Source organism: Actinoallomurus sp. NPDC050550 (assembly GCF_040655075.1).
Classification (GTDB): domain Bacteria; phylum Actinomycetota; class Actinomycetes; order Streptosporangiales; family Streptosporangiaceae; genus Actinoallomurus.
Genome location: NZ_JBFAJC010000018.1, coordinates 112,542 through 199,633, shown reverse-complemented (window position 1 = coordinate 199,633; position 87,092 = coordinate 112,542). Strand labels below are relative to the sequence as shown.

The window sequence follows — 87,092 nt, the reverse complement described above, 5'->3', positions numbered from 1 at the left end:
CCCACCGCCGCCTGGCCCGCGACTACGAACGCCACCCGGCCACCTCCGAAGCCATGATCCGCTGGGCCGCCATCAACACCATGGTCCGCCGACTGACACGCGGCCGACCCACCACCCGAACCGGACCACGGCCCCTGGAATACGAATGAGATCAACTTCTCAAACACTCACTTAGCTCACAGGCATATCCAGCAGTAGAGCTGGTCGTCTGCCTGGCGAGCGCGACGGGCCAGAGCCACAAAGCCCTCAATGATGTCCAGGGCGTGTGCCGCGTCCATATGACCGCCGAACTCCTCGATCCGGGCCCATTCATCGGCGACCGAGGGCAGTGTGGAGTCATCGACGTCGGCGAGCGCGTCACGGATCCGATCACCGAGTTCTTCCAGCCAAGGGCCGGTGTTCCATGGAGACTCTTCGGGCAGCCGCTCGATCTCTTCCCGTGACCGTGGCTTCGTCTCCTCTGGCGGCCACACGCCAACGGTCTCGACCAGATCGATGCTCCACGGCACAGCGAGTATCAGTCCGACCAGTTGGCCGAGGATGACGTAAGGATCGATACCTTTCGCATCCAACGCATCCAACGCATCCACGCCCGCACCGATGGTCGCCGGGCCACGTGGTACATCATCACCCTGATCAAGCAGCCGAAGCGCCGCCTCCGTATCGGGTGCCCGGAAGTAATCGAACAGCACGCCCACGCCATCTGCTCCCATCGACGCCTCAGGGGACCACCGTTGCGCGGATCGTACTGATACCCACCGTCAAATGACCGTCATGACCGGCATCCCGCTCACGCGTGCCCGTTGCGTGCCCGCTCGCTCACCAGGCTTCCCGTCGCCCGCGTCACCGGGGTTCTGTGGCCTTCTGCGAGCGCTTGAGCTCGCCGCAGACAGCCGGACTCGTCTCATCGCTCCGTAGACTCGCCTGGCATGTCCTGGATCTCTGTACTGTCCACCGTCGTTGGTGCCGTCATCGGCCTCGGCTCAGGACTGTTGACCGATCACCTGCGCTCAGGACGGGAACGCGCCGGACAGTCGCTGAACGCCCGACGGGATGTCTACGTCCAATATCTGTCAGCTCTCCACGATGCGAACGAGGCCCTGCGTGCTGTCTCCTTCGGCGAGCACGCACCAGACCTCACCCGCAAGTCTGCAGCCCGCGGCGCATTCCGCTCCGCCCGGATCACCCAGGCCCGAGAGCACGTCATTCTCCTGGCGCCCGAACCTGTCATCACGGCAGCAGACAACGTCTACCGGAGCCTGCGAACGCTCCGGGACTGCATCAGCCAAGGTGAGCAGTTGGCCCAGTACGAGCCGACGCTGATGGCCTACGGCGACAGCCTGGACGAGCTGCGACAGGCCGTCCGTCACGACCTCGGTATCAATGGTCGAAGTCCCCGCATCGAGCTCTGAGCACCGCATCGGACGTATTTCCAGTCAGGCCGGGACGAGATCCCAGGTCAGGGCTCTGATCTTGCTGGGGGTCCGTACCCGGCGGGTCAGCTGGGTCGCCTTGTATATCCGCGATGCGTCCCGCCGTGCTCACGACGTTGGCCTGCGCGGGTAGATCCACTTTGGGCCTCATCGCATGAACGTTTTCGGCACCGACACCCTGGCCTCGCGGATGCCCAGCTTGGTCACCACTCGGCATTATCCAGAACGACCATGGACGCCGTCCGTCCCGGAGAGGCGGCGCTGTCGGCTGGTCAGCTCTGCGGGAGGGAGTCCAGCATCTGCTTGAACGCGCCGGAGAACCTCATACTGAAGTCCTTGTCGCCCTTGAGGGTGACGCCCATCGACTCCAAGCGGCCGCGGGAGTACCAGAACACGCCGTCACTCATCGGTGCCGGATCGCCCTTCATCAACTGCTGGCTCGTCTGCATCAGGAACGGGATCATGTTGAGCGCTCGGCGCGACTGGATCGGCAGAGCGATGAAGGAGTTGTTGGTGGGCAGGGTGACGATCGCGCCGTTCGGCAGCGAGGTGCCCAGCACCTCCTCGACGCGCAGCGCTTGGCCGACAGCGGGCCAGCCGGTGCCGTTCACGACGTGCATCTTGACGCCGACGTTGGTGTCGAACGCCCGGATGTTGAGCTTGTCCTGACGCATGTTCGTCAGCGCGCGAAGCCAGAGCGCGCCGGGGTCGGCGCCCCACTGGGCTGCGGCATGCTGGGCCACCGTCACCGCCTCGTGTGCGCCGTCGCGCCGGCGTGCCCCGGCTTTGACGACGAGGACGGCGGACAGCCCCTCGCCGATGTCAGTGGCAACCGGGTCGGACCCGAGCCCGCCGTCCTGCTGGCGACTGATGATCAGGGACAGCTGCGCGTCCCGCACCTCCGGACGCATTGCCCCCAGCGCCTGGCAAGGCCCGTGCGCCGAGCACCCCGGCCCGGTGTAGTGCTTTGATTCGGGCTTCGCCCGGTTGAACATTCCCATCGGCTCAGCATGTCAGCGCTTGCCACACCGGTCGACCCGGCGGCTCACCCGGTCACCACAGCGACTCGGTCCCGTCTCGGTGAGGGCCATCACCCATCCCTGTCAGCTTCCTCCGCCATGCGCGATGGGGATGCCCAGCGAGATTTAGGAGCGCTTGCCGTTCCAGAAATCGGTGCCCTGGTCGAGACCGGGGCTAAGTGGATGCCCCACCGGCTTGTTGACGGTGACGGTGCCATCGGATTCGGCTGGGACGGGCGATCCGGATGCTCACGGACCACGTCGACAGAAAATTATCGGCGGCCTGACCAGCATATTCACAGAAAATCCCACAACACCGCGAACTTACGCCACTGTAGTGGGCATCGGACTCCACGTAACGACACGCAAGGAGCCGATGGCCCTTTCGGCCAACGGCTCCCCGTCAGAGGAGAGAAACATGAAGTCCTTGCGCTCTATCGCCGCTGCCGGCCTGATCGCCGCTGCCGCCGTGGCCACGATTTCACTGGGCACGGGCACCGCTTCCGCCGCCCCCGGACAATGGACGATAGTCGGAGGCGGGTACCCGAACCTGCTCGCTTGCCAGGTGGACGGAGTACAAGACACCTCCGATCCGGCGAACAACGGCGGCTACACCCAATTCGCGTGCTACCCGAGCTCAACCGGCAAATGGGATCTGTGGGAGCGCTGACCGACCCGAACTGGGAATTCTCCGCGTCGAGACCATTGCTCGGGGCGGAGAATTCCCTGCTGTAAAGCGCGGGGTTCGGCGAGACAGTTCTGAGATCGTCACGCGCTGCACACCGGCCCATATCCACCGGGTTGGAGTCGGCACTTCATCATCGTTCCCCAGCAGCCGCAGAAGCGGTCAGCTCGCCACGTCCACGCCCTCCTGGCACGCGTCCATGTAGGCGCCCTTGCCGGCGGGGAACTTGCCGCCGCCCTTGACGGCATCACGGTAGGACCTCGCGCAGAAGTCGGAGGGAAGGTGCGACGCCGTCCGCGGCGACTGGGGCAAGGCCGGCGGCGATGCGGGCTCGCCTGGACAGAAACGGTGGGCGGAGAGGACCCGGAATGCGGACCGCTCGTGTGAGATGGGTGTGATCCACTATCGGCATGGGTGGTGCGCTTGCGAGTCTGGTCGCGGTGGCCGGGACTCTGCTCAGAGGAACGGGTCGGAGACTTCGTACGAGCGGCGGCCACTGAGGTTCGTTGAACTGGTGGTGCGCCGTGCCCGTTGCGTGCCCGATCGTCGGCAATGATCTGCATCTCGACGTACGACGTCGGGCTCGAAGACCTTCCGTGAGTTCTGCCCGCCGGGGAAGAAGCCGGTGCCGTAGTTGATGCCCTTGGCGCGCATGGTCGTGTCCTCTTTCCGCGTCGGGGGTCGCGGGTCGGCGGGTCAGGCGGCGGCTGCGGCTTCAGCCTCGATCATCTTCTCGATCGGCTGAGTGGCGACCGCGCCGACGGCGATGCCGACGGCGATCGCGCCGATCAGCATCACGCTGGACAGCCAGGCCATCGTCTCGACGGGCAGAGTGAAGGCACCGATCAGGCGGGCGACGCATTCGCCTAGCAGGGCACCGCCCCAGACGAGGCTGAAGCGGCGCTCGAGCCGACCGAACGCAGCCGATCCGGCGGACAACCGGTCCCACGCGGCGATCTTCGCCGCGTCCCCCTTGGTCATGAAGGGCTTGAGACCGGCCGACATCAAGAACCGGCCGCGCAGGGCCATCACGATGATGCTCAGGCCGATCACACTGCTGACGCCAGAATCCTTGGCCAGCATCAGGCGGGCATCGCCCGTGACGAAGCTGAGCGCGATCCCGGCCACGTTGACGAGCAGCATCAGGCCCGCCAGGCCGTTGAAGGTCCGGTGACGGACGGCGTCGGCGATCGCGCGCACCGCCGGGACGACGCTGCTGAGCGCGAGCGAGGTGATCAGATCGAGACCCAGGCCCTTGTGCAGCAGGTAGTACGAACCCACCGGGAGAGCGACGTCCACCACCAGCGGCTTGAGGTTGCCCAGCAACTCCCCGCCGTTGGACTGCGGGCGCGCCTCTGGGGCGGCGGCCTTCGTATCGGACCGGCCGGCCGCGACGGGGGAGGTGATCTGCGCCATCTTCGTTCCTTCGCTCGGCTTGCTTCAGTGATGCAAGCTTCGCTGGAACGCAGGGTCGCTCGGCAGATCCATCGATCCACGGTCGATCAGTACGAATGTCACCGCCCCGGCACAGTCATCGATGCCGATCCCCTCGGATCGGTCGCCTTCCCGGTCCGGTGACCGGTGCGTCTCCTCGCCACCACGGAACTCGGTGCCGCTTGGCGTGAACCAACGCGGCAAGATGGCTTCGGACGGATAGCCCTCCGCGCGTGTCCACCAGGATTGCGCGTACCTGCCGTACGGGGGTCGGTGATTCCTGATAAATATCCGATATGCAGGCACAGATGTGGGTGTCAGTGGCATCCATGATCGGGGTCGTACTGGGCGGAGGTCTGTCCTATCTGACCCAGCTCACCACCCAACGGCAGGCTAACCGCAATGAAGACAAGCGGCAGACGAAAGCGCTGGCCGAGGCGCGCCGAGCGGAGCAACTGGACCTCCTGCGCCAATTCATCCAGATCGCCCAGCGAGCAGAGCGCTTGGCTGAGGACCGTGACGGCAGCTCCGAGTGGGTGACAGCTGCCAAGAACGTCATGGACGATCTCTGGGCCTGCGAACGAGTCATCCACATCCTGTTCACGCCGACGCTCCACGAACAGGCACGCCGATACGTCAAGGCAACTAATGATGTCCTATGGGAAGAACCGGCCGACGTATCAATGTGGGACTACCTAGAAGGACCTAAAACCAACTTCCTCGACGTAGCCCGTACGGAGCTTGCCTGACACATCGGTCACCGGTGTCGCTGAGCGGCGTGGCCGGGCCGAGTGCTCGGCGGGTGGGACGACCGCGGACGGGATGACCGGCAGGGGCGCCATGGTGCCGGAGCGATCAGGTCAGTCTTCGGGCGAGGGCTTGACCGACGGAGCCGGGATCGGCGGTATCGGGTTTTCATCGAAGGCGCGGAACACCCGTGTGGTCGGGTCCGGCGCTCCCTCGTCCCGAAGGCGATCGGTGAGCAGGAAGTCGGCCAGTTCGAACGCGGAAGCGTGTCCACTCTCGCTCAGGAAGAATGTTCCACCGATGAGGTGTGGATCCCAACCGTGCGCCAAGGCATAGTCGATGACCGTCCGCACGTCCTTTGGGGTCGGATAGTTGCAATCGGTCGCGCACCCCCACGGCAAGACCGCCTTTGACAACAGGTCCGCTTGGAGCGCACTGCTGTTCTTCCCAGCGCCCCAAACGCGCACGCGGATGCACCTGTGACAGTCGCGCTCGCCGGCCACGTGACAGATCTGGCCTGTCCATGTGAACTCGCACCCGTTCGCGTACAGCTTCCGCAACCGCTCTTTCACGCTGCTCACCTCGCCTCATTAGCCGGGCCGAAGCCTATGGTGTCATCCTGCGTACTGCGAAAATAGGGCCGTGTCGTCGGGTCTCCTGCCGGTTTCAGAATCGCAGGCTGATTCTGCCATCTGGCCCGCGCCTTCAGGCCCGCCCGCCGCGCCGAGTGCCCGCCTCGGCCTCGCCGAAGACCATGCGGTGTCCGCGGGCCGTGTCCATGTACTCGCGGACCCGGTGGATCAGACCGTTCCGGAGTTCGAAGACGAAGCAGTAGTCGTTGGCGTAGTGGTCGCCGTTGGCCAGAGTCGCCGTCATGGTCTCCTCCACGATCACTCGCTCGCCGTCGGCGTAGAACCCGTGGAAGATGACGGTGACGTCTCGCACGAAGAAACGGGGGAAGTCCTCGGCGAGGAAGCGCACGATCGCCTTCTTGCCGATCAGATGGCTCGGACCCTCCAGCGCGACGGCAGTAGCGTTCCCCGGTGGCGCGAGCCACTCGGCGTCCTCGGTGAAGACTGCACCGATCCGGTCGGCGTCGTGACTGGCGAACGCCTTCCATGCGTCCTGGACGATGGTGCGGCTCTGAGACATACCGTGACCGTAGACGGGCGTGGAGGTAGCGGCTGGCAGCTTTCCGTCATCACCCCGAGAACCCGAGCCGGGCTGCCGGGACTTGTGTGCGGGACGGAGCCCGGCTCCATGAACGGAAGCCCCGGCCGGGGTGAATACCTCTATGGCCGCAGAATATGGTCGCGGTCTCCGTCGATTATCAGAGATCGCTAAATTCGTTGTATTCCTTCAGCTGGGCGTACATATTCCGGGAACGTTCGTCCTCGCCGAAGTCCCTGAGTGCACCAGCGAACTTGAAGCCGATATTGTCAACCTGTGGCTCGATGATGCACTTCTGCACCCACGACAGCGTGAACTGAACGGGTCCACCCTCGCGGATGGCAAGTACCTCTTGGAGGCTCATGCCCTCTCCGTCGATGACGCACTGAACGTCGCGGCAGGTACTGGCCAGCAACTCGGCGAGGTAGACGGAGTATGCCAGGCACTTGACCGCGCGCAGCGACGGCTCCTCGTCAGTGTCTTCCGCCATCGATTCGAGCACCCCTTGGACGAACCAGACGCTCTCATCGGAGCCGTCCAGATCGGCGCCGCTCTCCCGCGCCCAGTCCAGGAACCGGTGGGCCTCAGCTCGAAGTTGATCACTCATCTATGCAGGCTATATCCCGGTCAAGTGGCATGGCGCAGGTTTCACAGACCCGGTCCGCTCCTCTGAGAGTGGGCCGACGGCAGACCCAAGTCCACGAAGTTCCCAATCTGAGTAGGCCGATTCTTAAAGGTCGTTCTGCAGGCACAGACTTGAGGCGCGCCACAAATTCATCGGTCGATCGAGCGCGTCCCTCCGGGCGGCGTAGGCCGTCCGTGACCCAGCCGTGAGCCCGGGGTCCTGCGTTGTCGCGACGCTCACCAGGACGGTTCGAGGTCGAGCAGGGGAAGGACACGCTTTCCGAGTACTTCGATGCCGTGGTCGGCACTCAGGCCGTGTGGCGTACCGAATTCGACTCGGCTCGCACCGGCGTCGATGAGCCGCTGGGCCTGAGCCGCCACATGCTCGGGAGTGCCGGAGAACGCGAACAGGTCGAGCAGGTCCCCGGGGATGAGCGCGCCCGCGCCGACGCGGTCTCCTTGACCCAGCCGTTCCTTCACCCGGGCGAGCAGGTCGGTGGGCACCTCGATGGTGGGATCGAGTTCGGCTACCACGGCGAGGTACATGGTGACCTCGGTGCGCGCCAGGGCCCGGGCGCGCGCGCCATCCTCGTCGACGACCGTTACCGCTCCGACCACGATGCCCACCCGTCCCGTCGGCGAGCCCTCCGAGACCGGCCCTGCGCCGATACGGTGGCGCATCACGTCGACCATCGCGGGATTGGTGGTTCCACCGATCTTGACTTCGCGGGCGATCCGGCCGGCCAGCGCTGCGGTCCGCGCGCCCCAGGTGCCGATCAGCAGTGGGATCTCGGGACGGAAGGGGACATAACGCAAGTGTGCTTCCGGGGCGAGTTGGAACACCTCTCCCTGGTAGCCGTCCCGCGCTCCGGAGAGCAGTGCGCGGATCAGCCCGGCGGCGTCCCGCAAATGAGCCAGCGGCCGAGTCTGGCCGATACCGATGTCGCCCAGCCAGGTACCACGGGCCAGTCCGAGATAGGCCCGGCCGGACGAGGCCATGTCCAGGGCCGCGACCTGGCCGGCGATCTCGTAAGGATGCATCGAGTACGGGTTCCAGCATGCGGCGCCGAGGCGGAGCCGTCGGGTCGCGCCGGCCATCTCGAGCAGCGGAAAGATCGGTGGCTGGAACATGAGGTCACCGAAGACCGACAGTACGTCGAAGCCGAGGCTTTCGGCCCGCGCGGCAAGCCGGGCGTAGTCGCCGGGTCGCTTGTCGCTCTGCAGGCCCAGACCGATCTCGACCCGTGTCACGTCACATCCCCCGTGTTCAGTCGGCAGGATCCGATGCGGTCGATCCGCATGATCAGCCTTTCTTCGGGATCCGGGCAGCACACGAGCGTGTCCCTTTCCAGCCAGTCATCGCGGGGAAGGGCGCGCTGCTTGGCGGGCAGCAGCGGCAGCACCGCCTGCAGTGCGTAGACGCAGAAATGCCGTCCCTCGGGGATCCGCAGGTGCGCGCTGTCAACGAGTTCGAAGTAGTCTCCGACCGCCATCCCGCAGACCGACCTGCCCTCGATGCGGTCGACGGTGACGCGCAGGTCGTAAAGCTCCGTCACCGGAGCCTCGGACGCCGGGGGATTCGGGTTTCTCTCGGGTGGGGTCGCCGGGCCGGTCATACCTTCTCCGCTACTGTCACGTGCCGTGCCGACAGGTCGAGGCCCACGCCTGCGGCGTCGGCCTTCGGCTTCGGTGTCGCGAGGCTCACGACCAGGACCACCACCGCATTGACGACCATGGCGATCAGGCCGGGTTCCCACTCGGGCAGGTGCGCGGCCCAGTAGTGCTTGGCGAACGGAGCGAGCAGCGCGATGAACCCGGCCACGATGCCGATGAGCACACCGATCGCGGACGTTCTGCGCCACAGGAACGCGAGGAACACGCCGGGCGCGAGCATGCCGATGGCCGAGTAGGCGTACAGCAGGATGTCGACGAGCGACTTGCTCTGACCGATCGTCAGCCACACCGCGAGCCCGGCGAAGACGACCATGGAGAGCCGGGAGATGAGCAGCGTGGCGCGGTCGGACAGTTCACGTCTCGCCAGGCCGACGACGTTGCGTGCGAACAGCGATCCGGCGGTGAGCAGCAGGACGGAACCGGGCGCGAGTGCGAGCAGGAAGCCGGTCCCGGCGAAGAGGCCGACCACCCAGGCGGGGTACTTGTCCGAGACGAACTGCAGGAGCGCCCCGTTGAGGTTCCCGCCCTCCGGTTTCGTCCCGGCGGCCAGCGCCGCGAACCCGAGCAGAATGATGAAGAAGTAGGCGAGCGAGTACAGCGGCTGCCAGATGGCGTTGCGCCGGATCGATTTGCCGGACGCCGCCGAGTAGGACACCTGGAAGAGGTGGGGGAACACCCAATTGCCCAGCGCCACGTTCAGGGCCGAGGTCATGAGCCATGTCGATGTGGTCGGCGAATGCGGGTCGAGGCCGGGGAACCTGCCGATGCCGGGATGCCGCTGCTCGACGAGGTGGAAGATGTCGAGGAAGGACGACGCACCGACCTTGCCCGCCACGGTGACGGTCAGCAGCACCACGATGAAGATCATCAGGATGTCCTTGACGCCTGCGGAGAAGGCTGCGGAGCGCAGTCCGGCCAGGAGCACGAAGGCCAGCATCAGTACGGCGCCGATCACGACCGCGGCGTTCGGCGACACGGAGCCGCCGAGGGTCAGCCGTACGATCAGGCTGAGACTCACCAGCTGGATCTGCACGTAGACGATGAGCGCTGCGATGCCGACCACAGCCGTCACCGCACCGAGCCACGGGGCGTCGTAGCGAGCGGCGAAGAAGTCGGCCTGGGTGATCAGTCCGTGCTTGCGCCCGGCCCGCCAGATCTTCGGCATGACCCAGTAGCCGATGGCGTAGCTCAGCGAGACGGACGTGAAGGCGAGGTACGCCGGGGCACCCAGCGCCCACGCGTATCCGGAGATACCGAGAACGGCGAAGGTCGTGTAGACCTCTCCGGCATTCATGAACCAGAAGAGCACGGTGCCGAAGCGACGTCCGCCCACGGCCCAGCCGGACATGGTGTTCGGGGTGGTCGAGCGCCTCCCGAAGCCGATGGCGCCGACGGTGGTGCCCAGGACGATGATGAGGGCGAGTACGAGCGTCACGACGCGTCACCGTCCGCCTGCGGTGATCGGACGGTCGGCTGCGTCAGCGCGATGAACTCGCTTTCCTCCGCGTCCACGCCGGACCGGCGGTCCAAGCGGAAGACGAGGCCGACGACGGCCGTCGTCGCGATGACGCCGAGCATCTGCCAGAGCATGGGGAACGGCACGTTGAAGGGTGCGAACGACACGTCGTTGACCACGGGAACGAGGCCGACCTGCCAGATGAACGGCAGGACGAGCAGCCAGCGATAAGCGCGGGATCCAGCCGTAGGCGGCCGTCCGCGTCTCTGGGCCGATGTCATGGTTCTCTCCCGAAGGGGCGGGGGCCGGGCTGGTGACGTGACGACACTGTGCAGTCCGACTGGACGATGTGCTGTGAAACTAGACACGTGAGAAGCGTCCGTCAAGACGTGGAGGCCGACGTTCTTATGGCTGAAAGTTTTTGAAGCCATCGACATGACCAGCGTGAATATCCACGACTTCGGTCAGGGGCCCGCCCTTCGCGGGCCGGATGTGCAGGAGCAGCTCGATTCGGCCTATCGTGTAGCCAGGCTGTACGGAGGACCATGATCGGCGCGCAACTGCGAGAGCTTCGAACGAAGCGAGGGCTGAGTCTTCGGGCCCTCGCCGCGGAGGCGGGACTCTCCCCGACATTGCTCAGCCAGGTGGAGCGCGGTGTGACCGAGCCCAGCCTGGCCACGCTCCGCCGCCTCGCCGGCGTGTTCGGCGAATCGGTGGCATCTCTGTTCGACGACGCCGCAGCCCCTTCCGTCTGGGTGAGCCGGCCGGGTGAACGCTCGACTCTCAGCGGACCGCGAGGGCTGGTCCGATACGAGCGCCTGACTCCGGGCAACGGTCAGCTCGAGGTGCTGCGCGCGGTGCTCCCTCCCGGCGTGGCGACCAGCGAGGAGCCCTGGGCGCACTCTTCGGTCGAGTGCGCGTACGTCATCGCGGGGACGCTGACCGTGGAGATCGCCAAGGTGACGCACCAAGTCGCCGCCGGGGAATCGATCACCTTCGACTCCCGCCAGCCGCATCGCTACATCAACCCGTCAGGCGATCAGGTGGAGTACATCGTCTCGGTAACGCCCCCGTCTCCATAGACACAGCGGACGGACACCTGACGCCGCCGAGCACCATCTCCAGCAAACGCCTTGCGCGGTGTCAGGGATCGAGCAGGACGGACCTGGGCGCCGCCGGCTTGATCATGCGTGGGCGCGGAGGCCCTGGATGGCCGCGGTGATTCCTTTCTTGTCGTAGCCGCTGGTGGGCATGGTGGCGCCGTGAGCGTGGCGGACGATGCCCTGCGAATCGACGAGGATGCTGCCCGACTGCTGCATCGAGCCGAAGACCTTTCTGCTCAGGCCGATCATCTCGTGCGGGGTGCCCCGGCGGCCCACGAGGACGGGGAACGGGACCTGGCGCTTGTCCTTCCACGCGGCCGCTTCTCGACGGTCGGCAGGAAGCGCGACCAGCACCTGGACGTCGTCGGCCGCGAACTCATCGCGGCGCCGGATGAGGTCTTGGACGTGCCTGTTGCAGACCGGGCACGACGTCGACCGCATGAAATAGATCAGCACGGCATTCTTGCCCCGGTAGTCGGACAGGCGGACGGCCCGGCCGTCGGTGTCCTCCAGCAGTACGTCGGGCGCGGGCGATCCGGTTTCGAGCATGGCGAACTTCCCCTTCGAACTCGTGTTGTGGAAATGCGGTCTACGCAGGTCAGGCGCTGATGGTTCCGGGGTCGTGCGGGCCTTCGGCGGGGCCGGTCATACCAGCCAAACTGAGCCGGAGCCGGTTGCGGGCCCGGTGTAGCTGGGACTTCATCGCGGCGTTGCTCAAGCCGAGCGCCTCTGCGACGCTCCGCCCCGGATAGCCCAGTACGTCCCGCATGATCAACACTCTGCGCTGCACATCGGGCAACTCCTGGATCGCCTGCGCGACGAGTTCGGCTTCCAGGCGCCGGATGACCTCGTCCTCGGCCGACGTCGCCAGACCGGCTTCGGTCTCGTCATGGCGCTCGAACAGCACTCGACCTCGGCGCAGGCACTCGTTCCGGACGATTCGGAACATCCACGATGCCAGTGCCCCGGTAGCGCGCAGTGAGCCGATCTTCCGGTAGAGGATGATCAACGCTTCCTGCGCGGCGTCCTCGGCATCCTGCGGGGAGGCGCAGAGATGCTCCGCGAAGCGCCGTACGTGAGAATGGGCGCCGTAGAGCACCGCGGTGATCGACTCCTGATCACCGGCCTGCGCGGCCTTGATGAGCTGCGCGTTCACCCAAGAGCGGTCAGCCACGTCCACGCCCTCGCGGTCGCCGGAACGAGGTCCCGAAGAGTGCCTGCCGCACCGCCGGCAGAACGACGTCACCCACACCCATCTCCTTCCCCAGCATGGCCATCACCTCATAAGAGGCCCCCACACCGCGAAAGGATTCGGCAGAGGCGGAGATTACCCTGCGGCCGGCGCGTAGGTCGCGATGATCGCACTGGTGCTGGTCACGCGACTCTGGACGAGCCGAAGCCTCCTGAACGCGAAGCCATCACCGAACAGACGCTTCCCGCCGCCTACGATCACTGGATCGATCATCAGCTGGAACTCGTCCACCAGATCGTGCGCGACCAGCGTGCGGACCAGGCCGGCGCTTCCGATCACGCGCAGGTCGTTCCCGTCGTCCTGCTTGAGTTCGCGTACCTCGTCGACGATGTCACCGCGCAGCAGCGTCGAGTGTCGCCACGTCAGCGGTGCGGAGAGTGTCGTCGACGCCACGTACTTCGGCAGCCGGTTCATCGGCTCGGCCAGGGCCTGCTGCTCCTCGGGAGCCGTCGGCCAGTGGGCCGCGAAGATCTCGTACGTACGGCGCCCGAGCAGGAACCCGCCCGATCCAGAGATGCTCTGGACAATCCATTCCATCGCGATGCCGTCGAAGTACGGCGTGGACCAGCCACCGTGCCGGAATCCGCCCGAGGGGTCCTCCTCGGGGCCGGACGGACTCTGGTAGACCCCATCGAGGCTCACCCAGTCACTTACGATCACCTTGCGCATCTCGTCGCTCCTTCTCGCCGCGGCGGGTCGGTTCCTTCTCCGGCAGCGACGTCCTTCGGCGCGCCACCGTCCCGGACCGCTTTCGGTCCGGTCCATCCGTAGGAGACGAGTCGGCCCGCGAACTCATCGGTCGGGGCCAGGAAATTTCAGCGCGGCGCCTCGGGCGGGAGGCCGAACGGTCGCTGAGCAGCGGGATCGAGGAAGCCGTCCAACGCGACGATCTCCTGTCCCCGGATGGTCAGAACGTTGACGGCGCTGAGCGGAAAGGCGTTGCCGGCGACGTCGCCCATGTAGCAGGCGACCGCCAGTTGGCCGTTCGCCGTCATGGGCACCAGCTTCCACGGGTTCTCGAATATCCGTTCCGCGAAGAACCCCCCCACCGCGGTCCGTCCGTCGAACCAGGCGGGCAGCGGCGGCATCGTGAATCGGGCGTCCTTCGCCAGCAGGCCGACGAGGCCGTCGATGTCGTGGTGCTCCCAGGCCCGGACGAATGCGCGCACCAGCTTCTGCTGACCGTCGCCGCCGAGGGCCCGCAGGGTCACCTGCTGGCTCGCCGGCTCCAGCCGCCGATCCATGGTCTGACGGGCCCGTTGCAGTGCGCTGTTGACCGACGCCACCGACGTCTGGAGCGTCTCGGCGACCTCGGCCGCGGGCATCGCCAGTACGTCGCGAAGCACCAGCACGGCTCGTTGGGTGGCCGGCAGCTCCTGCAGGGCGGCGACGAAGGCCAGCTCCACGCTCTCCAGCAGCTCGTAACGGGCCTCCGGATCGGCGTATCCGGACCAGTCGCGCAGCTCGGTGTCCGGATACGGCTCGACGAATACCGACTCGGTCACCGGCTCGCCCAGCTCGTGCACCGAGGTACGGGCCGCGCCGTGTTCGGCGGCGAGCACGCGGCGGCTCTGCCGCCGCGATATCCGGATCGCAGCGTTCGTCGCGATCCGGTACAACCACGAACGCAACGGACTACGCCCCTCGAAGCCGCCGATCCCCCGCCACGCACCGAGCAGGGCCTCCTGCAACGCGTCCTCGGCGTCGTGCACCGAGCCCAGCATGCGGTAACAATGCGCGTGCAGGGCCGCCCGATGCGGCCCGACCAGCCGGGCGAACGCGGCCTCGTCCCCGTCGCGAGCGGCCTCCAAGTCGTACCGCTCCTCGGCCGACAACGCCGTCGTATCGGACACCCGCCGACGCTAACACGGCATCCAAGAACGTTCGCCGACCTTCTGCGGTGCGGTTCTTCGGGCCCTCCGGTCTACTGTGGAGCCGTGGCCTGGGACGCCTGGAACGAGGACGAGTATCTCGCCTGCCTCCGAGCGGAGCGTCGCGGTTACGCGTGGGTGATGCGGCGGTACGGAGGTCTCACGCCGGCCCGGGCAGAGGCGGCTGCTTTACAGCACTATCCCTATGAGGCGAGCGACGCGCCGTACCGCGGACTCGTCTTCCACGACCATTCGTGGCACTGGGCGATGTTGAAGATCCATGGGGACTCGTACTGGCAGGAGCACCCGGAACTGGTCGATCCGCCACCGGAGTACTGGGCCGTGTCCGACGCCTGAAGCGCCGAGAGTCGCCGCAGCCGCGGAAATCGGGGGTATGCGGCTGATCCGGCCGGGGGTATCGTCGGGGTCGGCGGTTTCCGGCCGCATCTGGGTCCGCGGGCAGAGCTTCAAGCTCACCGGCTTGCACAGTAGATCGACGGCACGTCTTTCCAGCCCGACGTCGCGGACCCGCGGGCGTGAAGGAAGGACTGCCTTGTCCGACCAAGCACGCCGACTTCCCGACCGGCCGAACCTGCGGTACCTCAAACAAGAGGCCAAGCGCCGTCTCGCGGCCGGGGAATTCGCGACACTTCATGAGGCCCAGCTGGCCATCGCCCGAGAGCACGGGCTGCCGAGCTGGACCGCGCTCAAGGAGTTCATCGTCGCCGCGCGCGATCGAGACCGCCACGCGTTCCGGCAGGTCGGTTGGGTGATCTCCAGGTTCCGGGGCGCCGGTGCCCCGGATTGGACGCCCCCGGCCGAAGCCGAACTGCAGGAGCACTTCGGTGACTCCTACCTGCGTCTGGTGCCGCCACGGACGATGGTCGGCACGCTCAGCCGGGTGGCCGAGCGGTTGGGCGCGGACCTCGTCGTCACCCGCGAGACCGCACTTCAGCTTCGCGCGCAGGTCGCCGACCTGCGGATCGAGGCGATGGTCGAGGCCGACCCTCCGCACCGGATCGCCGGGCTGCGGATGTACCCGGTGGGCGAGCGGGTCACCGACCCACGCGTCGCAACACCGACGACCCGCACCTCCGGTGCGGTCCCTCCCGCAGCGGTCGAGGTCGCCGAGGGGTCGTTCGCCGAGCTCGGTCTCGTGGGTCTCGCCCTGGCGGGCGCGTCGCGGGTGCCGGGTCAGGAACGTCCCGTGACCTGGACGCTAGCGTGCGGGTGGGCCGACCTGGAGCGCGCGGAGATGCTCCGGCCCGACCACCGATTTCCGGCGTACGGGATCACCAAGCTCATCACGTCCACCGTCGTACTGCGCCTCGTCGCCGACGGCCGCGTCCGCCTCGACGATCCGGCCGACGCGCAGCTGCGTACGATCCGGCTGGCCGACGAGGCCGTGACCGTACGGGAACTGCTCTCGCACACCGGAGGCGTGGACGGTCCCGAAGAGATGTTCGCCGACGAAGTCCCGGATGCGGTGTCGCTTCTCGGGCCGGTCGTGCCGTGCTCCGGTACGCGCGGCGGCTTCGCACCGGGCAACGGCGGATACGCCGTCCTCGGTCAGCTGATCGCAGACGTCACCGGGCTCCCGTACCCGGAGGCGGCGACCCGTACGGTGCTCGAACCGCTCGGAATGAGCCGTTCGTGGTTTCCCGCGAGCCGGCCGGACGTCGAGGTGATCACCGGTCACCGCCTCTCCGAGGACGGCTCGATGCGGCCGGAACCGACAAGGCTGTGCACCGTCCCCGCGGCAGGTGGTCTGTGGACGACCGCCGCGGACCTCGTCCGGTTCGGCCACGGGTGGTCCTCGCTGCTCCCCGATGAGCTGGTACGAGAAGCCCTGCGGCCACACGCCGTACCCCACGAGGCGGGTGCGCGGATGGGGCTGGGCTGGCTGCTGAACCAGTCCAAGGATGTCGCCGGTCATCCCGGGAGCGGGCCTGGCGCCGCAGCGTCTTTGATCATCCGGCCGGACCTCGGGCAGGTCGGCGTCACCCTCACCAACCGGCTCGTGCCGATCGAATCGGTCAACGGCCGCCTGGTCCGCCCGATCGCCTGATTCCCCGTACGGTCGCCGGGGAACTTTCGACGGCGAGCCAAGGGAGGGGCCGGCCGCGTCTCGCCCGGCCCCTCCCCGGCCGATGAGGCGAATCCTCGTCCGAGTAGCGCGGCTGTACTTATTGCCGGAATATGACGGTCGTGACATGGTCTGCGACGTTGTTGCCGCTGGCGGGTGTGGCTCTCGGATCGGGTGGCACTCTGGTCGGCCAGTACCTCACCACCCGGGTCGACGCGCGTCGTCAGCGGCGGGAGCAGTTGGCCGCCGAGCGAGGCGAGCGGAAGGAGGCGATCCTGGGTTTCCTGTCCGCGGCTCAGAGCGTCGAACTGCTCCTCGACGGCCAAGACTTCGCCGGGCGTCATCCTGAGGACGACGAGGTCATGGATCGGCTCCATGGGCTGTGGCTGGCCAAGAAGTCCTGCGAACTCGTGTGCTCGGCCGAAGTCGGCCAGGCCGCCCACGATTACACGCTCGCCCTGCACCGTCTCGTACGCGGCGGGTCTCGCGCGGAAGGGGCGGAGCCCAAGGGGGACCTTCGGCACGCGTTCATGGAAGCGGCCAGGAGGGAGCTGGGCGTCGCGGACGCTCCTCTGCGACGCGGTCCCCTCCCGCCGGTCAGCGGCGTCCCCACCTCATGAGCCGCTCGGAAGGATGACGGGCGGCGGCATTCGTTCGCCGGCTGCCGCGAAACCGAGAGCACGCCGATGCGCCGGCCTGCTGCGGGCGCCGCGATGGGGTGATCGTGGCGCCCGCCCGTGAGATCGGTCAGGCTCGTTGGCCCGGCCTGTCGACGACGCCGATCCGGGTCTGTGCCGACCACTGCGCGATTTCGCCTTTGCGGCTGCGCAGGGTGCCGTCGTCGCCGCGGGAGACGTGGTTCTTGATCACGACCGACCGTTCGCCGAGGTAGCTAAAGGTGCGCGAGTCGAGGATGAGTTCGTTGCGCAGGTAGCCCTCCTCGGTGATCGCGAACGCGACTCCAGAACGGCCGGCGGCGTCGGTGGCCTGGCGGATCAGCTGGACACCCTGCAGGCGCGACAGCACCTGGAAGAGCGCGGCCTGCACCTTCGGCGGGATGAGGCCGTTGCGCATGAACACGCCGATGTTGCTGAACACCACCAGGTCGCGGGGCCCCAGGGGTTCGTCGGCCGATGCGCGCAGTGTGGCGAGGAGCCGGTCGGGGTCAGTGGGCAGGCTGCTGAGATAGGGGTAGTCGAACCGGGGTTCGGCGGGCATGAGGTCGTCGATCGTCATGTTCCCGCTCGCGTCCATATTCGCCTGCTTTTTCCCGTCGGCCCGAATCCACTGTGCCGTGGTCTGCCGCCGGTGGGGGGCGACCGGGCCGTTCGGCTCGCTGGAGTCGGCCAGAGGTGCGCTGCGCGTCTGGATATAGATCCACTGCAGGGGGCCGGGGGCGGTGAACGGTTTCGCGAGGGCCGCCTGTGCGGCGCGGTTGGCCAGGTCGACGGCGTTGGCGACCGGCGTTCCCTGGAACACGACGTCGGGTTCCGGGTGCCTGTGGTCGGCGCGCTTTCCCGTGTTTCCGACGACGGTGATGCCCGTGGCGGCGGCCACCGCCACGAGCCCCCCGGCAACGGCGATGCGGAACAGTCGGCGGCGCCCGACAACGGCACGCCGGGCATGAGTCGGGACGGTCCGCTGCTCCGTCTCGGCCGCGGCGGCGAGCAGTCGTGCGCGGGCGAGGCGAGCGGTCTCGGTCGTCATCCGCGGAGTATCGGTGCGTAGCTCGGCGAGCAGTTTCAGGTCGTCCATCGTCAGTCCCCCTCGATCAGGTCCGTGGTGGCGGCGAGCGCCTCGCGGGTCTTCTTGCGCGCCCGGTGGATGCGGGAGCGCACCGTGCCCGTCGGCACGTCCAAGGCCTCCGCGACCTCCTCATATGTCAGGCCGCCCCACGCGAGCAGCAGCAGCGTGTCGCGGTCGCGCGGTTTCAGGCCGGCGAGCGCTGCCGCGAGGGCCCGCTGATGTGACTGAGCGGCGACGCGCGCCACGACGGCGTTGTCCATCGATTCGGGCAGTGGGTCGACACCGGTCCGCTGCAGCGCCCGATACAGCCGTTCTTCCTCGCGCCGGTGCCGGGCGAGGAGATTGGTGGCGATCCCGTACAGCCACGGGCGGGCCATCCGGCGGGTCGTGTCATAGGACGTACGACGGCGGAAAGCAACCAGAAACGTCTCAGCGACGATGTCGTCGGCGTGCTCGGTGCCGACTCTGCGCGCCGCATAGCGATGAATGTCGTCGGCGTAACGATCGAACAGGGTCGCGAATATCTCCGGATCCTGGTGAGACTCGACGATCAGCTGCGCATCGTCGCACTCCTCACTGACCGGACGAGCCGCCGTCACGTCGAAATTCCTTGGGGCATCTCACGCCTTCCTCGGGGCAGTGTCGTCACCCCCTGTTTCCCGAATCCGCCGATCCGGTTCACACGATGATCGTGGCGGCATGGCCTGGGGAAGAAGCCGTGCGCGTCAACCCGATGGCCAGGGCCAGGAGGCGCACTGGAGGACGGCTCGTGTCAGCTCGTCGGGGTCGAGGGCCTCGACCAGCCGTCACCCGGCCGGAGGTGGGATCAACGCCCACCAGGAGCCGGTCTGCCGGCCGTACCAGAAGACCAGCCCGGGGAACCGTCGCCTCAGGATGTCGACGGCGTTCGTGCTCACGGCCTCGGGTCCGGCCGGTCATCCCGTTTCCTCAGGTAGGCCGCGATCCGGGCGGCAGCACCGGCCGGGTCGGCGACCGCGTGATGCTCGTGATCGTCTCGACGCCATCGCTCGGGGTCCTCGCCGAGGCATCGGGGCTCGGGATTCCCGTCGTCATGCTGCCCTTCGTGAACAGCGCGCTGGCGGGACGCCGGGCCTTCCGCCGCAGCGTCGACGAACTGCGGGCCGAGGGCGTTCGGGCCGGGGGAGTTCGAGCCTCATCCTCCCGGCACGGGTGGTGAGCGCATCGACCGGTTCCCGTGGCTGGCGGCCCTGCTCCAGGCAGAGGAGATGACGACCCGCGCAATCGTCTGACCGACAGAACGCACTCAGAAACTGAAAGGAGGGGGCGATTTCTGGTTTCGGCGGGCTTTGGACGGAGCCACCACTGCCACCGCCTCGGCGGCGGAGCCGCTGTCGGCCCCCCTCAGGGCGAAGCCGTCCTGCGAATCTCCCCACATGGCGATCATGCCCCACGATAGGAACAATCCCTCGATGGCCGCGACCGCCCAGGCCAACCACGGGGCGTACACCGCCGCCGCGGCGAGGATCGACCCACCGGCCGACCAGATCGCGGTGGCGATCGCGAGGAGTATGACCATGGAGATCACGAAAGCGATCCGATGGATCCAGACGAGTTGGTCGATCATCTCACGCAGTGTCGCGACCCGGCGTTCGGCGCGGTCGGCCAGCGCCATTCCCGCGATAATGAACTCCAGGATCCTGCTGTCCGCGGAGGTCGCCGTGGCGCCCTGCCAGGTCGTCTGGAGTGCCCTACGGAGCCCGGCCACATCAGAGCCGAAGAGCGCACGTGCTTCCTTGGCCACCTGGTCCCAGGTCTGAAGGGCTCTGTCGACGGAGCCGTCGTCCGACCAGACCACGGCTCCCCAGGCGATCGCCGTTCCGATCGTCAGGGCGGACATCCCGGCGCATGCCTTCAGGTTCGCCGCGGTCGCCGCGCCGAGTTCGGCGATGAACATCGCACCGGAGCCGACCAGTGCCGCAGCGGCCGGCACTGCCGCCAGGTCAGCCGCAGAGCCGGTCGCCGGTATCGGGGGCGTCGCGGGGGAAGCCGGTGGCGACTGTGGTGCTCTAAAGACTCCGCGGGAATCAGGAATCCAGCCTATGTCATAGAGCACGGCATTGACGTTGGCGTCCTCTGTGCTCAGGTAGCGCTTTGCGGACTTGTGGAGGTTTTCGGCGTAGGTTTGTGCAGTCTTAATTCCGACGGCAAGGTTGGCGAGCTCATCTTCGCGAGAGATCGCGTAATTATGTCGAGCGCCTTCGCCGACCGCACCAAAAGCGAGATGTGGGATGTAGCTCTGCTCATCAATCAATCTTCGAAGCGAGTCGAGCCTGGCGGCCACGTCGTCCAAGTGTACGCTCGCGTCTCGCAGTGAGTCGTGATCAACACTTAGGTGGAGAGACACCAGGCATCCCTTTCGCGGGGTCGCGCGATTGCGGTTCCTGTCAGGCATCAATTCCTGAGAAAGCTACGCTGCTTGTCGACGCCGACACAACTCACTTCAAAAAGATGCGAACTGTGGGGGTGCATAAGGAGATCTCGGGCTGGTGCAGGTGGCGAGCCGAGCAGGGTCGCCATGGCTGAGAAGAGCTGTCCGTCCTGGACTCTGACGGTCTCCGGCGGACGTACGGACGGTATGCGTTCTCCAGTTGGGCGGGTCGCGATCCGTGTAACCGTCGGAGCACGCTGCTCGCATTCCGCCGCAATCTGGAAGGATCTTCGGCGAACGAGACTGTCGAACGGCGGGAGGGTGATGACGCGCGTCATCTCGATCGTGACGGCCGCGTACCAGCCGGTTCCGGAGTTCCTGCGCGCCGCGTACGAGTCGATCCTCGTGCAGGACCTTCCGCCGGGATGGACGTGGCAGTGGGTCGTCCAGGAGGACGGTGAGGCCGGCGACGTCGCCGCGCTGCTGCCCGAGGATCCGCGGGTGAGCCCGGGCCACGGGCGGCGCGGAGGGGCGGGGGTCGCGCGGACGCTCGCGCTGTCCCGTGTTCGCGGTGAGCTGGTCACGGTACTCGACGCGGACGACCTGTTGATGCCCGGTGCGCTCGCTCGCGACATCGAGATGCTGGAGCGCCATCCGGACATCGCGTGGGCGACGTCCCGGGCGCTCGATCTGCTTCCCGACGGCTCACGCGTGCGAGTCGACGGCGAGCCGCCGGAAGGCCGGGTCGCCCGCGGAACGCTCCTCCGGCTGTGGAAGGAACGCGGCCATCGGCTGCCGGTGGTCCCCGCGACGCTGTGCGTCCGCCGTGAGCTCCTCTTCGCACTCGGAGGGTGGATGGCGCTGCCCGCGTCGGCGGATACCGGCCTGCTGCTCGGCGCCGACGCGGTGAGCGACGGCTACTTCAGTGCCGAGCCCAGCATGCTGTACCGGAAGTGGAGCGGCCAGGTCACCAAGCAGGCGGCCCATGTCGACGCGGTGGAGTTGAGTGCCCGAGTCCAGGTCATCGAGCAACGAGCAGTGGCTCTCGGAGAGCTGTTCCACCCCGCAGTCAGAACGCGGCGTACCGGATAATCAGGCGACACTCGGTCATTCGCCAGCTAGGTTGCGGCCTTATGAGACCGATCGGTGAGAGCGACATACGAGGCTCCTTCGTCAACTGCTCCAAGGGGGAGGCGCGCAAGCTTCACCTGCCTCGGGGTCTGGCCGATCTGCCATGGAACGACCTGGACTTCCTCGGCTGGCGGGACCCGGGAGCGCCGGACCGCGGCTATCTGATCGCCGAACGAGGCGACGGGCTGATCGGGGTCACGTTGCGCGTCGCATCCGAGACCCGCAGGAGCCTCGTGAAGACGACGGTCTGTTCCCTCTGCCTGACCTCACATGCCGGGTCGGGGGTCTCCCTCTTCGCCGCGCGCCGGGCGGGCGCCGCCGGGCGTGACGGCAACACGGTCGGCACCTACATCTGCGGCGACCTGGCCTGCCCCCTCTACGTACGGGGCAAGAAGAAGTCGGCGCTGGTCACACGGTTCACCGAGTCGCTCAGCATCGAGGAGCAGGTGGACCGGATGCGCACCAACCTGGACGCCTTCCTGGACGAGGTCGTACGCGAGAAGACGACGCGAGCCTGACCTCGTACCGGACCACGCGTCGTCGCACAGCCGGTCCGAAGCGGGGAACGGTCGCAGCGGTGCGTCCGAGCGTGCAACCCGCGACGGGGGTCGCGCGTAGTGGAAGGGCGGAAGGCGCCCGCCTGAGACGTACGGTCCCCGGCGGTGGTCTTCCCCTTCCTTGGCCGTCCGCCGTCAACCGCGCAAGGAGGAGGGCGGCCGCGTCCGATCCGCGCTCACCGCGCGGACGTCTTCCCCGAAGGAGTCACCTTGCGCTTGACGCGTCTAGCCGCCTCGGCGGCCATCGCCGGTGCGCTGGCCACGCCCCTGGCCCTGACCGGAACCGCCTCCGCCGCGACCGGCACCGGCTCGGCCTTCGGCCTGGCCGCCACTGGTCTGGTCGCCATCCCCCAGACCCCCGCCGTCACCGCCACCGCCGACAAGAGCCTGGTGAGCCTGCCGGCCAACCCCCTCATCGACGTCAAGGTCCTGCACGTCACCGCCAAGCCCGCCTTCGCCCGCGCCAGCGTGGTCGACCTGGAGGTCGCCAAGGCCGCCCTGACCGCCCACCTCGTCACCGCCACCTGCAAGGGCGGCACCGGCGCCTCCAACCTGGCCGACGCGCGCATCGGCGACCGTCGGCTCGCCGCGTACGCCGCGCCGAACAGCGCGCTGAGCATTCCCGTCCAGGGACTGGGCACCGTCGGGGTCACGCTCAACAAGCAGGTACGCAACCTGGACGGCAGCCTCACCGTCACCGCGATCGAGGTCCGTCTCACCGACGCCCAGACCATCAGCGTCTCCTCCGCCACCTGCAGCGCCGGCACCCCCGGCCGGCCGCCCACCCCGCCGCCCGGCCATGCCACCGGCAAGCCGATCCCGGCGCCGACCGATCCGACCACGCCTCCAGGCCAGGCGCCCAAGCCCACCCCCGTCCCCGGCAACCTGCCCGTCACGGGCTGAGCGGCGACGGCCCGGCCTCGGGAGGGGACCAGTGCACGGGTCCCCTCCCGACCCCGGACGTCCTACACCGGCGATCCGGCCATAGGTCGGCGCAATGATCGCTTCCGTTCTCGCCGCGATCGATGCCGGCTCGCGGATCGGCCGCGGCGAGCAGCGTACGCCGGATGTGGCGGCCACCAACGCGCACGACGCGTACCACCACGAGTGGGACATTCGCCGCACGTTGGAGTCGGCACCGAACTGACGATCACTGGCTTCGCAGGCCACCGATACTGCGGCGAATCAGCTGGGACCACTCATTGCGAACCCGGGGCCTGTCGGCCTCGGGTGTCTCGGTGAGCGCCATGCCGGCCCCGCCCAGCATCCAGAACGCGAACCTGACCGTGGTGTCCAGGCTCTCCGTCGCCGGCCAGTAGCCCGCCTCGATGAGAGAGCGGAGGAAGTGCTCGACCACGCCGTAGGCGTATTTCTGCTCGCACTCTCGCCAGCGGTGCCAGCCGAGCGCGGTCGGCCCCTCCTGCCAGACCAGCCGCCCGTACGTCGGGTCGCAGCACTTGTCGAGAAAGGCGTCGAGACCAAGGATCGCGGCCTCCCAGGGATCGGTCTTGCTCGCGGCGGCGGAGGCGACCTCCTCCATGGCGCGCTTCTCCTGTGCCTCCAGCACGGCCTCGAAGAGGGCCTGCTTGCCGGCGAAGTGGTGGTACACCGCGCCGCGGGTGACCTGGCTGGCCGCGGCGACCTGTTCCAGGGACGTTCCGGCGTACCCGTGCTCGGCGAAGAGCGCGGTCGCCTCTTCGAGGAGCGCCGCCTTCGTGGCTTCGGAGTACTGCTCACGGCGGCCCTTGACACCGGACATACTCTAAGTCTAGCTACATACACTGTGTATGTGACCGACGATGAGTAGGTGAGTGTGCCATGACCGAATGGGAACGGGCTCGGCGGAGGTATCGGCTGGTGCACGACCTCGCCGCCGCGTTCGAGAAGAAGGGCCCGCGAGCGCTCGCGGAGCGGCAGCACGAGGTGGTGGCCGAGTACGGGGATCTCGACCACTTTCTGCGTGATGTCCAGCGGCGCTACCTCACCGCGGCCTACACCCAGTTGGACGAGGTCATCGAGGTGGCGTCCGGCGACCCGAAGACGGCGGTCGCCGACGCGCTCGCCGCGGTCGCCGAGGTGTACCCGGCGTTCCAGCGGCTGCTGGAGGAGTACGCCGATCACCCCGCGCTCGCCGAGGGAACGGCCCGCTTCCGGCATGCCGTGCTCAGCGCGACCGGCGTGGATCCCGCCGACCTGACTTCATACCGTCCGTACCAAGAGGTGAAGGGGATCAGCCATGCCCGAAAGTCCGCCTTCTGCGCCGCTCTTCGACCCGTTCGCGCCTGGCTTCACTGACGACCCCTATCCGCAGTACGCCGCGGTGCGGGAGGCCGCGCCGGTGTACGAGCATCCGTTCGGGTTCTGGCTGCTCACGCGGTACGAGGACGTCGCATGGCTACTGCGGGCGGGCCTGTCGGTCGAGGACGACAACGTCGCCGACGGCCCGCTGCGGCAGGTGCGGGCGGAGACGTACGGCGACCGCTCACCGCGTTCGAACGCGAAGTCCATGCTCGACCGGGATCCGCCGGACCACACCCGGCTGCGCAGGCTGGTGTCGAAGGCGTTCACGCCCCGGGCCGTACGCGCGCTGCGGCCGCGCGTGACCGACCTGGTCGACGGCATGCTGGCCGAGATGGAGCAGGCAGGGCGGGTGGACCTCGTCGAGGCCCTGGCGTACCCGCTGCCGTTCGCCGTGATCGCCGAGATGCTCGGCACGCCGTCCTCCGACCACGAGCGCATCCGGGAGCTGACGGGCCTGGTCGTACGGTCGCTCGAACCGGTCGTCGACCCCGACCTCATCGCGTCCGTCGTCGCCGCGGAGGAGGAACTGAACGGCATCGCCGCCGAGATGATCGCCTGGAAGCGCGCCAATCCCGCGGACGACCTGCTCACCGCCCTCATTCACGCGGAGGACGAGGGCGCCGTGCTCGACGATGACGAACTGGTCGCCCAGACGCTGCTGCTGTACATCGCCGGCCACGAGACCACCGTGAACCTCATCGCGGGCGGGACGCTCGCGCTCCTCCGCCACCCCGGCCGCCTCGCCGCGCTGGCCCAGGACCCCGGCCTGGTGCCGAACACCGTCGAGGAACTGCTGCGCTACGACAGCCCGGTCCAGGCGAGCAGACGGATCACCCTGGAACCCATCACCGTACGGGACGTCGAGATCCCCGCCGGCGCCTTCGTGATGGCGAGCCTCGCCGCCGCCAACCGGGACGAGCGGTTCTGGGGACCGGACGCCGGCGAGCTCCGCCTCGACCGGGAGAACGCGCATCAGCACGTGTCGTTCGGCGCGGGCCCGCACCACTGCCTCGGGGCGTCGCTGGCCCGGATGGAGGCGTGCGTCGCGTTCGAGCGCCTGGCGGCCCGCTTCCCCGCCCTGGCACTCGACGGCGACGTCGTGTGGAACGGCCGCATGAACCTCCGCGGCCCGGCCCACCTTCCAGTGTCCGGAGGCCGATGAGCATACCTTTGAATTACTTCAAAGGTGCGCTAGTCTGGGAGGTGTGAGCACCACGAAGGTTCCCTTTTCGCAGCTCATCCAGCAGCCCGCCAAGACCGTCGCCAAGCTGGAGGAGGCGCAGCAAGTGCGACTTGTGCGCCGCGACGGAGAAGACCTCGTCCTGGAGACGGCCAATCGAGCTGAGGCCGCCGCTGCGGCCATGACCGCCACGACTCGTCTGTTCGTCTCGCTGATGAAGCAGGATGAAGGGGCGCGGGCATTGCTCATGGCGCTACCCGACGTGTTCCCCTGGGTGAAGTTCTTGCCGACCGAAGACGTACGGGCCTTCCTGGTCGAGCTGGTGGACACCGCGAACGCCTGTGCGGAGCTCGACACGCTCGCACCGCTGGAGACTGTCGTGGAGGCGTGGCGGAGCACCGCCAGGATTCATGCCGACCCGGAACTGCGTGCGAAGCTGACCGAGCCCTTGGACGGTACCGACTACGGCCCCGTCTCCGTCGACTGAAGACCTATGAGCCCGAGGCGTAAGGATCCCGTCGCGCCTCCGCCCGTCGGCCAGGAATGGGATGTCCGGTTCGGTACGAGCGAAGCGGCGAAGGGCTGGCCTGAGCTCGCCAAACAGGCGCCATCGAACACGCGTGAAGCATTCGAACTCATGCGAGCGAATCCGCGGCCGCCAGAGGACCGCAGACATAAGCGACTGCGCGGCGAACTGGCCACCCACCAGTTCGAAGGACGCCCGCTGGAGCAATGGCAGATCGAGGTCACCGGCGGCGGGCGTATCTTCTACCTGGTCGACGACGAGAAGCGGACCGTGTGGGTGGTCACGGCGTCCTGCGGGCATCCGAAAAAGACCGAGTAAGTGCCGAGGAGAGTGTGTCAGTCGGTGGGGATCGCGTAGCCGGGGATGGACGGCCAGCGGATCGTCATGACGACCGACTCCTCCTCGGCGTGCCAGGAGTGGTCGACGCCATGGCTCCACACGACGTAGTCGCCCTGCTCGGTCAGTACGACGTCGCCGTCGGGGAACTCCATGCGGAAGCGTCCGCTGATCAGGACGAGCAGGGCGGTGCGCTTCTCCTCGGTCGCCCACCGCGCCCGCCGGTCGCCGCGCGGGTGCACGCCCCACTTGATCTCGACGTCGTCGCTGTGCCGGATGTCGCCGACCGGCTTGAAATGCCCGAGAAGCCAGCCTCGATCACCGGCCGCGTCCACTGCGGCCTTACCCACGTACACGTTCTCCACCACGGTGCGCGACCGTAGCAGCACTCCTCAGAGGGCGTAGTCGTCGGTGAACCCGTACGTCTCGCCGGGGAACGCCAGGTCCACGACGAGCACCCGCCGGCCGGCGTCGTCGCCGACGATGGCCCGGACGGCCAGCACCGGGGCGTTTCTGGGCAGGCCGAGGGCCTTGGTCTCCGCGCTGGTGGCGCGCCGGGCGGTGAGGTGCTCGGTGACGTGACCGAGGTCCCGGCCGGTCGCCGACCGGATCGACTCGCAGACGCTCGCTGCGGCCGGAGCGAGCCCGTCGAGCCCGGTCGCGTGGGCGACGTCCGGGTCGAGCCAGAGCCCGATGAACGCCGTCGGCTCGTCATCGTCCAGCACGACCCGCTGCCGCAGGACCAGGGGCGCGCCTTCGGGTACGCCGAGCATCTCGGCGATGTCGGAGCGCGCCGGGCGTTGCTCGACGTAGGTGACCTCGCCCGGTTCGTTGGCTTCGACGCGGTCGAGGAGGTCACGGACCGGCCGCCGCCCGCCGGATCCGCCCGCCGAGAACGGGGTCGTTGCGCCTTCTGTGGTCACAGCGGATCTCCCGATCGGATGGACGACTACCGATGCCTAACCTGACACAGCGGACCCGGTCAGGGGCGTCCGGGGCCGATGCGCCGCATCAGCACGCCCTTGTGGGCGGTCTCGAGCCGCCAGCTCACCGGCTCCCACCCGCGGGTCTCCAGCGTCTCGACGCACTGGAGCAGAAGCGGCAGGACCCCGGCCACGGGTGCGCTCGTCATGCTGCGGGCGGGCACCATGACGAACACATACCGATGCGGGCAGCCGTCGAGCATCGTCGGATCCTGAGCGAGATCCTCGCCGAGGACGTACCGCTCCTCGATCAGCCGGCGCTGCTGCTTCGGGTTCACGATCGGTCTCCTAGGCCAGAGGTCACTCGGACGTGTCACCGGCGCCCGCGCTCGCGGCGACCAGGTCGGCGCGGAGGCTCTCCGCGGCCGTGGCCGGCTCCTTCTGGTCGAGTGAGGTGAAGGCGGCGGCCGCTCGCTCGGCTCCGGCGATCGCCTCGTCGAAGCGCTCCAGCGCGCCGAGGATGCGCGCCTCGTCGAAGTCGATGAGGGCCGTCTCCCAGGTCAGCGCGGCCGGCTCGTCCTCGGGCAGGGCGGCGAGCGCGGCCCGTGCGTTCGCCATGGCGGCGAGGCCGTCCTCCGTCCGTCCGCTCCACATCACGCACAGGGCCTGTCGGCGCAGGGCCTGCACGGTCCCGTACGGGTCGCCCCCTGCCGTGGACGCCTCGGCCGCCGCGGCGAAGCGTTCGGCGGCGGTCGCGTCCTTGTCGAGGCGGCTCAGCAGGTCGCCGGCCTCGACAAGGAGGCGGGCGGCCACGGCGGGCTGTTCGGCGCGTTCGCCCTCGGCCAGGCGGGTGAAGTTGTCGGCGGCGGCCTCGAGCTCGCCCAGTTCGCGCTGGGCGTTGGCGAGGAGGTAGCGGGTCCGCCGCACGGCGTCGGTGTCGCCGTGCGCTTCGAACAGCGGCAGCGCCTCCTCGGCGGTCTCGGCCGCCTCCAGGAACCGGCCGGTGTCGAGGTAGGCGACGCACAGGTCCTGCCGCGCGTACGCGGCCTGGTGGTGGGAGCCCTCGGCGGTGAAGACCGCGACGGCCTCGATCAGGTCCTCGGCGGCCTGGGCGGCGTCGCCGCGCGCCAGCAGGCGACCGCCCCGGACGGCGTACGCGCTCGCGCGGAACGCCGGCATGTCGGCAGGGGCGTTGGTGACGGCCTCGGTGAGCAGCGCGTCCGCCTCGGCAGCCTCCTCCTCGTCCTCGCTCGCGGCCAGCCGCTGACCGAGGAGGAGAGCGGCCTCGGCGAGGGCCGCACTCTGGCCGCTCCGCCGGTAGCCGTCGGCGGACCGCCGGAGCGCGGCGATGACCTCCGCCTCGCGCCGGGCCGGGGCGAGGATGCGGGCGCGCGTCATCTCCAGGTCGGCGAGTTCGTCGAGGTCGTCCACTGCGGGCGCGCCGTCCAGCAGGGCGAGGGCCTCCTCGATGCGGCCCGCCTCGCCGTACGCGGCGGCCAGCCGGCCTCGGGCGGCGAGAGCCCGCCGGGGGTCGGTCGCGTCGGCGTCCAGCCAGGCGACGGCGGTCTGCAGCAGGGGCAGGCCCGCGTCGGCCTGGCCGGTCTGGCAGAGCACCGCGGCGTACCTGCTGGTCGCCGCCTGGGCGCGTTCCTCGTCCCCGCCCTGGGTGTACAGGTCCGCGGACCGCCGCCACACGTCCACCGCGCCCTGCGCGTCCCCCGCGAGGAGACGTTCGAGTCCTTCGCCGTCGACGCGGCGGCCCTGCTGGACGAGGGTGAGGTCGCCGCCGATCGCGTCGACGCGCCGCCAGGCGGCGAGCGCCGGGGCGGACTCGCGACGCCTCCAGTGCCGTTCGGCCACGTCGAGCAGCCGGTCGACATCGTCGATGGCCGTGAGGTCGTCCTGGCGCGGGGCCGGAGTTGCGGGCGGCGTCGCGGTGCGGCGCGCGTACGGGGTCAGCGGGAGCTGCTCGACCAGCGGTTCGGCGTCGAGCAGTTCTTGGATGAGGCGGCCCTGCTCGGGCGTGCCGTTGCGGGCGTCGAACCGCGCGGCGACGTCGAGGGCGTGCCGGGTCAGCTCCTCGCGCAGTTCGGCGGCCGGGACCTCGCCGGCGGGCCGGTCGCCGTGGGCCGGCCGGCGTACGGTCACGTCGCCGTGGCCGATCTCCGCGAGCCGCCGGAGCAGCAGCGCGCCCGCGGCGGCGAACCGCATGCCCTCGTACGGGGTCGGAGCCCGGTCGAGCCAGCCGAGGTGACGTTCGAGGAGTTCGAGGCTGCGGGCCTCGTTGCCGCTGAGCGCGCAGAACTCCAGGTGCACGCCGATCCCCCACAGCTCCGCGATCCGGTCGCGCTGGGCGCGGTACGCGCGGCGGTGGGCGTCGGCGGCGGCGTCGAGGCGGCCGGTGCGGAGGAAGACGGGGAGCAGTTCGGTGAGGATCGTCTGCGGCTGCTCGTCGCAGCCGAGCTCTCCCCTCAGCAGCGGCTCGGCGAGCGCGACCGCGTCCTCGTCCCGGCCGCGCGCGGCCAGGTAGGACACCTTCATGCTGGGGTCACAGCCCTCGCAGTCCGACAGCCGCGTGCGGGGAGCCGCGTGCCACCGGGTGTACGACTCGTCGGCGGCCTCCGCGCCGTGTACGTGCTGGGTGACGAGCGTGCGGCACATGTGGACCGGCTGCAGCCCCTCGCCGGCCAGCTGGTACCGGCGTTCCATGTCGTCCAGCACCGCGAGCGTACGGTCGAGCGGGATCTCCGGGAACTTCGTCAGCCCGGTGACGGTGGACTTGAACCCCCAGTAGAGGAGGTGCTCCTCGCCCCAGTCCGGGTTGCGGTCGTAGTCGCTGAGGCAGCGGACGAACACCGCGAACGCCTTGGCCCGCTCGCCGCTCTGGACGTACTCCGTGCGCAGGTGGTTGCGGATCCGGTAGGCGAGGCGCTCGTCGCCGGCGGACTCCGCCTGGCGCAGCGACTCCTCCACCATGATGGTCCGCGCCTGGCCGTACGGCAGCTCTCCGGCGCGGTTCATCAGCTCGATCGCTTTAGCAACAGTCACGGGCCCTCCGGGGTGGGGTCGTGGACGGCCCAGTCGAGCAGGCCGAGGAAGGACCGGTTGAGCACGGCGGTGTCGGCGGCCCGCAGGGGGTGGTGGCCGAGCAGGAGCGCCTGGCCGTAGAGGGCCTGGACCGCGAGCTCGATGAGGCCGGTCTCGGTCAGTGCGGTGATGCGGCGGGTGAGCGGGTTGCGGTGGTTGAGGACGAGCTGCGGGCGGTCGCTCGTGGACGCCATCCCCTCCAGTGCGCCCAGAACGTCGGACCACAAAGCGTCGGCGGACTCCCGCGCCTCGCGCAGCTCGGCCTGGTGGCGGGCGGCCCGGCTGGTCATGTACAGCGCGGGCAGCGACGCCGGGTCGAAGTCGCGGACGACGACCTCGCAGCCCAGCGAGTCGACGGCCCGCTGCGCGACGGCCAGGAAGGGGCGCAGCGCCAGCTCGGTCTCGGGGTCGAGCACGCCGAAGTGGGAGGTCAGCTCCGACGGGTCGAGCGGCCGCAGGACGGCGTCGGGGTCGATCGCCGGCAGCCGTTCGATGAGGTCGGCGTCGTAGACGTAACCGCCGTTGACCAGCGGCACGCCCTGCGCGCCGGAGACGGCCGCGAGGCGCCGGAACTCGTCGAGGTCCGCGGTGTAGCGGCCGTCGCGGTGCCGGGTACGGAACTCGGCGAGTGTCATCGGACCGGCGGACGTCTCGAACTCCAGCCACCGGTCGACGATCCGCAGCATGTCGTCGTCGCGCAGCGCCATCGCCTTGACGCCCAGGTGGTGCAGGCGCAGGAAGGCGCGCAGCCGGGCCGGGTCGGTCTCCGACAGCCGTACGAGCCACTGCCGCACCTGCCGTCCGAGCGCGTCGCGGGTGGCGTCGAGCAGCTCGTCCTCGTACAGGGCCTCGCGCCCGGCCGTAGGCCGCAGCTCACCGGCGTCGACCACGCAGCGGACGAAGAACGCCCAGTCAGGGAGCAGCCCCTCGACACCCTCGGCCAGCAGCATCCGCTTGAGGTAGACGCGGTGCGCGCCGCGCGCGGTCGGGGTGACCGGCTGCGGCAGGACGAAGGCGACGCCGGTCAGCCCGGCCTCGGGGACGTCCAGGTCGATCACGTCGAACGGCGCGAACCCGAACAGGTGCCGGCAGTACTCGTCGAGCGCCGCGCGGCGACGCCCAGGGTCGGGGTACGCCGCGCGCCATGGCGGGCCGTCGCCGGTGATCCGCCGCCCGTCGACGGTCAGCTCGACGGGGAGCAGCTCACCGTACGTCGCGGCCAGTTCGGTGACGGTCGCGGCGGTGAGCCAGTCGCTCGCACCGTGCCGGGCCCGCAGGCTCACGGTGGTGCCCGGCTCGTCCCGGGTGCCGGGTTCGACGCGGTAGCGACCGTCGGCGAAGCCGGTCCACCGCACGGGCTCGCCGCCCCGGGCGGAGCGGGTCACGACGGTGATCTCGTCGGCGACGAGGAACGCCGACAGCAGGCCGATGCCGAACTGCCCGAGGAAGTCGTGCCGGGCGAGGCCGAGCTCGTCGCGCTTGGAAGACCGGCCGATCGTCGCCAGCAGCTCGTGGACCTCCTCCTCGGTCAGGCCGATCCCGTCGTCGTGGACCCGGAGTTCTTCTCCGGTCTCGATCCGGATCCGCGCCGGGCCATCGCCGCGAGCGGTGCTGGCGTCGACGCCGTTCTGCAGCAGTTCTCGCAGGTAGACGCGGGGACTGGAGTACAGGTGCCTGCTCAGTAGGTCGACGACCCCGCGCAGATCGACTTGGAACGCCTGGTCCACCCCGTTGACCTCTCATCGATCGGCATTGCTGCCGATCACCCTAATGGCGGCCTATCCGGCACGCCTTCCGATATCGCGAGACGGAGCGTAGGGAGATGCGGGGCGGGTATGGGTGTCGTGCCCCGTCATGGGGTGTTCGGAGCAAGGAGGCGGACATGGGGGAGCCGCGCGAAGCACAGCACGCGAAGCGAGACGTCGGGGGCGTGCCGCCGACATCGACGGAGGCGGAGACGCCCGTCGAGGAAGAGGACCCGGACAGCGGACCCAGTACGGGCCCGGCCCATCCGGAGGACTTCAGCCCGGACGACTTCGAGTGAACGCCGCCCCGGCCGGTGAGGTCGGGGAACGGAGCGGGCGGTGAGCGGCGGGTGGGTCCAGCCGCTCTCTGCTGTGAAACCCGGTCGGCCAGTCGGTCCTCGGTCGCCGCTGACCCGTGAGGCCCGCTCTTACCTGCGGCTCGGCTCGCCACCCTCTCTATTCGCGCTCATTCCCCGCAAGCCCGGAGCTATAGATTGATCTGGCCTATTGGATTCCTCGAAACCATCGATTGGACTGATCTATCCTCGACGCGCCACGCTGGAGGACATGACCGACCTGTCACTGACCGACGTCCTGCGGGCCCGCCGGACCATCGAACCGCATCTGCCGCCGACTCCCCTGTGGTCCTTTCCCATGCTGAACGACGTCGTCGGCGCCACCGTGCACGTCAAGCACGAGAACACCCAGCCGACCGGCGCCTTCAAGGTGCGGGGCGGGATCACGCTACTGGCGGGCATGCGGCCGGAGGCGCGCGAGCGCGGCGTCCTCGCGTTCTCGACCGGCAACCACGCCCAGTCGATCGCCTATGCCGCACGCCTCTTCGGCGTCCCGTGCGTCATCGTGATGCCGGAGAACCCCAATCCCGCCAAGGTGGGCGCGGTCCGGGCCCTCGGCGCCGACGTCGAAGTGCACGGCCGGGGAATGAGCGAGGCGCAGGAGTACGCGGAGAAGGTCGCCGCCGACCGCGGGATGACGCTGATCGGCGTCGCGGAGCCGGAGCTGATCAGCGGGGTCGGCACGCTGTACCTGGAGATGTTCGAGGCGGTGCCCGATCTCGACGTGCTGTTCGTGCCCGTCGGGGGAGGCAGCGGGGCCGCCGCGGCGTCGCTCGTCGCCGCGGCCGTCGCGCCGGCATGCCGGGTCATCGCGGTGCAGTCGGAGTCCTCGCCCGCCGCGTACGACTCCTGGCGGGCCGGCGCGTGCGTCACCCGCCCCAACCGTACGGTCGTCGAGGGGCTGGCGACCGGACGCGGGTTCGACCTGCCGCAGCAGATCATGCGTGCGCGCCTGACCGACTTCGTGCTGGTCTCAGATACGGAGATCCGGAGCGCGCAGCGGCTCCTGCTCACCCATGCGCACACCTTGGCCGAGGGGGCCGGAGCGGCGGCGCTGGCGGGGCTGCTCGCCCGCCGCGACGAGTTCACCGGGCGGCGGGTCGGGCTCGTCTGCACGGGAGGGAACGCGTCGGCGGCCGAAGTCACCGAGGTGCTGGCCGCGGCCGACCCTGCCGGCTGAGCCGGATTCGGTGGCCGACCGAGTTCGTTGCGGCGGCCAGGCGAGTAGGTGGGCCTAGCATGAAAGCGCGCGGCCGACAATAGGGCCGCCGCATCAGCATGATCGGGACTCGCGGCTCATTTTTCGCGCCTATCCCCAGTGTTACTTTCTGCGGAACATCTCCGCTGAAGGTGAAGGGTCGCGCGTTGAGTTTCAAATATGTTACGGCAGGTGCGGCGGCCGTCGGCGCCTCCATGATCGGTGTCCTGCTCGTGTCCGCGCCGGCGGAGGCGAGCACGTATCCGCCCCTCGGAAAGAAGACCCTCAGCCGACCGTACTCGAGGAGCTACTGCCATTATTCCAAAGAATTATGGGAAGGGGATCGACAAGGGCGGGAAGATCTGTCTGAACGCCGACGCCGGGGTCACGGCGTACATCGGCAACACGTCCGACACGGTGAACAGGCCGGTGTCGGTGTGCGTTCCAGCGTCGTACGCATAGAGAGTCGATCCGGGCCCAGGGCGTCGGCGGTCAGCCGGTCGCCCCACACGGACCGGTCCGATGGGGCCGGGCGACCGTGCGGTAACTTCGCCTTTCGGGGCAGGTACGAGGCGATCCTGTCCTCGTACAGGCGACGTCACCCGGGAGCAGCCCATGAACCGGCCGGTACGAATCGCGAACTGCTCCGGCTTCTACGGTGACCGGCTCACCGCCCTCGCCGAGATGGTGCGCGGCGGCCCGGTCGACGTCGTCACGGGTGACTACCTGGCCGAGGTCACCATGCTCGTGCTGGCGAAGAACCGCCTCAAGAAGCCCACCGGCGGGTACGCCACGACGTTCCTCCGTCAGCTGGAGCCGGTGGCCGCCGAGATCGCCGAGCGCGGCATCAAGGTCGTCGTCAACGCGGGCGGCCTCGACCCGGCCGGGCTCGCCCGGGACACCCGCGCGCTGCTGGCCGAGGCCGGAGTGGATCTCACGGTCGCGCATGTCGAGGGCGACGATCTCAGCACCCGCCTGACCGAGCTGGCGGCCGAGGGCCACGACCTGGCCCACCTGGACACCGGGAAGCCGTTCACGAGCTGGGACCATGAGCCGCTGACCGCCAACGCGTACCTCGGCGGGTTCGGCATCGCCGCGGCCCTCCGGGGTGGCGCCGACATCGTCATCACCGGCCGGGTCGCCGACGCGTCGTTGGTGACGGGGGCCGCCGCCTGGTGGTGGGGCTGGTCGCCGGACGACCACGACGCCCTCGCCGGGGCGGTCGTCGCCGGGCATGTGATCGAGTGTGGGGCCCAGGCCACCGGCGGGAACTTCTCCGGATTCACCGCCATCCCCGACCTACGGCACCCCGGTTTCCCGATCGCGGAGGTCGACCGCGACGGCACGAGCGTCATCACCAGGCACGAGGGCACCGGTGGGGCCGTCACGGTCGACACCGTCACCGCCCAGCTGCTGTACGAGATCGGCGCGCCGGGCTACCTCAACCCGGACGTGGTCGCCCGGCTCGACACCGTCCGCCTGGAGCAGGAGGGTCCCGACCGGGTCAGGATCGGCGGCACGGCCGGGCAGGCCCCGCCACCGACGACCAAGGTCGCGGTGACCGGGCTCGGTGGCTGGCGCAACGGCTGCACGTTCGTGCTGACGGGACTGGACATCGACGCCAAGGCCGCGTTGGTCGAACGGGCCGTGCACGCGCGCCTCGACGGCGACCCCGGCATCACCGACCTGCGTTTCACCCGAATCGGGCTGCCCGCGACGGACCCGGCCGACCAGATGGCCGGCTCCAGCCTTCTCCACGTCGCCGTCGACGGCGACCAGCACAGCGCCGGGCGCGCGTTCTCCGCGCTCTGTGTCGAACTCGCCCTCTCCAGCTATCCCGGGATCTACGGCATGGGCGTGCCGACGGCCGGCTCCGCGTACGGCGTCTACTGGCCGACGCTCGTCCCCCAGCGGATCCTGCGGCACACCGTCGTGCACGCCGACGGACGGCAGGAGCTCATCCCCGCCCCCGCCGACCCCACGGAGATCTCGGCTCCGACCGAGCCTGCGGAGTTCCCCGCTCCCGCCGAGCCGGTGGAGATTCCCGCACCTGCCGAGTCGGCGGCGATCTCCGCTTCCGCTGAGACGGCCGGCTCCGCGAAGGAAGACCCGTACGAGCCGGGACCGACCGTCGAGGGGCCGCTTGGCCGCCTCGTACATGCCCGGTCCGGTGACAAGGGCGGCAACGCCAACGTCGGCCTGTGGGTCTCCGATCCCGAGGCCTGGCCGTGGCTCGCCGCCACGATGACCGTCGACCGGCTCCAGGACCTGCTGCCCGAGACGCGCGGGCTGACCATCGAGCGGCACGTCCTGCCGAACCTGCGCGCGGTCAACTTCGTCGTCCGGGGCCTGCTCGACGGCGGCGCGACCGAGGCGCGCCGCTTCGACACCCAGGCCAAGGCGCTCGGCGAATGGCTGCGCGCCCGCCACGTACCCCTGCCGGAGCGCCTCCTGCGATGAACTCGGGCACCGAATCCGAACGGCGCCGGCGCACGGTGGCGTCGCTGGAGCTCGGCGTGCTGCTCGCCCTCGTCGGTGGTTTCCTCGACGTTAGCGTATGTTATCCATACGCCACCGTACAGAAGGATGCTTCATTCTTGTCCATCAGGTCGGTCCCGTGAAGCACGGTCTGAAGTGTGGTGATCTTCAGGGTGGATGGGGAGTGGTGACCGGTGTCCGGTGAGTTGCTCGATGTGGCGTTGGAGCTGTTGCGCGCCAACCCGTATGGGTTCTTGACCACGGTGGACGATGGGCAGCCGCATACTCGGCTCGTCCAGCATGTCGGTGTTGATGCCGACGGGACCGTGTGGATCGGGACGAGCCCGGCGTCTCGTAAGGCAACCGAGATCTCACGTCATCGGATGGTGTCTTACGCGGTCGAAGACAGGGCCGCTTTCGCCTACCTGTGCCTGCATGCGGACGCCGAGTTGGTGGGCGACAGGACAGAACGGGTAGCTCGGTGGCAGGACGGATTGAAGGCCTTCTTTCCGGACGGCCCGGCCGGGAACGACTTCGTGCTGATCCGGTTGCGTCCGCACAGAGTCGAACTCATGGACTTCTCCCGCAAGATCCATCCCGACCCCTACGGGCTGGTCCCCGCCGCCGCCGAGGTGAATGGACGGCGCCCCCGGCCCGCGTCCGCCCATGGCGGTGGGCGGTGAGACCCGTACGGCTCATTCGTAGGGATCGCGCGGGGCGGGGACCTCGGTGAGGCTGGTGGCTTGCAGCTCGGGGACGCCGTCGGCGGAGCGCTGGAACGTCCCGGTCACCGTGACCCACTGGTCGCGGGCGGGGGGCCGGCCCGTCGTGCCCGTGACGCGGACAACGCTCGCGACCGCGTCGGCGGCGCAGCAGGCGATCTGGTATCGGGCGATCTGGAAGCCGGTGCGGTCGTTCGCCGGAGTGATGAACCCGGTCAGCCGTACCGGCGTCGCGCCGAAGCTCGCGCCGCCGTGGTCCGCAGCGCGTTCGTCGAACTCCAGGAGCGTCATCGGCACCGTACGGCCGGCGGGAAGCGAATCGAAGGTGCGCCCGGAACTGCTGACGGCGACGGCGGCGCTGCGGCCGACACCGAAGCTGCCCAGCGCGGGCGGTGTGACGAGCAGCAGCGCCAGGACGGGCCCGAGCAGCAGCCACCCGGCCCGGTCGCCATGGTCGTGGTCGTGCCCGTGCGCGTCGACGGTTCGGCGGCCGAATCCCAGGGCCCGGACGACGCCGACGAGGCCGAGGGCGACGAGCAGGATGCCGGCGACGAGCAGCACGTCGCCCATGCCGCTCCGGACGTACTTGGCGTACGCGCCGCTCAGCGCGAGCCGTACCATCATCGCCCCGACGAGCAGGACCGTCGTCGCGCGGGCGTCCTCCGTCACAGGAGCCACCACCCGACGAGCCCGGCGCAGGTGACCGCGACCACGAACGTCGCGAGCGAGAACCGCCACGCGAAGCGGGTGCCGAACGTCCCCGCCTGCAGCGCGAACAGCTTGACGTCCACCATCGGCCCGACGACGAGGAACGCCAGGCGCGCGGTGAGGGAGAACTGCTTGAGTCCCGCCGCGACGAAGGCGTCCGCCTCCGAACAGAGCGCCACGACCACGGCCAGGACGCCGAGCACGAGCAGCGAGAGTGGGCCGGTGCCGGCGACGGAGTCGATGACGTTCCGGGGTACGAGGGTCTGGAGGGTGGCCGCGGTGCCCGCCCCGATGACCAGGAATCCGCCCGCCTGCAGGAAGTCGTGCTGCGCGGTCGCGAGGAACACGCCGAGCCGGGGGCCGTCCTCCTCGCCGTGGTGCGTACGCCTCGGGGTGATCAGGTCGTCGCGGCCCAGCGCGATCCACAGCAGCCCCATGACCACCGACGCGGCCAGGCTGGCCAGGAATCGCGCGACGACCATCGCGGGACGGCCGGGGAACGCGACCGCCGTCGAGACCAGCACCACCGGGTTGATGGCCGGCGCCGACAGCAGGAACGCGAACGCCGCCGCGGGCGTCACGCCGATGGAGACGAGCCGCGCGGCGACGGGAACGGAGCCGCACTCGCAGCCGGGCAGCGCCGCACCGGCCGCCGCGGCGGCGGGCACCGCGAGCGCGGGACGTTTGGGCAGTAGCCGGGCGATCAGACCGGGCGGCACGAACGCGGCGATCGTCGCGCTGACCGCGACGCCGAGCACGAGGAACGGCAGGGCCTGGACCGTGATCGCCACGAAGACGGTCGCCCAGTTGGCGATGGCGGGGTGGCCGAGCAGCCCGGTCAGCACCGGCCGCAGCACCACGGCGGCGACGATCAGCGCGGTGACCAGCGGCAGCCCGGCACCGCGCGCACGGCGGGGCGCGGCCGCGTCCGCGGCGGGAGGGGCCTCCGAGGTGGAGGCGGGGGTCGGCACAGGCCGCAATCTATTCGCCCGCGCAAAATGGTCACAACACGAGGTCACGCCATGAAAACGAATTAACCCGGCGGCTTCCCGGCCGACACCGGATCATGGCAAGGTACCCGCGGTATCAGCATCCCTCGCCGGTGACGGCGTGGTCCCGGCTCTTCGGAGGAAGCCTTGCTCCCTGCGTTCCTGCGTTCCCGCGCGACCCGTGCGGGACTGATCGCCGTCGCGCTGGGCACGGTGGTCGCCGCGCCACTGGCCGTCACCGGCTCGCAGCCGGCCGGCGCGGTCACCATCGCCGGCGCCCGTACGCTCTCCGACAAGGTCACGGTCGACTGGGCGGGCAAGCACCGGCCGCACGGCACGACCGACGTCCACCTGCTCGCCTGGAACGACTTCCACGGCAACCTCGAGCCCACCGGCCTGACCATGTACGGCAAGTTCGCGGGCGGCGCGGCCTACCTGGCCAAGGCGGTACGCGACAAGCAGGCGGCGTACGGCGCTCGCGAGGCGACCGTGATGGCCGGTGACAACATCGGCGCCAGCCCCCTGGTCAACGGGCTCTTCAACGAGGAACCGGCCACGGTCATGGCCAACCTCATGAACGTCGACTACTCCTCGGTCGGCAACCACGAGTTCGACAAGGGCAAGACCCAGCTGCAGCGGATCCAGAACGGCGGCTGCGCGCCCACCGGCTGCAAGGGCGCCCCGTACGCCGTGAAGCGGCATCACCGGTGGACGACCCAAAAGACCTACCCGGGCGCCGACTTCCAGTACCTGTCCGCCAACGTGACGGACAAGGCGACCGGCAAGACGCTGTTCCCCGCGTACGGGATCAAGCGGTTCCCCACCACCGGCGGGCGGTCCGTGCGGATCGGCTTCATCGGTGAGGTGCTGCAGGCGACGCCGACGATCGTCACCCCGACCGGCGTCGCCGGTCTGGACTTCACCGACGAGGCGGCGGCCGCGAACCGCGCCGTCAAGAAACTCGCCCGCCAGGGCGTGAAGGTCCCGGTGCTGGTGATCCACCAGGGCGGGTTCCAGACCGGGACGCTGACCGCGCCGAACGGCTGCGCCGGAAACCTCGCCGGCAGCGACATCGAAGCGATCGCCAAGAAGCTGGACCCGTCCATCAAGGTGATCGTGTCGGGCCACACGCACGCCGAGTACCGCTGCACGATCACGGTGAACGGCGTCACGCGCCTCATCACCAGCGCCGCGTCGTACGGCCGCATCCTCAGCGACATCAAGCTCACGGTCGACAACCGCACCGGCACGCTGGTCTCCGCCGACGCCGCCAACTCGGTCGTCGAGAACGCGCTCAACACCCCCGGCCCGGGTGTCACCCGCAAGGACGACCCGTCGAAGGCGGACCCGCAGGTGGCCAAGGTCGTCAAGCAGTACGTCGACGCGTCCGCGCCGCTGGCCAACAAGGTCGTCGGCAAGATCCAGGGCGACCTGACCCGCGACGCAACCCCGCAGGGGGAGACCACGCTCGGCAGCGTGATCGCCGACGCGCAGCTCGCCGCGACCTCCGACGCGTCCAAGGGCGGCGCGCAGCTCGCGCTGATGAACCCGGGCGGCGTCCGCGCCGACCTGAAGACCGGCGACATCTCGGGCGGTGAGGCTCCCGGCGAGGTGACGTACGGCGAGGCGTTCACGGTGCAGCCGTTCGGCAACAGCCTCGTCACCAAGACGATGACCGGGGACATGCTCCGGCGCGTCCTGGAGCAGCAGTTCGCCGGCTGCGGGAACCAGACCACCCAGAAGGTGCTGCAGATCTCCAAGACGCTCACCTACCAGTCGAACCCGTCCGCGGCCACCTGTGCCGGCAAGGTCGGTGAGATCAAGGTGAACGGCGCGACGGTCACCCCGACCACGAGCCTGCGCGTCACGATGAACAACTTCCTCGCCGCCGGCGGCGACGGGTTCACCGTCTTCAACGAGGGCACCGCCCCGCTCGGCGGCGCCCAGGACATCGACGCCTTCGTCGCCTACCTCGGCGCCGCCGGCACCACCGGCGTCGCCGTCCCGGCGAGGGACCGCATCACGCCGCTGTCCTGAACCTCGCGCGATAGGGCCCGGCCCGTACGGCATGAGCCGTACGGGCCGGACCCTTTTCCGCAGGCTGGTCAGCGGCGCGCACCAGTGTTTCTCTCGTCCGGCCGGTCTCCTTACCGGTGCGGACGTCGACCAGGACGGCGGTGTGCTCTGGACGCGCGTCGCTGAGGCCCGTCTTCTCCGGACCAGGGAGAGCCAGCAGGGTGTGCCCGTCCGAGGCGACGGTGTTGTCCGTTCCCGTGAGGTGGAGGTTCGGGTCGAGCGGCACCCTGCGCAGCAGCCTTCCGTCGGAACCGGCGAGTATGAGCGTCGTCCGCTTGCCGTTGTCGTCGGCGAGCGTGACCGTCGAGGCGTCCTTCCCCAGGCCGATCACCCAGCCGCCGGGCAGCTCGTGGACGCTCCCGGTCGTCGTGTCAGCCAGCAGCGCGTGGACCGGACCTTCCGAGCTGAACGAGATGGCGAGTCGCCGTCCGTCACCGGAGAACATCAGTACGAACCCGTTCCGCTTCAGATAGTCGAGGGAGAGCCGCCGGCCGACCACGGTGACGTGACCGGTCCGGAGGTTCCGTACGACGATGTGCTCGTCGGACGGCCGGTAGTAGGCGATGAGGTTGCCATCCGCGCTGATCTCCAAGGGCGCCGAACCGCCAGGGATGGACGAGGACGAGCCGAGCGAGTCGGCCACCAGCCACTGCTTGCCGGACTCACCGACCACGCGCCACCGGGTGCACGCGTCCGTGTGAGGTCCCTTTTGAGCCCCGCACCAGTCGAGGTACGCGTACTTGACCGGCTCGACCCGGTGGCCGGGCAGCGGCTTGGGCAGCGCGCCGGCGTTGAGCACCCGTTCACTCGGCGCGACGGTGGGACCGGTGTCGCCTCCAGGGCCGCCACCACCGGGCAGCGATCCCGTGGCGACGACGGCGACCGCGCCGACGGCCACGACCGGGGCGGTCAGGAGCCGGACCCGCCGGCGACGGCGTGCCCGCGTCATCACGCGGCCGGTCAGATCGGGTCGGGACGCCTCTTCGGCGAGCTCCTGCAGGGCTTCGTGAAGACGGGTCCCGCGACGAACTCCGGCAGCCCGTCGAATCGCGTCATTCCGCCTCCTCATCACCCCATACACACGCCGGGCGACCGCGGGAGGTTGGAACCTCGCGACAGGTTTCTGTGGGTCCGAAGCGACCAGGACCGGGTACCGATGAGACGGGCGACGTCCGAGCGTAGGTGTGAACTCAGACGGACTGATCGATGAGGTGGGCGTCCCAGACGGCCGCCGCCTGCTCGTGGGAGTCGACTCCGGCGAAGAACGCCGCCGCCAATTCGGACTGGTCCGACTCGTAGCGGCCGGGGACCGAGAGGAACTTGGGGCGGTAGACGGCGAAGCCCTGAGGTTGCGGCCGGTAGGGGATGGCCATCCTCATCGACTGCCGGGCCGGGAGATAGTCGACGGCGTCGATGAGCAATGCGTCGATCCGCCGCGCGTCGGAGCGCAGGTATCCGTCGGCGACGAGCACCGCGCGCGCCCAGTCCTGACGGCCCGTCTGCAGCGCCTCCTGGCCGGCTTTCGCGGCGTCGGCGATGTCATCGAATACGAGGCGCTCCATGACGCGATCGCCCTGCGTGTCCTCGTAGCCGAGCAGGGGGATGAGGTTCTCTCCGTCGGAGACGCTCCAGACGCCGTGGGCGGCAAGGAATCCGGCCATGCGGGCGATCTTGTGCATGGTCCGTCACCATACAGTTCCGCAGTGTCAGGTGCCGATGAGGCGGGTGACGGCGGAGCGTACGGCGGGGCCGGCGGTGGCGGGGTCGTCGAGGTCGCCGGCGACGGCGAGGCCGTCGCGGAGCGCGAGGAGCATCAGCGCGGTGCGCTCCGCGTCCGGGTGACCGGCGTCGACGAGCAGGTCCTTCAGCGTGTCGCGGAACCATCGGCGGAAGTCGTCGACCACGCGGCGTACGGGATGTTCGGGGTCGGGGTACTCCGCCGCCGCGTTGATGAACGCGCAGCCCCGGAAGCCCGGCTTGCAGGTGATCTCGCCGATGGCCTCGAAGACGGAGACGATCCTCTCGTCGGGAGTGATGCCCTGCGGCACCACGCGCCGCCGGACGAGGTCGACCTGCTCTTCCAGGTAGGCGCAGACGAGGTCGTCCTTTGACGGGAAGTGGTGGTAGAAGGTCGCCTTCGCCACGCCCGCCTCGGCGATGATCCGGTCGATGCCGACCGCGTGGATGCCCTCGGCGTAGAAGAGCGCGAGCGCGGTGTCGAGGACGCGACGCCGGGCAGGGCTCTCGCGCCGCGAGGCAATGGTCGTCGGAGCCATGCGTTGACATTACCAGACAGACCTGTCTAGTCTAGGCTCGAACGAAGACAGACAGGTCTGTCTGGACAAGGAGTACGGGACATGAGCACGCTCTACACCGCCATCGCCACCGCGTCCGGCCGGGACGGCCGCGCGGTCAGCTCCGACAAGAAGCTCGACGTCACCCTGGCCCGCCCGGTCGAGCTAGGCGGTGACGGGGAGGGCACCAACCCCGAGCAGCTGTTCGCCGCGGGCTACTCCGCGTGCTTCGCGAGCGCGCTGAACCTCGTCGCGGCCAACAAGAAGATCGACGTCTCCGACGCCGCCGTCACGGCCGAGGTCGGGCTCGGGCCGAACGGCAAGGGCGGCTTCGCTCTTTCGGTCACGCTGCGCGTCGAGCTGCCCGACGGTATTCCCACCGAGGCCGGCCGCGAGCTCGTCGAGGCCGCGCACCAGGTGTGCCCCTACTCCAACGCCACCCGCGGCAACATCCCGGTGCAGCTCGTCGTCGAGTAAGGCGCTCGATGCGTCATCCGGTCAGGAGTGGTCGGCGGGCTCGTCGCAGCGCAGGAACCCTCGTATCCTCTTCGCCGCGCCGGTCACGTCGGCGACCGGGTGACGCATCTCGGCGTTCCGCCAGTCGAAGTAGTTGCCCGACTCGCTGACGAAGATGTACAGCGGCACACCCGGCACGTCCGTCGTGACGGCCAGGCCGGGCAGCGACCGTCTCAGGTCCGACTCCACTCCCAGCCGGGCCAGTTCCTCACTCAGCCTCTCGAGTAGCTCGATCTCCTCCTCGTGGGCGATCGCGTGTCGCACGGCCGAACCCCTTCCGCCTCGGACGGTCCGGAAGCCGGGCCGTCACCCGGCTGTACGCGGGGAGCGGGACCGAAGGTTCATCGGTTCGGGCCGGCCTTGCCCGACCAACCCACCCCGGCCGACCTCCCGGCCTTTTTCAACGGTTCGGTCGATCAGAATCCGCCGTCCAGGGTGATCGCTCGTCCGTCGCGGTCGGAGGCCGTCACTGTGTACCCATCGCCGTGCCCGTCGTGCCCGTGCGGCGCGCGGGCGAACTGGGCGGCGAAGACGTGCTGGCCGGGCGGCACCGACCGGCCGGGCCGCAGCACCCACCGGTAGACGAGGGCTCCCCGCTCGTCGCCGACCGTGACGAGGAAGTCGTCGCCCGGTAGCGTCGACCACGAGCCCGTCGTCCGTACGTCCTGGGTGCGCGTCACCCGCACGGTGACCTGCAGCTTCGTGAGCGCGCGGTCGCCGGTGACGGTCACGTCCTCCTGTGCCCAGTACGGATTGCTGCCCGGGTCGACCCGCGCGGCGACCGTCACCGGTTTCGTCCGCCGAGGCGCCGGTGGAGGCGAGCTCGTCGCCCGCGCCGTGGGCGACGGCCGGACGGTGCGGGCGGCGGTCGCCGACGCGGACGGGGACGGGGACGGCTGATCCGTCTGGACGGAGCGATGTCCGGCCGGAACGGCCGAGGTGTCCGACCCGCCCGGCCGCCAGGTCACCACCGTCACCGCCACCACGGCGACACCGGCCGCGGCCATCGCGGTCGCGGCGATCGGGCGGAACCTGCCTCGGCGGACCCGGTGCGGCCGGGTCGCGGCATCCACGTGCGCCCACATGCGGGCGCGGTCCGGCTCGTGCGCGTCCACCTCCTCGCGCAGCGCCGAACGCAGCCAGCCGGGAGGCTCGTTCATCGCAGCTCTCCCGCTCGCCCGGCCGGGTGGGCCGGCGGCGACCGCCACGCACCCAGGGCCTTCTCCAACTCCGCCACCCCCCGAGACGTCTGACTCTTGACCGTGCCGACCGAGACGCCCAGCACACGGGCCGTCTCCTGCTCCGACAGGTCGAAGGCGTACCGCAGGACCACGCACGCGCGCTTGCGCATCGGGAGCCGCCGCAACGCCGCCCGTACGTCGAGGACGGCGGGGATGTCCGGATCGTCGGAACGATCGCGGAACATCGCCCCGAGCAGTCCGGTACGCGCGCGCTCCCGGACCAGCGTACGGACTCGGCTGGCGGCGAGGTTGACCACGATGCGGCGAACGTACGCGAGCGGCTGGTCGGCCTTGCGGACGCGGCCCCATCGGTGCCATGCCGCGACGAACGCGTCGGCGGTCAGGTCGTCGGCGGCGTCCGTGTCGCCGGTGAGCAGGTAGGCGAGGCGTGACAGCTCGCGGTGGTGGGCTTCGAAGAACTCGTGGAACTCTGCTGCGTCGTCCTCGGACTGCACGGCGCGCTCCCGGATACCTCGGCGGAGGTCCGCTCGTCGGCCTCGGCCGCGCCGAGATTAGCAGTGTTAATGAGCTTTTTTCGTAACACGGCAACCTTTGGCCGCTCCTGCGGCGACTACGCCTCGGACCGATGAATCGAAGGGACCACGGTGAAGAAGCTCCTCCTCATTCCCGGTGTGCTCGTGGCCGGTGGCCTGCTGTACGCCATCCCGTCGCTCGGGCACGGATCCGTCGCCGCGCCGCGGTCGGCCGACAGCCGAGCGGGAACGGAGGCGGCGGCGGACGGGGCCGCCGTGCAGGCGGCGCTGCCCGGCCTGACCACGACGAAGGTCACGCTCGCGGCCGGCCTGCCCTACCTCACGCCCGGCTACAACGGGACTCCCACGTACTCGCGGGTCGCGACCGCCGTCGCTCCGGACGGCACCTTCCGCGTCGCCTGGACGGACGGAAAGTCCGTGCACGTCACCTCGCTGACCAAGAGCCTGCGGCGGTCGGGCGCCGACACCGTCGTCCCGAACGCCGCCGAGGTCGGCGGCCTGATCGCGCACAACGGTGGCTTCGCGCTGCTCACCCGCCGCCCGGACACCAACAAGTGGCACGAGACCGCCGCGTACCTGGTGCGCTACCAGGGCGGCAAGCAGAAGTTCGCGGCCAAGCTGACCGGCGCGAGCAGCCATGACACCTCCCCGACCCTGGGGAGCAGCCTGGCCTGGAACGGCACGAAGTACGGCGCGTACTTCATCGTGCACGGTGCGGGCGGCTTCGCCGACGGGCACTTCGGCGACAAGCTCGCCTACGTGACGAGCGCCGGGAAGCGGGCGTCGGGCGGCTGGTCCTGGGGTTGCAGCCACAACGAGGGCATCGCGCTGCTGCCCGAGAAGTCCGGGCCGTTCGCGTCGCTGTGCTTCGAGGACTGGCGGTCCGGGCTGTTCGTGAGCACCGGCATCGGAGCGCCGAACAACGCTCCCGTCCTGCAGCGCGAGCAGTGCTGGGCGGGCTACTGCGGCGGCGCGTTCGGCGGCTTCGTACGGTCGTCGGCGGGCCGCTATGCCGCGGTGTTCACCTCGCGCGGCGCCGCCTCGGCCAAGCCCTCCGGCGACGGCCGCGGCTACACCGTCAAGGCCAAGTGGGCGACGCACCAGGTGGCGATCCACTTCCTCAAGAACAAGTCCACGCCCACCGGCAAGACCGTCTACCTCACCGCGGACCCGAAGACCGACCACGTCAACGTGCACGCCGCCCCGTACGGGCCGAACCGGATCCTCGTGAGCTGGCAGAGCGTCGCGAACGCCTCCTGCAAGGCCGGTACCTGCACGGGCCGGTTCACCGGCACGCACCTTCGGCTGGCCGACTACTCCGGCAAATGGGTGAGCAAGGACACGGTCGTCAAGGCGCAGATCGCCGGCGACATCGCCGTCCTGCCGAACCACGACCTGGTCTGGGCGTTCGTCAACGCCGCCCCGAACTACGCGTCCCCGCTCGGCAGGTCGCCCAAGTCCCGCACGCTGACCGTCGCCCGCCTGAGCTACAAGGGCTGACCTCGTAGCACCGCGACGCCCTGAGGATCCAGCCCCAGGGCGTCCTCATGCCGGGTGCCGGTGAGCAGGTCGACGCAGGGACCGGGAACGGCGACGATGACCGCCTCATCCGTGTGGTTGAGCAGGAACAGATGCTCGCCCCGGCGTACGGCCTCGACGCCGTCGGGCACGTCCGCGACGGGGCGCACTCCGGCCGCGGACGCGGTGTCGAGGAGCAGGGCGCGAAGCCGCGCGTCGTCGAGCCGGGTGCCGATGTACGTCGCGGTGCCGCGGCCGTACGCGTTGCGGGTGACGGCCGGGCACCGCCCGAACGGCCCGTCCTCGAAGACGGCGAGCACCTCGGCGCCCTCGGCGCGCATGAGGTCCTGCCACTCCGCGGCCGTGCTCGCCGGCCCGTCGGACCAGCGCAGCGTCAGCGTCTCCTCGACCTGCAGCGGGTTGAACTCCTCGACCCGCACGCCCAGGAGGTCCTGGAAGGCGTTCGGGCGGCGGATGTGGTCGTGCTCGTCGACGACACCGCTGAAGTACGACATGACGAGGTGGCCGCCGTCCTCGACGAACCGCGTGAGGTTCGCCGCCGCGGCGTCCGTCACCGCGTAGAGGTTCGGCACGACGACGAGCCGGTGGCCGGACAGGTCGGCGCCGGGAGCGACCATGGCAACGGGGATGTTCGCGCGCCACAGCGGCAGGTAGTGCGCGAGCGCCTGGTCGTGGAAGGCGACGTCCGTGGAGGGGCGGCCGCGCAGCTCCAGCGCCCACCAGCTCGGCCAGTCCCAGACCATGGCGACGTCCGCGTCGACCCGCGAGCCGGCGACGGGCGCGAGGTCGCGCAGCTCCGCCCCCAGCGCGCGGACCTCCCGCCAGACACGCGAGTCGGTCCCGGCGTGGGGGACCATCGCGGAGAAGAACTTCTCGGCCCCGAACCGCGACGCCCGCCACTGGAAGAACATCACCGAGTCCGACCCCCGGGCCACCGCCTGGTGCGACCGCAGCCGCAGCTGCCCCGGCGGGCGCGCGGAGTTGCGGCGGCGGGAGTTCATCGGCCCGGTCGACGACTCCATCAGGACGAACGGCCGCCCACCGCGCAGCGACCGCATCAGGTCGAAGTTCAGCGCGGCTCTGACCTGGCCGATCGGGTCGCGGGCGTCGGGGTAGGCGTCGAGCGCCACGACGTCCTCCTCGGCCGCCCACTTCCAGTAGTCGAGCAGCTTGTAGGAGGCCATGAAGTTGGTCGTGACCGGCACGTCCGGGGTGTGGCGCCGCAGGATGTCGCGTTCGGCGGTGAAGCACTCCAGCGACGCGTCGCCGTTGAACCGCCGGAAGTCCACCACCTGCGACGGGTTGGGATCCCCGAGCACCGGGCCGGGTGGGTTGATCTCGTCCCACGACCCGTACCGCTGGCCCCAGAACGCCGTGCCCCACGCGTCGTTGAGGGCGTCGAGGTCGCCGTACCGGTCGGCGAGCCAGCGGCGGAAGTGCGCCGCCGACACCGGGCAGTGGCAGCCGTCCACGCCCGGGTACTCGTTATTGACGTGCCACAACGCCAGCGCCGGGTGCTCGGCGTAGCGGGCGGCGAGCCGTTCGACAAGGGCGGCCGCGCCGGCGCGGTACACCGGCGAGGAGGCGCAGTAGTGCTGGCGCGCGCCGAACGTCAGCCGGCTCCCGTCCTCCAGCACGGGCAGCACCTCCGGATGCGCGGCGATCATCCAGGCGGGCGGCGCGGCCGTCGGTGTGGCCAGGTCCACCGCGATGCCGTTCTCCGGGAGGAGGTCCAGGACCCGGTCGAGCCAGTCGAAGGTGTAGCGGCCGGGCTCCGGCTCCAGCGCCGACCACGAGAACACTCCGACGGTGACGAGGTTGACCCCGGCCTCGCGCATGAGCGCGACATCCTCGGCCCAGGTCTTCTCGGGCCACTGCTCGGGGTTGTAGTCGCCGCCGTACGCGAGTCCGCCGAGGCGTTCCCGCAGCGCGTCGATCCTCAGCCCCGGCCTCCCGTCGCTCAGCACGCGGTCACCTCCACGGGGACGGTCAGGACGCGGTCCGTCCCGAGCACGCGCACCGGGCCGGTCAGGGTGAACGATCCGTTCAGCGGCAGGTCCCCGCTGGACGCGCCGACCGCCACGTCGATCCGCCCGGGTTCGACGACGCGCCGCAGGTCGGCGTCGGTGAACCCGGTCCGGTCGGCGTGCACGGTGAACGCCACGCGGGCGGCCGCGCCCGGCTCGAGCCGTACCCGCGCCCAGCCGGCGAGCCACCGCACCGGCCGTACGACCGAGGCGACCGGGTCGCCCAGGTACAGCTGCACCACTTCGGTGCCGGGGCGGTCGCCGGTGTTGCGCACCGTGGCGGTGACGCGGACGGTCCCGTCCGTCGGCGCCGAGGGATCCACCTCGAGGGTCTCGTACGAGAAGCGGGTCCAGGTCAGGCCGTGGCCGAAGGGGAACAGCGGGGTCGGGTCGATCGAGCTCCAGCGGGAGGGCCCGCCGGTCCGCGAGTGCAGGTACGTCGCGGGCTGGCCGCCCGGGCCGCGCGGCACGCTGACCGGCAGCCGCCCCGACGGCTCGACGCGGCCCGACAGCACCCCGGCGACGGCGGGGCCGCCCTCCTCGCCGGGGAAGAACGCCTGCACGATCGCGGCGGCCCGGTCGACGATGTCGCCGAGGGCGTACGGGCGGCCGGAGAGCATCACGACGACGGTGGGAGTACCGGTGGCGAGCACCGCGCTGGCGAGCTCCGCCTGTCGTCCGGGCAGGGCGAGGGTCTCGGCGTCGCAGCCCTCGCCCGAGGTGCCCCGGCCGAACAGGTCCGCGCGGTCGCCGAGCGTGAGCACGCAGACCTCCGCCCGGCGGGCGGCGGCGACGGCGGCGGCGATGTCCGCGTCGTCGGCGACCTCGACGCCGTGGCCGGCCGCGAGGTCGATCTCCGCCTCCGGGAGCTCGGCGCGGAGCGCTTCGGTGACGGTCGGGATGTCGACGCCGAGCGGCATGTCGGGGAACCGGCCGGTCATGTGGTTGGGGAAGGAGTAGCAGCCCAGCATGGCCCGGGCTTCGTCGGCGAGCGGGCCGGTCACCGCGATCCGGCCGGCCCGCAGCGGCAGGACGCCGTCGTTGGCGAGCAGCACGACGGACTGCTCGGCGATCCGCCGGGCGAGCCGCCGGTGCCCGGGCGGGTCGAAGTCGAACGGATCACCGGGCCGCTCTCCGTCCAGCGACTCCGCGTACGGTGCGGAGCCTCCGCTGCCGTCCGGCGACTCCGAGAGCGGCGCGGACTCCGGCGCGCCGTCGAGTAGGCCGAGCTCGCACTTGAGCGTGAGGACGCGGGACACCGAGCGGTCCAGGTGCTCGACGGGGATCGCACCGCTTCGCACCATCTCGACCAGGGGCGCGCCGTAGCAGCGGACCGTGGGCAGCTCGACGTCGACGCCGGCCCGCAGGGCGAGGGCGGCCGCCTCGCCGGTGGAGCCGGCGATGCCGTGCCAGTCGTCCAGGAACGAGATCCCGAAGTAGTCGGACACGACGATGCCCGTGAAGCCGAGTTCGTCGCGGAGCAGGCCGGTGAGCAGCCGCTCGTCGGCGTGGGCCGGGATCCCGTCGACGTCGGAGTAGGACTGCATGACCGAGCGGGCCCCGCCCTCGCGGAGCGCGAGCACGAACGGTTCGAGGACGACGTCGGCGAGCTCACGGGGGCCCAGCGCGGCGGGGGCGTGGTTGCGGCCCGCCCGGGAGGAGGCGTAGCCGGCGAAGTGCTTCAGGGTCGCGACGATCCCGGAACGTTCCAACCCGCGTACGTATGCGGTGCCGACGAGACCGACGAGATAAGGGTCCTCCCCGATCGTCTCCTCGGTGCGGCCCCACCGGGGGTCCCGCGTCACGTCGAGGACGGGGGCGAGGCCCTGGTGGACGCCGACCCGCCGCATGCTGCCCGCGATGGCGGCGGCCATCTCCTCCACCAGGCCGGGGTCGAACGTCGCCCCCCAGGCCAGTGGAGACGGGAAGACCGTCGCCGAGAAGGCCATGAAGCCGGTCAGGCACTCCTCATGGGCGATGGCCGGAATGCCGAACCGGTTGCCGGCGGCGACCCGGGCCTGGAGCTCCCGCAGCCGTGCCGCGCCCTCCGCGGGGAGCACCGGAGCCGTGCCGAAGACACGGGTGAGCTGGCCGAGTCCGGCCGCCATGACCTCCTCGAGGGGCGGCGGCTCGCCGAAGTCGTCCGGGAGCGGGGCCACCTCCTCTCCGGGGCGGGCGGACACGGTCCAGTAGCCGACGAGCTGGGCGGCCTTCTCCTCGACGGTCATCCGGCCGAGCAGGTCGGCGACGCGCTCGGCGGCCGGCCGCCGGGGGTCGCGCCAGGGCTCGGTCGGGTGGGCGGTGTCGCGGACGGCCTCAATCCCCTCACGGGCGGCGCGCGTCTCGGCGACTTCTCCTGCGGCGCGTGACTCGGCTCGTGCGCCTCGCGTGTCGGCCATGTGTCGTGGGGCTCCCGTCTGCCGATCGAACGTCGTGTGGGCAGGGCGTGTCCCGTGGGCCTCGCGCTCCCACCGCATCGAGGCCCACGGGGCACGCGTCCTTAGGCGCGGCCGGGTGGCGGCGCGGTGGAGAGGCGGACGCGCAGCTCGGTGGCGAGCTCCACGCGGGGACTGACCAGCGGCTCGCCGTCGAGCTGCTGGAAGATGCTCCGTGCCGCTGTCCGCCCCATCTTCTCCAGCGGCTGGCGGACCGTCGTCAGAGGTGGGGAGAGCCACTGGCACAGCGGAAGGTCGTCGAATCCGACGACACTGAGGTCGTCCGGCACGCGCAGGTCCGCCTGCCGGGCCGCCTCGTAGGCGCCCATGGCCTGCTCGTCGTTGCCGGCGAAGACGGCGGTCGGCGGGTCCTCCAGTGCGAGCAGGTCGCGCGTCGCGCGAAAGGCTCCTTCGTGCCGAAAGCCGCCGTAGCGGATCAGCCGCCGGTCGACCTCGATCCCGGCGCGTTCCAGCGCGGTGCGGTAACCGTCGATCCGCGCCTGCGTGCAGAGCATGTCCGGGGGTCCGCCGATCACCGCGATCCGCCGGTGCCCGAGTGAGATCAGGTGCTCGGTCGCCGCCCGGCCGCCCGCCCAGTCGGTCGTGCCGACGCTCGCCAGGCCGGGGCCCGGCGGCTCGATCGGGTCGATGACGACGAGGCCCACGCCGGTGCGTTCGAGCTGTTCGCGCTGGTCCGGGGTCATGCGGCAGGACACCATGATCACTCCGTCGCTGCCGTGCAGCGCGATGAGGGACGTCCAGCTCGACGGCCGGGCGTCGTCGTCGCGGACGAGCGAGACGACCGTGCCGACGCCGCGCTCGGCGCACTCCGCCTCGACGCCCCGCAGGATCTCGACGGCCCAGGGGCTGTCCAGCCCGCCGATGACGACGTCGATGAGGCCGGACCGGCGCGCCCGCCGCCCGCCCGGGGCCAGGTAGTTGTGGGCCTTCAGCAGGTCGGTGATCCGCTCTCGGGTCGCCGGCGCGACGTCGGTGCGGCCGTTGAGGACCTTGGACACCGTCGCCGGGGAGACGCCCGCCTCGGACGCGATGAAGGCGAGCGTGGGACGGGCGGTCGTGCCGCTCACTCGGCGGTCCATCGTCCGGCTTGACGTCTCACGTGCACTCCTTCGCCGCTCGGCCGGTGTGAACGGTATCGCAAGTTTTCGAAGGTGCCTAGTCCCATTTAGCTCTGCAAATGCTGACCTCAGAAAGATGTCCGCGAAGGGTTGACCGCTGTGAAGCGCTTTCTTAAGGTACGGCAGCAACCGGTTTATCGACATGTTTTCGAAACAGTAGCGACACGCCGTCGCAACGCCCGTCACTGCCGTACCCCACGCAAGGAGGACCGATGGGCGACACACCGCTCTCGCGCCGCACCTTCCTCTCGGCCGCCGGAGTCGCCGGGATCGCCGGCCTGGCCGGCCCCCTTCTCAGCGCCTGCGGAACGTCCGGGCCCGCCGGGGGCAAGGGAGGCGGCAAGAACCTCCAGGTCTGGGTCCTGCAGGACGAGGGACAGAACCCCATCCAGCAGGCGGCGATCGACGATTTCAACAAGACCTCGTCGACCAAGCTGAAGCTGGTGCCCACCGCCAGCTCCGGCAGCTCCGGCTACACCGACAAGCTCCGCATCGGCATGGGCTCGCCCAACCCGCCGGACCTGATCTTCAACTGGGGCACCGGCAGCATCCAGGACTACGCCCAGAGCGGCCGGCTCGTCGACCTGACCTCACAGCTGAACAGCGACGCGACCTGGAAGAACTCCTTCCTGCCGTCGGTGCTCGACGCCGGGAAGGCCGACGGGAAGTACTACGGCATCCCGCTGCGCGGCATGCAGCCCGTGCTGATCTTCTACAACAAGACGCTGTTCGCCCAGCAGGGCCAGCAGCCCCCGGCGACCTACGACGACCTGCTCAAGCTCGTCACGTACTTCGACTCGAAGAAGATCCAGCCGTTCGCGCTCGGCCACGTCGACGCCTGGCCCAACCTCATGTGGCTGGAGTACCTCGTCGACCGCATCGGCGGGCCGACGGTCTTCGCGGGCATCCTCCAGAACGTCCTCGCAGGAAAGCCCGGCGGCTGGGGGCAGCCGGCGATGCTCGACTCCCTGCGGCGAATCCAGGACCTGGTCGACCGGCGGGCGTTCGGCACCAACTTCGCGTCGGTGAACTACGTCAACGACGGCGCCGGGCTGCTGTTCGCCAAGGGCAAGGCCGCGATGCACCTGATGGGCACCTGGGAGGAGTCCAACCAGGTCGACAAGCACCCGGACTTCGCCAAGAAGGACCTGAGCTTCGCGCCGTTCCCCACGGTGGCCGGCGGCAAGGGCGACCCGAACAGCGTCGTCGGCAACCCCACCAACTACTTCTCGATCAGCAGCAAGTCCGCGGACGTCGCCGCCGCCACCGCCTTCCTCAAGAAGGAGATGGCCGACCCGATGTACGTCGACAAGCTGATCAAGGCGGGTGACGTGCCGGCCGTCAGCGGCCTGGAGTCGCGGCTGTCCGCCTCGCCCAATCCGGAGTTCGCCAAGTACGTCTACCAGATGGTGCAGAAGGCGCCGAGCTTCACGCTGTCCTGGGACCAGGCGCTGCCGCACCAGTTCACCGACCCGCTGCACAGCAACCTGCAGAAGGTCTTCCTCAAGAAGATGTCGCCCGAGCAGTTCGTCCAGGCCATGGACGCGGTCAAGTGACCGCGGCGCGCGCCGCCGTCGCGGGTACGGACCGGGCGGCGCGGCCGGGTGTGCTGTGGATCGTCCCCGCCGCGCTGTTCTTCGGGGTGTTCGCCGGAGTGCCGCTGCTCCTGACCGCCGTCCTGTCCTTCACGCAGTGGAACGGCCTCGGCACACCCAAGTTCAACGGCCTGGCCAACTGGCACCGCATGCTGTCGGACGACGCGGTATGGGAGTCCCTGCGGATCAGCCTGGTCTTCATGGTGCTGTGCTGGCTGGTGCAGACCCCGCTGTCCCTGCTGCTCGGCGTGTGGGCGGCGGGCCGGGAGCTGAACCGCGCGGTGCTGTCGTCGATCTTCTTCCTGCCGCTGCTGATGTCGACCGCCGCGATCGCCATCACCTGGCGGGTGCTGCTCGACCCGAACTTCGGGCTCGCCGCGACGATCGGCCCGTACATCGGTTTCCCGGACGGGAACATCGTGGGCAGCCAGCGCGGGGCCGTGGCGGCCATCGTCGTCGTCATCGCCTGGCAGTTCGTGCCGTTCCACACGCTGCTCTACCAGGGCGCGGCGCGGCAGATCCCGCAGATGCTGTACGACGCGGCGCTCATCGACGGCGCGAGTCGCGTCCGGCAGTTCTGGCACATCACGCTGCCGCAGCTCAGGCACACGATCGTCACGTCGTCGGTGCTGATGCTGGTCGGGTCGCTGACCTACTTCGAGACCATCCTGATCGTCACCAACGGCGGGCCGGGCACCGCGACGATGGTCCTGCCGCAGCGCATGTACCTCAGCGGCTTCCAGAGCTTCCAGATGGGGTACGCGAGCGTGATCGCGCTGGTCCTGGCCGCGCTCGGCACGGCGCTGTCGCTGCTCATCGTCCGCTTCTCCGGCTTCGGGAAGATGCGCAGCACGCTGGAGGGGATCTGACGCCATGGCGGTACTCCGGCAAGAGAGGCCCGTGCCGGTCGCGTCCGGCCGGCACCACGGCCGTACGCGGCGGCGCCTGCGGCGGCCGAACTGGGCGGCCGGGGCGGCGGCCCTGGTGTGGCTCGTGTTCGTGGGCGTGCCGATCTACATCATGGTCAAGGACAGCTTCCAACCGAATGACGCCTACCTCGACGGCGGCCCGCTGTCCCCGCCGCACAGCCTGACCCTCGGCAACTTCGGCGAGGTCTTCGACAGCGGATACGCCCGCTACCTGGTCAACACGGCGATCGTCACGGTGGCGAGTGTCGCGCTGACCGCGCTGCTCGCCTTCCCCGCCGCGTACGCGATCGTGCGGTCGCGCAGCCGGATCGTCTCCGCGACCTTCCGGATCTTCCTGGCCGGCCTCGCGGTCCCCGCGCAGGCCACGATCATCCCCGTCTACCTGATGATCACCCGGATGCACCTGTACGACTCGCCGACCGCGATCATTCTGCCGACCGTGGCGTTCGGGCTGCCGCTCAGCGTGCTGGTGCTGTCGTCGGCGCTGCGCGACGTACCCCGTGAGCTGTACGAGGCGATGACGATCGACGGCGGCGGGGCGCTCCGGCTGATGTGGAGTCTCGCGCTGCCTCTCAGCCGGGCGTCGCTCACCACCGTCTCGGTCTACAGCGCGCTCAACGCCTGGAACGGCTTCCTGTTCCCCCTCATCCTCACCCAGTCCCCCGAGCAGCGCGTCCAGACGCTGGGCCTGTGGAACTTCCAGAACGAGTTCGGCTCCAAAGTGCCCGACCTGATGGCCGCCGTGATGCTCTCGGCCCTCCCCATCTTCGTCGTCTACCTGTTCGCGCGTCGTTGGCTCATCGCCGGCCTGGCCGGCGTGGGCGGAAAGTAGCTCTTCCCTCATGCGCAGATCGCTTGCCCTCGCCCTCACCGTGGCGACCGCGTGCTCCCTCGCCCTCCCGGCGAGCGCCCAGGCCGCGCCGTCGAGCCGCGTGGACTTCCGTACGAAGCTGCAGCCGATCGACGGGTTCGGATTCTCCGAGGCGTTCCAGCGGGCCGCCGTCATCCACGGGCTGCAGGGGCTCTCCGCGCCCAGGCAGAAGGAGGTCGTGGACCTGCTGTTCGGCCGGAAGACCGGCGCGGGCGCGTCGATCCTGCGGCTCGGCATCGGATCGTCCGCCGACAACGTGTACGACCACATGCACTCGATCGAACCGGCCGACCCGGGCGGCCCGGACGCGCCGCCGAAGTACGTCTGGGACGGAAACGACGGCGGCCAGGTCTGGCTGGCGAAGCAGGCGAGGTCGTACGGGGTGAAGCGGTTCTACGCGGACGCGTGGAGCGCTCCCGGCTTCATGAAGGACAACGGAACCGACGCGAACGGCGGCACCCTCTGCGGCCTCCAGGGGACGAACTGCGCGAGCGGCGACTGGCGGAAGGCGTACGCGAGGTACCTGGTCCAGTACGCGAAGTTCTACCGGAAAGCGGGCATCCGCATCACTGACCTGGGCTTCACCAACGAGCCGGACATCACCGTCTCGTACGCTTCGATGCGGTTCACCCCCGCGCAGGCCGTGGAGTTCGTCAAGGTGCTCGGCCCGCTGGCCAAGAAGGCCGGAGTGAACCTGTCCTGCTGCGACCACACCGGCTGGGACGGCCAGAAGGAGTACACCAAGGCCATTGAGGCCGACCCCCAGGCCGCCAAGTGGGTCACGACCATCACCGGCCACGCCTACTCCAGCCCGGTGACCTCCCCGCAGCCGACCCGGCGGCACGCCTGGCTGTCGGAGTGGGGCCCCGGCGGCAACACCTGGAACGAGAACTGGGACGACGGCAGCGAGTACTCCGGCTTCGCGATCGCGGAGAACATCCACCGGACCATGACGGACGGCGACGCCAGCGCGTACGTCTACTGGCTCGCCGCCTCCGTCGGGGCGACCCGTGCGCTGATCCAGCTCGACGGCGACGCTTACCACGTGTCCAAGCGCTTCTGGGCGTTCGCGGCGTACAGCCGGTTCATCCGCCCGGGCGCGACCCGGGTGGCCGTGACCGCGTCCGACCCGGCGCTGAAGATCTCGGCCTACCGCAACGCCGACGGCATGGAGGTCGTCGAGATCCTCAACACCGGCACCGCGAAGACCACCACGGACCTGACGCTCGACTCGGGCGCCGGACGTGCGCAGGCGTACCTCACCGACCAGGACCACTCGGTGTCGCCCGTGGCCGCCGCGCGCGCCCACGGCCGTGACCTGTCGGTGGACCTCGCGCCCCGCTCGCTGACCACGGTCGTCCTCAAGTGATCCGGGCCGCGATCGTCGGCACCGGAGGGATCGCGGGCATCTGTCACGTCCCCGCGCTGTGGGCGGAGGCTCACCGCGCCGAGATCGTCGCCGCCGTGGACATCGATCCCGTCCGCGTGAAGGACTTCTGCACCGAGCACGGCGTCCCCGCCGCCTACACCGACCTGGAGGAGATGCTCGCCGAGACGCACCCCGACCTCGTCCACGTCTGCACGCCGCCGCACCTGCACGCGGCGCAGGTCGCGGCGTGCCTGCGGGCGGGCGCGTGGGTGCTGTGCGAGAAGCCGCCGTGCCTCTCACTCGCCGAGTACGACGCGATGATCGCCGCCGAGCGTGACGGCGGCCCGTACGCGGCCGTCGTCTACCAGCACCGCTTCGGTTCGGGCGCCCGTCACCTGCGCCGCCTCATCGCCGAGGGCGAGCTGGGCCGGCCGCTCGTCGCGGTGTGCCTGACGACCTGGTACCGCGACCACGCGTACTTCGACGTGCCGTGGCGGGGCCGGTGGGACACCGAGGGCGGCGGGCCGACCATGGGCCACGGCATCCACCAGATGGACCTGCTGCTGGCCACGCTCGGCGACTGGGCCGAGGTGCGCGCCATGGCCGGACGGCTCGACCGGGACATCGAGACCGAGGACGTCTCCCTGGCGTCCGTGCGGTTCGAGAACGGCGCGCTGGCATCGATCGTCAACAGCGTGCTGTCACCGCGCGAGGAGAGCCGGCTGCGGTTCGACCTCACCGACGCGACCGTCGAACTGTCGCACCTGTACGGCTACGAGAACACGGACTGGACCTACACCCCGGCCCCGCACGTTACCGACGAGGCGCGGATCGCCGCCTGGCGGACGCCCGAGGCCGATGTCCCGAGCTCGCACACGGCGCTGCTGGCCGACCTGCTCGACGCGTACGAGCGCGGCGAACGCCCGGAGACCAGCGGCGCGGGCGGCCGTCAGACCCTGGAGCTCATCGCCGCGCTCTACAAGTCGGCGCTCACCGGCCGCCCCGTGCATCGGGGCGAGATCGACGAGACGGACCCCTTCTATCGGGAGATGAACGGCGGGATGCAGCTGTGAGGATCGAGCACATCGGCGACCACACTCTGACCGTGCACGAGCGGGGCGTGGAGCTCTTCCAGTACGTCTACCGGCCGGACATGTCGCCCTTCGAGGGGCCGAAGCCGTACCTGCACCCGGTCCGCACGCTCGCCGGGGACGTCGTCACCGCGTACCGGCCGCACGATCACCGCTGGCACAAGGGCGTCCAGATGACCGTGTCGCACCTGTCCGGCGAGAACTTCTGGGGAGGCGGCAGCTACGTCCGCGACCAGGGCTACGTCGACCTGCCGAACATCGGCGTCATGCGGCACGAGGAGTTCGCCGAGGCCGACGGGGGGCGGATCGCGGAGCGGCTCACCTGGCACACCCAGGCGGGCGAGCACTGGGTGGACGAGCGGCGCGAGCTGACCGTCCGCGACGTCGAGGACGACTCGTGGGCCCTGGAGTTCGCCACCGAGCTCACCAACGTACGGGGGGAGGCGCTCGCCTTCGGCAGTCCCACGACGAACGGCCGTCCCGCGGCCGGGTACAGCGGCCTGTTCTGGCGCGGCCCGCGTGCCTTCACCGACGGGGAGATCGTCGCCGCGGAGGGACTGGGCGGACCGGAGATGATGGGCCGGCCCGCGGCCTGGCTCGCGTACGTCGGCCGGCACGACGAGGTCGACCGCGCCTCCACGCTGATGTTCTTCGACGACCCGGACTACGGCAGCGACTGGTTCGTCCGGAACACGCCGTTCCCGGCGGTCAACCCGTCACTCGCGTTCGCCGAGGAGTTCGCGCTGCCGCCGGGCGAGACGCTGCGCGTGCGGTACCGGATCGTCGTCGCCGACGGCGCGTGGGACCGCGCGCGCATGGACGCCTACGCGAAGGACCACGCGTGTTGACTTCTTCCCCCTCCTGAAGGAGGGGGAGTCCCATCGGCCTTGCGGCCGATCCGGATTCAGGCCGGGCGCCTCGCGGCGCGGGTTTCCTGTTTCAGCGCCGGCTGCGGAAGGGAGGACCCTTGCCGTCTTACACCAGCTCCACAGGCATCACCAGGGGGCTCCCCGGCTACGGCTCGACCAGCCGCAAGGATGTTCTTGGCCGCGTTGATGTCCCGGTCGTGCCGGGTGCGGCAGCCCGGACACGTCCAGTGCCGGGTGGAAAGACTCAGCTCCGCGAGCAGATGCCCGCAGGCCGAGCAGGTCTTGGAAGAGGGATACCAGCGGTCGATGACCACGAGGGTGCGCCCCGCGCGTTCGGCCTTGTATTCCAGTTGCCTGCGGAACTCCCCCCACCCCGCATCGCTGATGACGCGCGCGAGCCTGCGGTTCTTGACCATGTTGGTGACCGCGAGGTCTTCGATGACGATGGTGTCGGCCTTGCGGATGAGGTTGGTGCTGGTGCGGTGCAGGAAGTCGGCGCGGGCGTTGCGGACCTTGCGGTGGGCGCGGGCGACTTTGGCCTTGGCCTTGCGCCGGTTGGCGCTCCCGCGCTGGCAGCGGGCCATGCGCCGCTGGTAGCGGGCGAGGTTGCGGGCTTTGCGCTCCAGGTGGCGGGGGTTGGCGATGCGTTCGCCGTCGGAGGTGACCGCGAAGTCCTTGATTCCGAGATCGACGCCGATGGCGTGCCTGGCCTCGTCCATGGGCTCGGGCGCGTCGGTGTCGACGGCGAACGTCACATACCAGCGGCCATCCGGATCCCGGGAGATGACGACCATGGTGGGGTTGAGCGTGGCCACCTCGACGTCGTCGAAGGACCACACGAACCGGAGCGGCGCCTTGGTCTTGGCCATATACAGCTCGCCGTTCTTCATGCGGAACGCCGAACGGGTGTAGTGCGCGGACTGCCGGGAGTTGCGGGTCTTGAACCGCGGGTACTTCGCGCGTCCTGCGAAGAAGTTCGCGAACGCCGCGTGCTGATGCCGCAGCGTCTGCTGCAGCGGAACCGACGACACCTCGGACAAGAACGCCAGGTCCTCGGTCTTCTTCCATCCGGTCAACGCGGCGTCGGTCTGCTTGTAGGAGGTCCTGGCGCCTCGCTGGTGGTAGGCCGCGTGGCGTTCGGCGAGGGTCTTGTTCCACACCAGGCGCACACATCCGAACGTGCGGTTGAACACCGCCGCTTGTTCGGGGTCCGGGTAGGCCCGGCACTTGTACGCCGTCCGCATGACCGCGAACTTACAGATGACATGCGCATGCGTAAAGCACTTCGTCGAATTGCGGTGAATTCCGTTTTTGGACCGTCCCGGCTGGGCCGAGACGGGTCTGGCAGAGCCAAATTCCTCCCGGCCTGGAGGCCGGTGCATCCTTCGGAGGACTAAGTGAGACCGCTTCCCAGCGCGGTGGGGATCTCTGGGCTGCGCGTGTACGACTGGCCGACCGCCGATGGGCTGTGCGGCGGTTCCCCGCACGTCCACCTGACGTGTGCGGAGGCGTACGTCGTGGTGGCGGGAGAGGGCAGCGTGCAGACGCTGACCGGCGACGGGTTCGCCGAGACCCCGCTGCGGCCGGGGACGGTCGCCTGGTTCACGCCCGGGACGATCCACCGGCTCGTCAACGGCGACGGCGGGCTGCACATCGTCGTCATCATGCAGAACAGCGGCCTGCCCGAGGCCGGCGACGCCGTCTTCACCTTCCCGCCGGAGATCCTCGCCGACCCGGAGGCGTACGGGTGGGCCGCCGCGCTGCGCTCCGATCGGGAGGCCGCGGCGCGACGCCGCCGCGACCTGGCCCTGGACGGCTTCGCGGTGCTGCGCGAGCGGCTGTCCGGCGGCGATCCGACGGCGCTGCACGACTTCTACCGCTCCGCCGTACGGCTCAAGGAGGGGCTGTTCGGCGAGTGGGAGGAGCGCTGGCGGGCCGGCGCGCTGGCCGAGGCGTCACGCACGGGCGAACACCTCGGCCGTCTACGGGAGGGGGACATCGGTCACCTCACGGAGGCGGCCGTCCACCGGCTGGAGCCACCGCCCGAGCGCGCCTTCGGCATGTGCGGCCGCCTCGACACGTACCCGCTCGGCTGACGCCGCACCAGGCCGTACGCCGCGACTCGCTCGGTCGACGCCTCACCAGGCCGCGCTGTCGACGTTCTCCTCGGAGGTGAAACCGATCCGGATTCTTCCTCGATTCATGACGATGAGCGCCCCGGACCCGCTTCCACATTCCATGCTGTTCCTGCTGATGAGGAGTCCGTTGGGGCCGGACGTCAGCATGTGCACCGGCCCGCAGCTCGGCAGGGTCGCGAGGATCCTCGTGAAACGGCCGTCGACGTATTCGGCCAGCACCGCCTTCGTTCGCCCCGATGACCTGGCAGCGTCCACAGCGGTGATGACGGTGTGACGGTCGCCGGACGGCACGGCGAACGCGATGGTCCCGCCGATCCTCCCGGCCCCGGCGACCAGGACCCGAGCGGAGAGCAGGTCCGATCCGGGCGCGGTCGTGTCGAGGGCACGTACCTGATTCGTACGGCCCGTCACGCGCGCAGTGAAGATCAGCGTGGTGTTGTCCCCGGACCAGGACAGGCCCCAGTCCCACTCCGTGCTCTTGGTGGAGGCACTCGCATCCTGGGCCTTGGGCAGCGTCCACTCACGACGCGTTCCGGTGCGCAGGTCGAGCACGCCGATGACGATCGGGTGGATGTTGGGCTGGGTCCCCGGGGCGAGGGTGATCTCTCGGGTGGTGTAGGCCAGATGCCGGCCGTCGGCGGAGAGCGCGAGTCTCCGCACGCCCCCGGGAACCGACCAGTGCGGCGCGGTCTCCACCACCGTACGACCGTCCGCGGTCAGCCGTACCGTTCTGATCCGGCTCGTGCCGGACAGGCCGCTCTTCTCTGGCTGGGACACCAGATACGTGCCGGGACGCGGGCCCCTCGTCACCGCCGGGCCGAACCCGTTCTTTCCCTCGCCGTGCGCTTCGCCGGTACGGGAGTCGACCACGTCCAGGACGCCGCCGGATAGGGCCAGCAGGTACGGAGACGCGGTCGCCGGAGTGGACGGCACCGGCCTCGAGTGGCGGGGCAAGATGACGAGGACCAAAGAGACGGCGACGACCACCGCGGCGGCGGCCATGAGCGGTGCGATCACATTAAGCCGGAGCCGAGGGCGAACCGGCAGCCGGAGCGGCCTGGGCTCCTCCGGCCCCCAGGTGTCCGCGACGGCGCAGGCATCGCGGATCCGGTCTTCCAACCCCTTCATGACTGCTCTCCCAGGGTCTTACCGAGGGCGGCGAGCGCCCGCGACGTCGTGGACGAAACGGTTCCCCGGCTGACGCCCAGCGTGCGGGCGATCTCAGCCTCCGGTAGATCCGCGTAAAAGCGCAGATACAACACCTCACGCTGCCGTCGTGGCAGGCGCGCGATCGCCTCGAGCAGCGTCCGGCGCTCCTCACCGACCATGGCGGCCGACTCGGCCGACCAGGCCGGCGGAGGATGGCCCACGCCGAATCGGCGGGCCACCGCCCTCCGCCGCAAAACCGATCGGCAGCGGTTCAGCACCGCCGAGCGCGTGTACGTCACCGGGTCTTGTATCGACGACCAGCGGCGATGGAGTTCGAGGAAGGCGTCGTGGACGACGTCTTCGGCCGTCGCCTGGTCACCGACCATGAGCATGCCGAGGCGGATCAGACCGAGCGCATGCTCGCGGTACACCGAGGTGACCGCGCCCACGGCCTCGGGTGACCCGCGTTCGAGGATGAGCAGTTGGCGATTCACGGGACAGAGACGCCTGTGACCCGGAAATGCTGAGCCGCTCCTGAGAATTCTTCGGACATCCGGAGGACCGTAACCGAACGTGCGGGCCGCCTTCGGCCTCGCTCGCGGCCGATGCTTTCAGCTGCTTTCATGGCCGGCCTGTCCCGAAGGATGAGAACCCGCAGGTCGGCCGGGTATACCCGGACCCCCGCACCGCAGTCGTTGACCCCTCCGAGATCGCGAACCGATCCTGAGGAAGCGCTCCCACCGCGCCGAACTCCTGCGGACATCCGTGCCCGGATCCGCGGGCGGATCGAAGGGAAACGGTGTCGTGAGAAAGCGACGGAAAAGCGCGCTCGCCGCGGCCCTAGGAATGGTGTCCATCCTGGTCATGAGCGTGTTCACGGGGCCCTCGGCGTGGGCCCACGGGGCGTTCATGCAGCCGGGCGCCCGTACGTTCCTGTGCTGGAAGGACGGCCTCACCTCGACCGGGGAGATCAAACCGCAGAACCCGGCGTGTGCGGCCGCCGTCGCGCAGAGCGGGGCCAACTCCCTCTACAACTGGTTCGCCGTACTGCGCTCCGACGGCGCCGGCCGTACGCGCGGGTTCGTCCCCGACGGGCAGCTGTGCAGCGGCGGCAACCCCAACTACTCCGGGTTCGACCTGCCGAACGCCAACTGGCCGGTCACGCACCTGACCAGCGGTGCGAACTTCAATTTCCGCTACAACAAGTGGGCGGCGCACCCGGGCTGGTTCTACCTGTACGTCACGAAGGACGGCTGGGACCCGACCAAGCCGCTCACCTGGGACGAGATGGAGACCGACCCGTTCCTCGTGGCCGACCACCCGGCGGACACCGGGCCGACGGGCAGCGTCGACGGCTACTACTACTGGTCGGGCAACCTGCCGGCGAACAAGACCGGACGTCACATCATCTACTCCGTCTGGAAGCGCTCGGACAGCAACGAGACGTTCTACGGCTGCTCCGACGTGGTCTTCGACGGCGGCAACGGTGAGGTGACCGGCGTCGGCGACACCAGCGGCGGCGGTGGCGGCACGACCGTGCCGTGCACGGCGACGTTCAAGACGATCAGCAGCTGGTCGGGCGGCTATCAGGCCGAAGTGACGGTGAGCAACCCCGGCACCACCACGCTGAACGGCTGGACGGTGAGCTGGATCGTGCCGAGCGGCCAGACCATCAACAGCCTGTGGAACGGCACGCTCACCATGAGCGGAGACCTCGCGACCGTACGGAACGTGGACTACAACCGCAACGTCGCGGTCGGCGCGTCGACCACGTTCGGGCTGGTCGCGAACGGGACGGCGAGCACACCCACCCTCACCTGTACGAGCCCCTGAGACGGCCCAGGGCGCGGGGGACATCGACCGTGATCTCCCCCGCGCCGCGTCATGCACCGGCCGACCCCTGCACATGAGGAGGAATCCACCATGCCGTCGCCACTCCGGCCGAGACTCGCGGCCGTCCTGGCGCTGTCGCTCGGCGTGTTCCTGGCCGTCACCGCGCTGGCGGTGCGGCCTGCGTCCGCCGCGTCCACACTGAACCAGCTCGCCCAGGCGCAGGGCAGGTACTTCGGCTCGGCGACTGACAACCCCGAGCTGTCCGACACCCCGTACACCGAGATCCTCGGCAGTAGCGAGTTCGGCGCGATCACGCCCGGCAACTCGATGAAGTGGGACGCCACCGAGCCGTCGCAGGGGCAGTTCAGCTTCGCGGGCGGCGACGCGGTGGTGAACTTCGCCAAGGCGCACAACCAGATCGTCCGCGGCCACACGCTGCTCTGGCACAACCAACTGCCGGGCTGGCTCACCAGCGGCAACTGGACCGCCGCGCAGCTCACCTCGATCCTGCAGAACCACATCGCCAACGTCGCCGGCCACTACAAGGGCCAGGTCTACTCCTGGGACGTGGTCAACGAGCCGTTCAACGACGACGGCACCTACCGGTCGGACCTCTGGTACAACACGCTCGGCACCGGCTACATCGCCACCGCGCTGAAGGCCGCCCGCGCCGCCGACCCGAACGCCAAGCTCTACATCAACGACTACAACATCGATGGGCTCGGCGCGAAGAGCGACGCGATGTACAACCTGGTCAAGTCGCTGAAGGCACAGGGCGTGCCGATCGACGGCGTCGGCTTCCAGGGGCACCTGGCGATCCAGTACAGCTTCCCCACCGACATGGCCGGGAACCTCCAGCGCTTCGCCGACCTCGGCGTCGACGTCGCCATCACCGAACTGGACGTCCGCATGGTGCTGCCCGCGGACGCGACCAAGGTCGCCACGCAGGCGGAGTACTACACGAACGTCGTCAAGGCGTGCCTCACGGTGCCCCGCTGCGTCGGTATCACGATCTGGGACTACACCGACAAGTACTCCTGGATCCCCGGCGTCTTCAGCGGCCAGGGCTCGGCCCTGCCCTGGGACGAGAACCTCAACAAGAAACCCGACGTGTACGGCGCCATCTCCACCGCGCTCGGCGGCTCCGGCGGTGGCGGCGGAGGTGGCACGACCAGCTGCAGGGTGGCCTACTCGGCGAACGACTGGGGTACGGGCTTCACCGCCGCCATCACCATCACCAACGGAAGCTCGGCCATCAGCGGCTGGACGCTCAAGTACTCCTACGCCGGGAACCAGACGCTGAGCCAGGGCTGGAGCGGCACCTGGTCGCAGTCCGGCAAGGACGTCACCGTCACCAACGCGAGCTGGAACGGAACCCTCCCCGCCGGCGCGTCCACCTCGGTCGGCGCCAACTTCACCTACACCGGTACGAACACGGCACCGACCGCCTTCACGCTGAACGGCACCGCCTGCACCTGAGAGCCGGCCGATGTCGGACGGGACTGTCAAGATCGACCCCATGACGGAAACCGACCTTCCCGACTGGGCGCCGGTGCCCACCGATCGATGGGCGCACGGGATGCGCGAACGGCTCGCGGAGGGGGTGCCGGCCGCACTGGACGAATTCGGCCGGCACCTCGCCGCTTTCGGCGACGGCCTGGACAAGCGTCGCCGCGTGACGAAGACCTGGACCAAGCGCACGGTCAGGCTCCTCGGCGCCGACGGCGCGCCCGAACTCGCCCGCGACGCCCTCCGACTGCTCGTCACGGATGTTTCGGGGCCGCTGGTCTCCAACGAGAACCGCGATCTCGCCCTCGGGTTCGTACTGGCCGTGGGCCTCGCCGGCGAGCCGGCGGCCGTCCCCGACCTGTTCAGGCTCGCCCGCGAGGCCGCCAACCTGCCCGGCACCGCGACCTCCGTACGCGATGACGGGCTCGCGCAGGCCGCGTTCTCCGCCTTGGAAGACCTGAACCATACGGCCGCTCTGGACGCGCTCTGCCGGCTGCACCAGCAGATCGACTATGTGATCCTGTGTGAGAAGCACCTGGCTCCGGTGCTCATCGACGCGGCCACGAGGCTGGGCATCCCCGAGGACCGGCGGATCGAACTGTCGGTGCCCGCACACGGCCTGACCGCCGACCACACCGGGACGTTGGGTCCCCGCGGAGAGGGGACGATCTACGTAAATGTTCCGTTCCGCGCCGAGATCACCATCGAGGACCCGCACACCGTCGCCGTGACGTGGATCGACGACGAGGGCACTCGTCAGCGGACCACTTCTCCGTTCTCCTCGCCGAGAGGCTTCAAGAGCACCTACTTCTCGCACAACGTCGAGGTCCCGCGGAGGCATGCCAACCGGGTCTCGGAGACCCTCGCCGCGGAACGCCGGCGCCTGCGCGACCTCCCGATCGCCGCCCGTTGGCCGTTCGAGGAGTGGACCACCCTCTACCGCGACCACCCGATCACCGGTGCCGTGGCTCATGGGTTGATCTGGGAGTTCGAGGCCGCGGACGGATCGTGGACCGCGGCCCTGCCGCTCCGCGACGGCTTCGCCACCCTGGACGGCACCGCGCCACCGGACCCGTCCGACAAGACCGCTGTCCGTCTTTGGCACGCGTCCCGCGCCACTCCGGACGAGATCGAGGCTTGGCGGGCACGGCTCGCCGAGGCAGGCCGCGTCCAGCCGTTCGACCAGCTCACCCCATGAACGACGTGCCGGCCACGTGCTGCAGCGTCGGCGGGCGATCGTGGTGATCGCCGGGAGGGGCTCATCGCCGACGCGCCGGCCCTTCAGCGCTCCTCTCACCCGTCGACGTCGGGCGATGTCACCAGGTGCAGGCGCCGGCCGTGTCACCGACCTCGACGCCGGCGGCGACGTTGCCGAGCGTCCCGGGGTTCAGCGCGGGGTCTTCCTCGTAGTCACGGACGGTGAGCAGGCGCCCGGCACCGAGGTCCACCGCGACGGCCGTGCCGCCGCTCGGTCGTCCGGTGGTCGAGACGGCGTCGACAGGGTAGGACCGAGCGGGCCGTCCGCCGATCCGCAACGGCGTCCCCTGGGCGGGGAGACGTCCCGCGCCGACCTCGACGGTCATCGCCCGCAGTGCGCTCGTCGCCATGAGTTCCGCACGGCAGCCTGACGCGGTCCTGCTCACGACGACATAGCCCGTGGCGAACGTCGCCGGCAGCCAGGTCGCCCGCAAGGGCGGGACGAACGTCGCCCGGTCGTCCGGGCCGACCGATCGGGCCACGCGCAGTGCGTCGGCACAGGGGTCGATAAGGTTGCTCATGGTCACCGACAGCACCGACCGGGTGTCGGGCCGCCAAGCGATCACGCATTGCCCCGAGCTGTCCTGCCAACGCCGAGCCTCGTGCCCGTTCACGTTCACCGTCGTGCTGCCCGGCTGACGGCGGAGCGACGTCAGCCGGTCCTCGTATCTCCCCGCCCGCGTGGGCGGCTCGACCTGGACGTCGACCCTCGGCACCAGCGCTTTATCGGCCGGCGGTTCCGTCAGCGAGCGGTCGGCCCAGGTACGGATCTGGACGGAATCCGCCCGTCCCTGGCCGACTTCGCGCGCGACCTCGGTGAAGCCCTGCGGCAACCAGCCCGGCCGGTACAGGAGGCGTACAGGCGCCGGCCGTGGCCCCGTCTGGACCCGGTGGCCGATCGACTCCGGCTTCCCCGACGGCACCCAGACGGCGGCGGCCGCGACGGCCGCACCGGAGAGCACGACGGCCATGACGCCTTGCGTCGCCCTACGGCGTCGCCGGACGCGGCCCATCCGCACGCGGAAGTCCGCCAGAACGCGGTCCGCCGCGGGAGCGTTCTCCGCCTGCCGCTCGAATGCCTGACGGATCACCTCATCGGTCGTCATCGCAGGTCTCCCCTCGCGGCGTGGTCGTGCGGATCCAGGTCCCTCTGGGGATCGAGCCGTAGCTCGGCCAGCGCCCGGGACGCGTGCGAGCGCACCGTCGCCTCGGAGCAGCCGAGGATGTCGGCGATCTCGGCGTTGGACAGGCCCTCGTAGTAGCGGAGGGCGAGCACCGCGCGCTGCCGTGGCGGCAGCGCCATGATCCCGGACCAGGCGGCGTCGCGCTCCTCGACCTGTCCGGCATGGCCGTCGTCGGGTTCGATCGCGGCGTCCAGCACCCCGTCGGTGGCCGGCACCTCTCTGGAGGAGCGGCGTCGCCGCCACGACAGGTACTCGTTGGTGATCATTCGTCGCAGGTAGGCCTCGGGTGAGGCCATCGCGCCGATCCGCCGCCAGCGACGCTGCGCCCTGATCAGCACGTCCTGCACGATGTCCTCCGCTCGATGCGGGTCACCGGTCAGGGCGGTGGCGAACCGCAGCAGCCTCGGCAGCCGCGCCGCCAGAAACTCCTCGAAGCCCACCGGCACCCCTATCTCTCGCCTCTGTCTCCCTCCTTGAACGTCGCTGGGACGCCCATCCGTTGAGTGGCCGGCGGAATTCGCGTGTCAGCGGTCTTGCGGCAGGGCGGCGATGCCGTCGAGCAGACGGTCCAGCGCGAACTCGAACCGGGTGTCGAGGTCCGGGGCGGTGAGGTCGCCGGCCAGCGCGACGGTGTGCGGAAACTCGTCGGCGGGCAGCGCGGCGAGCCGGTCCCGCAGGTCGTCCAGGTAGGAGCGGGGAGGCCGGCCGGCGGCGACGGCGGCGGACAGCGGGGCCTGCTCACCGCCGACGAAGCCGATCAGGAAGGTGGTCAGCAGGTACAGCGCGTAGGCGGTGTCCCGGTCGGAGAGCCCCGCGCCGCGCAGTGCCCCGAGCACGGCCTCGACCGTGCGCAGTTGGCCGCGGCCCGCGGCGAACCGGCCGGAGAGCAGCCGGGCCGAGTCCCGACGCCCGAGCAGGTGCCGGCGCATCGCGCGCATGATCTCGGAGAGACCGGCCCGCCAGTCATCGCCGTCGTACGCCGGGAGGTCCGGCACGTCGGCCACCGCGTCGGCGAGCAGGTCGAGCAGCTCCTCCTTGTTCCGTACGTGCCAGTACAGCGACGCGGCGTGCACGTCGAGCCGGGCGGCGACCTTGTTCATGGTCAGGCCGTCCAGCCCTTCGGCCTGCAAGGTGTCCAGCCCGGCGGCCACGATCGCCTCCGGCCGGAGCTTCGGATCCGCCGCCGGCGGGCGGCCGCGTCGCGGCGGCATCGGGTTCCTCCCCTGGGGTTGCCGGTCGTTCTGGCCGTCCGTAATGTAGCGCCCGAAGATAATCCAATGACGTTAGATTAATGGGGGCAGGCATGGCCGACGACTCGCCGTCGTGGTACGTCACGAGCGCGCTCTCGGCGCTCGCCGCGTACGAGGACGCGGTGGCGCTGCGCTACCACGGGCGCTCGATCACCTACCGGGAGCTGCTCGCCACGGTCCATCGGACCGCGCGGTTCCTGGAACGGCAGGGACTGCGCCGGGGCCAGGGCATCATGCTGGTCTCTCGCAACCGCCCGGAGGCATTCACTGTCAGGCTCGCCGCCCACCTGCTCGGGCTCCGCTACACCCCGGTGTTCCCCGACACCGTCGGCGACTTGGACGAGCTGCGGCACCTGCTGACCGACACCCGGGCCACCGCCCTCGTGTCCGACCTGGAGATCGGGCCGGTGGCGGACCTGGCCAAGCGCGCGGGCGTCCCGCTGGTGTACTCGCTCGTCGATCTCACGGCCGTCGCCGCAGGTGAGTCCGACGAGCCCGTCCCGGTGCGGGCCCAGGAGGGCGACATCGTCCGAATCCTGTACACCGGCGGCACGACGGGCCGCCCGAAGGGCGTGCCCGCCACGTTCGCGGGCCTCGGGGCGTCCACGAAGGCCTGGACGGCCTCGGCCGGCGCGGTCGGGTCACTGCCGGAAGGCACACGATTCCTGCTGGCGACGCCGTTCGCGCACGGCTCCGGGGACGCCGCGCTGAACACGCTGCGCCTCGGCGCCGGCGTGGAGATCATGGACGGATTCGACCCGGCCGAGTTCGTCGCCGCGGTGCGCGACGCTCCGGCCGCGATCACCTACCTGTACCCGTCGTGGCTGTACCGCCTGCTCGACCACGCCGAGGTGACCGGCGCCGACCTGACCTCGTTGAAGTTCGTCATGTACGGCAGTTCCCCCGTCGCCCCGGCCCGGCTGCGTCAGGCCCTTGAGCTGCTCGGCCCCGGATTCATGCAGACGTACGCGACCACCGAGGCACCGGCCATCGCGACACTGCAACCGGCCGACCACGCCGCCGCCCTGGCCGGTCGCCCCGAACTCCTCGCCTCGGTCGGCCGCCCGATGCCGGGCGTCACCGTCACACTGCGGCGCACCGACGGCACGCCCGCACCACCCGGTGAGGTCGGGGAGGTCTGCGTCGCGGGATCGGGCGTGATGACCGGATACTGGAACCGCCCGGACGACCCCGGCCAGACCGTACTGGCGGACGGCCGGCTGCGCACCGGCGACCTCGGCCGATTCGACGACGACGGCCACCTCTACCTGGTGGGCCGACTGAAGGACATGATCATCGTCGACGGCTACAACCACTACGCCGGCCCGATCGAGGACGCGCTCACCGAGCACCCCGCCGTCCGGGAGTCCGCCGTGGTCGGCGTACCGGACGACCGCACCGGCGAGGCCATCCACGCCTTCGTAACGGTCCGCCCGCCCGGCATCACCCCGGCCGCCCTGCGCTCCTGGGCGAGCGACCGCCTTCCTGCCGACGCCGTCCCGATCACGATCACTGTTCTCGACGAGCTGCCGCTAACCCCGCTGGGCAAGCCCGACAAGACGGCCCTCCGTACCCGCGCCACCTCAACGCCCCATCCTCAATGACCGAAACCTGAGCCGACGGCCACCGAGGGAGTTCGGACCGCACTTGATCGTTTGAAGTCAGCCGGGCTGCGCGCGGCGGCGTAGGGCGGTCTCCGTTGCCTCGTCGGTGGGGAAGAAGAGCTCGATGGACAGGTCGGACAGGGTGACGTCCATGGGGGTCCCGAAGGTGCTCAGCATGGTGAACATCGACAGTTCCTCGCCATCGACCTCCAGCCGCCACGGCAGAACGGGGTCGTCCGCGTCGTCCGGGGACAGGCGGCTCCCCTTCGTCGAAGGCACCTCGAGAGCTGATTGGTTCGGACCCGGTTATGAGGCTTCGGCGGGGCTGGCCGACTGGACCCGCCGTCAGTTCTTCGACACGCCGCTGCAGGTGCTGCTATCGACGAACGAGGTATGCCTCAACGCGGATCAGCGCGACGAGCTCACCAAGATGACCGTGCCCGCTCTGGTTATCCAGGGCGACGCCGACCGCTCGACGCCGATCGAGCTGACCGGGCGCAGGACCCATTCTCTGCTTCCCGACTCGAGGCTCGTTGTGGTCGACGGCGGGGGCCATGGCCTCTTCATGAGCGACCCGGACCGATACAACACCGAACTGCTCGCCTTCATCGGAACCCTGCCCCACTGAGGATCCCGCGATCCCGGCGTACGTGATCGCGGGCCCGGCGGACTACGTCGCCACGGCCTATCGACCGTCGTGCTCACCGAGCCGTTCGTACGATGCGGGCGCCGGGCCGTCGGAGGGGAAGCGGATCTCGATGTCCAGGCCGCCTTCCGGCCGGGCGCGCGCCGTGACGGTTGCGTCGTGGGCGGCGGCGATGGCGCGGACGATCGAGAGGCCGAGGCCGTGGCCGCCGTCGCCCCGTGCGGTGCGGCCGCCGAGGCGCTGGAACGGCTCGAACAGGCCGTCCACCTGATCCGGGGGGATCCCGCGCCCGGTGTTGTGCACGCGTAGGACGGCGTGACCGGCCTCGGTCGCCGTGCCGATCTCGACCCATCCGCCGGGGACGTTGTAGCGCACCGCGTTGTCGACGAGGTTCGCCACGAGGCGCTCGGCGAGCGCCGGGTCGCCCGCAGCCGGTGCTAGGGCCGTCCGCACCTCGACCCGGATTCCGAGCGCTTCGATCTCCGGACGCGGGGCGAGCATCGCCTGATCCACGAGTTCGGACAGGTCGAAGGGCTCGCGGCGGTCGAGTCCGCGTTCGCCGGTCGCCAGTGTGAGCAGCGCCTCCAGCAGGCGTTCCTGCTGCTCGCTGATGGCGAGCACGCGCTCCGACGTCGCCCGGAACGACGCGAGCGTGGCCTCGCGGTCGGTGAGCGTCTCCTCCAGCAGCGCGTGTTCGAGGGTGAGCGGGGTGCGCAGTTCGTGCGCCGCGTTGGCGACGAAGCGCTTGTGGGCGCCCAGCGCCGTCTCCAGCCGGCCGAGGAGGCCGTCTACGGTGTCGGCCAGGTCCTTCAGCTCGTCGCGCGGGCCGGAGACGGCGAGCCGTTCGTGCACGTTGCGTGCCGAGATCTGCTGGATCGTGGTGGTCATGGTGCGCAGCGGCCGGAGCACCCGGCCGGCGACCAGCCACCCCAGGACGATGGAGACCACCACCATGATCGCCAGCGCGATCCCCGACTGCACGAGCAGCGCGTGCATCTGGGCAGCGTGCTGCCGGGTCGCCTCCGCGTCCATCCGCGCCTTGAACTCGTGAATCTCCGGCGGTATCGGCTGGTTCCGGAAGATGTCGCTGCTCGGCGCGGGAACCGTGGTCAGTCCCGTCCGGTAGATGTACCGCTTCGGGCCCGTGGCGTGCTGGACGAGCAGGTACGTGATGGTGAGGAGCACGGCGCCCGACACGGCGAACAGCACGCCGTACAGGAGAGTGAGGCGTAGGCGTACCGTGCGCGGGCGGTGCGGTGCGAGCAGGTGCATGGGCCTCAGATCCGGTATCCGCCGCGCGGGACGGTCTCGATGACGGGTGGGGCGCCGAGTTTCGACCGCAGCCGGTTGATCGTCGCCTTGACCGTGGTGGTGAACGGGTCGGCCGCCTCGTCCCACACTCGTTCGAGCAACTCCTCGGCGGGTACGACGCGGCCTCGGGCGGCCAGCAGGTACTCCAGCACCGCGAACTCCTTCGGGCTGAGGGCCAGCCGCTCGCCCGCCCGGAACGCGGTCCGCTGCGCGGGGTCGAGCCGCAGGTCGTCGTGGGACAGGATCGGCGGTAGGGCCGGCTGCGCGCGGCGCCCGAGGGCCCGGACCCGCGCGACCAGCTCGGCGTAGGCGAACGGCTTGGGCAGGTAGTCGTCGGCGCCCAGGCTGAGCCCCTCGACCCGGTCCGCGATCGTGCCGGACGCGGTCAGCATGAGCACCCGCGTGTGCCGCCCCTCCGCAATCAGCGCCGCGCAGACGTCGTCGCCGTGCATGCCGGGCAGGTCCCGGTCGAGCACGACGACGTCGTAGTCGGTCAGCGCCGTACGGTCGAGGGCGTCCTGGCCGTCGTAGGAGACGTCGACCGCCATGCCCTCCCGGCGCAGCACACGGGCCACCGAGTCGGCCAGCTCGACCTGGTCCTCGACGACGAGCACCCTCATCCGCGCACCTCTCGCATGGACGCCAGGATGCCCGACGCCCGGTCACAACCGCGTCACAGCGACGAGGACCGTGATGTGACCGCCCGATCCGTAGAAACGACCTCAGACGCCGGGCCAGGTAGGCCCCGGCGGCATCGAAACGCAGAGAGGTCGACGATATGAACAGCACACACGGGGCGAGAATGCAGCGCGTCGGGACGGTGGCCGCGGCGATCCTGATCGCCGGGCTGGGCCTCACGGCCTGCGGGGGCGGCTCCGGCAAGGCATCCAGTGCCTCGACCTCCGCCGCGGCGCGCTCCGGCGGTGGCGGCGGGACCACCGGGGGCTCGACGAAGGCGGTGAAGTACGCCGAGTGCATGCGTAAGAACGGCGTGCCGGAGTTCCCCGACCCGGCTCCCGACGGGCGGGTCATGCTCACCGGGAAGAAGGGAAGCGGGCTGGACCCTGAGTCGCCGCAGTTCAAGGCCGCCACACAGGCGTGCAAGGCATTCGCGCCGCAGGGAGCCGTCGGCGGAGGCCAGCCCGACCCGGCGATGCTGAAGTTCTCCCAGTGCATGCGGAAGAACGGCGTGCCCAACTTCCCCGACCCACAGGGCGGGAGGCTCCTCATGAACGCAGGCTCGGGCATCGATCCGAACTCGCCGCAGTTCCAGGCCGCGCAGAAGACGTGCCAGAAGCTGCTCCCGGGCGGTACTCAGTGAGCTCGGACGGCCCGGTGAGTACGCGCGTCTCCGGCGGGGAGGTGGAGACCGCCGGCGCGACCGTGTCCGACCGGGCTGGCGAACCGGAGATCTCCGAGGTCGCCGCGCCCGATCCTGTGAAGCCGCGGAGACGGCGGCGCCGGTCGGTGCGCGTCGGTGCCGCCGTCCTCGTCCTTGCGGTCGCGGCGGGCATCGTGGTCGCCACCAAGCCGTTCGGCGAGGGGAACAAGCCGGCCCCGCCGACGACGGGCGCCTCGTCGCTGGCCACCGTCCGGCGGGGTTCGCTGGCGTCACAGGTCGACCAGAGCGGCACCCTCTCGTACGTCGCTCAGGACGACGGGACGCCCTACTCGGTCGTCGGTAACGCCACCGGCATCTACACCTGGGTGCCCAGCACCGGCGACGAGATCAAGTGCGGCAAGGTCCTCTACTGGGTCGGCGACACTCCGGTGATGCTGCTCTGCGGGAAGTGGCCGGCGTACCGCGACCTGTCGGAGGGGGACAGCGGCAAGGACGTGCGCGAGCTGAACCGCAACCTGGTGAAGCTCGGGTACGCCGACCGTTCGGAGCTCGACCCGGACTCGAAGTACTTCGGTGCGGAGACGGCGGCGGCGCTCGAGAAGCTGCAGGACAAGATCGGGGCCGATGAGACCGGGTCGCTCAAGCTCGGTGCGGCGGTGTTCCTGCCCGGCCCGCTGCGGATCACCAAGGCGATGGCCAAGCTGGGCACGAACGCCCGGCCGGGCGAGCAGGTCGCGCAGGCGACGTCGACCGACCGCCAGGTGACGGTAGGGCTGGACGCCTCGCAGCAGTCCCAGGTCAAGGTGGGCGACAAGGTGCAGATCACCCTCCCGGACAACCGGACGACGTCCGGGAAGGTCGACCGGATCGGCGCGGTGGCGAGCTCGTCGGGGAGCAAGGACTCGGATTCCAGCAGCGCCACGATCCCGGTGTACGTGACGCTCCAGCGCCCGAAGGACGCGGGCAGCCTCGACCAGGCACCCGTTCGGGTCGAGATCACCACCGCCGGGGTGAAGGACGCGCTGATCGTGCCGGTCACCGCGCTGAGCGGCCAGGCCGGCGGCGGCTACTCGGTGGAGAAGGTCGACGCCCGGGGCGTGCACAGCGTCGTGCCGGTCACGCTCGGGCTGTTCGACAACGCGGACGGCCTCGTCCAGGTGTCGGGGAGCCTGTCCGGGGGCGACCGAGTGGTGGTGCCCGCCTCATGAGGCCGATACGAAGGAAATCGACCCCGGTTCTCGGCGTCGGCGGTGAACCACCGGCTCTCGACCTGGCGGCGGTGACCAAGACGTACGGCGAGCAGCCGCCCGTGCGGGCGCTGCGCGGGGTGAGCCTCACCGTACGGAAGGGCGAGCTGCTGGCGATCGTGGGCCCGTCCGGGTCCGGCAAGACCACGCTGCTGCACGTCATGGGCACGCTGGAACGGCCGACCACGGGCACGGTACGGATCGACGGCGTCGACGTCGACCGCCTCGACGACCGCGGGCTCTCCGCCCTCCGGGCCCGCAGCATCGGCTTCGTCTTCCAGCAGTTCTTCCTGGCCGAGCACTCCACCGTGCTGGACAACGTCGCCGACGGCCTGCTGTACGCCGGCGTCGAGGTCCGCGAGCGGCGGAGACGGGCGATGGAGGCGCTCGCCCGCGTGGGACTGGAGCAGCGCGCGTCCTCCCGGCCGACGCAGATGTCGGGCGGTCAGCGGCAACGGGTCGCGATCGCCCGCGCCCTCGTCGGCCGGCCGGCGATCGTGCTCGCCGACGAGCCGACCGGCAACCTCGACAGCACCACCGGGGCGTCGATCGTCGAGCTCCTCCACGAGCTCAACGCCGACGGTGCGACGATCGTCGTGATCACGCATGACGCGGAGCTGGCCGCCCGCCTGCCCCGCCAGGTGCACGTACGCGACGGGCTGATCACCTCCGACAGTGCGGGCGACCGGGCGACCGAACGAGTGGCGGCCCGATCATGACCGCCCTGGTTCCCGCCCGGCTGAGGTTCGGCGACCAGGCACGCGTGGCGAGCGTCGGGCTCCGGGCCCGGCGGCTGCGGTCGGCGCTGTCGGCGCTCGGCATCGCGATCGGCACGGCCGCGATCGTCGCCGTGCTGGGGCTGTCCTCCTCGTCCCAGGCCGGGCTGCTGCACGAGATCGACCGCCTCGGCACGAACCTGCTGACGGCGAAGAGCGGACAGTCCTTCTCCGGGCAGGCGGCCCAGCTGCCGCAGGAGGCACCGGCACGGATCTCGCGGCTCGCGGCCGTCGAGCAGGTGGCGGACACGGCCACCGTCGACACCGCGAAGGTCTACCGCAGCCCGCTGATCCCCCCGGTCAGCACGAACGCGCTCACGGTGCGGGCGACCAGCCTCAACCTGCTGCCGGTGGTCGCGACCAGCGTCGCCCAGGGACGCTGGCTGAACTCCGCGACCGCCACGAAGCCCGTCGTGGTCCTCGGCGCGGTCGCCGCGCAACGGCTGGGGATCGACGGAGTCCACGCGGGACAGCGAGTCTGGCTGGGCGGCCAGTGGTTCTACGTCGCCGGGATCCTCCAGCCGGCCGTGCTGGCACCCGACATCGACACGAGTGCCCTGGTCGGCTACCCCGCCGCCCAGCGGTACCTGAACTACACGAGCATCGTCCACGGCAAGGCCGCGAACGGCCCGCCGAGCACGATGTACGTCCGGTGCGAAACGAACCAGGTGAACGCGGTGCACGAGGTCCTGGCCCAGACCGCCGACCCCGAGTCGCCCAACGAGGTCGACATCAGCCAGCCCTCCGACGCGCTCACCGCCCGGGCCGCCGCGAGCGGGGCGTTCAACAGCCTGTTCCTGGGCCTCGGCGTCGTCGCGCTGATCGTCGGCGCGGTCGGGGTGGCCAACATCATGATCATCTCGGTGCTCGAACGCCGCTCGGAGATCGGCCTGCGCCGCGCGCTCGGCGCGACCCGGGGACAGATCCGTACCCAGTTCCTGTCGGAGGCGATCGCGCTGGCCTTCCTGGGCGGGGCCGTCGGCGTGGCGGCCGGCGTCCTGGCCACCGCCATCTACGCGGCGACCAAGCACTGGGCGGTCGTCATCCCCCCGGAGGCCTGGGCGGGCGGCATCGGCTCGGCCATCCTGATCGGCGCCCTCGCCGGCCTGCTCCCGGCCCTCCGCGCCTCCCGCATGGCCCCCACGGAGGCCCTGCGAACGGTCTGAACAGGTGATCGCCGGAATAGATATCGCGGCAGCCGATGGACGGTCTGTGATCACGGCCACGTCACAGTGGCTCGCACCGCAGCAATGACCACCCGTTCTCAACCTTCTCCTGCGACGTAACCATGAAATCTGGCCGGGGCCGTATGCCTGAACCAGCGACCATGATTCCAAACCGAAAGGAGCATGCCGGCGTGAATAAAAACACTCCCGACCAGACCGATCGACGCACCTTCCTGCGGCGGACTGGCCTGACCGTCGGCGCCAGCGCCGTTCTCCCACTACTAGGCGACGCAGCGCATAGCGCAACCCGCCGATCAACTCCGATCTCCGCAACATCGGGCAGCGACCCCGATCAGCTCTTTGTAGCCGGCAGCTTCGATGAAGCCGATCGAGGCTATGCGTACCTCTTGCGTAAAGATCCTGACAATGCTCACGCCCTGGCGCAGCGCGGACGTATCGCGCTGTTGTCCAACAAGTTCCACGACGCCGAGAAGTTCCTAGCCAAGGCGATCCGTCGGGCCCCCCACGACAACTTCTCAAAGCAACAGCTTGCACAATGCTTCGTCCGGCAGGACAAGGTTGCTCGTGCCGTACCGCTGCTGCGGGCCACCGGGGACTCGAGCGACGCGGCCTTCGCCACGCAATACGCCAGCATGACCGGTACGGCATACCATATGCGCGGTGCGCAAATGACGCGCATTCCCATGCTTGGCATTGACCCTCTGCCCCATGTCGAAGCCTCGGTGAACGGCGGGAAGCCAACGAGATTCCTGATGGACACCGGGGCGACGCTCGCCTTCTCGACAGAAACGGCGAAGCGGGCTGGTCTTCGCGCAGTGGCTACCAGCACGAGCTACCCTGCCGGCCAGACGCTCAAGACCTATCACGGGGTCATGGAGTCATTCCGGCTCGGCAGCATCGAACTGCGCAACGTTCCGGTTGTTTGGTACGACATTAGAATGCCGAACCTGCCGGACGGCTCTTTGCCGTCAGGAGTTATCGGAACAGAACTCTTCTATCACTTCGTCACCACCATGAACTACGCGAATCGGGTACTTATTCTTCGGCGTAAGACCCAAGCGCAACTACGCGAGCTTCGCGCATACACAACGCGTACCAGTGTCGACCGGTTGCCACTGTGGCTAGCGGGCGACCACGTCCCCTGTACGCTGGGAAGCCTCAACGATTACGGACCGCGGGTGGTCTCACTCGACACGGGCGGAATGGGCATGGGCGTCATGGCGACAGAAGAAAGTGCAAAAAGGGCTGGAATCAAGATTGATTACGCCCATCCAGTAAGCGCGGGCCCGCTCACGCTATACCCAATCAGGGCGGCCAAGGTGAGCCTCGGAAAGGCGGTCGAAAGAAACATCGCCGGAACCGCCGGGAATTATCCATGGTATGGCCTTTTTGGATTCAAGCCGATCGGCAACTTCACTCATCAGTTCTTCAAGCAATATGCGATCACCTTCGACTACGCCGATATGAACTTCTATATTCTGAGGACGACAGCACCAATGGTCTGAACCGTACGAATCGTGATCGCCGGGAGGCCTCACGCTCCTGGGTGAGACCCTCGGCGATCACAGGCAACCCTTCTGGGCCCCTCGGCGGTACTCGTGAGCGGAAGCACGTGAAATGGGGTTGCCTATGCGAGATCGAACGGAGTTCACCGCCTACGTGGAGGCGCGATCACCGCGGCTCGTCCGTACGGCGTACCTGCTGTGCCACGACTGGGCGCTCGCCGAGGATCTCGTGCAGACGGCGCTGGCGAAGGTCTGGCGTGCCTGGCGCCGGATCGGCGCCGACCCGGACCCGTACGTGTACAAGGTCCTCGTCAACACGCACGCGTCGTGGTGGCGGCGCCGATGGCGGTCCGAGGTCCCGACCGAGACGGTGCCGGAGACGCCCGATCCCGCCGACGCGATGAGCGTCCGGGACGACCGGGCCGCCATCCACGCGGCGCTTCGGCGGCTGCCCGACCGGCAGCGTGCCGTGCTGGTGCTGCGCTACTTCGAGGACCTTACGGAGGCCGAGGTCGCACGGTAGTCCGCGGTCGTCCCGATCCGCGATCTAAGCCGAGTGACCCTCTCCGACACCGTCCAGCCCTGGGAGGGAAAGCGCATGACAATCGGCCAGTACCTCGCCACGAACCCGGTCGGTAAGGCCACCTGGTCGGTCGCCGTCTACAGCGGCACCTGCAAGGGGAGTCTCTGCTAGTAAGCCGGCCTTCATTCAGCGTGGTACCGGGGTGCCTGACAGGGGACTGCCGTGCGCCCCGGTACCACCGGCGATCAGCTCGTACGGTCGCCGTAGATGACGCCGCGGCCGTTGGTGCCCACGTAGACGCGGCCGTAGACGCGGGGGTCGCCGGTGATGGCGGCGCCGATGTTGCCCCACTGGTGGGCATCGTCGTTGATGCGCACCCAGGTGGCCCCGGAGTCGTCGGACCGGAAGATGCCGCGCACGCCGCCGACCTTGGCGATGGCGTACAGCGCCGGGTAGGTCTTCCCCGACGCGGCCATGCCGAAGCCGACGTTGTCGGCCTCCTGGACGCTCGACAGCTTGGTGAACGTCGCGCCCGAGTCGGTCGAGTGCCACAGGCCGTACGTCGAGCCGGAGCCGCCGGCCAGCCAGATGTCGCCCTCGTGCCCGGCGACCGCCTTGAACCGTACGTTGCCGGAGGACGGCAGGCCGGACGCGGCGGTCGCGGTGAAGGTCGCGCCGCCGTCCGTACTCACGTAGAACCGTCCGCCGGAGAAGCCGTAGAACTTCTTCGGGTTGACCCGGTCGGAGCCCACCCGCGCGCCGGACGGGATGCCGGACGAGGCGGTCCAGGAGTTGCCGAAGCCGACCGCGTAGTACACGCCCGTGCCGTCGGGGCTCCACACGAACCGGCTGCCGTCGGCCGCCGCGGCGACGGTGCCGCCGTTGGTCACGCCGGGCGGCTCGTTGCCCTGCCACCAGTTCGCGCCGCCGTCGGTGGAGAAGGCGATCCGGTTGACGCTCGGGTTGGCGGACTTGTCGATGTCGCCGACGCGGACCATCCAGCCGGGGTTGGTCTCGGCGTAGTCGAGGCTCGTCGTGGAGGTCAGGGTGGGCTGGGTGTACATCATCGACGGGATCGCGTCGAGGTTGGTGTGCCGGAACCCGCCGACGTCACCGAGGGCCGACAGCAGGTGCGCGTCGCCGGACGGTGGGCTGATCAGGTCCAGGGCAGCGGTCTCCTCCAAGCCCTTGACCGTCGGCTTGATGGAGATCTGCTTCCCGGCGTCCCAGTCGGTCAGATCGGTTGTGCCGAAGATCGTGGCGCCGGTCCCGTACATCATGCGCGCGGAGTTGAACGGGTCGATCTCGAGTGCCTCGGTCATCCAGCCGAGCTTGGGCGTGACCTCGGGCGGCTGCGGGTTCGCGCCGAACGTCAGCCACGGCACCGAGGACACGTCCAGCGTGTAGCGGAACGTACGGCTCGGGTAGCCGTTCCAGTCCCAGGCGCGGGTCCAGGTCGCGCCGCTGTCGGTGCTGCGCCAGATCAGCGTGTCCGGCCACCAGGAGCTGTAGCCGGTGACCATGAGGGTGCCGGGGTGCTGCCGGTCGACGGTGAGCCCGCTGTAGCCGTAGTAGTTGTCGGAGCTCGACGCCGGGATCGGGCTGATCTCGGTCCACGCGCCGGTCGCGGTGTTGTACCGCCACACCTGGCCCTTGGACCCGTCGTACGGGCCGCCCTTGTCGCTGGTGGCGATGTACAGGTAGCCGTTGGTCGTGTCAAGCACGCCCTTGTGCGCCATGTAGCCGGTCGGCTGGCCGGCGACGCGCTGCCAGGTGGAGCCGCCGTCGGTGCTGCTGTAGACGGTGTTCTGCGGGTCGGCGACGCCGACGTAGATGGTCTTGGTGGCGTTGCCCGAGCTGCCGCTGCGCTTGTCGAACGTTACCCACACGACGCCCTGGTTGTCGCTGAGGTAGCCGGAGGAGTCGCTCGGGTCCTGCTTGTACGTCCCGGGGTTCGGGAAGGACGTGACCTTCGCCCAGGTGGCGCCGTAGTCGGTGCTCCTCCACAGGCCGTTGCCGCTCGGCGCGCCGAGGTAGAGGACGCTGTCCTTGTTCGGGTCGATGGCCAGGCGCTCGCCCATGCCGCGGCCGGGCATGTTGCCGCCCAGCTTGAACGGCAGCGACGTGGCGGTCCAGCTGTCGCCCTTGTTCGTGGACCGCAGGATGGCGCCGTTGTTCGGATCCCAGCTGTTGGTGTACATGCCGGCGGCGACGTACACGCGGTTCGGGTCGACCGGGTCGGTGGCCAGGCTCGCGGCCCCCATCCATCCCCAGTTGGTGAAGCCGATGGAGTCGAGCAGCGGGGTCCAGGAGCTCGTGCTCTGGTTCCAGCGGTACACGCCGCCGATGTCGGTGCGGGCGTAGACGAGGTTCGCCTGCGACTGGTTGAAGACGATGCTGGGGACGAACCCGCCGCCGCCGATCTGGACGTTCTTCCAGGTGTACGACTCCGCGGCGGAGGCCGCGCCGCCGGTGGCGACCTGGCCGGCGAGACTCGCCAGGACCATGATCGCGGCAGCCAGCGCGGCCGTGAACGCGCCGACCGGATTCCTGCGCATTGACGGACTCCTCTCTCGGCAGCGCTTCCGGGAGGGTGGGCACCCAGACTGCCGATCAAGGACGACGCTCACACCGGCGTGTTGAGACCGTCAACGATTCGATTCGCCGTTCGACGGCCTTTCACGAATCGCCGGATCGACCAGCGGAAACGTGGAAAAGAATCCGTTTTACGGCGGTGCCGTTCGACCACACGGCTGAACTCAGGCGGGCTGGTCGGCCGCCCGGTGCGGGGTCTGGAAGACGCGGACGATGTCGCTCATGCGCTCGGTCATGACCTCCTCGGCCCGCTCGACGTACCGCTTGCGCTCGGCGCGGTGCTGGGCCCACGCGGGCGCGGGCGGGGCGTTGCGGATGACCGCGTGCCAGCGGCCGGTCAGCTCGTCGAGGACCTGCCGGGCCTGCATGAAGGCGTGGCCGGGCAGGTCGACCTCGCGGGACTGCCGCGCGGCCGTCTCGACCGACCGGTACGCCTTGGCGGCCTCGGCCGCCTGGTTCTCCTTACGGCCGGGGGCGACCATACTGACGACCGTGGCGAGCAGGGCGGCGGCCAGCGCCAGCCCTCCCGCGACGAGAGGGAAGCGGTTACCGGCCAGGACGAGGCTGCCGGACACCCCGGCGGCCAGGACGGCGGTCGACCCGAGCCACAGGTTCAGGACGCGCCAGATCTTCACCGTCTCGGCCTGGGCGCGTGCCGAGTGCGAGCAGTGCTCCTCGATCCGGTACAGCTCGGCGGCGACCGTCACGCGCCACGCGGGTTCGATTCCGCCGAAGAGTTCGTTGTCGACCATGGCGTTTCCCCTTGGTTTCTCGCCGATGATGACGCCGATGATTCAGCGGGTCGTGGCGGCGGTGAGCGCGTCACGACGAAAAAGGGGAACGCTCTTGACCGAGGAATGGACTACTTCGCACGCGGACTCGGGCTACCGCCGTCGCAGGTCCGCGAAGCCTCCCGGCCCTCTCTGCTCCGCGAAGCCTGCTTGGCCTACCGCCGTCGCAGGTCCGCGAACGCCTCGTCCCAGCGGTCGGCGACCTCGGAGATCCGGTAGCGGAGCGCCGTCTCCTTGCCGTTCTCGGCGAGCCGCCGCATCTCGTCGGGGTCGTCCATGAGCGACAGCAGGGCATCGGCGAACGCGTCGATGTCGCCATCCGGCACGAGGATGCCGTCCTGACCGGACGTGATGATCTCCCGGGGGCCCTGCGGGCAGTCGAACGACACCACCGGCACCCCGGCCGCGAACGCCTCCACGATCGTCATCCCGAAGCCCTCGAAGCGGGAGGTGATGACGTGGATGGAGGCCTTGGCCAGCTCGCCCTCGACGTCGCTGGTCGACCCCATGAAGGCCACGTTGTTGTGCAGGCCGAGGGAGCGCGCCCGCTTGCTCAGCCTGTCGCCGTGGGTGCCGTCGCCGTAGATGCGCAGCTTCCAGTCCGGGCGCTTCTCGACGACCTTGGCGAACGCGTCGAGCAGCCGGTCGTACCCCTTCACCTTGACCAGCCGGCCGGCGGCAAGGACGACGCGGTTCTCCAGCCGGGACTGCGGGCGCGGCGTGTCGGGCAGCCCGTTGCCGATGGCGTACACCCGGGTCGGGTGGCCGTCGAGCATCTGCTGGTACTCGGTGTGGTCGGCGTCGGTCAGCGTGATGACCGCGTCGAGCTTGGGATACCAGGTGCGGATGTCCTCGAGGATCCCCGGCTTGTGCGCGCCGAAGTGGAGGTGCTCCTGGCCGACCAGGATGACGCCGTCGCGCGCGAGCTGCGCGGCGGCGATGTTGAGCCCCGCCCGGGTGGTGACCAGGATGTCGGTCTGCATCTCGGCGAGGTACTTCTTGAGCGCGCGGTCGCTCTCGGCGTTGAAGTTGCTGTACGCGCGCTCTTCGGGGTGGAACAGCGTGCTCGGCTTCTCCAGCCGGGACGCGAACCCGAACCGCCACCACTTCTTCGCCGCGGGCCGCAGGTCGACCAGGTGGGTGAGCCGCACCTTGTCCGAGTGCGGCAGGAACGGCCGGTTGCGGTGCCGGAAGACGCTGACGACCTCGACGTCGTGCCGTAGGGCCAGCTCATCGGCGAGGTTGAACGTGGCACGGACGGTGCCGCCCATGCCGTAGGCGTTCATGATGAGGATCGAGATCTTCATGTCGACGCCTCCGCGTTCGCGACGACCGTGGTGGCGATCGCGAGGTGGTCCTTGTCGGTGTAGTACGCCCGTACGCGTACGCGGTCGGCGTCACGCGCGACGTGCTGGGCCGGGAACCGCACCTTGTTCTTCTTCTGCGGGATGTCGTCGACCCAGGTGGCGACGGTGAGCCCGCCGAGTTCGAGGTCCCAGAAGCCGCGTTCGGTCTCCACCGCGAAGGGGGAGTTCGGTAGCTCGGCCTCCCAGCGGTCGCCGGTGATGGTCACCTCGCCGGTGACGGTGTCCCCGGTCTTACGCCGGGTGGCGACGATCCGCGCGTCGGTGAGCGTCGCGCCGTAGGCGAGGAACCCCTCGAACGTCAGCTTCTCCTCACCCGGGTGGACGGCGGTGACCTCAGCGTGCGGCTCGGCCGGGCGGACGTCGACGCGGAGCCCGCCGGAAGTGGCGCGGAAGGTCTTCAGCGCGCGGCCACGGGACCGGCGCGCGTACTCGATAAGGCCGTCGAGGGAGAAGCCCGGATCGGTCGTCATGACCTGGGTACCGGCCGCGTGCACCGACCAGGTGCCCTCGGCCAGGTCCAGGCCCGACAGGTCCGCCGCGTCGCCGTCGAGGGACACCGTGTGCGTGGCGTCCTCCCGCCGGAGCGTGAGCGTCGCGGCGTCGGCCGGTGGTTCGGCCCAGCGGATCCACAGGACATCGTCTGCGTCGAGACGTGCCGACGCGGCGAGTACGACCATCGCTGTGGGGATCCCTTCGTCCTACCGGAGTGACCGAACATGAAACCAACACCCGGGTAAACGCGCGGCTAAGCGCTGGGTGCGTTCACGTGCGTGATCTCACTCAGGACGCGCGGTCGTCGATCGCGGTTTACAGGGGCAGTTTCATCCCCTCGTGGGTCGCTTCGAAGTCTAGGGATTCATAGAAGCGGATGGCGTCAGCGCGCCGCTTGTCGGAGGTCAGCTGGACGAGGCCGCAGCCGCGCCGCCGGGCCTCGCCGATCGCCCACTCGATCATCTGGTGGCCGAGGCCGCGGCCCCGGTGGGCACTGCTCACGCGGACCGCCTCGATCTGGGCGCGTTCGGTGCCCTTTCTGCTGAGCCCCGGGATGAACGTGAGCTGCAACGTGCCGGCGACCTCGCCGTCGATGTCGGCCACGATCAGGTGGTTGCGCGGGTCGGCGTCGATGGCGGCGAAGGCTGTCCAGTAAGCGTCGATGTCGCCCTCGCGGCCGGCGCCGATCGCGTCGTCTGCGAGGAGCGCGACGATCGCGGGGACGTCGTCCTTGATGGCGGTGCGGAAGGTCACGTCAGAGGTCACGGACGAGATTTTAGTGAGAATTGACACGACTACTCGTAGTACTACAGTTGGTAGTACTACGATTCGTCATAGCGCGCTCAGGAGGCGGCGTGACCGCACCCCCGATGACGGATGCTCCCAGCCGGCTCCTGGACCGCCACTGTCAGGAGCTGGTCGCGGACGAACTCGCCCGGCTCGCCCGTCGCGTTCCCTCGCTCGCGGACGAGCACCTCGGGGTCGTGGAGACCTCGCTCCGGCAGATCATCGATCGGCTGCTGCCGGTCCGGAGACGCGCCGAAACGCGCCCCGAGACCCTCGCGGCCTTGTTCGACCTGGAGGCATCTTAATGATCGAGCACTGGACGGACCTCGCGGCGTGCCAGGGTGTCGACCCCGAGCTCTTCTTCCCGGTGAGCGCGAGCGGGCCGGCGCTGGAGCAGGTGTCCGACGCCAAGCGCGTATGCGCGAACTGCCCCGTGGTGTCCGACTGCCTGGCCTGGGCCCTCCGCGCCGGCGAGTCGGTCGGAGTCTGGGGCGGTACGACCCCCGACGAGCGCCGCTACCTGCGCCTGAAGCCGCTGCCCGTCGCCCCCGCCTGGCACTGAGCCACGCCACCGACGCCGCCCGACGGCGCTGATCCGCGCCGCCCGGCGGCACCCGTCCGGGAACGGATCCGGAGAGCGCTCCGAATCCTTATTACACGCCGACGGACCACGACGTACCGTTGCACTATGGCGGATCTCCCCACCACCGTGCGCTCCCCCGAGGGCGGACTCGTTGACCATGCCTCCCGCGCGCTCGGCGCGGTGTTCATCACCGTGGCGCTGCTCGGCGTCTGCTGGGCGCTGGAGGTGGTCAACTACGGCGGCGACCTCACGCGGCAGTACGGCATCCAGCCGCACAACGTGCACGCGCTGTGGCACATCTTCACGGCGCCGTTCCTGCACGCCAACCTCGACCACATCACGGCCAACTCGGTACCACTGGCGATCTTCGGGTTCCTGACAGCGCTGCGCGGCCTGAGCCGCTTCATCGCCGTCAGCGTGATCACCATCGTGGTGAGCGGCCTGGGCGTGTGGTTCCTGTCCTCCTCGAACGCCGTGACCGTCGGCGCGAGCGGGCTGATCTTCGGCTACTTCGGCTACCTGCTGGCCCGCGGCTTCTTCGAACGCCGGGTGCTGGACATCCTCCTCGGCGTCGCCATCGCCCTG

94 protein-coding genes (1 of these 94 only partly in view) are annotated in these 87,092 nt (G+C 69.7%); 44 read left to right on the top strand and 50 right to left on the bottom strand.

The window, feature by feature from the left end:
• Positions 1-176 precede the first annotated feature (176 nt).
• On the bottom strand, positions 177-698 hold the full coding sequence (locus AB0I04_RS25285) for a hypothetical protein (protein ID WP_360888954.1): 522 nt from the start codon (positions 696-698) through the stop codon (positions 177-179).
• Positions 699-929: 231 nt separating this feature from the next.
• Here AB0I04_RS25285 and AB0I04_RS25280 point away from each other — a divergent pair, with 231 nt between their 5' ends.
• Positions 930-1,412, top strand: coding sequence for a hypothetical protein (locus tag AB0I04_RS25280; protein ID WP_360888951.1), 483 nt, complete (start codon positions 930-932; stop codon positions 1,410-1,412).
• A 293-nt stretch (positions 1,413-1,705) separates the two neighbouring features.
• Here AB0I04_RS25280 and AB0I04_RS25275 read toward each other — a convergent pair whose 3' ends face one another.
• Positions 1,706-2,434, bottom strand: a complete 729-nt coding sequence (locus AB0I04_RS25275; RefSeq protein ID WP_360888949.1) for a hypothetical protein — start codon at positions 2,432-2,434, stop codon at positions 1,706-1,708.
• Between the two features lie 436 nt (positions 2,435-2,870).
• Here AB0I04_RS25275 and AB0I04_RS25270 point away from each other — a divergent pair, with 436 nt between their 5' ends.
• Positions 2,871-3,122 carry a hypothetical protein gene (locus AB0I04_RS25270; protein ID WP_360888946.1) on the top strand — a complete coding sequence of 84 codons (252 nt, stop codon included), beginning with the start codon at positions 2,871-2,873 and terminating at the stop codon, positions 3,120-3,122.
• A gap of 177 nt (positions 3,123-3,299) precedes the next feature.
• Here the strand turns inward: AB0I04_RS25270 and AB0I04_RS25265 are convergent, their stop codons facing one another.
• From AB0I04_RS25265 to AB0I04_RS25255, 3 genes are all read right to left on the bottom strand, one after another.
• The gene (locus AB0I04_RS25265) at positions 3,300-3,449 is read right to left on the bottom strand and encodes a hypothetical protein (RefSeq protein ID WP_360888943.1); all 150 of its coding nucleotides are present in this window, start codon (positions 3,447-3,449) and stop codon (positions 3,300-3,302) included.
• A gap of 144 nt (positions 3,450-3,593) precedes the next feature.
• The gene (locus AB0I04_RS25260) at positions 3,594-3,791 is read right to left on the bottom strand and encodes a hypothetical protein (RefSeq protein WP_360888941.1); all 198 of its coding nucleotides are present in this window, start codon (positions 3,789-3,791) and stop codon (positions 3,594-3,596) included.
• Positions 3,792-3,833: 42 nt separating this feature from the next.
• Complete coding sequence (locus AB0I04_RS25255; RefSeq protein ID WP_360888938.1) at positions 3,834-4,553, bottom strand: VC0807 family protein; 720 nt, start codon at positions 4,551-4,553, stop codon at positions 3,834-3,836.
• Between the two features lie 338 nt (positions 4,554-4,891).
• On the opposite strand from AB0I04_RS25255, the gene AB0I04_RS25250 reads away from it, so the two are divergent.
• Positions 4,892-5,320, top strand: coding sequence for a hypothetical protein (locus AB0I04_RS25250; protein WP_360888935.1), 429 nt, complete (start codon positions 4,892-4,894; stop codon positions 5,318-5,320).
• 111 nt (positions 5,321-5,431) lie between these two features.
• Here the strand turns inward: AB0I04_RS25250 and AB0I04_RS25245 are convergent, their stop codons facing one another.
• The 7 genes from AB0I04_RS25245 to AB0I04_RS25215 form a co-directional block, all read right to left on the bottom strand.
• Positions 5,432-5,899, bottom strand: coding sequence for a hypothetical protein (locus AB0I04_RS25245; protein ID WP_360888932.1), 468 nt, complete (start codon positions 5,897-5,899; stop codon positions 5,432-5,434).
• Positions 5,900-6,023: 124 nt separating this feature from the next.
• On the bottom strand, positions 6,024-6,470 hold the full coding sequence (locus AB0I04_RS25240) for a nuclear transport factor 2 family protein (protein WP_360888929.1): 447 nt from the start codon (positions 6,468-6,470) through the stop codon (positions 6,024-6,026).
• A 178-nt stretch (positions 6,471-6,648) separates the two neighbouring features.
• Complete coding sequence (locus tag AB0I04_RS25235) at positions 6,649-7,095, bottom strand: hypothetical protein (RefSeq protein ID WP_360888926.1); 447 nt, start codon at positions 7,093-7,095, stop codon at positions 6,649-6,651.
• Positions 7,096-7,349: 254 nt separating this feature from the next.
• Entirely contained in the window at positions 7,350-8,363 is a 1,014-nt protein-coding gene (locus AB0I04_RS25230) for an LLM class flavin-dependent oxidoreductase (protein ID WP_360888923.1), read from the bottom strand.
• Positions 8,360-8,668 (bottom strand): TIGR04076 family protein, encoded by a 309-nt coding sequence (locus AB0I04_RS25225; RefSeq protein ID WP_360888920.1) that lies wholly within the window; start codon positions 8,666-8,668, stop codon positions 8,360-8,362. Before AB0I04_RS25225 ends, AB0I04_RS25230 begins: the two co-directional genes overlap by 4 nt.
• 56 nt (positions 8,669-8,724) lie before the next feature.
• The gene (locus tag AB0I04_RS25220) at positions 8,725-10,221 is read right to left on the bottom strand and encodes a sodium:solute symporter family protein (protein ID WP_360888917.1); all 1,497 of its coding nucleotides are present in this window, start codon (positions 10,219-10,221) and stop codon (positions 8,725-8,727) included.
• Complete coding sequence (locus AB0I04_RS25215) at positions 10,218-10,523, bottom strand: DUF3311 domain-containing protein (RefSeq protein ID WP_360888914.1); 306 nt, start codon at positions 10,521-10,523, stop codon at positions 10,218-10,220. Before AB0I04_RS25215 ends, AB0I04_RS25220 begins: the two co-directional genes overlap by 4 nt.
• A gap of 264 nt (positions 10,524-10,787) precedes the next feature.
• On the opposite strand from AB0I04_RS25215, the gene AB0I04_RS25210 reads away from it, so the two are divergent.
• Entirely contained in the window at positions 10,788-11,324 is a 537-nt protein-coding gene (locus tag AB0I04_RS25210; protein ID WP_360888911.1) for a cupin domain-containing protein, read from the top strand.
• Between the two features lie 102 nt (positions 11,325-11,426).
• Here AB0I04_RS25210 and AB0I04_RS25205 read toward each other — a convergent pair whose 3' ends face one another.
• The 4 genes from AB0I04_RS25205 to AB0I04_RS25190 all read right to left on the bottom strand — a co-directional run bounded on the left by AB0I04_RS25205 (position 11,427) and on the right by AB0I04_RS25190 (position 14,450).
• A complete protein-coding gene (locus AB0I04_RS25205) occupies positions 11,427-11,894 on the bottom strand; it encodes a peroxiredoxin family protein (RefSeq protein WP_360888908.1) in 468 nt (155 codons plus the stop codon).
• A gap of 49 nt (positions 11,895-11,943) precedes the next feature.
• On the bottom strand, positions 11,944-12,501 hold the full coding sequence (locus AB0I04_RS25200; protein ID WP_360888904.1) for an RNA polymerase sigma factor: 558 nt from the start codon (positions 12,499-12,501) through the stop codon (positions 11,944-11,946).
• A 171-nt stretch (positions 12,502-12,672) separates the two neighbouring features.
• Entirely contained in the window at positions 12,673-13,266 is a 594-nt protein-coding gene (locus tag AB0I04_RS25195) for a dihydrofolate reductase family protein (protein WP_360888901.1), read from the bottom strand.
• 146 nt (positions 13,267-13,412) lie between these two features.
• Positions 13,413-14,450 (bottom strand): RNA polymerase subunit sigma-70, encoded by a 1,038-nt coding sequence (locus AB0I04_RS25190; protein ID WP_360888898.1) that lies wholly within the window; start codon positions 14,448-14,450, stop codon positions 13,413-13,415.
• Positions 14,451-14,534: 84 nt separating this feature from the next.
• Here AB0I04_RS25190 and AB0I04_RS25185 point away from each other — a divergent pair, with 84 nt between their 5' ends.
• From AB0I04_RS25185 to AB0I04_RS25175, 3 genes are all read left to right on the top strand, one after another.
• On the top strand, positions 14,535-14,825 hold the full coding sequence (locus tag AB0I04_RS25185) for a hypothetical protein (RefSeq protein ID WP_360888895.1): 291 nt from the start codon (positions 14,535-14,537) through the stop codon (positions 14,823-14,825).
• A gap of 196 nt (positions 14,826-15,021) precedes the next feature.
• Positions 15,022-16,536: a serine hydrolase domain-containing protein gene (locus AB0I04_RS25180; RefSeq protein WP_360888892.1), complete on the top strand. Its 1,515-nt coding sequence runs from the start codon at positions 15,022-15,024 to the stop codon at positions 16,534-16,536.
• Between the two features lie 131 nt (positions 16,537-16,667).
• Positions 16,668-17,174, top strand: a complete 507-nt coding sequence (locus tag AB0I04_RS25175; RefSeq protein WP_360888889.1) for a hypothetical protein — start codon at positions 16,668-16,670, stop codon at positions 17,172-17,174.
• A gap of 127 nt (positions 17,175-17,301) precedes the next feature.
• On the opposite strand, the gene AB0I04_RS25170 is transcribed toward AB0I04_RS25175, so the two are convergent.
• Both AB0I04_RS25170 and AB0I04_RS25165 read right to left on the bottom strand, forming a co-directional pair.
• Complete coding sequence (locus AB0I04_RS25170; protein WP_360888886.1) at positions 17,302-18,309, bottom strand: CU044_5270 family protein; 1,008 nt, start codon at positions 18,307-18,309, stop codon at positions 17,302-17,304.
• A gap of 2 nt (positions 18,310-18,311) precedes the next feature.
• On the bottom strand, positions 18,312-18,899 hold the full coding sequence (locus AB0I04_RS25165) for an RNA polymerase sigma factor (RefSeq protein WP_360888883.1): 588 nt from the start codon (positions 18,897-18,899) through the stop codon (positions 18,312-18,314).
• Positions 18,900-19,297: 398 nt separating this feature from the next.
• Here AB0I04_RS25165 and AB0I04_RS25160 point away from each other — a divergent pair, with 398 nt between their 5' ends.
• Complete coding sequence (locus AB0I04_RS25160) at positions 19,298-19,498, top strand: hypothetical protein (RefSeq protein WP_360888880.1); 201 nt, start codon at positions 19,298-19,300, stop codon at positions 19,496-19,498.
• An 87-nt stretch (positions 19,499-19,585) separates the two neighbouring features.
• On the opposite strand, the gene AB0I04_RS25155 is transcribed toward AB0I04_RS25160, so the two are convergent.
• Positions 19,586-20,623, bottom strand: a complete 1,038-nt coding sequence (locus tag AB0I04_RS25155; protein WP_360888877.1) for a hypothetical protein — start codon at positions 20,621-20,623, stop codon at positions 19,586-19,588.
• A gap of 411 nt (positions 20,624-21,034) precedes the next feature.
• Here AB0I04_RS25155 and AB0I04_RS25150 point away from each other — a divergent pair, with 411 nt between their 5' ends.
• The 4 genes from AB0I04_RS25150 (at position 21,035) to AB0I04_RS25135 (ending at position 23,545) form a co-directional block, all read left to right on the top strand.
• Positions 21,035-21,802: a glycosyltransferase family 2 protein gene (locus tag AB0I04_RS25150; RefSeq protein WP_360888874.1), complete on the top strand. Its 768-nt coding sequence runs from the start codon at positions 21,035-21,037 to the stop codon at positions 21,800-21,802.
• A 41-nt stretch (positions 21,803-21,843) separates the two neighbouring features.
• On the top strand, positions 21,844-22,359 hold the full coding sequence (locus tag AB0I04_RS25145; RefSeq protein WP_360888872.1) for an FBP domain-containing protein: 516 nt from the start codon (positions 21,844-21,846) through the stop codon (positions 22,357-22,359).
• Between the two features lie 249 nt (positions 22,360-22,608).
• Entirely contained in the window at positions 22,609-23,301 is a 693-nt protein-coding gene (locus AB0I04_RS25140; RefSeq protein WP_360888869.1) for a choice-of-anchor P family protein, read from the top strand.
• Between the two features lie 94 nt (positions 23,302-23,395).
• A complete protein-coding gene (locus AB0I04_RS25135) occupies positions 23,396-23,545 on the top strand; it encodes a hypothetical protein (protein WP_360888866.1) in 150 nt (49 codons plus the stop codon).
• Positions 23,546-23,548: 3 nt separating this feature from the next.
• On the opposite strand, the gene AB0I04_RS25130 is transcribed toward AB0I04_RS25135, so the two are convergent.
• On the bottom strand, positions 23,549-24,157 hold the full coding sequence (locus AB0I04_RS25130) for a TetR/AcrR family transcriptional regulator (protein WP_360888863.1): 609 nt from the start codon (positions 24,155-24,157) through the stop codon (positions 23,549-23,551).
• A gap of 59 nt (positions 24,158-24,216) precedes the next feature.
• Here AB0I04_RS25130 and AB0I04_RS25125 point away from each other — a divergent pair, with 59 nt between their 5' ends.
• From AB0I04_RS25125 to AB0I04_RS25110, 4 genes are all read left to right on the top strand, one after another.
• Complete coding sequence (locus AB0I04_RS25125) at positions 24,217-24,693, top strand: hypothetical protein (protein WP_360888860.1); 477 nt, start codon at positions 24,217-24,219, stop codon at positions 24,691-24,693.
• Complete coding sequence (locus AB0I04_RS25120; RefSeq protein ID WP_360888857.1) at positions 24,635-25,861, top strand: cytochrome P450; 1,227 nt, start codon at positions 24,635-24,637, stop codon at positions 25,859-25,861. The genes AB0I04_RS25125 and AB0I04_RS25120 overlap by 59 nt, the downstream gene beginning before the upstream one ends.
• A 43-nt stretch (positions 25,862-25,904) precedes the next feature.
• Positions 25,905-26,366 carry a hypothetical protein gene (locus tag AB0I04_RS25115; protein ID WP_360888855.1) on the top strand — a complete coding sequence of 154 codons (462 nt, stop codon included), beginning with the start codon at positions 25,905-25,907 and terminating at the stop codon, positions 26,364-26,366.
• 150 nt (positions 26,367-26,516) lie between these two features.
• Entirely contained in the window at positions 26,517-26,723 is a 207-nt protein-coding gene (locus tag AB0I04_RS25110; RefSeq protein WP_360888853.1) for a hypothetical protein, read from the top strand.
• A gap of 17 nt (positions 26,724-26,740) precedes the next feature.
• Here AB0I04_RS25110 and AB0I04_RS25105 read toward each other — a convergent pair whose 3' ends face one another.
• The 5 genes from AB0I04_RS25105 to AB0I04_RS25085 are packed head-to-tail and all read right to left on the bottom strand — an operon-like array spanning position 26,741 to position 32,478.
• Positions 26,741-27,109 carry a signal peptidase I gene (locus AB0I04_RS25105; protein WP_360888850.1) on the bottom strand — a complete coding sequence of 123 codons (369 nt, stop codon included), beginning with the start codon at positions 27,107-27,109 and terminating at the stop codon, positions 26,741-26,743.
• 24 nt (positions 27,110-27,133) lie between these two features.
• Positions 27,134-27,664, bottom strand: coding sequence for a UTRA domain-containing protein (locus AB0I04_RS25100; RefSeq protein ID WP_360888847.1), 531 nt, complete (start codon positions 27,662-27,664; stop codon positions 27,134-27,136).
• Positions 27,665-27,723: 59 nt separating this feature from the next.
• Positions 27,724-28,002 carry a hypothetical protein gene (locus tag AB0I04_RS25095; RefSeq protein WP_360888844.1) on the bottom strand — a complete coding sequence of 93 codons (279 nt, stop codon included), beginning with the start codon at positions 28,000-28,002 and terminating at the stop codon, positions 27,724-27,726.
• A 22-nt stretch (positions 28,003-28,024) separates the two neighbouring features.
• Positions 28,025-30,712 (bottom strand): hypothetical protein, encoded by a 2,688-nt coding sequence (locus tag AB0I04_RS25090; RefSeq protein WP_360888841.1) that lies wholly within the window; start codon positions 30,710-30,712, stop codon positions 28,025-28,027.
• Positions 30,709-32,478, bottom strand: coding sequence for an HSP90 family protein (locus AB0I04_RS25085; protein WP_360888838.1), 1,770 nt, complete (start codon positions 32,476-32,478; stop codon positions 30,709-30,711). Before AB0I04_RS25085 ends, AB0I04_RS25090 begins: the two co-directional genes overlap by 4 nt.
• A 155-nt stretch (positions 32,479-32,633) precedes the next feature.
• Here AB0I04_RS25085 and AB0I04_RS25080 point away from each other — a divergent pair, with 155 nt between their 5' ends.
• From AB0I04_RS25080 to AB0I04_RS25065, 4 genes are all read left to right on the top strand, one after another.
• On the top strand, positions 32,634-32,795 hold the full coding sequence (locus AB0I04_RS25080; RefSeq protein ID WP_360888836.1) for a hypothetical protein: 162 nt from the start codon (positions 32,634-32,636) through the stop codon (positions 32,793-32,795).
• 268 nt (positions 32,796-33,063) lie between these two features.
• Complete coding sequence (locus tag AB0I04_RS25075; RefSeq protein WP_360888833.1) at positions 33,064-34,032, top strand: pyridoxal-phosphate dependent enzyme; 969 nt, start codon at positions 33,064-33,066, stop codon at positions 34,030-34,032.
• 633 nt (positions 34,033-34,665) lie between these two features.
• Positions 34,666-36,510 carry an acyclic terpene utilization AtuA family protein gene (locus AB0I04_RS25070; RefSeq protein WP_360888831.1) on the top strand — a complete coding sequence of 615 codons (1,845 nt, stop codon included), beginning with the start codon at positions 34,666-34,668 and terminating at the stop codon, positions 36,508-36,510.
• Positions 36,511-36,722: 212 nt separating this feature from the next.
• On the top strand, positions 36,723-37,211 hold the full coding sequence (locus AB0I04_RS25065) for a pyridoxamine 5'-phosphate oxidase family protein (RefSeq protein ID WP_360888828.1): 489 nt from the start codon (positions 36,723-36,725) through the stop codon (positions 37,209-37,211).
• 12 nt (positions 37,212-37,223) lie between these two features.
• Here the strand turns inward: AB0I04_RS25065 and AB0I04_RS25060 are convergent, their stop codons facing one another.
• The gene (locus tag AB0I04_RS25060; protein ID WP_360888825.1) at positions 37,224-37,919 is read right to left on the bottom strand and encodes a TIGR03943 family protein; all 696 of its coding nucleotides are present in this window, start codon (positions 37,917-37,919) and stop codon (positions 37,224-37,226) included.
• A complete protein-coding gene (locus AB0I04_RS25055) occupies positions 37,916-38,929 on the bottom strand; it encodes a permease (protein WP_360888822.1) in 1,014 nt (337 codons plus the stop codon). Before AB0I04_RS25055 ends, AB0I04_RS25060 begins: the two co-directional genes overlap by 4 nt.
• A gap of 165 nt (positions 38,930-39,094) precedes the next feature.
• Between AB0I04_RS25055 and AB0I04_RS25050 the strand changes: the two genes are divergently transcribed.
• Positions 39,095-40,984: a bifunctional metallophosphatase/5'-nucleotidase gene (locus tag AB0I04_RS25050; protein ID WP_360888819.1), complete on the top strand. Its 1,890-nt coding sequence runs from the start codon at positions 39,095-39,097 to the stop codon at positions 40,982-40,984.
• On the opposite strand, the gene AB0I04_RS25045 is transcribed toward AB0I04_RS25050, so the two are convergent.
• The 3 genes from AB0I04_RS25045 to AB0I04_RS25035 form a co-directional block, all read right to left on the bottom strand.
• Complete coding sequence (locus tag AB0I04_RS25045; protein ID WP_360888816.1) at positions 40,968-41,975, bottom strand: hypothetical protein; 1,008 nt, start codon at positions 41,973-41,975, stop codon at positions 40,968-40,970. The genes AB0I04_RS25050 and AB0I04_RS25045 overlap by 17 nt on opposite strands.
• Positions 41,976-42,213: 238 nt before the next feature.
• Positions 42,214-42,702: a hypothetical protein gene (locus AB0I04_RS25040; RefSeq protein WP_360888814.1), complete on the bottom strand. Its 489-nt coding sequence runs from the start codon at positions 42,700-42,702 to the stop codon at positions 42,214-42,216.
• 27 nt (positions 42,703-42,729) lie between these two features.
• Positions 42,730-43,299: a TetR/AcrR family transcriptional regulator gene (locus AB0I04_RS25035; protein ID WP_360888811.1), complete on the bottom strand. Its 570-nt coding sequence runs from the start codon at positions 43,297-43,299 to the stop codon at positions 42,730-42,732.
• A gap of 81 nt (positions 43,300-43,380) precedes the next feature.
• On the opposite strand from AB0I04_RS25035, the gene AB0I04_RS25030 reads away from it, so the two are divergent.
• Positions 43,381-43,794, top strand: a complete 414-nt coding sequence (locus AB0I04_RS25030) for an organic hydroperoxide resistance protein (protein WP_360888808.1) — start codon at positions 43,381-43,383, stop codon at positions 43,792-43,794.
• Between the two features lie 21 nt (positions 43,795-43,815).
• Here AB0I04_RS25030 and AB0I04_RS25025 read toward each other — a convergent pair whose 3' ends face one another.
• The 3 genes from AB0I04_RS25025 to AB0I04_RS25015 form a co-directional block, all read right to left on the bottom strand.
• On the bottom strand, positions 43,816-44,097 hold the full coding sequence (locus tag AB0I04_RS25025) for a hypothetical protein (RefSeq protein ID WP_360888805.1): 282 nt from the start codon (positions 44,095-44,097) through the stop codon (positions 43,816-43,818).
• Between the two features lie 152 nt (positions 44,098-44,249).
• The gene (locus AB0I04_RS25020; protein WP_360888802.1) at positions 44,250-44,993 is read right to left on the bottom strand and encodes a hypothetical protein; all 744 of its coding nucleotides are present in this window, start codon (positions 44,991-44,993) and stop codon (positions 44,250-44,252) included.
• Positions 44,990-45,529: a SigE family RNA polymerase sigma factor gene (locus tag AB0I04_RS25015; protein ID WP_360888800.1), complete on the bottom strand. Its 540-nt coding sequence runs from the start codon at positions 45,527-45,529 to the stop codon at positions 44,990-44,992. The genes AB0I04_RS25020 and AB0I04_RS25015 overlap by 4 nt, the downstream gene beginning before the upstream one ends.
• A gap of 150 nt (positions 45,530-45,679) precedes the next feature.
• On the opposite strand from AB0I04_RS25015, the gene AB0I04_RS25010 reads away from it, so the two are divergent.
• Entirely contained in the window at positions 45,680-47,068 is a 1,389-nt protein-coding gene (locus AB0I04_RS25010; protein ID WP_360888797.1) for a hypothetical protein, read from the top strand.
• On the opposite strand, the gene AB0I04_RS25005 is transcribed toward AB0I04_RS25010, so the two are convergent.
• The 3 genes from AB0I04_RS25005 to AB0I04_RS24995 form a co-directional block, all read right to left on the bottom strand.
• On the bottom strand, positions 47,056-49,074 hold the full coding sequence (locus AB0I04_RS25005; RefSeq protein WP_360888794.1) for a beta-galactosidase: 2,019 nt from the start codon (positions 49,072-49,074) through the stop codon (positions 47,056-47,058). The two genes, AB0I04_RS25010 and AB0I04_RS25005, sit on opposite strands and share 13 nt — an antisense overlap.
• Positions 49,068-51,362 (bottom strand): glycoside hydrolase family 3 N-terminal domain-containing protein, encoded by a 2,295-nt coding sequence (locus AB0I04_RS25000; RefSeq protein ID WP_360888972.1) that lies wholly within the window; start codon positions 51,360-51,362, stop codon positions 49,068-49,070. The genes AB0I04_RS25005 and AB0I04_RS25000 overlap by 7 nt, the downstream gene beginning before the upstream one ends.
• A gap of 272 nt (positions 51,363-51,634) precedes the next feature.
• Positions 51,635-52,657 carry a LacI family DNA-binding transcriptional regulator gene (locus tag AB0I04_RS24995; RefSeq protein WP_360888791.1) on the bottom strand — a complete coding sequence of 341 codons (1,023 nt, stop codon included), beginning with the start codon at positions 52,655-52,657 and terminating at the stop codon, positions 51,635-51,637.
• Between the two features lie 263 nt (positions 52,658-52,920).
• Here AB0I04_RS24995 and AB0I04_RS24990 point away from each other — a divergent pair, with 263 nt between their 5' ends.
• From AB0I04_RS24990 to AB0I04_RS24965, 6 genes are read left to right on the top strand one after another with little or no spacing between them, the layout of a single operon-like run.
• A complete protein-coding gene (locus tag AB0I04_RS24990) occupies positions 52,921-54,264 on the top strand; it encodes an extracellular solute-binding protein (RefSeq protein ID WP_360888788.1) in 1,344 nt (447 codons plus the stop codon).
• Positions 54,261-55,172, top strand: a complete 912-nt coding sequence (locus tag AB0I04_RS24985; protein WP_360888785.1) for a sugar ABC transporter permease — start codon at positions 54,261-54,263, stop codon at positions 55,170-55,172. The genes AB0I04_RS24990 and AB0I04_RS24985 overlap by 4 nt, the downstream gene beginning before the upstream one ends.
• A gap of 31 nt (positions 55,173-55,203) precedes the next feature.
• On the top strand, positions 55,204-56,064 hold the full coding sequence (locus AB0I04_RS24980; RefSeq protein ID WP_360888783.1) for a carbohydrate ABC transporter permease: 861 nt from the start codon (positions 55,204-55,206) through the stop codon (positions 56,062-56,064).
• A gap of 10 nt (positions 56,065-56,074) precedes the next feature.
• The gene (locus tag AB0I04_RS24975) at positions 56,075-57,472 is read left to right on the top strand and encodes a glycoside hydrolase (protein WP_360888780.1); all 1,398 of its coding nucleotides are present in this window, start codon (positions 56,075-56,077) and stop codon (positions 57,470-57,472) included.
• On the top strand, positions 57,472-58,545 hold the full coding sequence (locus AB0I04_RS24970; RefSeq protein WP_360888969.1) for a Gfo/Idh/MocA family oxidoreductase: 1,074 nt from the start codon (positions 57,472-57,474) through the stop codon (positions 58,543-58,545). Before AB0I04_RS24975 ends, AB0I04_RS24970 begins: the two co-directional genes overlap by 1 nt.
• Positions 58,542-59,411, top strand: coding sequence for a PmoA family protein (locus AB0I04_RS24965; RefSeq protein ID WP_360888776.1), 870 nt, complete (start codon positions 58,542-58,544; stop codon positions 59,409-59,411). The genes AB0I04_RS24970 and AB0I04_RS24965 overlap by 4 nt, the downstream gene beginning before the upstream one ends.
• A gap of 56 nt (positions 59,412-59,467) precedes the next feature.
• Here AB0I04_RS24965 and AB0I04_RS24960 read toward each other — a convergent pair whose 3' ends face one another.
• Entirely contained in the window at positions 59,468-60,676 is a 1,209-nt protein-coding gene (locus tag AB0I04_RS24960; RefSeq protein ID WP_360888773.1) for an RNA-guided endonuclease TnpB family protein, read from the bottom strand.
• Between the two features lie 153 nt (positions 60,677-60,829).
• On the opposite strand from AB0I04_RS24960, the gene AB0I04_RS24955 reads away from it, so the two are divergent.
• Entirely contained in the window at positions 60,830-61,528 is a 699-nt protein-coding gene (locus tag AB0I04_RS24955; RefSeq protein WP_360888769.1) for a cupin domain-containing protein, read from the top strand.
• Between the two features lie 42 nt (positions 61,529-61,570).
• Here AB0I04_RS24955 and AB0I04_RS24950 read toward each other — a convergent pair whose 3' ends face one another.
• Together AB0I04_RS24950 and AB0I04_RS24945 are read right to left on the bottom strand one after the other, a co-directional pair.
• Positions 61,571-62,698 carry a hypothetical protein gene (locus tag AB0I04_RS24950; RefSeq protein ID WP_360888766.1) on the bottom strand — a complete coding sequence of 376 codons (1,128 nt, stop codon included), beginning with the start codon at positions 62,696-62,698 and terminating at the stop codon, positions 61,571-61,573.
• The gene (locus AB0I04_RS24945; protein WP_360888763.1) at positions 62,695-63,213 is read right to left on the bottom strand and encodes a SigE family RNA polymerase sigma factor; all 519 of its coding nucleotides are present in this window, start codon (positions 63,211-63,213) and stop codon (positions 62,695-62,697) included. Before AB0I04_RS24945 ends, AB0I04_RS24950 begins: the two co-directional genes overlap by 4 nt.
• A gap of 310 nt (positions 63,214-63,523) precedes the next feature.
• Between AB0I04_RS24945 and AB0I04_RS24940 the strand changes: the two genes are divergently transcribed.
• The 3 genes from AB0I04_RS24940 (at position 63,524) to AB0I04_RS24930 (ending at position 67,259) form a co-directional block, all read left to right on the top strand.
• Positions 63,524-64,552: a lytic polysaccharide monooxygenase gene (locus tag AB0I04_RS24940; RefSeq protein WP_360888760.1), complete on the top strand. Its 1,029-nt coding sequence runs from the start codon at positions 63,524-63,526 to the stop codon at positions 64,550-64,552.
• 90 nt (positions 64,553-64,642) lie between these two features.
• Entirely contained in the window at positions 64,643-66,031 is a 1,389-nt protein-coding gene (locus tag AB0I04_RS24935; protein WP_360888758.1) for an endo-1,4-beta-xylanase, read from the top strand.
• 40 nt (positions 66,032-66,071) lie between these two features.
• Positions 66,072-67,259, top strand: a complete 1,188-nt coding sequence (locus tag AB0I04_RS24930; protein ID WP_360888755.1) for a DUF4132 domain-containing protein — start codon at positions 66,072-66,074, stop codon at positions 67,257-67,259.
• Between the two features lie 118 nt (positions 67,260-67,377).
• Here AB0I04_RS24930 and AB0I04_RS24925 read toward each other — a convergent pair whose 3' ends face one another.
• The 3 genes from AB0I04_RS24925 to AB0I04_RS24915 form a co-directional block, all read right to left on the bottom strand.
• Positions 67,378-68,424: a hypothetical protein gene (locus AB0I04_RS24925; RefSeq protein WP_360888752.1), complete on the bottom strand. Its 1,047-nt coding sequence runs from the start codon at positions 68,422-68,424 to the stop codon at positions 67,378-67,380.
• Positions 68,421-68,942 (bottom strand): SigE family RNA polymerase sigma factor, encoded by a 522-nt coding sequence (locus AB0I04_RS24920; protein ID WP_360888749.1) that lies wholly within the window; start codon positions 68,940-68,942, stop codon positions 68,421-68,423. Before AB0I04_RS24920 ends, AB0I04_RS24925 begins: the two co-directional genes overlap by 4 nt.
• 84 nt (positions 68,943-69,026) lie before the next feature.
• Positions 69,027-69,713: a TetR/AcrR family transcriptional regulator gene (locus tag AB0I04_RS24915; protein ID WP_360888746.1), complete on the bottom strand. Its 687-nt coding sequence runs from the start codon at positions 69,711-69,713 to the stop codon at positions 69,027-69,029.
• Positions 69,714-69,805: 92 nt separating this feature from the next.
• Here AB0I04_RS24915 and AB0I04_RS24910 point away from each other — a divergent pair, with 92 nt between their 5' ends.
• Entirely contained in the window at positions 69,806-71,356 is a 1,551-nt protein-coding gene (locus AB0I04_RS24910; protein ID WP_360888743.1) for an AMP-binding protein, read from the top strand.
• 57 nt (positions 71,357-71,413) lie between these two features.
• Here AB0I04_RS24910 and AB0I04_RS24905 read toward each other — a convergent pair whose 3' ends face one another.
• A complete protein-coding gene (locus tag AB0I04_RS24905) occupies positions 71,414-71,542 on the bottom strand; it encodes a hypothetical protein (RefSeq protein ID WP_360888740.1) in 129 nt (42 codons plus the stop codon).
• On the opposite strand from AB0I04_RS24905, the gene AB0I04_RS24900 reads away from it, so the two are divergent.
• A complete protein-coding gene (locus AB0I04_RS24900) occupies positions 71,532-71,984 on the top strand; it encodes an alpha/beta hydrolase (RefSeq protein WP_360888737.1) in 453 nt (150 codons plus the stop codon). The two genes, AB0I04_RS24905 and AB0I04_RS24900, sit on opposite strands and share 11 nt — an antisense overlap.
• A 57-nt stretch (positions 71,985-72,041) precedes the next feature.
• Here the strand turns inward: AB0I04_RS24900 and AB0I04_RS24895 are convergent, their stop codons facing one another.
• The gene (locus AB0I04_RS24895; protein ID WP_360888734.1) at positions 72,042-73,274 is read right to left on the bottom strand and encodes a HAMP domain-containing sensor histidine kinase; all 1,233 of its coding nucleotides are present in this window, start codon (positions 73,272-73,274) and stop codon (positions 72,042-72,044) included.
• A 5-nt stretch (positions 73,275-73,279) separates the two neighbouring features.
• The gene (locus AB0I04_RS24890; RefSeq protein ID WP_360888731.1) at positions 73,280-73,933 is read right to left on the bottom strand and encodes a response regulator transcription factor; all 654 of its coding nucleotides are present in this window, start codon (positions 73,931-73,933) and stop codon (positions 73,280-73,282) included.
• 158 nt (positions 73,934-74,091) lie between these two features.
• Here AB0I04_RS24890 and AB0I04_RS24885 point away from each other — a divergent pair, with 158 nt between their 5' ends.
• From AB0I04_RS24885 to AB0I04_RS24860, 6 genes are all read left to right on the top strand, one after another.
• Positions 74,092-74,634, top strand: a complete 543-nt coding sequence (locus tag AB0I04_RS24885; RefSeq protein ID WP_360888728.1) for a hypothetical protein — start codon at positions 74,092-74,094, stop codon at positions 74,632-74,634.
• A 14-nt stretch (positions 74,635-74,648) separates the two neighbouring features.
• The gene (locus AB0I04_RS24880; protein ID WP_360888725.1) at positions 74,649-75,863 is read left to right on the top strand and encodes a peptidoglycan-binding protein; all 1,215 of its coding nucleotides are present in this window, start codon (positions 74,649-74,651) and stop codon (positions 75,861-75,863) included.
• Positions 75,860-76,621 carry an ABC transporter ATP-binding protein gene (locus AB0I04_RS24875; protein WP_360888722.1) on the top strand — a complete coding sequence of 254 codons (762 nt, stop codon included), beginning with the start codon at positions 75,860-75,862 and terminating at the stop codon, positions 76,619-76,621. The genes AB0I04_RS24880 and AB0I04_RS24875 overlap by 4 nt, the downstream gene beginning before the upstream one ends.
• A complete protein-coding gene (locus AB0I04_RS24870; protein ID WP_360888719.1) occupies positions 76,618-77,844 on the top strand; it encodes an ABC transporter permease in 1,227 nt (408 codons plus the stop codon). The genes AB0I04_RS24875 and AB0I04_RS24870 overlap by 4 nt, the downstream gene beginning before the upstream one ends.
• Positions 77,845-78,035: 191 nt before the next feature.
• Entirely contained in the window at positions 78,036-79,370 is a 1,335-nt protein-coding gene (locus AB0I04_RS24865) for an aspartyl protease family protein (RefSeq protein WP_360888716.1), read from the top strand.
• A gap of 124 nt (positions 79,371-79,494) precedes the next feature.
• A complete protein-coding gene (locus AB0I04_RS24860; RefSeq protein ID WP_360888714.1) occupies positions 79,495-79,893 on the top strand; it encodes a SigE family RNA polymerase sigma factor in 399 nt (132 codons plus the stop codon).
• A gap of 245 nt (positions 79,894-80,138) precedes the next feature.
• Here the strand turns inward: AB0I04_RS24860 and AB0I04_RS24855 are convergent, their stop codons facing one another.
• From AB0I04_RS24855 to AB0I04_RS24835, 5 genes are all read right to left on the bottom strand, one after another.
• Positions 80,139-82,400 carry a xyloglucanase gene (locus AB0I04_RS24855; protein ID WP_360888966.1) on the bottom strand — a complete coding sequence of 754 codons (2,262 nt, stop codon included), beginning with the start codon at positions 82,398-82,400 and terminating at the stop codon, positions 80,139-80,141.
• Positions 82,401-82,652: 252 nt separating this feature from the next.
• Positions 82,653-83,240 (bottom strand): SLATT domain-containing protein, encoded by a 588-nt coding sequence (locus tag AB0I04_RS24850; protein WP_360888711.1) that lies wholly within the window; start codon positions 83,238-83,240, stop codon positions 82,653-82,655.
• Between the two features lie 194 nt (positions 83,241-83,434).
• The gene (locus AB0I04_RS24845; RefSeq protein WP_360888708.1) at positions 83,435-84,586 is read right to left on the bottom strand and encodes a glycosyltransferase family 4 protein; all 1,152 of its coding nucleotides are present in this window, start codon (positions 84,584-84,586) and stop codon (positions 83,435-83,437) included.
• Positions 84,583-85,323, bottom strand: a complete 741-nt coding sequence (locus AB0I04_RS24840) for a hypothetical protein (protein ID WP_360888706.1) — start codon at positions 85,321-85,323, stop codon at positions 84,583-84,585. Before AB0I04_RS24840 ends, AB0I04_RS24845 begins: the two co-directional genes overlap by 4 nt.
• Before the next feature lie 130 nt (positions 85,324-85,453).
• Positions 85,454-85,903 (bottom strand): GNAT family N-acetyltransferase, encoded by a 450-nt coding sequence (locus tag AB0I04_RS24835; RefSeq protein WP_360888703.1) that lies wholly within the window; start codon positions 85,901-85,903, stop codon positions 85,454-85,456.
• Between the two features lie 89 nt (positions 85,904-85,992).
• On the opposite strand from AB0I04_RS24835, the gene AB0I04_RS24830 reads away from it, so the two are divergent.
• The 3 genes from AB0I04_RS24830 to AB0I04_RS24820 all read left to right on the top strand — a co-directional run.
• Complete coding sequence (locus tag AB0I04_RS24830; protein WP_360888700.1) at positions 85,993-86,229, top strand: hypothetical protein; 237 nt, start codon at positions 85,993-85,995, stop codon at positions 86,227-86,229.
• On the top strand, positions 86,229-86,486 hold the full coding sequence (locus AB0I04_RS24825; protein ID WP_360888698.1) for a WhiB family transcriptional regulator: 258 nt from the start codon (positions 86,229-86,231) through the stop codon (positions 86,484-86,486). Before AB0I04_RS24830 ends, AB0I04_RS24825 begins: the two co-directional genes overlap by 1 nt.
• A gap of 126 nt (positions 86,487-86,612) precedes the next feature.
• Positions 86,613-87,092: the 5' portion of a rhomboid family intramembrane serine protease gene (locus AB0I04_RS24820; protein WP_360888695.1), read on the top strand. 120 nt of this gene lie beyond the right edge of the window; the window shows 480 of its 600 coding nt (coding positions 1-480); it begins with the start codon at positions 86,613-86,615; its stop codon lies off the right edge, out of view.

What these genes read in the sequence shown, in the direction of transcription:
- AB0I04_RS25280 (WP_360888951.1), top strand. Translation starts at nt 930, where the DNA reads ATGTCCTGGATCTCTGTACTGTCCACCGTCGTTGGTGCCGTCATCGGC.
- AB0I04_RS25275 (WP_360888949.1), bottom strand. Translation starts at nt 2,434, where the DNA reads ATGGGAATGTTCAACCGGGCGAAGCCCGAATCAAAGCACTACACCGGG.
- AB0I04_RS25270 (WP_360888946.1), top strand. Translation starts at nt 2,871, where the DNA reads ATGAAGTCCTTGCGCTCTATCGCCGCTGCCGGCCTGATCGCCGCTGCC.
- AB0I04_RS25260 (WP_360888941.1), bottom strand. Translation starts at nt 3,791, where the DNA reads ATGCGCGCCAAGGGCATCAACTACGGCACCGGCTTCTTCCCCGGCGGG.
- AB0I04_RS25255 (WP_360888938.1), bottom strand. Translation starts at nt 4,553, where the DNA reads ATGGCGCAGATCACCTCCCCCGTCGCGGCCGGCCGGTCCGATACGAAG.
- AB0I04_RS25240 (WP_360888929.1), bottom strand. Translation starts at nt 6,470, where the DNA reads ATGTCTCAGAGCCGCACCATCGTCCAGGACGCATGGAAGGCGTTCGCC.
- AB0I04_RS25235 (WP_360888926.1), bottom strand. Translation starts at nt 7,095, where the DNA reads ATGAGTGATCAACTTCGAGCTGAGGCCCACCGGTTCCTGGACTGGGCG.
- AB0I04_RS25215 (WP_360888914.1), bottom strand. Translation starts at nt 10,523, where the DNA reads ATGACATCGGCCCAGAGACGCGGACGGCCGCCTACGGCTGGATCCCGC.
- AB0I04_RS25210 (WP_360888911.1), top strand. Translation starts at nt 10,788, where the DNA reads ATGATCGGCGCGCAACTGCGAGAGCTTCGAACGAAGCGAGGGCTGAGT.
- AB0I04_RS25205 (WP_360888908.1), bottom strand. Translation starts at nt 11,894, where the DNA reads ATGCTCGAAACCGGATCGCCCGCGCCCGACGTACTGCTGGAGGACACC.
- AB0I04_RS25195 (WP_360888901.1), bottom strand. Translation starts at nt 13,266, where the DNA reads ATGCGCAAGGTGATCGTAAGTGACTGGGTGAGCCTCGATGGGGTCTAC.
- AB0I04_RS25175 (WP_360888889.1), top strand. Translation starts at nt 16,668, where the DNA reads ATGACGGTCGTGACATGGTCTGCGACGTTGTTGCCGCTGGCGGGTGTG.
- AB0I04_RS25170 (WP_360888886.1), bottom strand. Translation starts at nt 18,309, where the DNA reads ATGGACGACCTGAAACTGCTCGCCGAGCTACGCACCGATACTCCGCGG.
- AB0I04_RS25150 (WP_360888874.1), top strand. Translation starts at nt 21,035, where the DNA reads ATGACGCGCGTCATCTCGATCGTGACGGCCGCGTACCAGCCGGTTCCG.
- AB0I04_RS25145 (WP_360888872.1), top strand. Translation starts at nt 21,844, where the DNA reads ATGAGACCGATCGGTGAGAGCGACATACGAGGCTCCTTCGTCAACTGC.
- AB0I04_RS25135 (WP_360888866.1), top strand. Translation starts at nt 23,396, where the DNA reads ATGATCGCTTCCGTTCTCGCCGCGATCGATGCCGGCTCGCGGATCGGC.
- AB0I04_RS25130 (WP_360888863.1), bottom strand. Translation starts at nt 24,157, where the DNA reads ATGTCCGGTGTCAAGGGCCGCCGTGAGCAGTACTCCGAAGCCACGAAG.
- AB0I04_RS25125 (WP_360888860.1), top strand. Translation starts at nt 24,217, where the DNA reads ATGACCGAATGGGAACGGGCTCGGCGGAGGTATCGGCTGGTGCACGAC.
- AB0I04_RS25120 (WP_360888857.1), top strand. Translation starts at nt 24,635, where the DNA reads ATGCCCGAAAGTCCGCCTTCTGCGCCGCTCTTCGACCCGTTCGCGCCT.
- AB0I04_RS25110 (WP_360888853.1), top strand. Translation starts at nt 26,517, where the DNA reads ATGCGAGCGAATCCGCGGCCGCCAGAGGACCGCAGACATAAGCGACTG.
- AB0I04_RS25080 (WP_360888836.1), top strand. Translation starts at nt 32,634, where the DNA reads ATGGGGGAGCCGCGCGAAGCACAGCACGCGAAGCGAGACGTCGGGGGC.
- AB0I04_RS25075 (WP_360888833.1), top strand. Translation starts at nt 33,064, where the DNA reads ATGACCGACCTGTCACTGACCGACGTCCTGCGGGCCCGCCGGACCATC.
- AB0I04_RS25070 (WP_360888831.1), top strand. Translation starts at nt 34,666, where the DNA reads ATGAACCGGCCGGTACGAATCGCGAACTGCTCCGGCTTCTACGGTGAC.
- AB0I04_RS25040 (WP_360888814.1), bottom strand. Translation starts at nt 42,702, where the DNA reads ATGCACAAGATCGCCCGCATGGCCGGATTCCTTGCCGCCCACGGCGTC.
- AB0I04_RS25035 (WP_360888811.1), bottom strand. Translation starts at nt 43,299, where the DNA reads ATGGCTCCGACGACCATTGCCTCGCGGCGCGAGAGCCCTGCCCGGCGT.
- AB0I04_RS25030 (WP_360888808.1), top strand. Translation starts at nt 43,381, where the DNA reads ATGAGCACGCTCTACACCGCCATCGCCACCGCGTCCGGCCGGGACGGC.
- AB0I04_RS25020 (WP_360888802.1), bottom strand. Translation starts at nt 44,993, where the DNA reads ATGAACGAGCCTCCCGGCTGGCTGCGTTCGGCGCTGCGCGAGGAGGTG.
- AB0I04_RS25000 (WP_360888972.1), bottom strand. Translation starts at nt 51,362, where the DNA reads ATGACCGTCGAGGAGAAGGCCGCCCAGCTCGTCGGCTACTGGACCGTG.
- AB0I04_RS24990 (WP_360888788.1), top strand. Translation starts at nt 52,921, where the DNA reads ATGGGCGACACACCGCTCTCGCGCCGCACCTTCCTCTCGGCCGCCGGA.
- AB0I04_RS24975 (WP_360888780.1), top strand. Translation starts at nt 56,075, where the DNA reads ATGCGCAGATCGCTTGCCCTCGCCCTCACCGTGGCGACCGCGTGCTCC.
- AB0I04_RS24960 (WP_360888773.1), bottom strand. Translation starts at nt 60,676, where the DNA reads ATGCGGACGGCGTACAAGTGCCGGGCCTACCCGGACCCCGAACAAGCG.
- AB0I04_RS24950 (WP_360888766.1), bottom strand. Translation starts at nt 62,698, where the DNA reads ATGAAGGGGTTGGAAGACCGGATCCGCGATGCCTGCGCCGTCGCGGAC.
- AB0I04_RS24935 (WP_360888758.1), top strand. Translation starts at nt 64,643, where the DNA reads ATGCCGTCGCCACTCCGGCCGAGACTCGCGGCCGTCCTGGCGCTGTCG.
- AB0I04_RS24930 (WP_360888755.1), top strand. Translation starts at nt 66,072, where the DNA reads ATGACGGAAACCGACCTTCCCGACTGGGCGCCGGTGCCCACCGATCGA.
- AB0I04_RS24925 (WP_360888752.1), bottom strand. Translation starts at nt 68,424, where the DNA reads ATGACGACCGATGAGGTGATCCGTCAGGCATTCGAGCGGCAGGCGGAG.
- AB0I04_RS24915 (WP_360888746.1), bottom strand. Translation starts at nt 69,713, where the DNA reads ATGCCGCCGCGACGCGGCCGCCCGCCGGCGGCGGATCCGAAGCTCCGG.
- AB0I04_RS24910 (WP_360888743.1), top strand. Translation starts at nt 69,806, where the DNA reads ATGGCCGACGACTCGCCGTCGTGGTACGTCACGAGCGCGCTCTCGGCG.
- AB0I04_RS24900 (WP_360888737.1), top strand. Translation starts at nt 71,532, where the DNA reads ATGGTGAACATCGACAGTTCCTCGCCATCGACCTCCAGCCGCCACGGC.
- AB0I04_RS24905 (WP_360888740.1), bottom strand. Translation starts at nt 71,542, where the DNA reads ATGTTCACCATGCTGAGCACCTTCGGGACCCCCATGGACGTCACCCTG.
- AB0I04_RS24895 (WP_360888734.1), bottom strand. Translation starts at nt 73,274, where the DNA reads ATGCACCTGCTCGCACCGCACCGCCCGCGCACGGTACGCCTACGCCTC.
- AB0I04_RS24890 (WP_360888731.1), bottom strand. Translation starts at nt 73,933, where the DNA reads ATGAGGGTGCTCGTCGTCGAGGACCAGGTCGAGCTGGCCGACTCGGTG.
- AB0I04_RS24885 (WP_360888728.1), top strand. Translation starts at nt 74,092, where the DNA reads ATGAACAGCACACACGGGGCGAGAATGCAGCGCGTCGGGACGGTGGCC.
- AB0I04_RS24875 (WP_360888722.1), top strand. Translation starts at nt 75,860, where the DNA reads ATGAGGCCGATACGAAGGAAATCGACCCCGGTTCTCGGCGTCGGCGGT.
- AB0I04_RS24870 (WP_360888719.1), top strand. Translation starts at nt 76,618, where the DNA reads ATGACCGCCCTGGTTCCCGCCCGGCTGAGGTTCGGCGACCAGGCACGC.
- AB0I04_RS24860 (WP_360888714.1), top strand. Translation starts at nt 79,495, where the DNA reads ATGCGAGATCGAACGGAGTTCACCGCCTACGTGGAGGCGCGATCACCG.
- AB0I04_RS24855 (WP_360888966.1), bottom strand. Translation starts at nt 82,400, where the DNA reads ATGGTCCTGGCGAGTCTCGCCGGCCAGGTCGCCACCGGCGGCGCGGCC.
- AB0I04_RS24850 (WP_360888711.1), bottom strand. Translation starts at nt 83,240, where the DNA reads ATGGTCGACAACGAACTCTTCGGCGGAATCGAACCCGCGTGGCGCGTG.
- AB0I04_RS24845 (WP_360888708.1), bottom strand. Translation starts at nt 84,586, where the DNA reads ATGAAGATCTCGATCCTCATCATGAACGCCTACGGCATGGGCGGCACC.
- AB0I04_RS24840 (WP_360888706.1), bottom strand. Translation starts at nt 85,323, where the DNA reads ATGGTCGTACTCGCCGCGTCGGCACGTCTCGACGCAGACGATGTCCTG.
- AB0I04_RS24825 (WP_360888698.1), top strand. Translation starts at nt 86,229, where the DNA reads ATGATCGAGCACTGGACGGACCTCGCGGCGTGCCAGGGTGTCGACCCC.